The 89,840-nt window shown below is 39.6% G+C and carries 78 protein-coding genes, 6 tRNA genes and 1 other RNA gene; 50 read left to right on the forward strand and 35 right to left on the reverse strand.

Annotated elements, in window-relative coordinates; genetic code table 11:
* The first annotated feature begins 219 nt into the window (after window positions 1-219).
* From FTU62_RS13645 to FTU62_RS13655, 3 genes are all read left to right on the forward strand, one after another.
* Window positions 220-609 (forward strand): type I secretion C-terminal target domain-containing protein, encoded by a 390-nt coding sequence (locus FTU62_RS13645; RefSeq protein WP_180102951.1) that lies wholly within the window; start codon window positions 220-222, stop codon window positions 607-609.
* A gap of 262 nt (window positions 610-871) precedes the next feature.
* Window positions 872-2,068 carry a YncE family protein gene (locus tag FTU62_RS13650; protein WP_257223230.1) on the forward strand — a complete coding sequence of 399 codons (1,197 nt, stop codon included), beginning with the start codon at window positions 872-874 and terminating at the stop codon, window positions 2,066-2,068.
* A gap of 86 nt (window positions 2,069-2,154) precedes the next feature.
* Window positions 2,155-2,619: a hypothetical protein gene (locus FTU62_RS13655; RefSeq protein WP_180079042.1), complete on the forward strand. Its 465-nt coding sequence runs from the start codon at window positions 2,155-2,157 to the stop codon at window positions 2,617-2,619.
* Between the two features lie 154 nt (window positions 2,620-2,773).
* Here the strand turns inward: FTU62_RS13655 and ssrS are convergent.
* The 3 genes from ssrS to FTU62_RS13670 all read right to left on the reverse strand — a co-directional run bounded on the left by ssrS (window position 2,774) and on the right by FTU62_RS13670 (window position 3,897).
* A non-coding RNA gene (gene ssrS, locus FTU62_RS13660) (6S RNA) lies at window positions 2,774-2,956 on the reverse strand.
* 99 nt (window positions 2,957-3,055) lie between these two features.
* Entirely contained in the window at window positions 3,056-3,343 is a 288-nt protein-coding gene (locus tag FTU62_RS13665) for a cell division protein ZapA (protein WP_168378082.1), read from the reverse strand.
* Window positions 3,344-3,345: 2 nt separating this feature from the next.
* On the reverse strand, window positions 3,346-3,897 hold the full coding sequence (locus FTU62_RS13670) for a hypothetical protein (RefSeq protein ID WP_078192940.1): 552 nt from the start codon (window positions 3,895-3,897) through the stop codon (window positions 3,346-3,348).
* 64 nt (window positions 3,898-3,961) lie between these two features.
* Here FTU62_RS13670 and FTU62_RS13675 point away from each other — a divergent pair, with 64 nt between their 5' ends.
* From FTU62_RS13675 to FTU62_RS13700, 6 genes are all read left to right on the forward strand, one after another.
* A complete protein-coding gene (locus tag FTU62_RS13675; RefSeq protein ID WP_111885849.1) occupies window positions 3,962-4,579 on the forward strand; it encodes a UPF0149 family protein in 618 nt (205 codons plus the stop codon).
* Window positions 4,580-4,710: 131 nt separating this feature from the next.
* Window positions 4,711-6,033, forward strand: coding sequence for a Xaa-Pro aminopeptidase (gene pepP, locus FTU62_RS13680; protein WP_180102953.1), 1,323 nt, complete (start codon window positions 4,711-4,713; stop codon window positions 6,031-6,033).
* Window positions 6,034-6,219: 186 nt separating this feature from the next.
* A complete protein-coding gene (locus tag FTU62_RS13685; protein WP_180102954.1) occupies window positions 6,220-7,407 on the forward strand; it encodes a tetratricopeptide repeat protein in 1,188 nt (395 codons plus the stop codon).
* A 1,071-nt stretch (window positions 7,408-8,478) separates the two neighbouring features.
* Window positions 8,479-9,687, forward strand: a complete 1,209-nt coding sequence (locus FTU62_RS13690; protein WP_180102955.1) for an FAD-dependent monooxygenase — start codon at window positions 8,479-8,481, stop codon at window positions 9,685-9,687.
* Window positions 9,684-10,928, forward strand: coding sequence for an FAD-dependent monooxygenase (locus tag FTU62_RS13695; protein WP_180102956.1), 1,245 nt, complete (start codon window positions 9,684-9,686; stop codon window positions 10,926-10,928). The genes FTU62_RS13690 and FTU62_RS13695 overlap by 4 nt, the downstream gene beginning before the upstream one ends.
* Window positions 10,929-11,102: 174 nt before the next feature.
* The gene (locus FTU62_RS13700; RefSeq protein WP_078189169.1) at window positions 11,103-11,351 is read left to right on the forward strand and encodes a hypothetical protein; all 249 of its coding nucleotides are present in this window, start codon (window positions 11,103-11,105) and stop codon (window positions 11,349-11,351) included.
* A 133-nt stretch (window positions 11,352-11,484) separates the two neighbouring features.
* Here the strand turns inward: FTU62_RS13700 and FTU62_RS13705 are convergent, their stop codons facing one another.
* Both FTU62_RS13705 and rsmI read right to left on the reverse strand, forming a co-directional pair.
* Window positions 11,485-11,907, reverse strand: coding sequence for a hypothetical protein (locus tag FTU62_RS13705; RefSeq protein WP_180102957.1), 423 nt, complete (start codon window positions 11,905-11,907; stop codon window positions 11,485-11,487).
* A 104-nt stretch (window positions 11,908-12,011) separates the two neighbouring features.
* Window positions 12,012-12,854: a 16S rRNA (cytidine(1402)-2'-O)-methyltransferase gene (gene rsmI, locus FTU62_RS13710; protein ID WP_180102958.1), complete on the reverse strand. Its 843-nt coding sequence runs from the start codon at window positions 12,852-12,854 to the stop codon at window positions 12,012-12,014.
* Window positions 12,855-12,864: 10 nt separating this feature from the next.
* Between rsmI and FTU62_RS13715 the strand changes: the two genes are divergently transcribed.
* The 4 genes from FTU62_RS13715 to FTU62_RS13730 are packed head-to-tail and all read left to right on the forward strand — an operon-like array spanning window position 12,865 to window position 15,920.
* A complete protein-coding gene (locus tag FTU62_RS13715) occupies window positions 12,865-13,809 on the forward strand; it encodes a penicillin-binding protein activator (protein WP_180102959.1) in 945 nt (314 codons plus the stop codon).
* Between the two features lie 46 nt (window positions 13,810-13,855).
* The gene (locus FTU62_RS13720; RefSeq protein WP_180024208.1) at window positions 13,856-14,263 is read left to right on the forward strand and encodes a YraN family protein; all 408 of its coding nucleotides are present in this window, start codon (window positions 13,856-13,858) and stop codon (window positions 14,261-14,263) included.
* Between the two features lie 60 nt (window positions 14,264-14,323).
* Window positions 14,324-15,022 carry a BON domain-containing protein gene (locus FTU62_RS13725; RefSeq protein ID WP_180102960.1) on the forward strand — a complete coding sequence of 233 codons (699 nt, stop codon included), beginning with the start codon at window positions 14,324-14,326 and terminating at the stop codon, window positions 15,020-15,022.
* A gap of 25 nt (window positions 15,023-15,047) precedes the next feature.
* Window positions 15,048-15,920, forward strand: a complete 873-nt coding sequence (locus FTU62_RS13730) for an alpha/beta hydrolase (protein ID WP_180024161.1) — start codon at window positions 15,048-15,050, stop codon at window positions 15,918-15,920.
* 85 nt (window positions 15,921-16,005) lie between these two features.
* Here the strand turns inward: FTU62_RS13730 and nudC are convergent, their stop codons facing one another.
* The 3 genes from nudC to dnaQ form a co-directional block, all read right to left on the reverse strand.
* Window positions 16,006-16,779, reverse strand: coding sequence for an NAD(+) diphosphatase (gene nudC, locus FTU62_RS13735; protein ID WP_180102961.1), 774 nt, complete (start codon window positions 16,777-16,779; stop codon window positions 16,006-16,008).
* Window positions 16,779-18,425 (reverse strand): chemotaxis protein, encoded by a 1,647-nt coding sequence (locus FTU62_RS13740; protein ID WP_180102962.1) that lies wholly within the window; start codon window positions 18,423-18,425, stop codon window positions 16,779-16,781. Before FTU62_RS13740 ends, nudC begins: the two co-directional genes overlap by 1 nt.
* 128 nt (window positions 18,426-18,553) lie before the next feature.
* Window positions 18,554-19,957, reverse strand: a complete 1,404-nt coding sequence (gene dnaQ, locus FTU62_RS13745; protein ID WP_180102963.1) for a DNA polymerase III subunit epsilon — start codon at window positions 19,955-19,957, stop codon at window positions 18,554-18,556.
* Between the two features lie 206 nt (window positions 19,958-20,163).
* On the opposite strand from dnaQ, the gene FTU62_RS13750 reads away from it, so the two are divergent.
* The 7 genes from FTU62_RS13750 (at window position 20,164) to FTU62_RS13780 (ending at window position 31,090) form a co-directional block, all read left to right on the forward strand.
* Window positions 20,164-23,490 carry a LysM peptidoglycan-binding domain-containing protein gene (locus FTU62_RS13750; RefSeq protein ID WP_180102964.1) on the forward strand — a complete coding sequence of 1,109 codons (3,327 nt, stop codon included), beginning with the start codon at window positions 20,164-20,166 and terminating at the stop codon, window positions 23,488-23,490.
* 26 nt (window positions 23,491-23,516) lie between these two features.
* A complete protein-coding gene (locus tag FTU62_RS13755; protein WP_180102965.1) occupies window positions 23,517-25,355 on the forward strand; it encodes an extracellular solute-binding protein in 1,839 nt (612 codons plus the stop codon).
* Window positions 25,356-25,388: 33 nt separating this feature from the next.
* Window positions 25,389-26,456 carry a microcin C ABC transporter permease YejB gene (locus tag FTU62_RS13760; protein WP_078192926.1) on the forward strand — a complete coding sequence of 356 codons (1,068 nt, stop codon included), beginning with the start codon at window positions 25,389-25,391 and terminating at the stop codon, window positions 26,454-26,456.
* Window positions 26,456-27,469: an ABC transporter permease gene (locus FTU62_RS13765; protein WP_180102966.1), complete on the forward strand. Its 1,014-nt coding sequence runs from the start codon at window positions 26,456-26,458 to the stop codon at window positions 27,467-27,469. Before FTU62_RS13760 ends, FTU62_RS13765 begins: the two co-directional genes overlap by 1 nt.
* Window positions 27,444-29,045 (forward strand): ABC transporter ATP-binding protein, encoded by a 1,602-nt coding sequence (locus tag FTU62_RS13770; protein ID WP_180102997.1) that lies wholly within the window; start codon window positions 27,444-27,446, stop codon window positions 29,043-29,045. The genes FTU62_RS13765 and FTU62_RS13770 overlap by 26 nt, the downstream gene beginning before the upstream one ends.
* A 112-nt stretch (window positions 29,046-29,157) precedes the next feature.
* Window positions 29,158-30,402, forward strand: coding sequence for an NADH:flavin oxidoreductase/NADH oxidase family protein (locus FTU62_RS13775; RefSeq protein ID WP_180102967.1), 1,245 nt, complete (start codon window positions 29,158-29,160; stop codon window positions 30,400-30,402).
* An 88-nt stretch (window positions 30,403-30,490) separates the two neighbouring features.
* On the forward strand, window positions 30,491-31,090 hold the full coding sequence (locus FTU62_RS13780; RefSeq protein ID WP_180102968.1) for a YiiX family permuted papain-like enzyme: 600 nt from the start codon (window positions 30,491-30,493) through the stop codon (window positions 31,088-31,090).
* 66 nt (window positions 31,091-31,156) lie between these two features.
* On the opposite strand, the gene FTU62_RS13785 is transcribed toward FTU62_RS13780, so the two are convergent.
* The 6 genes from FTU62_RS13785 to FTU62_RS13810 all read right to left on the reverse strand — a co-directional run bounded on the left by FTU62_RS13785 (window position 31,157) and on the right by FTU62_RS13810 (window position 34,232).
* Window positions 31,157-31,232 (reverse strand) — tRNA-Glu (locus FTU62_RS13785).
* 58 nt (window positions 31,233-31,290) lie between these two features.
* Window positions 31,291-31,366 (reverse strand) — tRNA-Glu (locus FTU62_RS13790).
* A 24-nt stretch (window positions 31,367-31,390) separates the two neighbouring features.
* Window positions 31,391-31,466, reverse strand: a tRNA-Glu gene (locus FTU62_RS13795).
* 132 nt (window positions 31,467-31,598) lie between these two features.
* Window positions 31,599-32,504, reverse strand: coding sequence for an alpha/beta fold hydrolase (locus FTU62_RS13800; RefSeq protein ID WP_180102969.1), 906 nt, complete (start codon window positions 32,502-32,504; stop codon window positions 31,599-31,601).
* Between the two features lie 110 nt (window positions 32,505-32,614).
* Complete coding sequence (locus FTU62_RS13805; protein ID WP_180102970.1) at window positions 32,615-34,033, reverse strand: amino acid permease; 1,419 nt, start codon at window positions 34,031-34,033, stop codon at window positions 32,615-32,617.
* Between the two features lie 123 nt (window positions 34,034-34,156).
* Window positions 34,157-34,232: transfer RNA gene (locus FTU62_RS13810), tRNA-Glu, on the reverse strand.
* Between the two features lie 106 nt (window positions 34,233-34,338).
* On the opposite strand from FTU62_RS13810, the gene FTU62_RS13815 reads away from it, so the two are divergent.
* On the forward strand, window positions 34,339-35,007 hold the full coding sequence (locus FTU62_RS13815; RefSeq protein ID WP_180102971.1) for a hypothetical protein: 669 nt from the start codon (window positions 34,339-34,341) through the stop codon (window positions 35,005-35,007).
* Between the two features lie 181 nt (window positions 35,008-35,188).
* Here FTU62_RS13815 and FTU62_RS13820 read toward each other — a convergent pair whose 3' ends face one another.
* The 8 genes from FTU62_RS13820 to pyrC all read right to left on the reverse strand — a co-directional run bounded on the left by FTU62_RS13820 (window position 35,189) and on the right by pyrC (window position 43,145).
* The gene (locus tag FTU62_RS13820; protein WP_078192919.1) at window positions 35,189-36,616 is read right to left on the reverse strand and encodes an amino acid permease; all 1,428 of its coding nucleotides are present in this window, start codon (window positions 36,614-36,616) and stop codon (window positions 35,189-35,191) included.
* 128 nt (window positions 36,617-36,744) lie between these two features.
* Entirely contained in the window at window positions 36,745-36,897 is a 153-nt protein-coding gene (locus FTU62_RS13825; protein WP_168379378.1) for a hypothetical protein, read from the reverse strand.
* Between the two features lie 65 nt (window positions 36,898-36,962).
* Window positions 36,963-37,730 (reverse strand): hypothetical protein, encoded by a 768-nt coding sequence (locus FTU62_RS13830; protein ID WP_180102972.1) that lies wholly within the window; start codon window positions 37,728-37,730, stop codon window positions 36,963-36,965.
* The gene (locus FTU62_RS13835) at window positions 37,727-38,563 is read right to left on the reverse strand and encodes a hypothetical protein (protein ID WP_180102973.1); all 837 of its coding nucleotides are present in this window, start codon (window positions 38,561-38,563) and stop codon (window positions 37,727-37,729) included. The genes FTU62_RS13830 and FTU62_RS13835 overlap by 4 nt, the downstream gene beginning before the upstream one ends.
* 60 nt (window positions 38,564-38,623) lie before the next feature.
* The gene (locus FTU62_RS13840) at window positions 38,624-41,164 is read right to left on the reverse strand and encodes a TonB-dependent siderophore receptor (protein WP_180102974.1); all 2,541 of its coding nucleotides are present in this window, start codon (window positions 41,162-41,164) and stop codon (window positions 38,624-38,626) included.
* Between the two features lie 206 nt (window positions 41,165-41,370).
* Window positions 41,371-41,446, reverse strand: a tRNA-Glu gene (locus FTU62_RS13845).
* A gap of 20 nt (window positions 41,447-41,466) precedes the next feature.
* Window positions 41,467-42,126: a ribonuclease T gene (rnt, locus tag FTU62_RS13850; protein WP_078192915.1), complete on the reverse strand. Its 660-nt coding sequence runs from the start codon at window positions 42,124-42,126 to the stop codon at window positions 41,467-41,469.
* Window positions 42,111-43,145 (reverse strand): dihydroorotase, encoded by a 1,035-nt coding sequence (gene pyrC, locus FTU62_RS13855; protein ID WP_180102975.1) that lies wholly within the window; start codon window positions 43,143-43,145, stop codon window positions 42,111-42,113. Before pyrC ends, rnt begins: the two co-directional genes overlap by 16 nt.
* A gap of 151 nt (window positions 43,146-43,296) precedes the next feature.
* On the opposite strand from pyrC, the gene FTU62_RS13860 reads away from it, so the two are divergent.
* Window positions 43,297-44,553 (forward strand): diguanylate cyclase, encoded by a 1,257-nt coding sequence (locus FTU62_RS13860; protein ID WP_180102976.1) that lies wholly within the window; start codon window positions 43,297-43,299, stop codon window positions 44,551-44,553.
* A gap of 81 nt (window positions 44,554-44,634) precedes the next feature.
* Here the strand turns inward: FTU62_RS13860 and argG are convergent, their stop codons facing one another.
* Window positions 44,635-45,978: an argininosuccinate synthase gene (gene argG, locus FTU62_RS13865; RefSeq protein WP_078192912.1), complete on the reverse strand. Its 1,344-nt coding sequence runs from the start codon at window positions 45,976-45,978 to the stop codon at window positions 44,635-44,637.
* A gap of 618 nt (window positions 45,979-46,596) precedes the next feature.
* On the opposite strand from argG, the gene lldP reads away from it, so the two are divergent.
* The 7 genes from lldP (at window position 46,597) to FTU62_RS13900 (ending at window position 55,525) form a co-directional block, all read left to right on the forward strand.
* Entirely contained in the window at window positions 46,597-48,264 is a 1,668-nt protein-coding gene (gene lldP / locus FTU62_RS13870) for an L-lactate permease (protein ID WP_180085832.1), read from the forward strand.
* A 32-nt stretch (window positions 48,265-48,296) separates the two neighbouring features.
* Complete coding sequence (gene lldR / locus FTU62_RS13875; protein ID WP_078189144.1) at window positions 48,297-49,040, forward strand: transcriptional regulator LldR; 744 nt, start codon at window positions 48,297-48,299, stop codon at window positions 49,038-49,040.
* 2 nt (window positions 49,041-49,042) lie between these two features.
* Window positions 49,043-50,197: an FMN-dependent L-lactate dehydrogenase LldD gene (gene lldD, locus FTU62_RS13880; RefSeq protein WP_078192909.1), complete on the forward strand. Its 1,155-nt coding sequence runs from the start codon at window positions 49,043-49,045 to the stop codon at window positions 50,195-50,197.
* Between the two features lie 325 nt (window positions 50,198-50,522).
* On the forward strand, window positions 50,523-52,214 hold the full coding sequence (gene dld, locus FTU62_RS13885; RefSeq protein WP_180102998.1) for a D-lactate dehydrogenase: 1,692 nt from the start codon (window positions 50,523-50,525) through the stop codon (window positions 52,212-52,214).
* Between the two features lie 183 nt (window positions 52,215-52,397).
* Window positions 52,398-54,434 carry an NADPH-dependent 2,4-dienoyl-CoA reductase gene (locus FTU62_RS13890; RefSeq protein WP_180102977.1) on the forward strand — a complete coding sequence of 679 codons (2,037 nt, stop codon included), beginning with the start codon at window positions 52,398-52,400 and terminating at the stop codon, window positions 54,432-54,434.
* 87 nt (window positions 54,435-54,521) lie between these two features.
* A tRNA-Ser gene (locus tag FTU62_RS13895) sits at window positions 54,522-54,611 on the forward strand.
* A 701-nt stretch (window positions 54,612-55,312) separates the two neighbouring features.
* On the forward strand, window positions 55,313-55,525 hold the full coding sequence (locus FTU62_RS13900) for a hypothetical protein (protein ID WP_180102978.1): 213 nt from the start codon (window positions 55,313-55,315) through the stop codon (window positions 55,523-55,525).
* Window positions 55,526-55,584: 59 nt separating this feature from the next.
* Here FTU62_RS13900 and FTU62_RS13905 read toward each other — a convergent pair whose 3' ends face one another.
* The 4 genes from FTU62_RS13905 to FTU62_RS13920 all read right to left on the reverse strand — a co-directional run bounded on the left by FTU62_RS13905 (window position 55,585) and on the right by FTU62_RS13920 (window position 58,126).
* Window positions 55,585-55,878 (reverse strand): hypothetical protein, encoded by a 294-nt coding sequence (locus FTU62_RS13905; RefSeq protein ID WP_078192906.1) that lies wholly within the window; start codon window positions 55,876-55,878, stop codon window positions 55,585-55,587.
* A 167-nt stretch (window positions 55,879-56,045) separates the two neighbouring features.
* The gene (locus tag FTU62_RS13910; protein ID WP_180102979.1) at window positions 56,046-56,402 is read right to left on the reverse strand and encodes a hypothetical protein; all 357 of its coding nucleotides are present in this window, start codon (window positions 56,400-56,402) and stop codon (window positions 56,046-56,048) included.
* 217 nt (window positions 56,403-56,619) lie between these two features.
* On the reverse strand, window positions 56,620-57,339 hold the full coding sequence (locus FTU62_RS13915) for a hypothetical protein (protein ID WP_180102980.1): 720 nt from the start codon (window positions 57,337-57,339) through the stop codon (window positions 56,620-56,622).
* An 88-nt stretch (window positions 57,340-57,427) separates the two neighbouring features.
* Window positions 57,428-58,126 (reverse strand): 3'-5' exonuclease, encoded by a 699-nt coding sequence (locus FTU62_RS13920; RefSeq protein ID WP_168379387.1) that lies wholly within the window; start codon window positions 58,124-58,126, stop codon window positions 57,428-57,430.
* Window positions 58,127-58,751: 625 nt separating this feature from the next.
* On the opposite strand from FTU62_RS13920, the gene FTU62_RS13925 reads away from it, so the two are divergent.
* The 5 genes from FTU62_RS13925 (at window position 58,752) to FTU62_RS13945 (ending at window position 63,984) form a co-directional block, all read left to right on the forward strand.
* Entirely contained in the window at window positions 58,752-59,975 is a 1,224-nt protein-coding gene (locus FTU62_RS13925) for an alpha/beta fold hydrolase (protein WP_180102981.1), read from the forward strand.
* A gap of 156 nt (window positions 59,976-60,131) precedes the next feature.
* Window positions 60,132-61,385: a serine hydroxymethyltransferase gene (gene glyA, locus FTU62_RS13930; protein WP_180035998.1), complete on the forward strand. Its 1,254-nt coding sequence runs from the start codon at window positions 60,132-60,134 to the stop codon at window positions 61,383-61,385.
* Window positions 61,386-61,547: 162 nt separating this feature from the next.
* Window positions 61,548-61,952, forward strand: coding sequence for a nucleoside diphosphate kinase regulator (gene rnk, locus FTU62_RS13935; RefSeq protein ID WP_078192900.1), 405 nt, complete (start codon window positions 61,548-61,550; stop codon window positions 61,950-61,952).
* Window positions 61,953-62,199: 247 nt separating this feature from the next.
* The gene (locus FTU62_RS13940; RefSeq protein WP_180102982.1) at window positions 62,200-63,162 is read left to right on the forward strand and encodes a TauD/TfdA family dioxygenase; all 963 of its coding nucleotides are present in this window, start codon (window positions 62,200-62,202) and stop codon (window positions 63,160-63,162) included.
* 117 nt (window positions 63,163-63,279) lie between these two features.
* Window positions 63,280-63,984 (forward strand): Crp/Fnr family transcriptional regulator, encoded by a 705-nt coding sequence (locus FTU62_RS13945; RefSeq protein ID WP_180102983.1) that lies wholly within the window; start codon window positions 63,280-63,282, stop codon window positions 63,982-63,984.
* A 60-nt stretch (window positions 63,985-64,044) separates the two neighbouring features.
* Here the strand turns inward: FTU62_RS13945 and FTU62_RS13950 are convergent, their stop codons facing one another.
* Window positions 64,045-64,533 (reverse strand): TIGR00645 family protein, encoded by a 489-nt coding sequence (locus tag FTU62_RS13950; RefSeq protein WP_078189122.1) that lies wholly within the window; start codon window positions 64,531-64,533, stop codon window positions 64,045-64,047.
* 326 nt (window positions 64,534-64,859) lie between these two features.
* Here FTU62_RS13950 and FTU62_RS13955 point away from each other — a divergent pair, with 326 nt between their 5' ends.
* From FTU62_RS13955 to FTU62_RS13965, 3 genes are read left to right on the forward strand one after another with little or no spacing between them, the layout of a single operon-like run.
* Entirely contained in the window at window positions 64,860-65,651 is a 792-nt protein-coding gene (locus tag FTU62_RS13955; protein ID WP_180051210.1) for a tellurium resistance protein, read from the forward strand.
* A 16-nt stretch (window positions 65,652-65,667) separates the two neighbouring features.
* Complete coding sequence (locus FTU62_RS13960) at window positions 65,668-66,798, forward strand: toxic anion resistance protein (RefSeq protein ID WP_180024193.1); 1,131 nt, start codon at window positions 65,668-65,670, stop codon at window positions 66,796-66,798.
* 41 nt (window positions 66,799-66,839) lie between these two features.
* A complete protein-coding gene (locus FTU62_RS13965; RefSeq protein ID WP_180102999.1) occupies window positions 66,840-67,760 on the forward strand; it encodes a hypothetical protein in 921 nt (306 codons plus the stop codon).
* Between the two features lie 87 nt (window positions 67,761-67,847).
* Here FTU62_RS13965 and FTU62_RS13970 read toward each other — a convergent pair whose 3' ends face one another.
* Window positions 67,848-68,456 (reverse strand): DsbA family protein, encoded by a 609-nt coding sequence (locus FTU62_RS13970; RefSeq protein WP_180102984.1) that lies wholly within the window; start codon window positions 68,454-68,456, stop codon window positions 67,848-67,850.
* A gap of 432 nt (window positions 68,457-68,888) precedes the next feature.
* On the opposite strand from FTU62_RS13970, the gene ahpF reads away from it, so the two are divergent.
* Window positions 68,889-70,454 (forward strand): alkyl hydroperoxide reductase subunit F, encoded by a 1,566-nt coding sequence (gene ahpF / locus FTU62_RS13975; RefSeq protein ID WP_180102985.1) that lies wholly within the window; start codon window positions 68,889-68,891, stop codon window positions 70,452-70,454.
* Window positions 70,455-70,736: 282 nt separating this feature from the next.
* On the opposite strand, the gene FTU62_RS13980 is transcribed toward ahpF, so the two are convergent.
* The 3 genes from FTU62_RS13980 to FTU62_RS13990 form a co-directional block, all read right to left on the reverse strand.
* A complete protein-coding gene (locus FTU62_RS13980; RefSeq protein WP_078194533.1) occupies window positions 70,737-70,991 on the reverse strand; it encodes a YfhL family 4Fe-4S dicluster ferredoxin in 255 nt (84 codons plus the stop codon).
* Window positions 70,992-71,000: 9 nt separating this feature from the next.
* Window positions 71,001-72,395 carry a tRNA 5-hydroxyuridine modification protein YegQ gene (gene yegQ, locus FTU62_RS13985; protein ID WP_180102986.1) on the reverse strand — a complete coding sequence of 465 codons (1,395 nt, stop codon included), beginning with the start codon at window positions 72,393-72,395 and terminating at the stop codon, window positions 71,001-71,003.
* 80 nt (window positions 72,396-72,475) lie between these two features.
* The gene (locus FTU62_RS13990) at window positions 72,476-72,892 is read right to left on the reverse strand and encodes a Cd(II)/Pb(II)-responsive transcriptional regulator (protein ID WP_180102987.1); all 417 of its coding nucleotides are present in this window, start codon (window positions 72,890-72,892) and stop codon (window positions 72,476-72,478) included.
* 76 nt (window positions 72,893-72,968) lie between these two features.
* Here FTU62_RS13990 and FTU62_RS13995 point away from each other — a divergent pair, with 76 nt between their 5' ends.
* From FTU62_RS13995 to FTU62_RS14020, 6 genes are all read left to right on the forward strand, one after another.
* On the forward strand, window positions 72,969-73,604 hold the full coding sequence (locus FTU62_RS13995; RefSeq protein WP_180102988.1) for a cation transporter: 636 nt from the start codon (window positions 72,969-72,971) through the stop codon (window positions 73,602-73,604).
* 301 nt (window positions 73,605-73,905) lie between these two features.
* Window positions 73,906-74,469, forward strand: coding sequence for a TetR/AcrR family transcriptional regulator (locus tag FTU62_RS14000; RefSeq protein ID WP_180102989.1), 564 nt, complete (start codon window positions 73,906-73,908; stop codon window positions 74,467-74,469).
* Window positions 74,470-75,158: 689 nt separating this feature from the next.
* Window positions 75,159-77,795: a type VI secretion system Vgr family protein gene (locus FTU62_RS14005; RefSeq protein WP_180102990.1), complete on the forward strand. Its 2,637-nt coding sequence runs from the start codon at window positions 75,159-75,161 to the stop codon at window positions 77,793-77,795.
* Window positions 77,796-78,701: a DUF4123 domain-containing protein gene (locus FTU62_RS14010; RefSeq protein WP_180085771.1), complete on the forward strand. Its 906-nt coding sequence runs from the start codon at window positions 77,796-77,798 to the stop codon at window positions 78,699-78,701. It abuts the gene before it with no gap.
* A gap of 82 nt (window positions 78,702-78,783) precedes the next feature.
* Window positions 78,784-79,224 (forward strand): hypothetical protein, encoded by a 441-nt coding sequence (locus tag FTU62_RS14015; RefSeq protein WP_180077524.1) that lies wholly within the window; start codon window positions 78,784-78,786, stop codon window positions 79,222-79,224.
* Window positions 79,225-79,233: 9 nt separating this feature from the next.
* Window positions 79,234-80,952 carry a DUF2235 domain-containing protein gene (locus tag FTU62_RS14020; protein WP_180077526.1) on the forward strand — a complete coding sequence of 573 codons (1,719 nt, stop codon included), beginning with the start codon at window positions 79,234-79,236 and terminating at the stop codon, window positions 80,950-80,952.
* A 71-nt stretch (window positions 80,953-81,023) separates the two neighbouring features.
* On the opposite strand, the gene FTU62_RS14025 is transcribed toward FTU62_RS14020, so the two are convergent.
* Window positions 81,024-81,803 (reverse strand): ferredoxin--NADP reductase, encoded by a 780-nt coding sequence (locus FTU62_RS14025; RefSeq protein ID WP_078189109.1) that lies wholly within the window; start codon window positions 81,801-81,803, stop codon window positions 81,024-81,026.
* A gap of 106 nt (window positions 81,804-81,909) precedes the next feature.
* Here FTU62_RS14025 and tsaA point away from each other — a divergent pair, with 106 nt between their 5' ends.
* Window positions 81,910-82,620, forward strand: a complete 711-nt coding sequence (gene tsaA / locus FTU62_RS14030) for a tRNA (N6-threonylcarbamoyladenosine(37)-N6)-methyltransferase TrmO (RefSeq protein WP_180102991.1) — start codon at window positions 81,910-81,912, stop codon at window positions 82,618-82,620.
* A gap of 41 nt (window positions 82,621-82,661) precedes the next feature.
* On the opposite strand, the gene FTU62_RS14035 is transcribed toward tsaA, so the two are convergent.
* A complete protein-coding gene (locus FTU62_RS14035; protein ID WP_180102992.1) occupies window positions 82,662-83,633 on the reverse strand; it encodes a hypothetical protein in 972 nt (323 codons plus the stop codon).
* A gap of 186 nt (window positions 83,634-83,819) precedes the next feature.
* Here FTU62_RS14035 and FTU62_RS14040 point away from each other — a divergent pair, with 186 nt between their 5' ends.
* From FTU62_RS14040 to FTU62_RS14055, 4 genes are all read left to right on the forward strand, one after another.
* On the forward strand, window positions 83,820-85,577 hold the full coding sequence (locus tag FTU62_RS14040; RefSeq protein ID WP_078194425.1) for a GspE/PulE family protein: 1,758 nt from the start codon (window positions 83,820-83,822) through the stop codon (window positions 85,575-85,577).
* A 104-nt stretch (window positions 85,578-85,681) separates the two neighbouring features.
* The gene (locus FTU62_RS14045) at window positions 85,682-86,044 is read left to right on the forward strand and encodes a NirD/YgiW/YdeI family stress tolerance protein (RefSeq protein WP_180077530.1); all 363 of its coding nucleotides are present in this window, start codon (window positions 85,682-85,684) and stop codon (window positions 86,042-86,044) included.
* Window positions 86,045-86,175: 131 nt separating this feature from the next.
* Window positions 86,176-86,844 carry a response regulator transcription factor gene (locus FTU62_RS14050; RefSeq protein WP_180102993.1) on the forward strand — a complete coding sequence of 223 codons (669 nt, stop codon included), beginning with the start codon at window positions 86,176-86,178 and terminating at the stop codon, window positions 86,842-86,844.
* A 4-nt stretch (window positions 86,845-86,848) separates the two neighbouring features.
* Window positions 86,849-88,168, forward strand: a complete 1,320-nt coding sequence (locus FTU62_RS14055) for a HAMP domain-containing sensor histidine kinase (RefSeq protein ID WP_180102994.1) — start codon at window positions 86,849-86,851, stop codon at window positions 88,166-88,168.
* A 196-nt stretch (window positions 88,169-88,364) separates the two neighbouring features.
* Here the strand turns inward: FTU62_RS14055 and hemP are convergent, their stop codons facing one another.
* Window positions 88,365-88,535: a hemin uptake protein HemP gene (gene hemP, locus FTU62_RS14060; RefSeq protein ID WP_180102995.1), complete on the reverse strand. Its 171-nt coding sequence runs from the start codon at window positions 88,533-88,535 to the stop codon at window positions 88,365-88,367.
* A gap of 147 nt (window positions 88,536-88,682) precedes the next feature.
* On the opposite strand from hemP, the gene FTU62_RS14065 reads away from it, so the two are divergent.
* Window positions 88,683-89,582 carry an NUDIX domain-containing protein gene (locus tag FTU62_RS14065; RefSeq protein ID WP_180102996.1) on the forward strand — a complete coding sequence of 300 codons (900 nt, stop codon included), beginning with the start codon at window positions 88,683-88,685 and terminating at the stop codon, window positions 89,580-89,582.
* The last annotated feature ends 258 nt before the right edge of the window (window positions 89,583-89,840 follow it).

Here is an 89,840-nt window from a genome sequence, read left to right on the forward strand (position 1 = left end):
TTCAGCAAGTGTTTTTTCTGCTTTGATCGCAGCAAGTGCTACCTTAGCCTTAAAGTCGTTTGAATGATTTCTTCTTGGTCTACGTGCCATAAAATACTCCATATATTGATGTTTATAACATCATTTGGGGAGCAAAATATCACTTATAAGTGTTGTTCAAATTTCCTGATCCACCTCTTTACAACCCAGCTCGAAACAGAGTTAGGAAACAGTAACAATGTGCTTCCTATTCAGGATACAGTGACTGCGACAGCATCGTTTGCGATGTTCTCATTAGAAAGTGAAAGTTTACTTATTGGTGATGATATTGTTTTTGACCTTCTTGCAGACGATAATTTGGGTGGAAATGCATTAACAACCGTAAATGATTTTTCTACAACTGACCAAATCGATATATCTTCATTACTTTCTGACGATGCAACTGAAGCGAATCTCGCAGAGTTTGTAACAGTAGCATATGACGAAGAAACTGATTCAGCTGTGATTTCAATTGACCGTGATGGCACATCAGGTACGGAATATGAATCACAAGATCTTGTAGTCTTGCTCAATCAAACGAGCAAAGTCGAACTAGATGACCTAATCAACAATAATCAAATTATTTACTAATAATTTGATGAACTAAAAAAGCACCTTCGGGTGCTTTTTTTTTGCTTCCCAAAAAGTGAATGCAGATTGAAGACTTGGTTTTAATCAACAACTCATCGGAATTAAAACAAATACGCTATATCTACACTTGTATATTGAATAAGCTTTCTTTGCGCTTAAAAAGCGACACTTATCTGATGACGTAGCTCAAAAGGTATGCATAAAAACAAATTAATGGACAATAAAAATGAAAAAGAATCTCTGGATCAGGACACTTCTTTGTATGACGGTTGCGGTGTCGCCACTTACTTTCGCAGCGACAACCACTGCACCCGTTCCACCCAATAGCCAGCAAGTCTTTTTTGTCGGCAATAACTGGGATGGTACGGTTACAGTCATCAATCCTGCAAAAAACTATCAGAAAGTTGGTGTCATCAATATGGTGCCCGACAAAAAAGAACGGCTCACTGAAATTTACCTTAACCCAGTAAAATTGATCGCCTATAGCTATATTCGTAATACAGCAGGAGAGGGAAATGATCAATTGGTCGATGACATGTATTCCACACCAGATGGCAAATCGGTAGTTGCATCACGACCAAGTTATGCAGATGTAGTCTCGATTAACATAGCAACAGGGAAAATTAATTGGCGCACACCAGTTGAAGGATTTCGCACAGACCATATGGCGGTTTCACCCGATGGGCAACAAGTTGCTGTTTCAGCATCTTCAGGGAATGTTGTACATATAATTGATATCAACACGGGCAAAGAACTAGGACGTTTTGCGACGGGCGATAAACCACATGAAAATATCTATTTTGCCAACGGTACTAAAATCTTAAATTCAGCCATTGGTAATGTCGAAACAGCCATGGATGCATCTTGGCAAGACTTTACCAAAGGCAAACGCTACATCACGATCGCAGATGCTCAAAGCTATAAAGTCCTCAAAAAAATCGATTTTAGACCTGCTTTAGATGCCGTAGGACGTAAAGACCTGTCTAACTCAGTTCGACCGATTGTATTTAGTAAAGACGAATCCAAAATCTATGCACAAGTCTCATTTTTTAATGGCTTGGTCGAATATGATCTCAATCAAGGCAAAGTCACACGCATTGCACAGCTTCCGGGAAGTACAACTATTCCCTCTGATCGCACGAAATGGGTAAATGACTCACGTCATCATGGGCTTTCGATCAGTGGAGATGGTGAAAAACTATGTGTTGCAGGAACGATGGATGATTATGCCACCATCGTCGATCGTAAAACTTTGATCGCAGCAAAATTGATTGCTGCAGGTAAACCGTATTGGGCAACGCAAAGCCCAGATGGAAAACGATGTGTGATTTCTGAAAGTGCGACAGATGCAGTAACCGTGATTGATTTCGCGACAGGTGAAAAAGTCATCACAGTTCCAGTTGGCAATCACCCACAGCGTGTTCGTTTAGGTTATGCGCCAGCAGGATGGGGCAACTAATAATTTAGATAAGATTAAATAAAAAGGTAAATTCAGAGCCAAATCGGCTCTGAATTTTTAATTGAAGAACATTTAGAGATTGAATCATGTATAAGAAATGGATTGTTATCGGGTTAGTGGTTGGCTTGATTTTATTGTTGATGATTCAGTTATTAAAACCAAAGCAGCAGGAGGTTCATGAACAGCTACCGTTAGATCAACAAAAAGTGTCTGAAACACGTTCAGAGCGAACTATAGAAAATGTATTGCAGCATTCAAGTTCTAATTCCAAACAATTAATACTCGACAGTGAAACGCACTCTGAGCTATTACAGCAACGTGAACAGGTATATCAACAATTTCAGCAAATAAACACGCTGATGAGTCAGGGACAGCAGCCGAATCAAAATCAAGTACTCGCTCTACTCGAGCAACAATATAACTTGGTTAAAAAAGGCGTCGTGAAATTGGATGAAGCCATTTCATCAATTCAATATTTACGACAAATACTTCCTGAAATGGACAGAGCTTTGGATAGACAGTTAGCTAAACTGGAACAACTCAAAAAATGAATTAACTTGAATAAATAAACTTTTAAACTAACCAAACTTAAATGAAATAATTATGGTGAAGAACAAAAGTAGAGGGGCACGGAAATAGAATAGTAAATTAAAAAATGTTTTTTTAAATCAAATTCTTGTAATTTAAATAAGGATTTAGAAAATAAACACTCCGAAGATGCCGCTGCAAATGTCGTGACCCTGAACCCGATGAGTTCAAGGTGGACGCGACGTACACTCGCTGGGTTTCCCACTCGAGGAGGGCATACGCTCAGAATATACAGAACACATCCATAAGTTTAAGTATCGGCAGGGGATTAGACCTAGCTGGCGAACACCTCAGAGATGTGCTCAGTATAACGAATTCAGCGTTATTGGCAAATCACCAAACACTGACAAAGTGTTTAAAATGAAGCAATCGGGCAAAGTATAATCACTAAACCACCGATTAATCAGTCAATTCTTCAACTTGTTCCAAAATATTTTGCAACAAAAGTTCGCAGTTTGCATATTCTTGCAAACTCTTATTCATTGACAGGACTTCTTGCATTAATTCAAGTGCGACCATAATGATCAGCTTACTCGGTTCCATACGTGGTGCTTTACGACGAAATTCATCGTATTTGTCATTCAGTAATTGTGCTGCGCGTTCTAAATCGGCTTGTTGGTCAGAAGTAGTTGCTAAACGGAAACTATGACCTAGAACTTTTAAATCAACTGCAATTTGTTCACTCATGATCAAACTTCCTCATTACTTTCAGTCGGATGTGCCAATTGTTGAATTTCTTGCGCATGTTGATCTTGAGCTGTACCTAAAATAGCTAAACGTTGAATAATCGCTTCAACTTTTGCTTTGGCATGTTCATTTTTTTGCAATAAACGTTCACGTTCTTGCTGCAAACCTTGAATTTCTTGTTGAGCATGACGCTGTTCATTTTGCATCTTTTCTTTAACGATACGTAGCTCATTACGTTCTGCCAAAATTTCTTGAAAACGATTTTTTAGATCAGTACAGCTTTTTTCAAGACGGCTATATCGGTCAGCCAAAGCAGTTGCATCAGTATTCAGCTGTTGAAGTTGAGCACGTGAATCAGTTAATTGCTCATTCAGCGTATCAATTTCTTCTTGTTTGGAGGTGATAATACCGTTCTTATGTACAATTTGAGCATGATGGTGCTCATCAGACGAGTTTTTCTCATCTTGTAGGGCATTATTTTCGCTTTCAAATTGCGCCAGTCGCTTTTTTAAAACGCTAATATGCGCTTGGAGACGCTGTAATTCTTCTAACATAACGTAGTCGCACAGTCTTGCAAACAAAGGTAATATATACGAAGTATAGAGATTGGATAAGCGAATGCAAGACGATATTTCAGGTTGGTCAGATTGGTCCCAGAATTTTTCTAAAATTGAAGAAATTTCAAGCCCAAGTGAGTTACACGGTCTACTCACTGGTATAGTTTGTGTGTCACAACCCCCGAGTCGTGAAGAGTGGCAACAAATTTTAGCAACGCTTGATGTAGCTGAATTAGACGAAGATGCGGTGGCATTGTTGACTGAAGAAGCAGAAGATGTAGCTCATTCACTTTCAGATGATGAACTCGACTATCTTCCTTTATTACCAGATGATGATCACTTGCTAGGTGAGCGTGTGCAAGCCTTGGCAGATTGGTGTGCAGGTGTTGTTCTTGGTTTTGGTTTGGCGGCAGGTCATCTGCGCACCAATGAACAAGAATTGATTGAGCATTTACAGGATGTCGCTTCAGTAGAATTTGAAGATTCAGATGATGATGAAGAAGGTGAAGAAAGCTATCAGGAATTATACGAATTTGTTCGTTTAATCCCAGTGAGCCTGTCTATGGGACGTACCAAAGTTGATGTTTCAGAAACACCGTTGCTACAACTGAGCGCTAAAAATTCATCGGCTCAAGTGGGTAATGTGGTTGAAATGTTCACCCCACATCGTCCAAGCTAAGGCATTAATTTTGCTTATATCTATGTGAGGTATTACGTGTTTTTATACATGCCTCACATAGATTGAGAGATTCATATTCAATTGAATCAAAATTTAAACAATATCAGCCAGCAGGTATAAGAAGTATTTAAATGAAGAAATTAACTCAAGCGGATTTTCAAGAACGTCGAGATATCCTTGCGGGTGAAATGGGACTACGTAGTATTGCAATTATTGCCACGAGCAAAGAAGCCATGCGTAATCGCGACGCAGATTATAAATTTCGAGCTGATAGTAGTTTCTTTTATTTAACAGGTTTTGCTGAACCTCAAGCGGTTGCAGTGATTGAAACCTTTGATAGCGAAGAAGAAGGTTATAGCTATAGTTTGTTCTGCCGTGAACGTGACCGTGAAATGGAAATTTGGAACGGTTACCGTGCGGGTGTAGATGGGGCTGTAGAAGATTATGAAGCTGATGAGGCTTATGCCATTGATTTGCTTGATGAAGAAATTTTAGAAAAATTACAAAATAAAGATAAATTATTCTACCGTATTGGGCAGCAACCAGATTTTGATGCTCGTGTGGCGCAGTGGATTTCGGCAGCAAGTGGTGAATCACGTAAGGGTGCAAGTGCGCCTGCTCAAGTCATTCAACTAGATCGCATCATTGATGAAATGCGTCTGCACAAATCTGATGATGAACTTGAATTGATGCAAATTGCTTCGGATATTTCAGCAGAAGCGCATACTCGTGCCATGCAAACCGTTAAACCGGGCATGATGGAGTACGCTTTAGAGGCTGAACTGAATTATGTCTTTGGTAAAAATGGCTGTGTGCCTTCCTATAACAGCATTGTCGGCGGCGGTGAAAATGGCTGTATTTTGCACTATGTGGAAAATGACAAAGAACTCAAAGATGGTGATTTGGTACTGATTGATGCAGCATGTGAATATCAGCTGTATGCCTCAGACATTACCCGTACTTTCCCAGTCAACGGTAAATTCAGCCCTGAACAAAAAGCACTTTATAATGTTGTACTTGATGCACAAATTGCGGCGATTGATGCTGTGCGTATCGGCAACTCTTATAAAGAACCACATAATGTTGCTGTACGTATTTTAGTTCAAGGTTTATTGGATCTTGGCATTATGCAAGGAGATATTGACGAAATCATCGCAAAAGAAAGTTACCGCCAATTCTATATGCATGGTACGGGTCATTGGCTTGGTATGGATGTGCATGACGTCGGTTCATACAAGCAAGACGGTGAATGGCGTGCCTATGAAGAAGGTATGGTTGTGACTGTTGAGCCTGGTCTTTATATTGCGCCAGATGATGAAACAGTGGATGTAAAATGGCGTGGTATCGGTATTCGTATTGAAGATGATGTGGCTGTAACTAAAGCAGGTCCACGTGTTTTAACAGCTGCAGTGGTGAAATCTGTAGAAGACATTGAAGCCTTGATGGCGAAGTAATTTACTGTAAGAGAATAAGCCGGTCAAATGATCGGCTTTTTTTATCTACAAGCAGTCTTATAAATACTAGTCATATAGACAAGGGTAATTAACAATGGAGTTGATTTTATGATGTTAAGTTTTTACAAAAATTAGATATAAGTCTTTTTAAATTAATCGTATAAATTTTTTATTTTAATCATAATTATGGGTGTTAGAAAAGCTGGGGTGGTTATTCCCTTTAATGGCAATCAACAGGATATTGAAAGACTGATAAATGATTGGCTAGTTTATTTTGAAGAAAACTCAAAATCTGCATTAGATATAGAGTGGCTGACGGATCATATTGTTTGTATCAATAGTGCCGGATTAGCACATTTTGCTTTTACTGAACCTGAAAAATGGAGCAGTTTGCTAAGCAGTCAGTTGCCGATGAAATGGATGATCTTCTTTGATTTTGCAGACACAAATTCAAGCTATAGCTATGCGCTTTATAAAGAGGGTGCAGAAATCAGATGTGTCATTCAAGCGGAAGAAGATGAACTTTACATGGATGGAGAAAGACAAGATTTTGAAAAGGAATGGTTAAACTTTTCAACAAGATATTTATATGAATATGTTGAAAATGGCAAAGTTCAAAAAAAATGGACGACTGATTTAAACAGTTTAAAAGAAGAAATCAATGAAGATTTGGAAAGCTATTATCAGTATTATTATTTTAGCGAAAAGGATCATTTAATTTATCATACTCAATTGGTTCGGCAGTTATTGATTGAACTCTTTAAAAACTATGTCGGTTTTGAAATCTTTGATAGTGATTATAATCCAGTAAAGAAAATAAAGTTTAAGTATAACAATCAGCGTACTTATGATGATTATTTGAGTTTAGCCTCAAGAGGGGATATTGCAGCCCAAATTAAATTGGGTGAAATGTATGAAACGGGATGCGGCGTCAAAAAAAATGATGTTACAGCACAAGGATGGTATCAAAAAGCGGCTGATCAGGGTGATGATGCGGCGATGCTGAAGTTAGCGGTGCTGTTGTTCAGAAAACCATGTAAAAAAGAGGTTCATATTGCTTTAGCTCTACTGAATCAGTCAGTGGAAAAGGGAAATATAAACGCAAGAACGGCCCTTGCTGAAATATATGAAAAGGGCGAAATTCTTGATCAAGATTATAATCTAGCTATGAACTTGTACAAGCAATCGGCAAAACAAGGCTGTGCAATTGCTCCCTATAAAATTGGCTTAATGTATGAGCTAGGCAATGGCGCAGCTCAAGATTTAAAGATGGCAAAACGCTGGTATCACCAAGCGGCGAATGCTTTTAATCAAGATGCAGAAATTCGATTGCAGAAATTATCCAGCATTTTAATGCTTAAGCCATTCATTTAAATTATTCCGTATTAAGGAGATCGTTTCTGTCTTTTATGTTCTATATCTTTATCTATTGCTATGAAAATAAATTGAATGCATGAGCGCAATATTTTGACCAAATCATGGAAAATATTAAATAAATATAAAAAACCGATCATTAGATCGGCTTTTTAACTTCATTCAAACATTAAGATTTTTGTAAAAAATCAGTCGCTAATTTTAAAAACTCTTCCGGTTTTTCATATACGGCCAAATGTCCGGTTGCCAGTTCAGCATATTCAGCATGTGAAATCAGATCTATAGCATATTTGACCAATACACTCGGGGGCATATAATCATAATTACAGCCATTCACTAATGTTTGTTTGTTGATTTTTTTTCGCTGGCTCAGTCATATCGGTATGAATCTACAACTCAGCTTGGTGGGTAAATCTTTCTCAATTATTGGTTTGCAGCGTATTTTCTAAGGTTTGCGCCATAGTATTTTCACACCATGCCAAGGTAAAGTTGGCGCTAAAACCTGTTTGAATAATAGTGCTCGACATCGCTTTAGAGTTGCTCTGTACCTAACTCAAATTAAAGCTTGGTACGTGCATCAACTTTAGGATAAGGCGCCAATAACACAACAAAAATTACATATTCTGGATATTCTGCTGCGGAATATATCCAGAAAATGTTGTGTAATGAAAAGCTCATTAAACCGAATGGTGTAACATAATTGGGTTTTGCAGCTGTAATCACTTATTCAACTAATTGAGCAATGGCTAAAGGCTGATCATCAGGTAGTTAGCTTGATATCGTCCTTTTGAATGCATCAAAACATGACATGTTCAAATGACGCTGATTTACGCAAATGATGGCTCATACTGATGGACTCAGCCATTTTTATTGTGATTTTCTCTTTTTTAAAGATCAATATTTACGGCAAGAGATGATTAATTTTGTATTTAATCAGTGCAAATACCTGCAACTAATTTGTATTTCATTATAAAAAATCATGCCCTTGATGTAAGATAAAATTCATTACAGATTATATGTATTTCGAGTGAATGTCCTAAATTCGAATACTTGATAAAAAAGGAAACAAGCATGCAGCAAGAAGTCATCATAGTTGGTGGTGGTATGGTCGGTTTAAGTCTGGCACTCATGTTGGCCAAAGACAAAATTGGCGTAAAACTTTTAGAAGCCATTAAATACCCCAATTATGATGATGCAAACCTTGAGCCTTATCACTCGAGTTTTGATGCACGAAACAGCGCCTTGTCACGCCGTACGGTGCAAATTTATCAAGAACTAGGCCTCTGGGATGCTTTGCAGGAACACGCCACACCTATTTTAGAAGTGAATATTACAGAGCAAGGCAGTTTTGGTAAGGCAAGACTCAAAGCAGAACAAGAAAAAGTCGAAAGCTTTGGACAAGTTATTGAAAATGCATGGTTAGGCCGTGTGCTGCTCACAGAAGTCAAAAAACAACAATTCATTGAATTAATTGACGGCGTACAAGTGACTTCGCTGACGCAGGATGCAGACCATGCCTATATTGAAGCAAAGCGTGCTGAAGAACAGCTCAAACTACAATCTAAAATTGTGATTGCCGCCGATGGTCGTGACTCTTTCTGTCGTAAAGCGCTCGGTATTGGCGCATCGGTACATGATTATGACCAAGTAGCAATTGTCACTACAGTACAAACCTCTAAACCGCATGGTCATGTCGGTTTCGAGCGTTTTAGTCCGCTTGGTCCGCTAGCGCTGCTGCCACTTCCAGGTGAATACCGTCGCTCAGTGGTTTGGCCTGTTCCTAAAGGAACTGAAGGCGAGTGGATGGGTGATGAAAATGATCAGCACTTCTTAGATGCTTTACAAGAAACCTATGGCGACCGTGCAGGTAAATTCAAAAAAACTGGTAAACGTTTCAGCTTCCCATTGTCGCAAGTACTTGCAGAGAAACAAGCAGTTGGACGTGTAGTGTTGATGGGTAATGCAGCACATACCATTCATCCAGTGGCAGGTCAGGGCTTCAATCTTTGTATGCGCGATGCCTATGTACTACGCCGTTATTTAAAAGAGCAAGTTGAAAAAAATGCAGATCTGGGTGATGCAGGTATGTTGCTTGATTATGAAAAATCGCGCCTGACCGATCAGCAGCGGGTGATTAAATTCTGTGATTCAGTTGTTCGTGGTTTTAGCAACCAGAACCCATTTTTAAAATTGATTCGCAATACTGGATTAGTTGCCTTTGACACCATTCCGGGGATTAAGCCTTTGGTCGCGAATTATGCAATGGGGCTAAAAGCATGAGTTTAAATCAAACAAATGTACTGGATGCAGTGATTGTAGGCGGTGGCTTGGTCGGTGGCTTAACGGCATTGTTATTGGCGCAAGGCGGTGTGCAGGCTACGGTATTGGATGCGGCACCTATTTTGGATGCAGAAAAAACCAAAAGTGTTGCGAATCCTCGAGTTTTGGCGCTCAGTCAAGCCACTATTCATTTACTCAAGACTGTGGGCGTTTGGGAAAAACTTGCACGTCAGCAGCCGTATACAGGCATGCAGGTATGGAATAAAAATGGCTATGGCGAAATCAATTTTGGACATGTGGCAGAGCAAACACCATCTGTTGAGCAAGCTTTAGGTTCAATGGTTGAACCAAGTGTATTGAATTTAGCCATTCAACAAAAAATGCTAGAACAGCTTGAAGACTACCGAACCCAAGTTAAGGTCAGTCGAGTTGAGCGTGGCGTTGGTGTGTGGATCATTCACCTTGCAGATGGTACCCAGCTCAAAACAAAACTGGTGATTGGTGCAGATGGTGCAAACTCATTTGTCCGTGAGCAAGCTTTCATCGATCTAGATGTGCTGGACTATAAACAAGCCGGTGTAAGCTGTGCAATTAAAACCGCCCAAAGGCATCAGCATGTAGCGCGTCAAATTTTCTTAGAAACAGGACCTTTGGCATTTTTGCCGATGGCGAGTCTGAAAAAAGAAGAAAGCGGTTATTGGCAATCGATTGTGTGGACCTTACCAGATGATTATGCCGATGAATATGTGGCTTTATCCGATGTGGAATTTACTGCGTTGCTCACTCGAGAAAGTCATCACATGCTCGGTGAAGTCTTAGAAGCAACACCACGTGCCAAATTTCCATTGAAGGCACGAGCTGCGCAGCAATACGTTCATGATGGTCTGGCGTTGATTGGTGATGCGGCTCATGTGATTCATCCACTTGCAGGACAAGGCGTGAATATTGGCTGTTTAGACGCAGCAGTACTTTGCGATGTGCTTTTGACCGATAAAAAACGGGGTGTGTGGGCACATGAACAAAGTTTGAAGCGCTATGAGCACCGCCGTAAAGGGCAAAACGATGCCATGATGCATAGTATGTCCGCGATTGGTTGGTTAGAAACCACCACTTTTTCACCTGTAGTGTGGGCGCGAAACTTTGGTTTAAAACAAGTGGAAAATCAGACTGTTCTAAAAGATGCGTTTATGGCTCAAGCCAATGGTCTGAGTATTTTAAAAGATACAATCTACGCAGCTTAGGTCAAAGTCAGATATTTTTTAGACAGTCGTATAAACAAGGTTACGATTTTGATTAAAAAAGATACGATTTTTTGATTATGGGTACTAGTCGAAATGCTCAGAGATTGCTAAATTTCTGTTAATTTAAAACCAGCCATTCGCTGGCAAACAGAAGTCATTCGCGGGGAGAACACAATGACTGATATGAATGATTATGATGATCCAGAAGATTCAGTAGTTGATGAAGATGAAGCACAAGCAGCTGAAAAAGGTGCAGGTGACGCAGCTGATTCTGCCTCTGATGGTGACACCTCTGAAGCTGAAACATTAACAGTGACTGCAAAACTAAAACAACGTCAGGCGCTTGAAGATGAAGTTGCTGCGTTCTTAGCGCGTGGTGGTCGTATTACCGAAGTCCCTCCAGACGAATCGGCAAAAGATTAAAATGAAAAAACACCACGTCATGTGGTGTTTTTTTTTGCTTCATTCGCTTGTGCGATGATGAACGTCATTCATTTTTTAACTCTGTAGCATGTTTGCTCAAGAAGTTAAGTCGTTAATAAGATGTGAAGTCGCTTCAAGCCGTCTTTGGCTTCATATATTTACGACTGATCGCGAAAATAGGATAAAACACAAAATGCAGTAAAAGCAAAAACATACAATTGATAATGAATGCAGCAATATACGGCGGTGCATGCATGGCCGCCACAGCAGCGACAAAAGATTGAAAAAGTAATACCGCACTCAAAATGATATAAGCCCAATAACGATGCCTATCCCAAAATTGGCTCAGTTTCAGTAAATTACCGACTACAAAATAGAGGGAACAATATCCACAGACCATCGCAATCGCGCTATGATCGGCCGTTATTTGCTCGCCACTAATATAGTGCGGATAGGGTTGAATGCCAGTATAAATAATATGTGCAAGGACGGTGAGCCAAACCAGATTAAAGAGAATGAACATCAGCGGTTTTTTGACAGACAGATTTATGGACATGTTATAAGCAACTTTTTTCATTCTATTTAAATTATTGTATGGGATAGCTTATGGAACCCGTAGGTCCCATAAGCGGTTCAAATTAAAAATAAAAAAAATTAAGCTTAATCGTTCGCTTGGGTTAATTCTAAAGCACGTTGATAGGCCACTTTCTTTTTAATCCCAGTTAAATCTGCAGCCAACTGAGAGGCAGCTTTCACGGACAAATCTTGAAGTAAACGCGTCAGCAATTTGTCTAACTTTTCTTGCTCTAGGTCTTTTTCTTCGGTCGCACCACCAATTACCAAAACGATTTCGCCTTTTTGCTGATTGTGATCAGATTCGACAAAATGAACCAATTCACCCAACGACATTTTTTTAATGGTTTCAAATGTTTTGGTAATTTCACGTGCAAAGCCCACAGGACGATCTGCACCAAAGACATTCGACATATCTTTTAGGCAGTCCACAATACGGTGCGGCGCTTCATAAATAATCATGGTTTGAGTCTCGTCTTTCAGTTTTTCCAGTGCTAAAAGACGTTGTGACTGTTTAGAAGGTAAAAAGCCTTCGAAACTAAAACGGTCACTGGGTAGGCCGACAGCACTGAGAGCTGCAATGGCAGCACAGGCACCCGGCACAGGAATAACACGAATATTTTTTTCTTGTGCAGCACGAACCAGTTTAAAGCCGGGGTCACTGATCAATGGTGTGCCTGCATCACTGATCAGCGCCATATTTTCACCCTTTTCTAGGCGTTCAATCAGCTGGTCAATTTTGTTGCTTTCGTTATGGTCGTGGCATGCAGTTAAAGGCGTATTGATACTAAAATGTTTAAGTAATTGTGTGGAAGTTCGTGTATCCTCGGCGGCAATAATTTTAACCGACTTCAATACCTCAATTGCACGATAACTAATATCATCTAAGTGCCCGATTGGAGTTGCAACAACAAATAACTGAGCACTCATAGGTTTCTCCATGTTGGATAATAAGAACAAAATTTTGGGTCTTTGCCTTTTAAGCAGTCTGTTTACTGCTGCACAGGCAGACGTCTTGGTCATTCTACCTGAATCTGGCCCTATGGCGCGAGCCGCATCCAGTATTAAGCAAGGTTTCAATAGCGCATATCAATCGTCAGACTACAAAGTACCCATTAAGTTTGTGGATTCAAATCAAAAGCAAATTGCGGCGATATTGAAGCAACAGGTAAATAAAAAAACTCAATTGGTGATTGGCCCTTTAGCACGTCAAGATGTTGAAGCACTTGTAAAAGCAAAGCCTAAAGTCCGCGTGTTGGCTTTAAATGAAACTACCAGCCAAATTCCAAATGTCTGGCAGTACAGTTTATCGAAACGTGATGATGCCTTAGCACTCCAAAAAGTCTTCGAAAAAGACAAATTAGCGCAAGTGCTTGTTCTACGTCAGCCTGCAACAGAGGCAGAACATGAATTACTACTCATGTCCTTAATTAGTCAAAGTTCAGTGCCGATCCAAGTGGTTGAACAACTCCCAACGAAGCTGGACAAAAATCAAGGGGTGCTGTTGTTAGGCAATAATGAATGGATAAACAGTCAAAAAAAACTACCTAAAGCGAAACTATATAGCGTAGCCAATGCGATTGAGGCTACTAAGCCCATTCCTATAGGACTGAAATTTTGTGATGCACCTGCCTTACATGATGCACGTTGGCCTGACCTGATCCGAGCTTATGAGGAAAATCCAGTAGATATGCCATATCAACGTCTTTTAGCTTTTGGTGGGGACACATGGCATATCGCAAAACAATATTTGCAAGAACCGAAATTAAAAAGCATTGAGTTTCAGGGGCGAACAGGGCTAATCAAAATTAGTCAAAATAATATTCAGCGTGTTCCCCACTGCTATGAGCGAAGTAAAAAAGGCATCGTGGTAATCTCACTTTAGGGATGAAACGATGCAGCTAAACTTAGAGCAGATGAATTTGGGACAGATGAATCTGGGGCAGTGGGCAGAACGGCAAGCGCTGCGTTTGGTTGAGCAGCAAGGCTATGTACAGGTGCAACAGAATTATCATAGTCGTTATGGTGAAATTGATTTGATCGTTGCACGTGGTCAAGAATTGGTGTTTATTGAAGTTAAAGCCCGTTCGAATACCCGTTATGCTCAAGCCGTTGAAAGTATTTCTATTCACAAACAACGTAAGATGATGAAGACTGCGTTGCATTTTTTAAATGAACAGTCACATTTTCAAAATTATTATTGTCGCTTTGATGCAATTTGTTTTGATTTTTATCAGCACTTTGCAAAAACACTACAGCAAGACTTTTCTAAATACCCGTATCATCAGCAATGGATTGAAAATGCTTTTACTTTTGATCAAGAGTTGATTAATCTTTGATAAAACAAACTGTGTAAACGCATAGAAAAATACGTGTGGAAATTTGAGGAGTCGTGCTGAGTGGTTAAGCGTATTGCAATAACGATGCTTTGTGTCGCAAGTTTATCTGGCTGTGCGAGTTTTATTTCGAATGGAACAGGATCAGCACCTGTAGGAACTGAAAGCGGCGCACGCTCATTGGGACAAGTTTTTATTGACTCTTCCATTGTTCGAACAGCAAAAATTAATTTATATAAATTAGATACTCGTTTTAAACAGTCACGTGTCAATATTGAAAGTTTTCATGGCAATGTCTTATTGACTGGGCAAGTGCCGGATAATCATTTAAAAGAATTGGCAGAAGAAAATGTCCGTTCAATGAGTGATGTCAAAACTGTACATAACTATATTACAGTGGGTAATCAGATCAGCTATAGCACCATCATGCAAGATACTGCGGTTACTGCGAATACCCGTGGTTTGATTATGAAAGCGCCTGTGGTATCTGACAGCAAAGTACACATTCATACTGAAGATGCTGTTCTTTATGTGATGGGCCGTTTAAACAATGCGGAAATCACAGACTTAAATCAAATCTTGCAACAAGTGGGTAATGTAACGCGAATTGTCACTTTAATCGATAATATTGATCAGAACCCAAATCCACAGGCACGTTCAATTAACTCAAGTTACACCACACCTGCTGTAGGCAATGTGCAACCTGAAGTACAAACGCCTGTAGCGATAGATCCGGATGCTGTCGATCCAAATGCTCAATAAAATGTCGGAAATGATGCTGTAAAATATGAATCAATGGTCTCTGCGGCTTCAGCAAAAAATGGATTTGGCTAAATCTTTATACCGAAATTTTCGGTTATATGATTTTGGCAGTTATGCATTAAATCGACTGACACCCAAACAAGGATATCATGTTCAAAACAATATCCCTTATGGTCTAAAAGCGCGCCATCGCCTAGATTTGTATCGCACGTCAGCACCTCGTCAGCAACGTCCACTCATCGTGTTTGTACATGGTGGAGCGTGGATGCATGGTGACAAAAAGGACTATGGATTTATTGGTGAAGCTTTTGCCAAAGAAGGCTTCGATGTTGCTGTCATCAATTACCATCTCGCACCTGAATATATTTTTCCGGCTTCAATTGATGATCTTAGCCTTGCATTAAACTATTTGACGCAGTCTCAGCATAAGTTGCAGATTGAAGTGGAAAATGTGGTGTTAATGGGACATTCGGCAGGGGCATTTAATGTCATGTCTGCACTGTATCATCCGACGCCTTATCAGCTACAAGTGAAAGAGAATATTCGTGCAATTGTGGGATTGGCAGGGCCATATCATTTTGATTATAAAGGTGATCCGATTTGTGCAGATGCCTTTGATCAAAATGTACCGTATCAACAAGTGATGCCGTATTATTTTGTTGAGCACAATCAAGTGAAGCATTATCTATTCACTGCGGATAAAGACAATATTGTTGGCCATAGCAATAGTGAAGATTTTGATCGTCGATTAAAAGCCTCAGGCAACCATAGTCAATTGATTCAAATCCCTCGTGTTGGGCACATCACGATGATTGGTTCAGTTTCGAGTCTATTTAGTCGCTTCTTTAAAACCAAAGCTGAAATCATGCGTGTACTCGATGAAATTAGTCCACCTTAATGTCTTTGGTTAAATGATTGAAAATAAAAAACCGCCAAGTATGGCGGTTTTTTTATTGCATGATTTATTTACTAAAAATAGCTACTTATAACCATGCTTCGGTGTCATCTGCAACAGCAGACCCATGGATGACATGCATAATCATTGAATGGGCGATACTTCCTTTGAACGGAATTTCAGGTAATGCATCAAATTTAAAGAAAGCTGCATCACTTATTTCTTCTTCTTGTAATTGAAGTTCACCTGAAGCATATTCTGCTTTAAAGGCGATCATTAAATTACTTGGGAAGGGCCAAGGTTGGCTTGCCAGATATTGAATATTTTTGACCTTCAGCCCAACTTCTTCTTCAGTTTCACGACGAACTGCTTCTTCTAAAGTTTCACCGACTTCAACAAAACCTGCGATCAGTCCATACATAGCACGGACATTTTTTGCATTTTTTGCCAATAAAATTTCATCTTCACCACGGATAATGACGGTAATGACACAAGGATTGACACGAGGGTATTGGTGATAACCGCAAGCAGGGCAAACCATGGCATATTCTGTGGCGTGGACTTGAGTTGCTGTACCACAGTGGCTACAAAATTTATGATTACGGCGCCATTCTAAGAGTTGAATAGCACGGCTGGCTTGTTCAAATTGCTGTACATTCCAAAGTTGTAGAAGCTGGCGAATAGGAATGAGTTGTAAGCCATCAGGAATTGGCTCATTTTCAAGTAGATCACGGGCAATCACTTGATCACCCGTGCCAATATTTAAATCACTTGCGAGTTGCTCAACTTCGGGAAGTTGAAAGTTTTCATCGACCAGCAATTGCTGTTGTTTGAAGATATACGCAAGTGATAATTTAGACATTAGGCTGCTGCTGATTTCAGTTTTTCGCTACTGTCCAATGCTACCTTAAACATGCCCTGTAAAACAGGTTGTTTGTTCTTTAAATTGTCAATCAACATATCTGCGCTTGCCAATGAATCTAATGCTTGATTCACTTCGTTTGCTTCAATCGCTATTGAAGATTCAACTCGTTTCAAAATGAATTGAGCTGTTGAATTCAGCGCATTTTGAGCTGCATCTGCATTGAGGAACAACATTGCACCACCAATTTCACGGAATTGAGTTGCAGTCGCTTCAAGTTGTGTCAAATCTTGGTTTTGTAAATACTGAACCAAAGATTGGCTAGCAGCATCAATTAAAACCTTGGTCTCATTTAACAGAGCAGCGTGTGCTTCATCTAAACGGTCGAGTGAAATATTCATATTATTCACACGAAGTTGTAAGCGGCTAGAAGTGTGATGACGCTCAAGCACACCAATCGAGTTCATGGCAGACAAGATATTGTTCATCAACTGCTGGGCAAAGCTTTCATCTTGTAAAATCTCAGCATTACCTAATGACGCAGCTTGACGCGACAGGTCGTTATACGCTTCATTTAAGTTCAAGACTTTGAAAATATTTGCCAATTCGTTTAATTTCGCTTGAAGTTCTTGGGTTTTTTCAGGCGTCATATTTTGATAGTTAAATTCAATATCATTACGAATTTGCGTCATTTCAGTCGTAACCAATTCACCAATGGTATGCATGGTGTCGAAGTCAGGACCATATAAATGACGACTGAAAACTTGCAATTGGGTGTCGGTAAGAAGGTCTTCACCGATATTTAATTTGCCACGAATATGATGAGAAATGTCATCTTCTTGGCTAATGTTTAGACTTAAGACATTGGCTAAATCAGAAATGGATGCTTTAAAGCGCTCAGTTCCTGCAAAATATTGAGCCATATTGCGCTCAATGCTCACCAAGGTACGTAAGCGAGCATCGGTAATTAAGATTTGATCAATTTGATTAAACGCAACAAAAACCAAGTTCCAATATTGTTTGCTTGGATGTTTGTCTGAAAGACCTGCTAAATACGCACCGACCAATTTAATCGCTTGCAGATCCAGCTCAGTTTCTTCTTGTTTAATCAATTTATTCAACGCCAACTTATACAGACGGTGAACGTATTTTGATTTTTCAAGTGCAGGAGCTTGAGGTAGGTCAAAGTCAGGAGTAATACAATCGAGTAGGGACTCAATGTGTTGGCCTTCCGACGTTAGAGGTTTACCCAAAGACAGTTCTAGACGATTAAGACTGTCCAGCAGGAACTGTGGAATTTTAACTTCACGTAGGCAGATAAATTCAATATAGCGTTTCAGCATGGTCGTGCCTTCGCTCAGTGCGATGACCTCTTGAGTGTTAATTTGCGCAGGATTCCCCATGATCTTGCGCATTAACTCTGCTGAATATTGAGCGATTTTTGCCAAACTTGGCATATCAACTAAAGCTAGTACTTGAGCACATTGTTCAAATTGAATCAGTGCATCATCAATCCCGAAAGGTAAAGTTTGATCTTCAACTAAGGTGCTGACTGCTGATTCGACTAACTTGATTGAGTTATCAACCTCATTTTTTATTATCAGCAAAGCCGTTGGATCAAAATGGATAGAGGTTTGGTAAGACATGTATCTGCACCTTTCCTAGATGTTTTATCTTGTTTATTAACCGCCCCTTAAGGCGGTCCATGTTTATGGTTTTACTATAGCGTATGTAAGAATTGTTTATATACAAAAAGTAACACGAAATTTAGATTTTATTTCGCAAAAAGGCAAGGTGTACCATGTTTTTCTTCAAATTGTTTGACCCATGTCTCATGGGCTTCAAGTTCATCGGCTGAAGGTAAAATCACTGGTAAATCTATTTCAACAGCGGCGCGGGTTTGCGAACCATCTTCATTTTGCGAGTGGGTCAGTGCATCGATATCAAAGGAAACCTGACCGCCCGTCATTGCTAGGTATACGTCAGACAGAATTTCCGCATCGAGTAAGGCACCATGGAAGGTACGGTCACGTTGTGGAATTTCGTAACGACGCACTAATGCATCGAGTGAGTTTTTCTGGCCTGGATGCTTGGCTTTGGCCATAGCCAAGGTATCGGTGACTTCGCAAACTTCAGATAAGGCCACAAAACCGGCACGTTTGAACTCCATATCAAGGAAGTTCATATCGAAGGTTGCGTTATGCGCAATGATTTCTGCGCCTTTTAGATAGTCAAATAAGACATCAGCAATTTCAGCATACAGTGGTTTGTCTTTTAGAAAGTCATCACTGATTCCGTGAATATTTTCAGATTCACCGACAGGTTTTTGCGGGTTGATATAAATATGAATTGAGCTACCGGTCAGTTTGCGGTTAATCATTTCCACTGCACCGACTTCAATAATACGGTCGCCATCTTGGAAATAGAAACCTGTGGTTTCCGTATCCAAAATTAATTGTCGTGGGCCAGATACATCGACGGTTGCTGGTGTAATGACAATCATTGGATGGATTTCAGCAGCTTGCTTAGACTGTATAGGGGCAGCTTCATTCAACGCTGAAGCAGTGTCTGTTGCTTGTTGTTCTATCGCAATGCCATCAATATGCTCTGCGTCAATAGCTGTCTCAGCAGAGATTTCTTCTGCTTCATCCTCGCTATCAGCAAATTCAAGTCCAAACGGATCGTTTAATAGCCAGTCTGGTTCAGCTTTTTTTTTAGGTGCTTCAGCTGTAGTTGATGTCACTTGTTTGATGTGTTCGAGGGTTTTTTCTGCGCCTAGATTGGCCAATTGATCTGCCATTTCATTTCCCGGATGGCCTGCATGCCCTTTAATCCAGTTCCATTCAATTTCCCGACCCTGACAAGTTGCATCCAGTAATTTCCACAGATCAGGATTTTTAACATCTTTCCAGTTTTTCTTTTTCCAACCATGTATCCACTCGGTAATGCCTTGTTTGACATAGTTAGAGTCTGTCCAAATAATCAGTTTTGCATCGGACGGACAGTGTTGAATGCCTTCAATTGCAGCAGTCAATTCCATACGGTTATTGGTGGTTTCAGCTTCGCCGCCGCAGAGTTTTTCTTCTCCAGTTTCACGGATGATATAGGCCCCCCAACCCCCTAAGCCAGGGTTGCCTTTACATGCACCATCAACATAAAGCGTGATTGTTTGAGACATAAATCAAATCCGGAGAAAAACAAGCATTCAGAACCGTATATTGTATAACGCAAATGACAGAGAGAAATCCATTTCTGGCGATTTTTTTAATTTCTTGTAACATTTATACTGAAATAGCGTTAAATTAACGCCTTGTGTCTGTGTTCTGCTTCACTACAATGGCATATCTAAAAAATAAATTTTATATGAGTTGTCTGGATTTTTTTATGTATAAATCAACTGCGACTGTCTGGCAGCCTACGTTACCACAAATTTTTAAATTTACAGTCTTGGGTTCTGCGCTCGCAGCTCTTGGTCTGACGGGCTGTTCTTCATCGCAAACGACTAAGCAGAACTCAGCAAGTAAACAAGTTGGCTCAAACTTTCTCGATGCCAATAGTTTAGATTCACTCGAAGATTTACTTTCTGCAACAGACATGCGTGCCGTAGAAGGCGATCGCCTTTTAGTACTTAAGCATGGTGATGTCTGGAAGCGTATGACCGTGGGTTTCAAAATGGATTTGAACCACTGGGATACGCGAATTGAAGCGCAGCGTGGTTGGTTTATTTCACGTCAACCATATATTGATCGTTTAAGTGCGCGTGCGTCCCGTTATTTATATCACACGGTTAAAGAAGCAGAACGTCGTGGTTTGCCGACTGAGTTGGCGTTATTACCAGTGATTGAAAGTTCTTATGACCCAGCAGCAACCTCAAGTGCAGCCGCAGCAGGCTTATGGCAATTTATTCCAAGTACTGGACGTATTTACGGCTTAAAACAAACCTCAATGTATGATGGTCGTCGTGACGTAGTGGAATCAACGCGTGCAGCTTATGAGTTTTTAGGTGCGCTACATAACCAGTTCGGTTCGTGGGAATTGGCTTTGGCTGCATATAATGCAGGGCCGGGCCGCATTCAACAGGCGATTAACCGTAACCGTGCGGCAGGTTTGCCAACGGATTATTGGTCACTAAAACTGCCCCAAGAAACCATGAACTATGTCCCACGTTTCTTGGCTGTTGCTCAAATTATTAAAAATCCAAGTGCTTATGGCGTAAGTTTACCGCCAATTGCCAACCGTCCACACTTTCGTGAAGTGGCTGTAGGGCCTGCAAATTTAAATGAAATTGCATCTATTACCGGTTTAAGCCGTGCAGAACTCTATGCACTAAACCCTGGTCATCGTGGCGATGTGATTGATAGCAGCAGCCCAATGCGGATTTTAATTCCTGCGGATGTGAGTCCATCAGTCGATGCACGTTTGAAGAAATTACAATCAGGTGGTTCATCAGGTTATTGGGCAAGTAATTCAACTTATAACTTACCAAAAAATAATGTTGAAATAACACCGTCACGTGTTACTCCGCCGGAATTAAATAGTAAAACTATTCAGCCCGCTAAAGTGACGCCACCTACGCTTAAAACACAGCCGACAGTGACAGCTTCTGCCAAACCACCTGTAGTCGCTGCAACGGTAACGCCGAGTGTTCCATCAGGAACGAAAGGCAAAACGCCAATAGGATCATCTGCTTTGGCTGCTTTTGCATCGAATAGTGATATTCCAAGTGCGCCGCGTATACCAGTCGCTGTAACACCTTCGACGCCTGTGAAAGCCGTGTCTGTCGAGCCACCACTCAGCGCAAATGAGCGTGAGCAAATCATGGCGGCTATTAAAGCTGAAGGTGAGACCAAAACAGTCGATGAGGTATTAAAACCAGTAGCGACTAAAGCAGAACAAGAAGAAGTCGTTCAGGAAATTAAAGCTATTGCGCCGAAAGGCACTGAAATTGTCGATCCTTATGATGGCAAGATTAAGTTGACTGCGATTCAGACCAGCCAGTCGATTGCGGATCAACAAGGAAAAGAACTGACCAAAGGTTTCTCTTACCCGAAAAGCGTGGCTGAAAATACAGGTGCAGATTCCGAAGAAGCCAAACGCAACCAAGGTAAAAATGTCATTCGTACAGATTCTGAAATTGTAGTTGTACCACCTAAAGGTAAACGCAGTACTTATACAGTTTTGGCGGGCGACACATTAGCGTTGATCGCGATGAAAAATGGCGTGAATTGGCGTGATATTGCAGCTTGGAACCAAATTTCGCCAGATTCGACCTTGTATGTCGGTACGACCATCTATTTATATGATGCGAAACCGATTGTGCAAAATAATGAAGAATCGAAAGCCAAGCCTATTGCAGATAGCTATGTAGTGAAAGCAAATGACAGTCTTACAGCTGTTGCGAGTCAATTTGGTTTAAGTACGAAGCAACTCGCAGACTACAATGGTTTAACCACCACGAGTGGTTTATATGTTGGGCAGAAATTATCCTTAAAAGAAACGCCTGCATCTAAAGCAAAATTGGAAGCTGACAAGAAAGCAGCTCAAGTTGTCGAAAAACCTGCAAAAGTTCAAACCAAATCCTACACGGTAAAACGTGGTGAATATCTAAAACTCATTGCAGATCGTTATGCGCTGTCAAATCAGGAGTTGGCAGATTTAACAACTGGTTTAACGGCTGGCAGTAGTTTGATGGTTGGGCAAAAAATTAATGTGCCATTACAAGCTGTAGCAGAAGTTGAGAAGCTCGAAAGCAAAGTCGTGAATCGCATTGAAAATGTCAAAGTTGATCCTGCGTATAAAGTTGAAAGCTATAAAGTGCAGCGTGGTGATACCCTTTACAGCATTGCGACGCAGTCAAAGATCAGTTTGTCAGAATTGGCGAGTCTAAATGATATGTCGGTAAATAGTGGGCTGATGGCTGGGCAAAGCATTAAAGTTCCTGCAAGTTCAACTGTTCCGGATACATATGTGGTGCAGTCTGGCGATACACTGACAGGCATTGCTAGTCGCTATGATTTAGGCATGGACTATGTCGCAAATTTAAATGGTATAAAGCGTAGTTCTGGTCTACGCGTTGGGCAGAAATTAAAATTAACAGGTGATGTCGCACCGGTTAAAGTAGAAACCAAAGCTGAGGCGACCAAAATTGAAAGCAAAACCAATACACGAACGAATTCCGTTGATGCGACCGATATTCATGTGGTGAAATCAGGTGAAACATTGGGTGTGATTGCGAAGAAATATCATCTTCAATTACGTTATTTAGCTGAATTAAATGGCCTAAATACCAATAGTGCGATTCGTGTAGGGCAGCGTTTAAAAGTAGATGGTGAACTACCTGCTGATGTAGCTAGTAAAGCAACTGAAACCAAAAAAACGGAAGCTAAATCCTCTACGAGCAATGTGAAACCAACAAATACTGAAAGCTATACTGTGAAATCAGGCGAGTCTTTAAATTCGATTGCTAGTCGGACAGGTTTAACTGTGGCAGCATTGGCTGAATTAAATAACTTAAACCCCCGTGCAGGACTGCGTGTCGGTCAAAATTTACAAGTCCCTAAAACTATCAGTGAATACCGTATTAAACGCGGCGATACATTGATTGGTTTAGCAAGCCGTTATGGACTTGATACATCAAAACTTGCTGAAATGAATGATATACAACCGTCTGCTCAGTTACGTATTGGTGAAGTCATTAAAGTACCAAACTGAGTCCAAACATTAAGGAGTTAAGTTGAATGTATTCTGCTTCAACTTCGCGTTACGTGTTTGGTGTGACTTTGAGCATACTTTCAACAGGGGCGTGGGCTGCGTTGCAGACCACGCCTTTTCTTGCCATACATAGTAGCCCTCAATATCATCAATTACAGGCAATGCCCTATGCCAATCCTCTTGCCAATAAAGGGGGATATATCACGACCTCGAGTATTGGGAGTTTTGATAATTTAAACAGCATGAATGGAAAAGGGCGTTCTGTTGAAGGTATCAATTATCTTTTTGATAGCTTGATGAGTTCATCTTTAGATGAACCGGGTGTGATGTATCCATTGCTTGCCGAAAAGGTGACATTTGACCCGAAAAAAACTAATTTTGTTATTTTTCATTTAAACCCAAAAGCACGGTTTAGTGATGGTTCTGAACTCACTGCTGAAGACGTTAAATTTAGTTTTGATACTTTTCAGACCAAGTCAAATCCTGGTTTGCAAATGTATTTAGCGGATTTAGACAAAACAGATGTTTTATCTAAATATCAGGTAAGAATGAATTTTAAATCTGGACACAACACTGATATGCCCATGATTTTGGCGCAAATGCCGATTTACTCCAAAAAAGATTGGGCAAAAAAAGATTTTACTCAAATTACATTGCAGCCCATATTAGGCTCAGGCCCTTACACGATTGAGACGATCGATGCAGGTAGGAGTATTCGCTACAAGCGCAATCCTGAGTATTGGGGGCAGAACTTAGCCGTCAATCGTGGTCGCTATAATTTTAACCATCTGAAATATGTATATTATCGCAGCCCAGACATAGCCTTTGAAGGCTTTAAAGCAGGTCAATTTACGTTATATGAGGAAAAGACCGCACGTAATTGGGTGGGAGCGTACAATTTTCCTGCTTTTAAAGACGGTAAAATTGTCAAATATCGCTTTAAACATGAACGACCGATTCCGACAAAAAGTCTCGTATTTAATACCCGTCGTGCGCCATTTAGTGATATTCGTTTTCGACAAGCGTTAACCTATGCTTATGATTTTGAATGGCAAAATAAAGCATTATTTTATGGGCAGTATCAGCGTTTGCAGAGTTATTTTAGTAATAGTGTGCTAGAAGCGAAGGGGAAACCCTCTATCCAAGAGTTGGATATTTTAAAACCGATGTTATCGCAACTTGATCCTATTCAAAGACAGGGGGTCTTATCCAATTGGCAATATCCCGTTTCTGATGGCAGTGGATTTAATCGAAAAAATCTGCTGCATGCACGCCAACTGTTATTGAATGCGGGTTATCTTTATCAAGACGGCCGATTGGTGGATGCAAAATCTCGGCCTGTGAAATTCGAAATCTTGATTCAGCAACAAGATTTGCAGCGAACCTTAATGCCATTTATACGAAATTTGAAACGTTTAGGTATTCAGGTGCTATTGCGACAAGTAGATGGACCGCAATACACCGAGCGGATGCGAAATATTGACTTTGATATGATCGTGGATGAAATGCCTCAATCGCTCACTCCAGCGGGTGAGCAAGCTCAACTTTGGGGCAGTCAAGCAGCTGACCAAGTGGGTAATTATAATTACGCAGGGATTAAAAATCCTGTAATAGATCAGCTCATTCAACAGGTGATCAATGCTCCAAATCGGGAAGAATTGATTATTCGTACGCGTGTTTTAGACCGCCTGCTCAGAGCGGGTTATTATCAAATTCCAATGTTTGGGCAAAGTGAAAATTGGTTTGCCTATTGGCATATGTATAAGCAACCTTATGTCAAACCTAAACTTTCTGTAGGGATTGACTATTGGTGGAGTGATGCAGCTAAAGCCAAGCAAATAACACAATATCTACGGCAGCAATAAATACACCTGAATGACTAGGAATGTGAAAGCAACATGGGCACATATATTTTAAAAAGATTGCTCCTGATTATTCCAACATTGTTTTTCATTTTACTGATTAACTTTGTCGTGATTCAGATTGCACCGGGAGGACCTGTTGAACAAGCCATACAGCAAGCTGAGTCCTTTCAAGGTATGGGAAACACAGGTGGTGGTGAAACTGCGACGACAGGCAGTAAATACCAAGGTGCTAAAGGCCTCAGTGAAGAAATGGTGGCAAAAATCGAAGCGCAATATGGTTTCGATAAACCATTATTCGAACGTTTTTGGCTCATGTTAAAGGGCTATGTAACGCTAGATTTTGGTACAAGTTTCTTTAAAGATAAGCCTGTGACTCAGCTGCTTTGGGAAAAGCTGCCTGTATCCTTATCCCTTGGCTTGTGGAGTACCTTGCTGATCTATATGGTGTCTATTCCTTTAGGCATTAAAAAAGCCCGTCAACATGGTCTGCTATTTGATAAAAGCACGTCTATTTTATTGGCTATCGGCTATGCCATTCCTGCTTTCGCCTTTGCCATTTTACTCATTGTCTTTTTTGCAGGTGGTTCATATTTTCAGTGGTTTCCTCTACAAGGTTTAGTTTCAGAGAATTTTGCTGAGTTAAGTGTGTTTGGCAAAATTGCAGATTATTTTTGGCATATGGCGTTGCCTTTGTTTGCTATGGTAATTGGTGGTTTTGCAGGCTTAACTTATCTGACCAAATACTCTTTTATGGAAGAACTGAATAAGCAATATGTTCTTGCTGCTCGTTCTAAAGGTTTGACTGAATCACGTGTGCTGTATGGGCATGTATTTCGTAATGCAATGCTCATAGTCATTGCGGGTCTACCAGAAGCATTGATTGGGATCTTCTTTGTGGGAAATCTATTTATTGAAATTATTTTCAATCTAGATGGTCTGGGATTGTTGGGATTTGAAGCCATCGTACAGCGTGATTATCCAGTCATTTTTGGCACCTTGTTTATTTTTACCTTGATGGGGCTGATATTAAGATTAATCAGTGATGTCATGTATCAAATGATTGATCCGCGAATTAATTTTGATTCGCAGGGGGCAAAATAATGTCTCCGATCATGCAAGCACGTTTTCAACGTTTTAAAGAAAATAAATTAGGCTTTACATGCTTTATCAGTTTTGCCTTGATTTTTATGTTGTCCCTAGCTGTCGAGTTTATTGCCAATGATAAACCGCTCTTGGTTAAATACGATGATTCTTTATATGTGCCCGTATTGAAAAGTTATCCAGAAACCGCTTTCGGTGGGGTATTTGAAACTGAGGCAGATTATAAAGATCCTGTTGTTCAGCAACTGATTGAAGATAAAGGTTGGGCTGTATGGCCACTGATTCAATTTTCCTATCAAACACCAAATTTAGAACTGGCTGTGCCCGTACCATCTGCACCAACTGCACAAAATTGGCTTGGTACAGATGACCAAGGTCGTGATGTGCTGGCGCGTATTTTATATGGATTACGTGTGTCGCTCCTGTTTGGTTTTGCATTAACTTTTGCTTCAGCAGTATTGGGCATCATCGTTGGGGCGATACAGGGCTATTATGGTGGATGGATAGACCTCATTGGTCAACGAATTTTAGAAGTTTGGGGTGGGCTCCCGATGCTATTCATGGTGATGATTTTAGTCAGTATGTTTACACCGAGTGTGTATTGGCTCTTTGTCATTATGTTGTTGTTTGGCTGGCCCACCTTAGTCGGCTTGGTTCGTGCAGAGTTTTTGCGGGCGCGTAATTTTGATTATGTCCGTGCAGCACGAAGCCTTGGCGTTACAGATGGCACCATTATGTTTCGGCATATTTTACCAAATGCGATGAGTTCCAGTCTTTCACAGCTACCTTTCATGCTTACGGCAAATATTACTGCACTGACAGCCTTAGATTTCCTAGGTTATGGCTTACCGCCTGATGCCGCGTCCTTAGGTGAGTTATTGCTTCAAGGGAAAAACAATCTGAATGCACCATGGCTTGCCTTATCGGGGTTTTTTACCTTAGCGATCGTGCTGTCTTTATTGATTTACATTGGGGAGGCGACACGTGATGCATTCGATCCTAGACGTCAATAATCATCAAGTTAATGTACCTCCCATCGTATTAGCGGTTGAACATTTACATATTTCATATACAGCACAGGTCTTGGTTGAAGACCTGAATTTTAAATTGCATGCAGGTGAAACGATAGCCATTGTTGGTGAAAGCGGTTCTGGTAAATCGATTAGCAGCCTAGCTATACTCGGTTTGTTGCCAAGTGATCTGCAGGTCACAGGGAGCGTCAGCCTTAACGGACAAGCAATACTTGGACTGAGTCCTGAGCAGCATCGAAACATTCGTGGGCAGAAAATTGCCATGATTTTTCAAGAGCCGATGACGGCCTTAAATCCCTTACATCGGGTGGAAAAGATTGTTGGTGAGTCACTGTTGTTACAGGGATGGTCGAAGGCAAAAACACGGCAGCGCGTTATAGAATTATTAAATGATGTGGGTATTCCTGATGCTGAAGATAAATTAAGACGCTATCCACATGAGTTATCAGGCGGGCAGCGTCAACGTGTCATGATTGCCATGGCATTGGCCTTAGATCCTGATATTTTAATCGCTGATGAGCCAACCACGGCTTTAGATGTTACTTTGCAAGCGCAAATCTTAAATTTATTAAAGTCGCTACAACAGCAGCGTAATATGGCGATGATATTAATTAGCCATGACCTGAATTTGGTCAAGCGCTATGCAGAACATGTGATTGTGATGAGTCGTGGGCAAGTGGTGGAGCAAGGTGGTGTTCAGGAAATTTTTGAGCAACCGAAGCAGGCGTATACCCAAAATTTATTAGACCATGATTTTGGTAAAGCAATACAGGTTTCGCAAACTCAAACACTTTTAGAATTACGCCAGTTAGGAGTGAAGTTCCCAGTCAAACAAGGCTTATTGAATCGCATTAAAAATTATGTCGTTGCGGTAGAAGCTTTGGATTTAACAATGGCTGAAGGTGAGTCGATCGGTATTGTTGGAGAGAGTGGTTCAGGGAAAAGCTCCCTAGCACTGGCTATTGCTCGGCTCATAGAAAGTGATGGCGAAATTATTTTAAATCAACACGCCATCAATCAACTTTCAGAAAAACAGCTCAGACCTCTACGTCGTGAATTTCAAATCGTCTTTCAAGATCCATTCAGTAGTTTAAATCCACGGCTAAATGTAGAGCAAACCATTGGCGAAGGTCTGGCCTTACAGCATTTATCTGCAAATGAAATTGCACAGCGTATAGATGAAGCTTTGCAGAAAGTCGAATTAGCCAGCTCATTTAAGCAGCGTTATCCACATGAATTATCGGGTGGGCAACGGCAGAGAGTCGCCTTAGCGCGTGCGTTGGTATTACGTCCTAAATTATTGATACTCGATGAACCCACATCGGCACTAGATCGGACGACACAAAAAGCCATTGTGAAGCTACTACGGCGTTTGCAGCAAGAATTTAATATGAGTTATTTATTTATTAGTCACGATTTACACGTGGTCAAAGCCTTGTGTCAAAAAGTGTTGGTACTGCGTCATGCCAAAGTCATGGAATTTCAAGACACCGCAGATCTATTTGCGCGACCACAAACAGACTATACCCGTAAATTAATTGAAGCCAGCCAATACTAAAATCAAACTTATGGATATTTTGACAAGTGTCATTGTCAAAATATCCTTGACCTTTAGAAAATAATAATTAGAGTAAATACTCAGGACTTATTATTTCATTTTGGACATTGTCATGAGCCATTTAGCTGAAAGCTTTAAAATTCGTAATACCACATTTAAAAATCGCATCATTAAAGGTGCAATGAGTGAAGCATTGGCCAATACCGCAGGCCAACCCAATCACTTACATTTTGGATTATATGAAGCTTGGGCGAAGGGTGGTTTAGGCTGTGCCATTACGGGTAATGTCATGGTGGATTTTCGTGCTAAAAATGAGCCTGGGGTTGTTGTCGCTGAAACTGAGCGAGATTTAGCACAATTAACACAGTGGGCTGAGCTAGGCAAGAAGCACGGCATGGTGCAATTGGTTCAACTTTCACATCCGGGCCGTCAATGTCCTAAAGGTTTAAATAAGGAAACGGTTGCGCCGTCCGCTGTACCATTTAGTCCGATGCTAGCCACAACGTTTGGAACACCACGCGAACTTCGTGAAGATGAAATTTTAGATATCATTCAGCGTTTTGCACGTGCCGCACACATTTGTGAAAAGGCAGGCTTCGAAGGCGTGCAATTGCATGGTGCGCATGGTTATTTAATTAGTCAGTTCTTGTCGCCACTGACCAATAAACGTCAAGATCAGTGGGGCGGTTCAAATGAAAATCGCATGCGCTTTTTGCTTGAAATCTATAAGGCAGTTCGTGCAGCGACGACCGATGATTTTATCATTTCGGTCAAACTGAATTCTGCTGATTTCCAACGCGGCGGGATTAGCGAAACGGATGTGATTGAGGTCTTTAAGGCAATCGATTCCGCAGGGATTGATATGATTGAAATCTCGGGCGGTTCCTATGAAGCGCCAGCGATGGCGGGTGCTAAAGAAGAAAAACGTAAAGCCAGTACCATTGCTCGTGAAGCGTATTTCCTCGATTTTGCGGACAATATCCGTAAAGAAGTAAAGTGTGCATTGATGGTTACAGGTGGGTTTAGAACCGTCCAAGGTATGAATGCTGCACTCGACAGTGGAGCTTGTGATTTTATTGGTATTGCACGTCCATTCGCTGTTGAAGTCGATTTGGCTGATCGTTTATTGGCGGGGCAGGATGTTCGTTACGGCGTAGACAAAATTAAAACTGGCATACCGATGATTGATAAAATGGCGATTATGGAAATTATTTGGTATGCCGCTCAGTTTAAATCGATTGGTGAAGGAAAACAGCCAAATCCTAAACTTTCACCCTTAAAAGTGTTTTTTAAATATCTTAAAGGAAATTTAACAGCGGTCATTAAAGGGCAAGTCAATTCACGTAAGTCGGCTTAATCAATCATTGAATTTTTAGAATCAGGGCAACCGACATATATTCATGTTATGGTTGCCTTCATTCATATCAATATTGCTTACAATAAAAATGTCTAAAATTTTAATATTAATAGTTATTCTTTGTGGGCTCAGTTCAGCCCTCTATGCCCAATCTGTATTTCAGACGGGGGATATCATTTTTCATATCTCAAAGTCACAACAAAGTTTAAGCATTCAAAAGGCCACACATTCGCCCTATAGTCACATGGGCATGATCGTAAATAAAAATAACCAAACTTGGGTGCTTGAAGCTATTCAGCCTGTGCAATATACCGCTTTAAATCAATGGATCGCGCGTGGGGAGAATGCTCACTATGTGGTGAAAAGGCTCAAACAACCCTTAAATGTGCCGCAGAAAACGAAACTGGTACAAAATGCAGAAAAGTACTTGGGCAAACCCTATGATATTTATTTTGAATGGGATGACCGTGCAATTTACTGTTCTGAAATTGTTTGGAAAGCTTATCAGCATGCTTTAGGAATCGAACTTTCTCCATTACAACAACTTAAACAATTTGATTTAAAACAATATGAAGTGCAGCGCCTAATGCGGCAGCGCTATGGTCAAAATATTCCGCTAAATGAGCAGGTGATTGCCCCTAAGGCCATTTATGATTCAAAACTTTTAAAAGAAATATTTAGAAATTAAGGCAATAAAAAAGCCCAAGTCGCAATGCTTGAGCTTTTTAATGAGTGATTAAAACCAACTCGAATATGGCGTCCCTACGGGGATTCGAACCCCGGTTACCGCCGTGAAAGGGCGATGTCCTAGGCCTCTAGACGATAGGGACATTACAGAAAGCAAATTTTAAAACCGTTTATTTAAGTCTAAGTTTTTAGACTAAATAATGGCGTCCCTACGGGGATTCGAACCCCGGTTACCGCCGTGAAAGGGCGATGTCCTAGGCCTCTAGACGATAGGGACTTAATAAAATGTACTTCTGAAAATTGGCGTCCCTACGGGGATTCGAACCCCGGTTACCGCCGTGAAAGGGCGATGTCCTAGGCCTCTAGACGATAGGGACGTTTCAGAGGTGGGCGTATATTAGGGTGAAAATCGGGGGGTGTCAAACGCTTTTCTATAAATAAATTCAGTTTTTGTTGTTGAGTGCATAAAATTAAAACAATTTGCTAAAAATGTTTGAAAAATACATTATTTATGTCGGTTTTTTCAACACTTGTAAGATTGTAGCAATAACTTCTGGATGCGTTAAATATCCAGCAATATCGTGTGGGTGTTCAATCGATGTCTGAATTTGCTGATTGAAAATGGCGGGTTGAAAATCAAAAGGTGCCTGACTCAGCGGAAAAGCGCTGAGAAAATCATCATGTGAATAAAAGTTTAACCAATCACCTGAAATTGCATCAGGTCGCTGTAAAGGCTGAGGTAAGTGGGCTTGGAGGACACGAAAAGCCAAAGGTGAGCCCAAGGTAATAAAGCGCTGTATGTTGAGTTCAGGATGTAACAGTAAAAAATGATACGCAATCACGCTACCTAGCGAATGTGCAATCAACAGGGTGGGTTTCGTTTGATGTAATTGCTCATGCAGACGAGTATGAACTGCCTGAATAAAGTGTGGATTGGATAAATAGAGATAAGTTTCGACCAAAAATTTATGCAAAAGTGTGGCATGTAATTTTGGGAAATAATTCATTAAAACTGCAAAATCGCGTAGGGCAAGATCTTTGCCAAGTGCAGTGATCGATTTGAATGATTGGCTTAATCCAATAGCATCATTGAGGGTGATGTCAGGTAGATTATTTTGTACAGCGTGATGCTCAAGTACTTTTGGTGATTTTTCTGGGAGTTCAGTGCGATGGATAAACGGAAAATGTGGCCACGTTTGAGGTGTCAAGGTGCTGTCCTGAAGCATATTCTGCAAGTGATAACGCGTGAGTAAGTCCCCATAAAAAGGCATGCGCATATGGTGCTGTATATACGATAAAAAAGTCTCTTGATGGCTTTGCTTTAAGCCTTGAGACAACAGTGCAAGCCAATGTTGTTCGAGTGAACGTGCAGTTTGTTGCTGTTGATTCATGCCATGGATAAAGATGATCTGCATATTGCACCTCATCGACGGACCAGTTTTTATTCTACTTTTATTAAAATATAGCCATAAATAAAGAGCAACCGAAGTTACTCTTTTATCGTGTTTGGTATTACCAACGCAGATCAATCTTTGTTGTGATACAAGGTGTAGTAGCTGATATAACACGCCACAATGAAGATCATACAGCAGATAAAGCCAGTCAACATTTCTGGGTCAAATACCATACTAATACAGGTAATCAGACAGAATACAAAACCGAGTATCGGCACGATTGGGAAGAGTGGTGCAGCAAAAGCTAAATCTTTTGCAGTTTTGCCTTCTTTATACCACTGACGACGGAAGTTGAATTGGCTTAAACAAATACTCATCCATACCACCACCATGGTAAATGCCGCGACACCTAACAAGTTTTTGAAGATGGTTTCTGGTGCAAATTGCTCAGAAAGTAAGCCCGGCATACCACCGATCATGGTCACAATTACTGCAACATAAGGAATACCACGCGAGTTCACTTTAGAGAACACTGCAGGTAATTGCTTACTATAGGACAATGACCACATCATTCGAGATGCAGCAAATAAACCTGAGTTTGCAGCAGAAAGTAGGGCTGTGATAATCACAAAGCGGATGATGTCTTCTGCATAAGGAATACCAATGTGCTGGAATACTGTTACGAAAGGTGAACTACTTACACCTTCGGCAGATAAGCCGGCTTCTTGGTGTGGTAATAATGCAGTAATAACAACAATGGTACCTACAAAGAAAATCAATAAGCGGAAAATCGCCGTGTTAATGGCTTTAGGTACATTTTTCGCTGGATCTTTGGTTTCACCCGCAGCAACACCAATCAGCTCAGTACCAGAGAATGCAAAGTTAACAATCAACATTGTAGCGAAGATTGGGAACAAGCCTTCAGGGAACCATCCTTGTGCAGTGAGGTTGCTAAACAGCGGTGCAGCTTCATAGCCTCGATAGCCTAAAACACCAAAAATGGCCAATAGACCTAAAATAATAAAGGCAACAACGGTAATCACTTTGACTAAGGCTAGCCAAAATTCAGATTCAGCAAACCATTTGGTTGAAATCATATTCAAGCAGAATACAAAAGCACCAAAGATTAAAGTCCACATCCACATAGAGCTGTCTGGGAACCATTCCTGCATTAAAAGTGCAGCAGCGGTAAATTCAGTTCCTAGCGTTACTGACCATGTCAGCCAATACAGCCAAGTGATGGTATAACCCGTACCCGGTCCGATATAGCGTTTAGCATAAGCGCCAAATGAACCAGATTCTGGCATATGTACAGCGAGCTCGCCTAAGCAAAGCATCACCATATAGGCGATAATACCGCCTAAAAAATACGAAATAATGGCACCTACAGGCCCCGTTTGTGCAATGACTTCACCCGAACCAAGAAATAAACCAGTACCGATTGCGCCGCCAAGCGAAATCATCACCAGATGTCGAGTACTCATAGCGCGTTTTAACGGCGAAGAATTGCCCTGATGCGAAGCATCATTCGGAGAATGTGATGACTGCATAGAGAAAAAGGAGAATCAAATAATGAAGCGAGTAATTGTAGAGAAGAATGCAATGATGATGCAATCAATTAATATAAATTATAGATAAATAAACTTTAAGTTTGTCAGAGCTGACAGAAGAATTGGCGTCCCTACGGGGATTCGAACCCCGGTTACCGCCGTGAAAGGGCGATGTCCTAGGCCTCTAGACGATAGGGACGTTTTGAGGTGGGTGTATAGTACATAGCCCATCTATATTTGTCAAAATAGAGTTTCATTGTTATATTCTAAATGTATATAAATGAAACAAAAACAGAATTTTTTTAATGAAAAATAATTTTAATGAGTTTATTTCTGGAATTTTATTTGAAATCAATCAATTTAATGTGGGCAAAGTCCATGAAAGATTCTATATAGTTTTATTGAATTATTTGCATTGGTTTGAAATTTATACAAATAATTTTTCTTCGTATATTAGTAAATCAGAGTTTGAAAGAATTATTGATGAACTTTTATTTAGGGATTTAGATGGGGAAAGTAGAATTACGTATAATCACCTCAAATCTTTAGATGATTCTCATTATTTTTTAGATATCCAGAGCTTTTTTAAATTATATTTAATCTTAAAGGTTCGAAGATATCAGTTGTCTAGTGATGATGTAGAACTTGAAAAATTAGAAAAAAAATTGGATGTATGTTTTGAGCCAATGTTGTGGAGTAAAGACAAACAAAATTTATTGGTTATTAATCGTGATTTTCCTGAATTTAAAAAACAGATGAATTCAAGTCGGGTGCTTTTGCCACTTTCATTAATAGTTTTTAACTTTACTTTTGTTGAATTAATATCTAATACAAGTTTGAGAGTATCTATCCAAATATTTCTAGCAATAGTAGCTGCGTGTCTTTTAGCTAATGTTTCTAAGGGGGGCAAAATCCGAAAAGGACTCATTAGAGTTGAAAGTATGGGATTATATCTTGGTGTTGAGCGAGGATAAAAACTCATTGACGAAAAGCAGTTGAACTATTTCCTTAAATTATAATTTGTACAGTGGTTTTTGTGGATTAAACTGCTCCCACAAATCATTTTTGAATTTATATGGAAACCCTAATTTTTCTCTCATAGAGAAGAGAAATAGTTTCATAAAAAAAGGTGGCTAATGAGCCACCTTAACTATTTTATTTATCGTGATATAACCAATAATAACCTGCATAACACGCTGCCATAAAGATCAGACAGCCAATAAAGCCTGAAAGCATTTCAGGATCTGCAGCCATACTTAAACCTGTTGCGGTACAGCAGACAAAGCCAAGAATTGGAACCAGCGGGAACCATGGTGTACGGAATTTAAGCTCTGAAACGCTATGACCTTGTTTCAGCCATTGGCGACGGAAGTTAAATTGACTCCAGCAAATACTCATCCAGACGATCACCATGGTGAAGGCAGCAACCCCCATCAAGTTCTTGAAGATGACATCTGCGCCAAATTGTTCTGACAATAGGCCTGGTAAACCACCGATCATAGTGACCAATACAGCAATATAAGGCACACCAGTTTTGCTTAATTTGCCGAAAGCACGTGGTAATTGTTTTTGTGCGGACAGCGCCCACATCATACGTGATGCAGCATATAAACCAGAGTTAGCTGTAGACAGTAAAGCCGTAATAATGACGAAACGAATTAAGTCTTCTGCATAGGGAATGCCCATCAGGTTAAATACGGAAACGAAAGGGCTACTGCTTAAGCCGCCATGTCCGCCGACATTTAAACCTGCATCGGTATAGGTCAACAGTGAACTGATGACGATAATAGTGCCGACAAAGAAAATGATTAAGCGCCATACCGCAGCATGAATGGCTTTAGGCACATTCTTTTCAGGGTTTTCAGTTTCACCTGCAGCGATACCAATCATCTCCGTACCATTAAAGGCAAAGTTGACGATCAATAGCGTGGCAAACAGAGGGAACAAACCATTTGGCAGCCAACCATGTTCTGTCAAATTGTGGAACATTGGAGCTGATTCATAGCCTTGGAAAGGCACGAAACCAAAGATGCAGGCAAAACCAAGGATGATGAAAATCAACACTGTTGCAACTTTCACCATTGATAACCAAAATTCTGACTCTGCGAATGCGCGTGTAGAACTTAGATTAGAAATCAGTACACCAGCAGCAAAGATCAGTGTCCATAACCAAATAGAGGTTTGTGGAAACCATTCCTGCATCAAAATAGCCGCCGCAGTAAATTCTGTACCTAAGGTGGCAGACCAGCCCAACCAGTACATCCAAGACACCATATAACCGGTACCCGGGCCAATATAATTTGTCGCAAAAGCACCAAAAGAGCCAGAAACAGGTAAATGTACGGCAAGCTCACCCAAACAGAGCATAACCATGTAGGCGATTAGTCCGCCAATAATGTAGGCAAGTACAGCGCCCAAAGGCCCAGCTTGTGAAATAACTTCACCTGAACCCATAAACAAACCAGTACCAATTGCACCACCAAGTGAGAGCATCACAAGGTGTCGAGTCGTCATCGCACGTTTAAGCGATGGACTTTTACCTTCAGCAGACGAGTGTTGCGAAGGTTCAGAGGGAGATTGCATAGTGAAAAGAAAATTGAATGAAAGGTATATTTTATGATTGAATGCAGTGAAATGATTGATAAATCGAATTTTTCTTATAATGTAATAATACTGATCTAAAATTTAAATCTTTAGCACTGACCATTGGATTAATGGTCAGGAGTTTGATACTCAGCTTCAGAAGTTGCAGGTACTTGAGTTTGTTCAGCTACAGGGGCTTTGTTGTCATCGCGGCTCACAATATACAGATAGAGTGCAGATGGAAATAAGATGGCTAAAACCAAGAGCAACTTTTTAAACATAGGGTGTTCTTACATCAAAATAGATCAAGCTGAAGTATAAACAAAACCAGTCAGGCTGTAATTAATTAAAGTTTACGGTTTTTCTGTTCTAGATTGGATAGGATGACTTGGTAAATGTCAGGGTAGTGTTGTTTAAAGTTCCGTTGTTGCATGATCGTAATGGTTGAGGCATTTGGCTCTACACCCAGTTTTAAAATTTTTTGGGTTAAAGCGAGCTGTGGGGAGCGACCATCAAAATGTGTATTCAGTAAGTTACTATCGGTATATTTTACTGTGAGTCCGATATTCAGGAGATAATCGAAAACATCAGGCAAACCAAAACCGGCAGCTTTGTAGAGTAAATTATATGTTTCTGCACGATAGCCACGGCCGTATGTTTGATGTGTTTTTAATAATCCTAATGCATTATAAAATTCTAATTTAGCAATAATTTCTTGTTCATTAATAGAACCATCGCCATTTTTTAAAATCCTATTGATGGTGTTAAAAGTCACATCGTTTGAGCTGGGTTTGCAATCAGCAGCAATCAGTCGCTTGATATCTTGAAGTGGAAGTATAAGATGTGCTGTGTCACACATTTTTTTAATTTCTTTATTTTTCATTTTACTGCTTTGAATATTTTTATTTTCAAATTCCTGCACTATGGCTGACCAACCATATATGTTTATAAATTTATAATAACGAGATGCATCATTTGTCATCCCTTTGATCTTTTTAAAGTCGTGAATGTTTTTCACTGATGGTGCATTGGTAGCGTGATTTTGTGGCACTGGAGCATTTGCAAAGCAATGCATACTCATTAGCAGGAAGCTGGTAATAACGATGTTTTTCATGGTTTGTGTGCTTTTAATAAATTGTAAATGTTAGGATATTTGGTTGAAAAGTCATTCTGTTCTATTTGTTTATAAACGTTACTATTGGGCTCGATTCCTGCATTCAGTAGTTTTTGAACCAAACTCACAGAAGGGTTACGGCCTTTGATATTGTCTAAAATTAAATTACCATCCACGCCCGTGTAATCGACACCAATACTCAGCAAATAATCAGAAATGACTTCAAGTCCCCATCCAATTGCTTGGGCTTGCAAAGAGCTTTTTTCTTCATACGGGCCTAATTTATACGTAACGTGAGTTTGTAAAACATTTTCAGACTTGTAGAGTTTTAATTTTTCAATGATTTCATTTTGATCTATTTTTCCTTCTGCATTGGTTAATGCGCCATTAATAATCATAGAGGATGAACGTCCATTGAGTGGTTTGCAATTTGCTTTAAATAAGCGTTTGGTTTGATCGGCAGTGCTTTGACTCAATGCAATTTCGCAAAGTTTTTCTTTTTCCCCTTTAGGCATTTTGCTTTTTAGGATGGTTCCATTTTCAAAATCACGAACGATTGACTCCCAACCGTATTTGCTTGCTGTTCGGTAATACTGTATTGCTTCTTCGCTCAATTTTTTGGTTTTTTTAGCTTGTATTTGAGTGTCACGATCGTTGGTTTTGGGAGTAGAGGATTCTTGGTCATCATTCAATGCTGTTTGATTTGTATGATTGGCATCGTGCTCAACAGTATTTGAATGATTTATCGGTAGGCTGGCTTCTGGTCTAAAAATGTAGATGAAGATACCGAGAGATACAAGGCACAGGCCAAAGAGTAAGATTATTTTTTTCATGTTTTAGTCTATTTAAAAATGAATCAAGCGCGTTTTGAGGCGCGCTTGATAGGGGAAAGTTTAAAATTTAAATGTGACATCAGCAATGAACTGTCGTCCTATTTCGGAATATAGTTTGCTACCACTTACATAAAGATTATTACGGTTAGTAATATTATTTATTGTTAGTCCTAATATAGCTGAATAATCTTTTGAAATATTCCAGTCATATGTTGTACGCATATCCCATGTAAAACGAGGTTTTACATCTTCTAGTGTGTACGTATCAAGTTTTACACCATTATGAACAACTTTATCCGCAGAACTTGCAGTGAGCATTTGTTCATATGTTCCTTTATAGCTAAAGAAATTAGAAATTTTTACAGGAACACGATCAAAGCCAATATCCCAAGAGACACGTACCGTAAGTGGTTGATTATAATTTGAAGCTGGTCGGTCGCCAAATTCCATGATTTTTCCATCATACGAAATTAGTTTACGAATTTCTTCCTCTTTATAATCACTGGTATAGTCTGGAGTACTACGATAAGAGTCAGTGTAGTTAACTGCTAAAGCCAACTGATGCTCTGTGTTGTAAAGTTTTAATGGGTTTAGGGTATTTATTTCAAAAGTTATCGTGTCATTTTCACCATAACCATTGTTGCCATATTGAAAGTAACGATTAACACCAGTACCAATTTGATCACGTGAAATTTCGTCTTTATATTGGCGATTTACCCATTTTAGACTTAGATTTGTATTTTTAAATTGACTATTGAGTCCAACGACTATTTCATCCGCATAAGGTGTTTTTAAATCTTTTCGCTTTGTATCTACATATGAAGTTTTTTCTTCTTCCTCCCATGCTGAATTTTGATCATTACGCATTAGATAGGCATCTAAAGAAGTTAAATGCTGACGTAAATCAGTCATATAAGTTGGAGCACTGTAGTAACGGTTCCAGCCCGATGTTAGTGTTAATAAATTGTTGCTAAAAGGTTGATAGTTGATACTGCTGCGTGGGGCAAAGTTGAAATTATTATTTGCTTCGTCGTAATCAGCACGGAGACCTAAGCGAGCATTAAAGTTTTTCCAGTGAATATCATCTTGTATATAAAGCGAGGCTTGTTGGTACTGCCCATCAAATGTACCTGCTTTAAATAAGTTACCTCGCTTAAAATACTGACCGTTATATACAGTATTGACTTTATTGTTGATGAATTCGGTGGTTGTATTTTCATCACAAAGCGGATCATTGATTTGGCACTTACCACCTTCTAGGTCATATAAGTTTTGAGAGTTGCCTGAGGTAACACCATAGAAAGTTAAGAAATCTTTCGTTCGTTCCCATTGAACATCGTCATAATGATAGGCAAATCCTGCACTGATCTGATGTTGCGTGTCTGCAAGTTTAAATTGATTAAAAATACCATCAAGTTCGTAGTTGATTGTTGATTGTTTTAAATCAATATTTGCAGCGGATGAGCCTTCCCATACTTTTTCGGTGTTGTTCCAGTCTTTACTTCCTTCAGCATATAGCCAGTTAATTCCTGTATCAGAATCCGTTTCACGTTGGTTGTCGATACTTTGATAATTTAATTTTTGTTTGAGCTTGCCCCAAGCATTTTTATGCTCTATTTCTGCAAAAATTAAAGCAGACTTATTATTGCTAGTAGCGTGTGAATTTCGACGCTTATTCAGATAGGTATTATCTTCTAAGTCACCTAAAGAGAAACCAAATTTCATCTTAGCTTCTTCATTCGGATTTGCGAATAAGGTTGCACCAATATTGGTATTTAATTTCTTTTGGTCGATCTGTTTTGGTGAAGGTAAACCACTTTCTACAGGAATTTTAGAGCCTCGTTGAGAGGCATAAAAATCAATACCATAGACTTCGGAAAGTTTGCTATAGACATTGGCACTAATACCTTGACGGACATATTCTTTTTGGTTTTCTTGTGTTGACTCGCCATCGAATAAGCCTTTATCAGCATCAGTTTTCAAGTGATAACGATTCCAATCACTCTCAGTATAATCATAACTGATACTACCGTGGATTTTACCAATTTCGGTATTAGGAGCGCATGTTTCAGCACTAATTACACCGCCTGCAAAACTACCATATTTTGCACTAACATTACTGTCTAAAACTTCTAGGCTACAAAGTAGGTCGGTATTAATAGCAATACCTTGGGAACCCACATCAGTAATACCGTATTCACCAGCATTTGACCCTGAACCAAGCGGATCAAGAATGTTTGTATTACTTACGCCATTAATAATAAATTTATTTTGGAATGATTGTGCGCCATGAATAGATATTTCATTGGGTTTTAAATTCGCTTGCGTACCTGCAGCCATTTGATCATTTGAAAACTGTACATCCGGATTAACTTTTAAAAAGTCAGTGATGTTTTTAGAGCTATTCGGCGTTTTTTCTAAATCTTCTTTGGTGTAGACGGTTTTACCTACTTCTTGCTTGGCTTTGACTTCAACCTCAATAGGTGTCATCGACACCGTATTGGTTTTGATTTCTTCGGAGATCTGGCTTTCATTTGCATACGTTTGAGATGCTAAAGCAGTCAAAATTGCGATATTAAGGGGAGAATAGGCAAAGCGCATGGCTGTCAACAATTATGCAGATAAAAACGATAGCGATTATCATTAACTTTACAAGAATAATCAATAGAAATGAGAATTATTTGCAATAAGTGTTTTTTTAATACACAGAAATCCAGTCAATGAGAATTAAGATAGAAATAGTGATGATTTAAGAGTATTCATTCGTTATGAATATTAGAAAAAAGAAAAAGCTTGATAAGAAGTATTGGCGTCCCTACGGGGATTCGAACCCCGGTTACCGCCGTGAAAGGGCGATGTCCTAGGCCTCTAGACGATAGGGACGTTTAGAAGATGGCGGTATCTTATTGATCCGCCATCATAGTGTCAAGTAGGTGAGGGCCGAGTTTGTTCAAAATATAACAGAACAGTTCAGCGGTCTTCTGAGTATCGTAAAGTGCAGAGTGTGCTTCTTTACCATCAAACTCAATACCAGCTTGAATACATGATTTTGCCAGCACAGTTTGTCCAAACATTACAGCGCTCAATGTCACTGTATCGAATACGGAAAAACTATGGAAAGGATTTTGATTTTTTGTTCCTGTACGTGCAATAGCTGCCTGTACAAACCCTAAATCAAAATGTGCATTGTGACCAACTAAAACAGCATGAGTGCAGTTTTGTTGACGACGTACTTCATTCACTGACTTAAAAATACGTTTTAATGCTGATTTCTCATCTTCAGCCATGGCCATACGCATCGGATTAAATGGATCTACACCAATAAAATCCAGTGAACGACGGTCAAGGTTGGCACCTTCAAATGGATTGATATGTGCATGGTGGGCTTCACCCGGTACAAAATTACCTTCTGCATCATACACAATAGGAATCGCTGCAATTTCCAGTAAGGCATCGGTCTGTGAATTAAAACCTGCTGTTTCGACATCGACAACAACAGGTAGGAATCCACGGAAACGTTGACCAATGACTGGTCGAGTTTCATCTGTCACACTTTTCTCCATTGGATGGTCTTACCCGCATACAACGGAATAATTTTTTCGCCATCCAAATAGTCTAAACTTTCAGGGATCACTTGATCTTCTTTTACCAAAGTAATGGTATTGGTATTTCGAGGGAGTCCGTAGAAGTCTGCACCAAAATGGCTTGCAAAACCTTCTAAACGGTCGATTTTACCGACTTGATCAAATGCTTGAGCGTATAACTCAATTGCTGTTGGTGCACTATAACATCCTGCACAGCCACATGCATTTTCTTTAGCATTTTTTGAGTGCGGCGCACTGTCTGTACCTAAGAAAAATTTAGGGTTCGCACTGGTCGCGACTTCGAGCAAAGTTTGCTGATGGGTTTGACGTTTTAAAATCGGTAAGCAATAGAAATGCGGTTTAATACCACCCACCAACATATCATTACGGTTAAACAATAAATGTTGCGGTGTGATTGACGCAGCGACATTACGGTCTTGTTCTAATACAAAATGCGCAGCTTCACTTGTGGTGATGTGTTCTAGAACCAATTTTAATTTAGGGAACTGTTTTAACAGTGGAGATAGCACTTCATCAAGGAAACGTTTTTCACGGTCAAAAATATCGACATGGTTATGCGTCACTTCACCATGTAAGAGTAATGGCACTTGGTGTTCTTCGAGTTGCTCAATCACACCATATACTTTACTAATGTCACTGACACCACTGTCCGAGTTCGTGGTTGCACCTGCTGGATAGAGCTTAATGGCATTAACATGCTCAGATTCTTTAATTTTTTTAACTTCACTTGCAGGTGTGTTGTCTGTGAAATAGAGCACCATGCGCGGGTCAAAGTGAACGCCTTCAGGAACATGTGCCATAATACGTTCACGGTATGCATTTGCTTCTTCAACGGTTTTTACCGGTGGTACGGTGTTTGGCATACAAATCGCGCGAGAGAATTGTTGTGCTAAATCAGGAACTGTACGCTTTAGGGCTAGACCGTCACGTAAATGTGCATGCCAATCATCTGGCTGAAGAAGAGTAATCGTATTCACAGCGATTCCAAGCTTGGAAATAAAACAAATGATAATGCAAATAATGTGAAAATGGTAACGAGATTTATGTACAAATGACTGAACAGATATAAATAAAGAATAAAACTGTGGTATTTTTAAATGACTAAAAGAATTAGATAAATGCTTGGAAATGGAATACAAGTATAACCTTGCAAAGTTGCAATACGATAAAGAAAAAATAGAGGAACTGATTACACGGCAAACCCGTCGTGTAGGGGAAATGTTTCCTAAAAAACTGGAAACTCAATTTTGGACTTTAAGCCTCGATCGTGCGCAAACCAACATACGTCATTTTTTTTGGATGGGAGTGTTGATCTACTTTGTGCTCACGATGCTGATCATTCCCGGAGATTACTGGATAATTAATCAACAGCATTTTGTGCATGATTTTATTCGTTGTTTGGTTGGTCAGCTCAATGGTGCGCTGTGTCTTTTGGCTTTATATACCTTTGCCCGTTATGACCGTCTGAAGCCTTATTTTTCACATGCCAGTATGTTTGTAGTGTTTTGGGCTGTTATTTCAATGTCTTGGCTCACCATGACCGTGTATACCGAAGCACTTAAACATCAGGCCATGATGATCCTTTGTATGATTTACATCTTGAGCTATATTTTGACGGGGGTTAAACCAGTCCAAATGTTGATGTCTGGATTGTTGGCTGCTGTGGTCACCATGTTGATGCTTTTTTCATTAGAAGTGAAATTTGATGTGATGGTGTTGGGGCGTGTACTGATTGGAAGCTGTGTATTGGGTTTTGCAATCAGTAAGATGCTCTGTGCGCGTGAACGGATGATATTTTTGAATATGCTGCGCGCGGATATTAGTGAAAAAATCCATCGTATTCATACCACAGAGCTTTTACATTTAAGTCAGCATGATGAATTAACCAAGATTTCAAACCGACGTACTTTTGATGAAATGCTTGATACCTTTTATGAGCAATCTCGACGTAATAACACCTCGCTTGCTATGCTATTTATCGATGTTGATCATTTTAAAAACTATAACGATTTTTACGGTCATCAAAAAGGCGATGATGTAATTTCAACCATTGCCAAAACCATTAAAAATGCCATTCGACATATGGATTTTGTAGCGCGATATGGTGGTGAAGAATTTGTGGTTTTATTGCCTGAAACCGATGCGCATGGTGCTTATGCGGTAGCGTCAAATATTTATAAAGCAATCGATCGTTTAGAAATTCCACATGCCAAATCACAGGTTTCAAATCACGTCACTATTAGTTTGGGTATTACGGTATATCGTGCTGAAAATATGACGAAGGATGAACTGTTAAATATTGCCGATCAGGCGTTGTATCGTGCGAAACAACTCGGACGCAATCAAATTTACTATCAATCGATTCGTTCAGCACATGTGGCTTAATGTTTAATAAAATTGAGAACTTCTCTGAAATCGGCAATAAAAAACCGCGCAAAATGCGCGGTTTTTTTGACTCAACAAATCTTATTTGTTTTTGTCTTTTAATTGAGGCACTGCAGAACCTGTACCTACTGCAAGTAAGCCAGAGTTTGTGTAGATGCCTAATTTAGCGCGAGTATCTGTGATATCGAGGTTACGCATAGTCAATTGACCGATACGGTCAGCAGGACTAAACATAGAGTCACCTTTCTCCATAGTTAAACGCTCAGCTTCATAAGTGAGGTTAGGAGATTCAGTGTTTAGAATAGTGTAGTCATTACCACGACGAAGTTCTAAAGTCACAGTACCAGTGATTGCTTTAGCAACCCAACGCTGCGCAGTTTCACGAAGCATTAATGATTGAGAATCGAACCAACGACCTTGGTAAAGAAGACGACCTAAACGCAGACCGTTAATACGGTATTGTTCGATGGTGTCTTCGTTGTGGATACCAGTCACTAAACGTTCATAAGCAATATGAAGAAGTGCCATACCCGGAGCTTCGTAGATACCACGAGATTTTGCTTCGATGATACGGTTTTCGATTTGGTCAGACATACCTAGACCATGACGACCACCGATACGGTTAGCTTCAAGAATGAACTCAACTGGGTTTTCGATGCGTTTGCCGTTTAATGCAACAGGGAAGCCTTCTTCGAAAGTTACAGAAACTTCTTCAGCTTTAACTTCTACGTCATCTTTCCAGAACGCAACGCCCATGATTGGGTCTACGATTTTGATACCCGCATTAAGGTATTCAAGATCTTTTGCTTCGTGAGTCGCACCTAACATGTTTGAGTCAGTTGAGTACGCTTTCTCTTTTGACATTTTGTAGTCAAAACCATTGTCGATCAGGAACTGTGACATTTCTGCACGGCCGCCTAGCTCGTCAATGAAAGTTTGGTCTAACCAAGGTTTGTAAATTTTAAGTGCTGGGTTAGTCAACAGACCATAACGATAGAAACGTTCAATGTCGTTACCTTTATAAGTCGAACCGTCACCCCAGATGTTTACGTCATCTTCTTTCATTGCGGTTACAAGCATCGTACCTGTAACTGCACGACCAAGAGGAGTCGTGTTGAAATAAGGCATACCACCAGTTGAAATGTGGAAAGCGCCACATTGAATAGCCGCAATACCTTCTAAAGCAAGTTGTAAACGACAATCAACTAAGCGAGCTTTAACTGCGCCATACGCTTCCGCTTTTTTTGGAATCGCATCGTAGTCGTCTTCATCAGGTTGACCTAAGTTTGCTGTGTAAGCATAAGGTTCCGCACCTTTTTGTTTCATCCACAAAAGCGCAGCTGAAGTATCTAGACCACCAGAGAAGGCAATACCAACTTTTTTGCCAACTGGGACATTCTGCAAGATAGTTGCATTATCAGTCATTGTTAATCCTAACGATATAAATATAGGCACCGAGAATGGGTGGCCTGAAAGAATACATATATGTGCGCGATTGTAGCACTTTTCTGCACGGTTTTTCTAAAAAATCATGAGATACAAGCGATGAGGTAGAAAAAAATGATCGTTGAAATCTATTGATGAATACTTCATCCAGTTTTTGCGGGCGGAAAAGGCATTTTCTGAATGGAATAGGATGCAAATATAAATAAATCTATTTGATTTAAATAAATGGTAATACCAATATTGAGTTTATTTGGTTTTTATCCTTTTCGTTGAAATGAGACTGAAGTCAAACAAAGCTTGGTTATTAGACTAAAGTATATTTTATAAAGTTTATTCATAAATAATAAATATAAAACATATATTTAAAAAAGGATTGTTAAAAATTTAAACTGGAAAATAATGTTTTCGCATTGAATATTGGTCATACCAAAAATAAGAAAAGCTTGAATGGTTGAGTAGAAATAATTAAAAATTGCGGAGTATTTCAGCAATAGTATGAGTTTTTATGTCTTTAATATTTATATTGGTAATACCAATATGAAAAGACCACATGCTGATATTGCTCAATAATTAAATCTTAGTAAGCATTTCAAGGAGATGACAATGCTTCAATGGCAGCAAATATATGACCCAATGGGGAATATATGGATATCAAGTTTAATTGCGCTCATTCCGATTATCTTTTTTTTCTTGGCGCTTGCTGTATTTCGTTTAAAAGGCAGTGTGGCAGGTACGATCACCGTTGTACTGGCACTTTTGGTGTCTTTATTTGCCTATGACATGCCTGCGCTTATGGCATTGGCTTCGATGGTCTACGGTTTCTTCTATGGTTTATGGCCGATTGCATGGATCATTATTGGTGCGGTGTTCCTGTATAAAATTTCAGTCAAAACAGGGCAGTTTGACATCATCCGTTCTTCGATTCTTTCCATTACTGAAGATCAACGATTACAGATGCTGTTAGTTGGCTTTGCTTTCGGTACTTTCCTCGAAGGTGCGGCGGGCTTTGGTGCCCCTGTGGCGATTACTGCAGCACTATTGGTAGGTTTAGGCTTTAAGCCTTTATATGCGGCAGGTCTTTGTCTGATCGTCAATACTGCGCCAGTGGCTTTTGGTGCGATGGGTATTCCAATTATCGTTGCTGGGCAAGTGTCTGGTGTTGATACGATGGAAATCAGTCAGATGGTTGGTCGACAGCTGCCATTTATGGTGCCGATTGTACTGTTTTGGATTATGGCGATTATGGATGGCTGGCGCGGTGTGAAGGAAACTTGGCCTGCAGTTGTGGTTGGCGCGAGTAGCTTTGCGATTGCACAGTACCTAACCTCGAACTTTGTCGGTCCTGAATTACCCGATATTACCGCGGCGATTGCCTCTTTAGTGTCATTAACGATTTTATTTAAATATTGGCAGCCTAAACATATTTTCCGCTTTGCAGATCAAGATGCGACGATGAGTGAAGATGTTGCTGCACAAAAACAGCAAAAATATAGCTTAGGTCAAATTGCAAAAGCGTGGTCGCCATTTGCGATCTTAACGGTGATGGTTACGATCTGGAGTATTAAACCGTTTAAGGATTTATTTACCAAAGATGGCGCGCTGCATGACATGGTTATTTCGATCAAAGTGCCATTTTTACATCAATTGGTTCAAAAGATGCCACCTGTCGTACCTGAAATGAAGGACTACGATGCCATCTATAAATTTGATTGGTTTTCGGCAACAGGTACGGCAATTGTCATTGCTGCGATCATTACCATTATTTTCTTAAAAATGAAGCCGAAAGACGCGATAGTGACCTTTGGTGAAACCATTAATGAATTAAAAATTCCAATTTATTCGATTGGGATGGTCTTGGCTTTTGCATTTATAGCCAACTATTCAGGGATGTCGGCAACATTGGCATTGGCACTTGCGCATACAGGTCAAGCCTTTACCTTCTTCTCACCATTTTTAGGATGGCTTGGTGTCTTCCTTACGGGTTCAGATACGTCAGCCAATGCGCTATTTGCTGCATTACAGGCAACTACTGCACAGCAAATTGGTGTGCCAGAAGTATTACTCGTTGCTGCCAATACCAGTGGTGGTGTGACTGGAAAAATGATTTCACCCCAATCCATTGCAATTGCATGTGCGGCAGTTGGCTTAGTAGGTAAAGAGTCTGATTTATTCCGTTTTACCGTAAAACACAGTATAACGTTCACAATCATGATGGGGATTTTAATCACCCTACAAGCTTATGTGTTCCCTTGGATGATTCCATAACACGCATTGTGTAACAACGTTAAGGAAAGCAGATGAAAGTCTCTGATAAAACTGTTCAAAGTCTTCGTGTATTGATTGAAGAAAGCAATATGCAAGTTGGAGATCGTCTGCCTGCTGAACGGAAACTGTGTGAACAACTTGGCGTCTCACGCACTTCTTTACGCGAAGCGATTTCTCAATTGACCAGCATGGGCGTGTTGGTCAGTAAAGTCGGTGCGGGGACTTTTTTAAAGCAATTACCAGCGACATGGTCGAGTTATCAAATTGTGCAGCCCATTAGCAGTTTGATTAGTGAAGACCCTGCCTACCGTTTTGATGTGCAAGAGGCGCGCATTATTTTGGAAGGTGGTACTGCTTGGTATGCGGCACAACGTGCTACAGCAGAGGACTTGGCACATATCCGACATTATTATGATCAGATCAATCATTTTCAGGCCTTAGGCAATGACGATGAAGCAGCGCGTGCAGATGCCAAATTTCATTTAGCAATTGCTGAAGCTTCACACAATTTAGTGTTGATTCAGATGATGCGTGGTCTATTTGATCTGTTGCAATTTAATGTCGTTTTAGGTCGTCGAAAAGTTTATAGCGAAGCACACCGATTTGATCAATTGCATGATCAGCATTTTCAAGTCATGAATGCAATTGAACGTCGTGATCCTGAAGCTGCACGTAAAGCAGTCTGTGGACACATTGAGTTTGTAGTACAACAGGTGCGTATGATTGATGAAGAAGAAGCTCGACGTCAGCGTGCCAGTCGATTAAACAGGATATAAGCATGATTATTTCTTCTGCCAATGACTACCGTGAAGCGGCACGTCGTCGTTTACCGCCATTTTTATTTCATTACATCGATGGCGGGGCGTATGCCGAATATACCTTAAAGCGTAATGTAGAAGATTTATCAAAAATAGCGTTGCGTCAACGTGTGCTGAATGACATGTCACAGCTGAGTCTAGAAACCCAACTGTTTAATGAAACCTTATCGATGCCTGTGGCTCTATCACCTGTGGGTTTAACAGGGATGTATGCACGTCGTGGTGAAGTTCAAGCAGCCGTTGCCGCAGATAAAAAGGGCATTCCATTTACGCTGTCTACCGTTTCAGTTTGTCCAATTGAAGAAGTGGCGCCAGCGATTCAGCGTCCCATGTGGTTTCAGTTATATGTGCTACGTGACCGTGGCTTTATGAAAAATGCCTTAGAACGTGCCAAAGCAGCAGGCTGTTCAACTCTGGTGTTTACCGTGGATATGCCTGTTCCGGGCGCACGTTACCGTGATGCACACTCGGGGATGAGCGGCCCAAATGCTGCCATGCGCCGTTATATGCAGTCGTGTTTCCACCCACACTGGGCGTGGAATGTGGGTTTATTAGGTCGTCCGCATGACTTAGGGAATATTTCTAAATACTTGGGCAAACCAACAGGTTTGGAAGATTATATCGGCTGGTTGGGCAATAACTTTGACCCATCAATTTCATGGAAAGACCTTGAGTGGATTCGTGAATTTTGGGATGGCCCGATGGTCATTAAAGGCATACTTGACCCTGAAGATGCCAAAGATGCAGTGCGTTTTGGTGCAGATGGCATTGTGGTGTCAAACCATGGTGGCCGTCAGCTCGATGGGGTTTTATCATCAGCGCGTGCATTACCGCCAATTGCAGATGCAGTAAAAGGCGATATTAAAATTCTTGCTGACTCAGGTATTCGAAATGGTTTAGATGTGGTGCGTATGCTGGCTTTGGGTGCAGATACCTGTATGCTCGGTCGCGCATTTGTTTATGCACTCGGTGCAGCAGGTGGTGAGGGTGTTTCCAATCTTCTAGAACTGATTGATAAAGAAATGCGTGTTGCGATGACCTTAACTGGTGCAAAAACCATTGCGGATATTACATCTGATTGTTTGGTGAAGTTAGAGAAAGAGTTGGCTGGGTGATTTTTTGAATAGATCTCTTGGGAAAGTTATTCGTCATCAAAAAAATTAACAATGAAAGTTCCCTCTCCTTGAAGGAGAGGGTTAGGGAGAGTTATTTATTGAATAATTCTCCTAACCCTCTTGCGTAGCATTGCTACTCATCCCAAAGGGAGAAGGGATATTCATTATAGATTTTAATAACAATGACTAAAAACTTTTGATATGTGCAAATAAACCTACGTTGTTTAAATTATTTAAATCAATATTTTTTCATTGCACAACAATGCAATTCCTCTTTAGCGAGGAGAGAAAAAATTGAAAATTGAAAATGGAAAATTCTACGAGCATGCAAACTCAATCATCACAAACCATTCAAAACTTTATCAACATCGTAGGTAAGCAACACGTTTTAACTGAAGATAAAGACACACGTTTATACCGCCAAGGTCGCCGTTACGGTGCAGGAAAAGTATTGGCTGTGGTTACACCGGGCTCTTTGCTTGAGCAATGGCAAGTGCTGCAAGCGGCTGTGGATGCAAATTGTATTGTGATTATGCAAGCCGCTAATACAGGTCTGACAGGTGGTTCAACGCCTTTTGGTGATGACTATGACCGTCCTGTGGTGCTGATAAGTACACGTCGTTTGGTTGGCATCCAAGTGATTAATGAAGGTAAGCAAGTGATTTGTCTACCGGGTGCGACATTAGACAAACTTGAAAAAGATTTGGTGCCATTTAATCGTGAACCACATTCGGTGATTGGTTCTTCATGTATTGGGGCATCGGTTTTGGGCGGCGTGTGCAATAACTCAGGGGGTGCTTTGGTACGCCGCGGTCCTGCCTATACAGAGCTTGCACTGTATGCACAAGTGAATGAGTCAGGTGAGTTAGAGTTGGTCAATCATCTAGGTGTACATCTTGGCAATACGCCTGAAGAAATCCTCACAGCGCTAGAAAATAAAAACTATCAAATCAATGATATTGTGAATAATTCAAGCTGCTGTGCGTCAGATCAACGCTATTCACATGACGTAAAGCAGGTTGATGAAAATACGCCTGCACGTTTTAATGCCGATCCAAGCCGTTTATTTGAAGCATCGGGTTCAGCAGGTAAGGTCTGCGTCTTTGCAGTACGTTTAGATACCTTTGAAAAAATCCCTAGTCAGGTGTTTTATGTAGGGACCAATTCACAAGATGATTTAACCGAAATTCGTCGTTTTCTATTAAAAGATCTTGCACGCCTCCCGATTGCAGGTGAGTACATTCATCGTGTGGCATACGATATTGGGGCTGAATACGGTAAAGATTCTTTTGTATTTATTGAAAAATTCGGCACCGCAAAAGTTCCTGCTGCTTTTTCCATGAAAGATAAAGTCGATGGCTATTTAGAAAAACTGGGTTTGCAAGGTTTATCGGATAAAGTTTTACAACTCGTCACTAAATTTATGCCGAATCATCTGCCAAAACGTATGAATGAATTTCGTGATTTATATGAACATCATTTGATGATTCGTATTGAAAATCAGGATGTTGATCAAGTTAATGCGTATTTGAAAACGTATTTTTTAGATAAAACCTCAGGCAATTATTTTAAATGTACGGATGAAGAAGGTCGTAAGGCATTTTTACATCGCTTTGCGGTGGCGGGTGCTGCCATTCGATATCGTGATACGCATCGTTCTGAAGTGGAAGACATTGTTGCATTGGATATTGCATTACGTCGCAATGATCGTGAATGGGTGGAAACTTTGCCGAAAGCCATGGATGAGCAAATTATCCATAAACTCTATTATGGACATTTTCTTTGTCATGTTTTTCATCAAGATTATATTGTGAAAAAAGGTGTAGACCCTTTGGCAATGGAACATGCAATGTGGCATTTACTCGATGATCGTGGCGCTGAATATCCTGCGGAACACAATGTTGGGCATTTGTATGTGGCCAAGCCTGCATTAAAAAATCATTATCAAAAACTGGATCCAACCAATAGCTTTAATGTCGGGATTGGACAAACCAGTAAGCTGAAACATTGGAAATAATGCTTTATAAAACAACACGCCGTGATGTGATATATCACGGCTTTTTTTTATGGTTCGAGGATTTATATATTAGGAGGTATTGACTATAAATACGAAGAATATTTTCTAAATTGTCATCCCAAAATATAAAAAAACCGCTAAAGTGTTATGCAACAAGTTGCAAAGCCAAAATAAGGATTCAGCATGACAACGACTAGCTATGCAAATATTTTAAAGCCTTTACATTTGGGTTTTACCACGATTAAAAACCGTGTCGTGATGGGGTCCATGCATAGTGGGCTGGAAGATCGTTTTTATAATTATCCTAAGCTTGCGGCTTATTTTGGTGAGCGTGCGAAAGGTGGTGTCGGCCTGATTATTACAGGCGGTATTTCGCCAAACCGTCAAGGTTGGCTGTTACCTGCTGGCGGTACCATGAATACTTTAGGTGATATTGCTCCACATCGCTTGGTGACCCATGCAGTACATAAACATGGTGCCAAAATTTTAATGCAAATCTTGCATGCTGGGCGTTATGGCTATCAGCCTTTTGCAGTGTCAGCAAGTCCGATTAAATCTCCGATTTCACCTTTTAAACCACGTCAATTAACGGACAAACAAATTCTTTCAACCATTGATGATTATGTCAAAACGGCAAGCCTTGCACATAAGGCCGGCTATGATGGTGTTGAAATCATGGGTTCAGAAGGCTACTTGCTGAATCAGTTTTTAAGCCGTCATGTCAACCAACGGACAGACCGTTGGGGCGGTGAAATTGAAAATCGTATGCGCCTTGCGGTTGATATTGTGAAATCGATACGTGCTGAAGTGGGTGAGAAATTTATTATTTGCTTCCGTTTGTCATTGCTCGATTTGGTTCATGATGGGAACACCATGGCAGAAGTCATTACTGTTGCTAAAGCATTGGAAGCAGCAGGTGTGACGTTGCTGAACACGGGGATTGGCTGGCATGAAGCACGTATTCCGACAATTGTGACCTCAGTGCCTCGCGCAGCGTTTGTGGACTATACCGCTGAAGTCAAAAAACATGTTGCGATCCCTGTCATTGCGTCCAACCGTATCAATATGCCAGATACAGCTGAAGAAATTTTAGCTTCAGGCAAGGCAGATATGGTGCAAATGGCGCGTCCATTCTTGGCAGATCCATTTTGGGTAAATAAAACGGCGACCAATCGTGTCGATGAAATCAATACCTGTATTGCCTGTAACCAAGCCTGTTTAGATCATACTTTTAAAAATCAGCGTGCGACGTGTTTGGTCAACCCACGAGCGGCATATGAAACTGAATTGGTTTATTTAAAGACCAAAAAACCGAAGCGCATTGCAGTCGTCGGTGGTGGCGTGGCAGGGATGTCTGCTGCAACGGTTGCAGCAAACCGAGGCCATGAGGTAACTTTATTTGAAGCTGGTGCAGAGGTAGGTGGTCAATTTAATTTGGCAAAAGTCATTCCCGGCAAAGAAGAATTTCATGAAACGATTCGCTACTTTAAAGTTCAAATCGAAAAAACGGGTGTGGATTTGCGTTTAAATACGCGTGTAAACCGTGAACAGCTTGAACGTGAAGGATTTGAGGAAGTTGTTATTGCAACAGGTGTGGTTCCTCGTAGCTTAAAAATTGAAGGTAGTGATGCACCGAATGTCTTGTCTTATGCAGAAGTGCTGAAAGGCGCAGCTGTGGGCAATAAAGTTGCTGTGATTGGTGCAGGCGGCATTGGTTTTGATGTATCTGAATTTTTACTCAAACCACCACATCAGCCACAACCAATGCCTTTAGCGGATTGGCAGCGGGAGTGGGGTGTTGATCCAAATCCAAACTACATAACAGAAGGTGGTATGCAGGCTGCTGAGCTCGAACCTCCTGTTCGTGAAATCTACTTATTACAACGTAAAACAACTGCAATTGGTGCTGGGTTAGGCAAAACATCAGGCTGGGTACATCGTGCACAATTAAAGAAAAATGCGGTTCGTATGCTGCGTGGTGTTCAATACAAAGCCATTACTGATGAAGGTCTTTGGGTTGAATATGAAGGGCATGATCAATTATTACGTGTAGATACGATTGTCGTTTGTGCAGGTCAGGAATCGGTAAAGCATTTGATGCCAGAACAGGGTGAGAAAACCCTTGCCAATTACCATATTATTGGTGGTGCAAAACTAGCAGCAGAGTTAGATGCAAAACGCGCAATACGTGAAGGTGCGGAGCTTGCAGCTAAACTTTAAGGATTTGGCGAAACAATATTCATTTGAAAGGTTTAGTTGTAATTTTTACTTGTCAGATGAGTAAAACCTCCGTATTATGGCGCACATGGAAGCGTGGCAGAGCGGTTTAATGCACCGGTCTTGAAAACCGACGAGGGCGCGAGTCCTCCGTGAGTTCGAATCTCACCGCTTCCGCCAAATTCAAAAAAGCCCCTGTAGTGATACAGGGGCTTTTTTTTGTTTTAGATTTTAATTTGAGACGGCAACCTTACTTAATAGTATTTTTAAGGACTGTTAAAAATGAATATAAGACTTAAAATTCAGGTCAGATATTAATGCAACGGTTGTCAAAGGTAGAATTAAAAGTAAGAGAAAAGAATGTTTATAGATTGATAGTGTAGAATTTATTTTTAATGGCCTATTTATTTAAATCTTTCACAAGCATTGGGCAGAGCTATGATCGCTTATTTTGAAAAAATATCAATTGTATTTTATTTGATCAATTGTTTTGAAGTGTTAGCAAGGCTTGGCAAGAGAATTGAAAGTGCTATATTTAAATCACGGTAGGTCATAAAACGACGCTACCAATAAGTTGGACGGATCAATGACAGCTCGTTGAGTTTCGTAATATTTTAGTCTTAAGATATTGCAGACAATAAATCAGCACTAGCCTTCCAACATAGAGCCCGCAGCAATGCGGGCTTTTTAATGTCTTTCAAAATGTGAAAATATAGTGTTTTTGTCAAACAATAATTAAATAGTCAACCTATGTTATTGATATATAGTTACTAAAGTAAAATAAGTTTACATTGCCATGAAATCTAACATTTACAAAGCAAGTTGTTGTGTAAAGATGTGATATAAAAAATGCAATTATTAAAACAAGTAGAGACATTACCATGACACAGATAATTGACATAAAGGTAAAGGACCAATTTAGTCAGGTTTATGAAGCACAAGCTTTGGTGCGTAATCCTTCAGAAGAAGATTCAAGAGGGCTGTTTCATCGCATTGAACATATCATTATTGCTGGTGAAATCATCCTACCCAGTATCGAACTACTTTTTGAAAGTCAAAAATCTGACAGTATTTACAAGCTTTTAGAAGCTTAAATTGAATGAATGAAAAACTCACCTTATGGTGAGTTTTTTTTTATTTTAGAGTTAAAAATTTAAGTTGTTTGATCTACTTTAAATTGATTCAAAATATAAGAGAGTAACTGATATCGCGTCATCGGATTGCTTGAAGACAATTCAACGTCTTGTTTACGCACTTGAATTTCTTGAGTTAAAACACCAGCTTGAAAGCGTTGCACGATCATATGATCTTTTGATACATCATGGTCGGTCAGCACCAGTTTTGGTCCAAGGTGCAAATGTCCAATAGCATCTAGACATTGTTCAAGGCTGCTATATAGGTTGAAAAGGATGAGTGCCTGATCATTAGAATAATTGGCTAAGTTCATTTTTATTATCCATGGTCAAAAAATTATTGAGCAGGAATATTGTATACTAATTAAGCAATATTAATCTGTATGGATTATTTTTCATTTAATGTCTATCTAGCTAACTTTGGTTAAATCATTGAGACAGCTTAAATCTTTATGAAAAATAAGTTGGAATTCGCTTTAAATTAAAGAGGCTTGAATACAAGCGGGACATCATAACGGGCAAATTCTTCAATGATACTGCTTAAAACCAATTGAGCTTGTGGCTCAGCTGCTGTAAAGGTGAGTTCTTGGTTCGTTTGGCTGTTGAAGCACTCGACTTGTTCTATACGCCAAATCGTTTCAATGGCTGTATTTTGAATGACCACACGTCGAGGCTGTAATTCATCACTAATTTTTCGTGGCAAGACATAGGTAATGGCCAATTGAACATTAGGCAATTCGTCTTGTGAGGTTAAGAAGGTAAATACCCAATTGCCAATTTTGCTGAGTTGCATAGGATTATCGAAAGAATCAAATTCTAAACAAAACTGTTGTGACATTGACATGCTCAAACGCTAGGAGGTCGGTTTTATTCTTGCGATTTTTTACTGTTGATTGACATTAGGGGAAGGTCGTATAAAACAGTAGTTAAAACCATAAAAGAAATAAGTGAATCAATAAAGTTAATAAAATTCAATTTCTTATATTGATATGTGTGAAAAATAACTCACCTCATTAAGTTGTTTTTTGAATGAGAAGTGAGGAAAAGTCTCTAAGTCAAACCAGTTGTTGCAGATTTTTTATACTGTAATTAATTTGCTGTAATGCATGTTGTAAGAGTTTAGGTTGAATATTGGATTCATTTAGACAGGTTATCCATTGCATCTGACAGGCTTTTAATTCTGCAATGTCCGTGGCCTGTTGAATATTAAGCATTAATTTTTTTGCCATCAGCCCACAATAACGCTGTAAGTAACTGCACATAAAATTCTGTAACTCATCAAAATCATGTTCGATGAAATCAATGATTTGTTCTGCTAATACAGGGTTGTTTGATGTTATGTTTTCAGGTATGGCTTGATTAAATTGATGGGGTATAAAGCCAATTGCATCCATTGGCAGGGAGTCAGTTATTTCGTGCTGTGAATGAGTATGAGGAACTTCCATCGTTGGCATTGAAATTTTATCAAGTGTGACATTTTCTTGCGCTATGCGATCGGATGTCTTTGTTGACGCTATTTTAGGTGTATTAAAAGCAGAAAAATCGGAGTTTTGAAGGCGTTGATGATCATGTGCTGTAATTGGCTGAATCAGCCCAAGATCCATCAGTTGCTCGAGCAATGTCGCTTCAGCAATCCGCTGCTGATAATGCACTGGCATTTGGTTAAAGTCATCACTACCAATTAAGAGTAGCAGACGACGTTGTCTTGCATTTAATGCGAGCTGTCGGTCTTTTAAAGTTTGAAAACCCAGCTCAGTTTTTTGATAGTTGAACATGCCTTAATTCCATAGCTCAAAAGAATTAAGGCAATCCTATGCAGTGATAATGACAGTAATATTAAGAAAATATTAAATAATCAATGATTTATAGAGTGATGACAGCAGAGTTTTCTAAAGCTTTACGCAAATAAGGGTCTAAGTCATCTTGACGTAATAGCCATTGCACATAGTCCGCAGGTAATTCTGCAATTGCGGTACCACGGTGTTTACCAAAATTAATACTGCGTGGAATGCGAGCATCTTCCGAAGCTTCGTATAATTCTTCGATGCTATTGATTTTTAAGTGATGGACGATATGCATCAAAATATTGGCAGTTAAAATGATATCCATATCTGCGCGGTGAGCTTTACGGATCATTTCACGTGCTTTTTCACTGCCTTTGGTGATCATATATATCAAGGCAGAAATATTATGCGCTTCTGCATCAGGCCAAACTCGACGAGCAAGGGCAAGGGTACAAATGGCTTTAATTTTTGAACCATCTACACCGCATTTTTCGAGCGCTCGAATATCGTAGTCGATATTATGCCCAATGATATATGTCGTCTCTGATGGGAGTTCAAAACTGCTGTAGTGGGGCTGACCTTCAAGATCTGATTCTAAAATATGATGTACAGCCATTGCTGCAAAAGAAATTGCTTCATCACAACGATAAAGTTGATCAAAAATTTTAGATTTATCTAGGGTAATTTTGGCATCTGCCACCTGAATTGGAGCATAGGCAATCTCGATGGGTTGTCCATTTAGTGTATGGGTTTCTGTGTCGAGAATGATGGCTTGCATGTCCAGTTCCAGCATGTTGAATAATGTTTATGAATGTACATGATCACATCCACACTGACAAACCCATGCTGTGATTATTTGTAGGAATATTATGAAGATGGCTGCGCAGTGTTTAAATAATCTGCTTTTATCGCATCTGCCGAAATAAAACCTTTACAGCGGGATAAAGCTAAACCATCTTCTAAATCGACTTATTTTAAAGGCTTTTGTCCATCGTGATATCCAAAAATGTCGCTAAGTGGATTAAGCACTAGAATATGTTTACGATCAATGGCATGGTGGTTTTTCGGCTTTACTTTTGTGCATATGTTTGTGTAGTTGGCAGGGGGTGCAGCATTTTTGTTGATTTTACATTTTGCTTTAACCTCCGAAAAATAGCCCAATCTGTATCCAATGATCAGAAATATAAGTTCAGCCATTTTTCTGAGATCGGGGTGGCTGATTTATTTGAATGCTGTTAATCCATATCGAGCTAAAACAAAGTTTTAGTTCTATATTAATTTGATAAATTAAAATAAGAGTAGTTGCTTAAAAATTAGGCTTGAACAAAAGTTTGTTCCATGTATTTAATGATTCATATTCAATGAAAAATTGACTTTAAAACAACAAACAAAAGGATCATGGAATGAAAATGCTGCGTTTAACGGTTTTAGTCAGCAGTATGCTATTTTTAGCAGCCTGCGGTAATGATAGTAATGACCAACAATTTAGTAATCCTGAAACAAATGCTGATCTCAATCAGATCAAAAATCCGGTGGTAACTACAACAGCCTATAGTCAAGACAATATGCCTGCTGTGAGTGCAGACAGCCGATTGATGACCTATAAAATGCTAGGAGTAGATGGCAAAGTTGTTCAAACCACAGCCTTAGTCTTTACCCCAAAAACAGTTGCTCCGGCAGGTGGTTGGAAAATTGTGGCTTGGGCACATGGAACGACCGGTGTGGCTGATAAATGCGCTCCGAGCCGACAAGGTTTGCAAGGCACTGAATATTTATTGCAAATGTTATTGGCAAAGGGTTATGTAGTTGTGGCACCCGATTATGAAGGATTAGGGGAACCTAGTGGACGTGAAAACCATCCTTATCTGAATCTAAAAAGTGAAGCCTTTTCGATTACCGATGCCGTTGTCGCTGCTCGAAGTTACTTAACCAGTCAAGGTAAAACGGTGTCGAAGGATTGGCTTTCGATCGGACATTCTCAAGGTGGTCAAGCCGTATTAGGTGCAGCTGAATTCGCATCGCGTGCTGACTTAAATTATAAGGGAACGATTGCCATAGCACCTGCAAATAATCTTGCGCTCATTCTTGACGCAGGCGAGAAGTTAGCTGTAGGTAAACCTGCAACCGTGCAAAGTATGATTTATGCACCTTTAGACAGTTTTACTGCGCAGATCATTGCGGGTATGCAAGGGCATAAAAACAGTGTGGATTATTCAAAAGTATTTAGTGGACATCTGGCTGCGATTGCACCTCAGGCTGAAACAGTGTGTTCAGGCGAGTTAACCAAGTTAATTCAAGATGACATGCTCAGTTATGCGAGTCAGAACACGACTTTGGATAACTATGGCCGCACGCAGTCTGATTTCTTAACTTTAAAGCCAATCCAAAACTTTATGAGTGAAGGTTCACAGCCTTTAACGACAGCGGTGAAAACGCCGATCATCATTTATCAAGGTAAAGCCGATCAGACTATTCCAGCAGATGCAACTAAATTTATGATTAGCCTTGCTAAGCCGGGAACATCAATTGACTATCGTGAGCAAGCGACAGCAGATCATATTAGTATTTATACCGATAATCTGGCAAATTTTGTGCAAGATGTAGAGACTCTCATGCCAAATCAATAAGTTGATTTGACTTAAATAATGCTCGTGCAGATTCAACACGGGCATTATTTATTTAAAAACAGCACAAACTTCCCTCTCTCATTTCTAAAACTTCATGCTACAATACGCGCCAATCTTAGCACGGCTTAAAAGCCCTAATTTAATAGGACCTCGCTAATGTTTGCCAACACCTCTATTGCTCAATTTGACCCTGAATTAGCTCAAGCGATCTCGAATGAAGATGCTCGCCAAGAAGCGCACATTGAGTTAATCGCTTCAGAAAACTACTGTTCACCTGCAGTAATGGAAGCTCAAGGTTCAAAACTTACTAACAAATATGCAGAAGGCTACCCTGGTAAACGCTACTACGGCGGTTGCGAGTATGTAGACGTGATCGAACAATTGGCCATTGACCGTGCTAAAGAATTGTTTGGTGCTGATTATGCAAACGTTCAACCACACGCTGGCTCACAAGCAAACTCTGCAGTTTACCTTGCGCTACTTAACCCAGGCGATACAGTTTTAGGTATGAGCTTGGCTCACGGTGGTCACTTGACTCACGGTGCTAAAGTTAGTTTCTCTGGTAAAACTTACAACGCAATTCAATACGGTTTGAACCCAGAAACTGGCGAAATCGACTATGAAGAAGTTGAACGTTTAGCTGAAGAACACAAGCCAAAAATGATCGTGGCTGGTTTCTCTGCGTATAGCCAAGTTGTTGATTGGCAACGTTTCCGAGATATCGCGGACAAAGTTGGTGCTTACTTATTCGTAGATATGGCTCACGTAGCTGGTCTAGTTGCTGCTGGTGTTTACCCAAGCCCAGTACAAATTGCTGACGTAACTACAACGACTACACATAAAACACTTCGTGGTCCACGTTCTGGTTTAATTCTTGCGAAAGCAAATGAAGAAATCGAGAAAAAATTACAATCAGCTGTATTCCCTGGTAATCAAGGTGGTCCTTTAGTTCACGCTGTAGCGGCTAAAGCGATCTGCTTCAAAGAAGCAATGGCGCCTGAATATAAAGCTTACCAACAACAAGTTGTTAAGAATGCGCAAGCAATGGCTGAAGTTCTAATCGAACGTGGTTATGATGTTGTTTCTGGCGGTACTAAGAACCATTTGTTCTTATTATCTTTAATTAAACAAGACATTACTGGTAAAGATGCCGATGCTTGGTTAGGTGCTGCTCACATTACTGTGAACAAAAACTCAGTACCAAACGATCCACGTTCTCCATTCGTGACTTCTGGTATCCGTATCGGTACTCCTGCTGTAACAACACGTGGTTTTGGTGAAGCTGAAGTACGTGACCTTGCAGGCTGGATCGCTGACGTTCTAGACAGCAAAGGTGACGAAGCTGTGATTGCTACAGTGAAAGAAAAAGTTGCTGCTGTTTGCGCTAAATTCCCAGTTTACGCAAAATAAGTCTGACTTGAGAAAGCCCCCTCAAGGGGGCTTTTTTTTTATGTCATCAGAAAAATTCAAAAGTTATCTAAACATTTATATTTCTGAGATAACGGAATAAGAGATAACAAAAAATTTGCCCATCGCTATAGATCTGTTGGCAAGGTCGCAAAGGAACTTTATATGAAAAAACCCAATATTATTCTTTCAGAACAAGATTTACATCGCTTAGAAACCATGTTGGAGCATCAGTCTAAGTTGACGCCGACGATGGAGCATTTGGAAGATGAGATGGCGCGCGCTGAAGTGGTTGCTCCACAAGATGTCCCTGCCAATGTGGTGAGTATGAATGCCAAAGTTCTCATTAACATTGCACCTGCGACAGAAGCAACCGAAATTACACTGGTCTATCCACATGATTTTCGTGGCGATAAAGGTCAAGTCAATGTTTTGGCTCCAGTGGGCGCTGCCATTTTAGGTTTGGCTGAAGGGCAGGAAATAGAATGGCCGCAGCCTGATGGTCATACCATGAAAGTCAAAATCATTAAAGTGCTCTATCAACCTGAGCGTGAAGGGAATTATCTATAATTCCGCTGTGATATACAGATAAAATCCGCACACAGAGCCATCGATACCGATGGCTTTTTTATTTTTTCTTTATTGCATTTTTAGATATGAAATGTGCAAATGTTGTTAAGCAGATTTCATTACAACCATAGCAGTTTAACTTGGGAAAACTGTCAAATAATTGACAGAGTCATGGGCACGAAGTCGGCACACTTTATTTCAACAACACCATCGTTGCTTAATAATTTGAAGAATAAGGTAGAGCCCTATGTCACAATTAGAATCGAATCATTACAATCCAGACTATCAATATCAGCATATTGAAGTAAAACCTGTAACCGGTCGTATTGGTGCCGAAATTTCTGGCATTCAATTGTCTGGAAATTTAGACAAAAGCGTGGTCGATGAATTTAATCATGCACTATTAAAATATAAAGTTGTATTTGTGCGTGGACAGCAAGATCTCACAGATTTAGAACAAGAAGCCTTTGCACGACTTTTAGGAAATCCGTTGAATCACCCAAGTGTGCCACTCAAAGATGGTACAGCACATACGTTGTCAATTGACTCACGTGGTGGGCGCGCAGATTCGTGGCATACCGATATTACGTTTTTGCCCAATTATCCTAAAGCCACAATTTTAAGAAATGTAGTTGCACCTGAACATGGTGGCGATACGGTTTGGGCCAATACCGTGACAGCTTATGAAGATTTAAGTCCTGAGCTGCAAAAGTTGGCGGAACAATTACGCGCGGTGCATAGCAACAGTTATGACTATGCGGCGCCGAAAGGTCAGTACAATGAAGAAGGTCGCCATTTATTCCGTACTGCAGTAGAAGTGGAAACTGAGCATCCTTTGGTGCGTGTACATCCTGAAACAGGTGAAAAAAGTTTGGTGTTGGGTCACTTCTTTAAACGCTTCAGTGGATATAGTCCGGCACAGTCACGACGCTTATTTGAACTGTTTCAAGAGCAAATCGTGCAATGGGAAAATATTGTGCGTTGGCGCTGGGCGGTTGGTGATGTTGCGATTTGGGATAATCGTGCAACGCAGCACCGTGCCATCAATGACTATGGTGACGCGCTTCGTATCGCCTCACGTGTCACTATCGAGGGCGATGTGCCTGTCGATGTAAATGGTCAGCCGAGTACTGTGCTGAAAAATATTCAACACACGGACATTTCAAACTTGCGTTCTGAAGCAGGTCGTATTTATGAGAAAGCATCCTAAGTTGCAAGGCTTCAATTAAAACAGCATAAAAATAGATAAATAATGCGAAAAACAATGGTTTTACATTTTTCAGCACTTGCCTAAGATCAATGAGATCTTAGGCATTTTTTTATAGACGTGAGCGATCAAAAGAACACCACCCAACAGCATTTGTTGCAAATTTTGCGTAATGAAGACACCTTTCAGGGCTTTAGCGATGAGACTTTAGAACAGCTTGTGCAACAGGTGAAATATTCACGGTTTCATGCACAGCAACACATCTTAAAACAACAACAAATCGTGCAAGATATTTATATTTTACTTTCAGGTACGCTACAAATTGGTTGGTTGCAAAATAATGGTGAATTGATTGTAAATGACTATATCCGTCGCCAGTCGGTATTTAATTTTGTCGCAGTCTTACAACAAAAGCCGTTGAATTATGATTATTTTGCTGCGACACATGTCGAGGTGGCGTTCATTTCTGGAACAACGTTTTTAGCGGTTTTACAGCGTGATCCGCAGGCGCTTTGGAATGTCGTGCAATCTCTCAGTCGACGCATGTATTTGATGTTTGAGCATAATCGTTATTTGAGAACAGCAACGCTAGAGCAGCGTATCGCAAGACATTTGATTCGACTCTATGAACAATATGGATATCTGCAGGAAATTCCCCTGAAACTCAGTCAGCAGGAATTTGCAGAGTCATTTAATATTTCACGGCAAACGTTGAATAAACATTTACAGCAATTTGTTCAAACACAGGTGATCGCGTGGAATTATGGACAAATCGTGATCTTGGATCTTGATCGTTTAAGGCGAATGAGTGAACTTGATGAATAACTAGATTTTAAATTTGACGAGAAGCCATTATCGCAAATGGCTTCATTAACCTTACCTAGATTAGTGCTTACTGATTTTATCCAAATATCCCATCATAAAAGCAGAAAAAACAAAGGTTAAATGCATGATGATGTACCACATGATTTTGTCATTGGGGATGTTTTTCGCATCCATAAAAATACGCAATAAATGAATCGAAGAAATTGCCACGATTGATGCTGCAACTTTGAGTTTTAATGAATTGGCATCCATGGTGCCGAGCCAGTTCAAGCGATTGGTCGATTCATTTATTTTCAGTTGGGAAACAAAGTTTTCATAGCCTGAAAACATCACCATTACAATCAGTCCGCCGACCATAGTCATATCGACCAAAGAGAGAATGACTAAAATCAGGTCAGCTTCTGAATATTCTAAAATATGCGGAAGGACATGAATGACTTCTTGGAAAAATTTAATCGCGAGCAGTAGCAGTGCAAAGGATAAACCAAAGTACACGGGAGCCAGAATCCAACGTGCTGCATACATTGTGTTATGGAAAAAACGTTCCATTTAAGCCTCTAAAATTATTGATCTAATATTTGGTTCTAAAGTATATGGATTAAATTTTACGATAATTTTGATAATAATTCATGTAGAGTCAGTTGTTTAATTTAAATCTAGATTGAATCTTTGGGTATCTTAAGCTTGAATTCATCTGTGTAGGTCATCATATCCATTCAAATGATGCTGTATGGCTGCTTAGGCGGATCTATAGGCAACGGTTGAATTTAATGACAAATTTGACTGATGAAATAGATGTATTTTTTGCAAAATACTACAAGACTTTTATGGCAAAACTTGTAGTATAAAAATGATTTTATTGAGTTTAATTGGCTATGTCACAAATTGATGTATTGGTGCCGTTAAAGGATATTACGGTAGATCGGGCGGAAGTGCTTTCGATTAAGCGGAATGACCTTGTGCCATTACTGACCGATCAATATCGTCTAAATCATTATGCAGATCAATTAATTCAAGCACAGTCGGTGCTGCTAGACGGTGTTGACCCTCAATTGACGAAACAACTTAGTCAAACCATTGAGCAGTTGATTCAAGCCTTAGCCAATTCAAAAAAATATTTAAAAACACGCAAATTTAATGCCTTGCAAAAATGGTTAGGCATTGATTTAGAGTACGGTTCAGGACAAGTTGAATATTATAAAAATCTAGATCAATTGCTTGATCGGGCAAATCATCTGAGCCAAAAACTACAGTTAGAAATTCAAAAGTCCCAAGCACGTTTTAATCAACTACAAGGCTTACGTGAGCAAATGGCGCGCTATATCGTCGCGGCTGAAGAGTTTTTGGTGGAATACCCACAGTTTGTGAAAAATCAGCATCCGCTTGACAACTTTGCAGAACGTTTATCGAAAAAGGTGAATACGTTGCAAACCTTACAAGCCAGTAATGATATTGCCATTACGCAAATGCAGCTTTCTCAGCAGCTTTCTTTTGGATTATTAGATCGATATAAGGAAGCTCAGCAGGTGTTGATTCCAGCATGGCAATATCATGTGAAACAAAGTCGTCAAAGTAACTCGACAAGTTCATTGGAAAAGCTTGATAATAGCCGTGAAAATTTGATTAAAACTTTAAAAAAATCATTAGAGAATTCCTCTAAGTCTTAGAAATATAAGGTGAGTTATGACCGATTTAGATGCCAAAAATTTACCCGTTGAAGTAAGCAAAGAGTTGACTGAAGAAAAGTTTCAGCAACTCAATTTGCAGGAAATTGGCTTACAAACTTCCGATTTTCACGAAGTCGAAGCTGCACGTAAGGAATTGGCAGATTTAAGTCATAATAGTGTTGCCGAATACGGTAAAAACATTGCCACCAAGACGTCGACCTATACCGATGAATTATTAAATTTGGTGCAAAATAAAGATCTAGATGCGACAGGTCAAAAGCTCAATCAGGTGGTACAAGTCGCACAGCAATTGAATACCACGAGCATTTTAAATAAATCTAAAAGCTCAGGATTTTTTGGTGGTTTACTGAGTAAATTTAAAGGTGCCAAGCAAAGTTTTGATCAGCACTTTAATACCACCAAAGAGCAAATTGATGCGTTGGTTAAAGAAATTGAAACTTCGCAAAATGGCTTAAAAACGCGTGTAAATACCTTAGATAAAATGTTTGAAGGCGTGCAAGACGAATATAAACAATTAGGGGTGTATATCGCCGCAGGTAAGTTGAAAGAGCAAGAAATTCAACAGGAAATTGCAAGCTTAACCACTCAAGTTCAAGATCAAACCACTACGCAAAAAATCTATGACCTCAATCATTTGGCAAATAATCTTGAAAAACGTGTGAGTGATTTACAGATCTTGCAACAGTCTGCGATGCAGACCTTGCCGATGATTCGCATTATTCAATCCAACAATTTGATGTTGGTTGATAAATTTTATGCTATTAAAAATATCACCTTACCGGCTTGGAAAAACCAAATTAGCTTGGCGATTTCATTGCAAGAACAAAAGAACAGCGTGCAATTGGCAAATAGCATTGATGATGCGACCAATGACCTATTAAAACGCAATGCAGATTTGTTGCATCAAAACTCTGTCGATACTGCGAAAGCCAATCAGCGTTCAGTGATTGATATCGAAACACTTGAACATGTGCAAAATACCCTCATTAAAACCGTTAATGATGTGATTCAAATTCAGAAAGAAGGTGTACAAAAGCGTGAAGAAGCGACGACACGTATTCGTGCCTTACAAAACAATTTGAATCATTTAGTGATTGAATCGAGTGGTTCAAACCCTTCTTCATAAGCTGTGAGGGAGGTGAAAATATAATCTGAAGGAGTATGTCTTTGCCTCCCATTGATGAATATGCGCTAAATCCGCAGCAACTGGAAACAGGGCTTCAAACCATTAAGAAGCGTCAACGCAATTTGACGTTATTGACCTTAACCAGTGTTTCTGTACTGATCGTTTCGGCTGTGATGTTGTTTATTCAGCATGATATGGTTTATAGCTTTTTTGGCCTAAGCTCTAGCGTACAGCAATTGCATATACCCATTAGTGCAGGTGATTTGACATATCAACTCGGTGAGTCTTCCGACTATTTTTTAAACTTTTTATCCTTTATTGGTTGGTTATTTCTAAAACTCATCGTTTCATTTATTGGCGCATTTTTCTTGGTTGGTTTTCTAAAAAAAATTCAATTTTTTAGAATTCGATTCCAATCTTTTGTATTGAAATTTGTTGGCTGGATTTTATCGTTTATTGTGCTTTGGTCAGGCTTAACCTATGTGCAATATGACCTTAATCATGATGACCGTGCAGCAGATCAAAAATTGGTACATTATGAAAAAAATATTCAGGAAAGCCAGCTGGCTTTCGAAATGGAAGATGCACAATTGGCAAAACCCGTGCAAGCCTATTTACTTGCACAAGCTGCTTTGATGCATAAGCCTGTAGATCGTGCGACAGCAATTCCTTTGGTGCAATCCTTAATCAATACCGAGCAACAAAATCCAACAAAATTCCGTGAATACGGTTTTCAGCCTGAACAGCTCTGGGCGATGCAAAATCAGCTATTTGATAAAACCATGACACCGATGGCGCAAAGCGTGGAAAAACAAGTTCAGCAAGCCAATGTAGTAGAAGTTGTTGTACGTTGGGTGTTGATCACCGTGATAGTACTCACGCTGGTTTTGAGCTTAATTTTATATCTGCTTTCTCAGCAGTTCAAATCACGGATTATTCGAATTGAGCAGGGACTTCATTAACAAATAGTGGCGTTCTTTTCAGATAAGTAATTTGTCTTCGAATAAAATCCCCATCACATAGTATGGGGATTTTTGATCTTTGGTAGATTAACTTGCGCGATGAAACAGTTGTCGAAGTTCCTGTGTAGAAAAAGTCTGATCATTCACTTCGCCATCCACAAGGTAAAAAGGAATCGGGTGCTGTCCCTTTGATTTTACATACTGTGTAATTTCATGCTGGCGGTCTGCAATATCTTTATGTTGAATTGAGCGCAGTACTTTCGAGCCATCTAAACCAATGCCTTCAATAATGCTTTTTAAAACGTGAATTTCAGCAATATTTTGACCGTGTGCAAATAATGCATGGAATAGGGCTTGAGTCAGGGCATATTGATCCAGAATATTGTCCAAGGCCAATATAGCTTGATGAGCCAGTTGACTGTTTGGCATACGTTTCATGTACTCAATATTGACAATCACATCTTCGCTATAAGCGGCGAACTTCGTCATTTCGAGTTTTCGCTTTGCTGCACTCGCACCATACTTATCGGTTAAATACTGCAGCACATCTAAGCCTTGTTCAGGAATTTCTGGAACGCGTTGAATCGGTAATAGCTCTACACGGGTTGCTGTATGTTCATTCCAGTTTTGTTTTAACTTTTGAAATGCGACATAACTCATGGGATAAACAATATCAAAGACAAATTCAATTTTCATTATTCTGCTCACTATTGATTTTATACATGTAGATCGATGGCTGATTAATGCAAGGGATAGATTGCTGCTGTATCGATGGCTCTTTAAAGCAGTCAAATCATCTGATATTTCATTTGATTTAAAGCCGACTTGCTGAAATGAAACTTAAAGCTTTATAAAGGTTTTGTAATTGATCAGGTCGTGCGTATGTCTTGCATAGGCTTGGTGTAATTTTAATAAAAAAGAAAAAAATGAGGAATTTGTCACTATATATGTGTACGAATAAATCATTTTAATGTTAATATGCGAACATATATTCATGATTTAGAAAGAAATTTAATCATTTAATTTGAAAAACCGATTAATTTTATAAAAACAAACCGTTTCACCTATTTAATGGTTTGTTCTATCATTCTCTCATCAAATAAATTTACTCCTCTGGAGACGTTAGCAATGTTAGATCAAAATACTTCTGCTCAATTAAAAACCTTACTTGAACGCCTTGAAGGCCCGATTGAAATCGTCGCGACTTTAAACGGCACTGACAAATCAGACAAAATTAAAGAATTGGTAACTGAAGTTGCTGCCTTATCTGATTTAGTGACTGCACGTTTTGACGGTAACAACAGCCGTGCGCCAAGCTTTGGTATTGCAAAAGCAGGTGAAACACCACGTGTATTCTTCGCAGGTCTACCGATGGGCCACGAATTCACGTCTTTGATTTTGGCATTGTTACAAACCTCTGGTTATGCACCGAAAGTTTCTGACGAAGTACTGAATACCATTAAAGGTTTAGGTCTTAAAACTGACTTTGATGTGTTTGTATCACTCAGCTGCCATAACTGTCCTGACGTGGTTCAAGCACTTAACTTGATCGCAATTTACAACCCGGGTACAACTGCAACCATGATTGATGGTGCATTCTTCCAAGACGAAGTGGAAGAACGCAAAATCATGGCTGTACCAATGGTATTCCAAGACGGCAACCACATCGGTCAAGGTCGTATGACTTTGGAAGAAATCATTGCTAAATTAGACACCAACTCTGCTGCAAAAGATGCTGAAAAGCTAAATGCCAAAGAAGCATTTGATGTCCTTGTGATTGGTGCTGGCCCTGCAGGTAATACTTCTGCAATCTATGCTGCACGTAAAGGTATCAAAACCGGTATCGTAGCTGAACGCATGGGCGGTCAGGTCATGGATACCATGGACATTGAAAACTTCACGTCGATTCAAAAGACTCAAGGTCCTAAGTTTGCTGCTGAAATGGAAGCACATGTACGTGAGTACGGTGTGGACATCATAAACTTGCAACGTGTATCTGACATCAAAGGTGCAGATGAAACAGCCAATGGCTTGGTTGAAGTGACTTTAGAGAATGGTGCAAAACTTGAATCTAAAACAGTGATTCTTTCAACAGGTGCACGCTGGAGAGAAATGAACGTTCCGGGTGAACAAGAATACCGTACTCGTGGTGTTGCATACTGTCCACACTGTGACGGTCCATTGTTTAAAGGTAAACGTGTTGCAGTGATCGGTGGTGGTAACTCAGGTGTCGAAGCGGCGATTGACCTTGCAGGTATTGTGGAACATGTAACGCTAGTTGAGTTTGATACTAAGCTTCGTGCTGACCAAGTCCTTCAAAACAAGTTAAACAGCTTACCGAATACGACTGTGATCATGAATGCATTGTCTACAGAAGTGGTCGGTGATGGTTCACAAGTGACTGCACTAAACTACAAAGATCGTGCAACAGATGAAATCAAAAGGATAGAATTGGCTGGTATCTTCGTACAAATCGGCTTGTTACCAAACACTGATTTCTTAAAAGAAACAGCAGTAGAACTTTCAAACCGTGGTGAGATCGTAATTAACGAGCGCAACGAAACCAATGTGAAAGGTGTATTTGCTGCCGGTGACTGTACAACAGTACCTTACAAACAAATCATCATTGCAACAGGTGAAGGCGCGAAAGCATCATTATCTGCTTTTGATTACATCATCCGTTCGGGTCAATAAAAGAAAGGCCAGTGTGTTTCGAGAAACACGCTGGCCGCGCTGAATGTTGTCATTAGAATATTATTTTTCTTAATATTCTCGTTTTACAGGAACTTTGGATGCTAACACCGGAGTTCCTTTTTTTTGTCTGCAAAATTAGGATTCAAAAATGTCCCCACACATTTTGAACCCTATTCGTTGCCCAGCTATTTTTGTTTTACAACCTTATTTTTATACTTTCCCCAAGGTTGTTTCTCTATATAAAGTGGATTAAGCAAGTCTTACGCCAATCACACCATGCATTTAAGATTTAAATAAATTCAAACCCTTAAATTTCTCTAATAAATCAGTTTGGCTTTCGATATGCTCCGGATGCGGAATAATGCACTCAATCGGACAAACTGAAACGCAAGTTTGGTGCTCATAGAAACCGACACATTCAGTACAACGTGCGACATCAATTTCATAAATCTTTGAGCCTTCATAAATGGCATCATTGGGACATTCAGGTAGACACATGTCACAATTGATGCATTTATCTGTAATCAACAAAGCCATAAAGCGAACTCAAGCCTGATACGCTAAAGACGAAGCCGAAATATCCACTGTCGAATTGGGTAAGTTACGAATCAGTAAGGCATAGCGCATATCGACATCGGCAGGCGCAGGAATATCCACGATATGACCTGAACCTTTGGCATCCTCAATTAGATTACCTTTTTTATCTTTCATTTCAGTTAAAACGAAGGTGATGTTGCCTGAAGTGGTCATCAGTTCTAAAGAATCACCTACAACAAAACGGTTTTTCACTTCGATTTTAAGAGAATCACCATCGCGTTCTAAAACTTCACCTACAAACTGTTGATGATCGAAACGTGATGAGCCGGTTTCATAGTTTTGATATTCACTATGAACATGGCGGCGTAGAAAACCTTCGGTATAACCACGGTTAGCAAGACCTTCAAGCTGAGACATGAGAGCAGGGTCAAACGGTTTACCAGAAAGGGCATCATCGATGGCTTTACGATAAATTTGAGCGGTACGCGCACAGTAAAAGTAAGACTTGGTACGGCCTTCAATTTTTAAAGAATGAATGCCCATTTTGGTTAAACGGTCTACATGCTGTACAGCACGCAAGTCTTTCGAGTTCATGAAATAAGTGCCATGTTCATCTTCTTCAGCAGCAAACATGTCTTCTTCATTGCGTTGTAATAAAACCGGCTCGCCGAATTGGTGTTGTTCTAGGGCGTGTTGCTCATCGGCATTTTTATTATTGCAGCATGATGATTCTTCAATTTGTGTGACTGGAATAACATCACCAGTTTCATCTTCAACTGCATCGTGAATTTTATAATCCCAACGGCATGCATTGGTACATGCACCTTGGTTTGCATCACGTTTATTCATATAGCCAGAAAGTAAGCAACGACCGGAGTAAGCCATACATAATGCACCATGTACGAAAACTTCAATTTCCATATCAGGTACATTGTGTTTAATTTCTTCAATTTCTTCGATTGATAATTCACGTGACAAAATGACACGTGTCAGTCCCATATTTTTCCAAAATTTAACCGTTGCCCAGTTCACCGCATTGGCTTGTACAGACAAATGAATGGACACTTCTGGAAAATGTTCACGCACCATCATGATTAGACCAGGGTCAGACATGATCAGTGCATCAGGATTCATAGCAACCACAGGTTCAAGGTCACGGATGAAATTTTTCAGTTTTGAGTTATGAGGTTGGATGTTTACCACCACATAAAACTTTTTACCTAAGGCATGAGCTTCTTCAATGCCAATTTTTAAATTGTCATGGTCGAAAGCATTATTGCGCACACGTAAGCTATATCGCGGCTGACCTGCATACACGGCATCTGCGCCATAAGCAAAAGCGTAGCGCATGTTTTTCAATGAGCCAGCAGGTGAGAGGAGTTCGGTTACGTGTTGAATCGTCATGTCAATAAAGGCATAAAAAATTTATGGCTTTATTGTAGTGATCTAAAAAAAGGATTCAACCAAGTATTTTAGTTGGGTTTTCAAGATATTCCGTTTTCCAAATGTTTTAAAATTTGGCAATCATTGATTTGGCTGGTTTCATTACAACTGGCACGGAGCGTACTTAACTGTATTTTAAAATTTTCTAATTCTTTAATTTTTTCAGAAACTTGACGAATGTGATTATCAATTAATTCATTCACGGCATGACAGCTTTGTGTAGGTGATTGCTCAAGTTCAAGCAGGGTTTGAATCTCGGTGAGAGAAATATCGAGGTTTCGACAGCGCTTAATAAAAACCAAACGTTTGTACATTTCTTCATCATAATAGCGATAATTGTTGTCTGCGCGGAAGCTAGGTTTCAGCAGTTTTTTCTTTTCATAAAAGCGAATACTGTCAACGCTTACCCCAGATTTGGTGGACAATTCTTTAATCAAATAATGTTTTTGTACGCTCATGCTTGACCTTGGAGTGAGTCCATAGTTTTGAATAAGAATAATACAAATCCATTGATTTTTAAATTGGAGCACATTTATGGCATGTACATGTAGTCATGAGCCAGCACCAAGCAAACCCAACAGTAAATTTCGTATCGCGCTTTGGATCGCCTTAATCATTAACGCCATGATGTTTTTGGTGGAACTGATTGGCGGGGCTTATGCACATTCTTCTGCGCTTTGGGCGGACTCGCTAGATTTCTTTGGTGATGCCGTAAATTATGGAGTTTCATTAGCCGTGCTTGGCGCCAGTTTATATTGGCGTGCAACAGTTGCCTTGGTTAAAGGTTTTGTTATGGCAGCATTTGGGATCGTGGTGATTGCCAAAGTGCTCTATGCTTATGCCAATGGGATCGCACCTGAACCGATCACTATGGGGTTGATTGGTATCTTGGCTTTAGTCGCTAATGTCATCTGTGCATACGTCTTATATGCCTTCCGTGAAGGTGACTCCAATATGCAATCCGTTTGGCTATGTAGCCGTAATGATGCGATTGGTAATGTCGCAGTGATCTTGGCGGCTGTTGGAGTATTTGGTACAGGCAGTCTATGGCCAGATTTGATCGTGGCCGCAATCATGGCGATTTTAGGTTTAACGGGCGGTTATCAGGTGATTCGAAAAGCACTGCAAGAGCGTAAGCAAAAAGATATTCTGAGTACCCCTTGCTCTTAAATGCTTACTCTTAAATCCACCGTTAATGGCATTCATTTTATCCATGTTTTTAACGCAGATGAATAGACGTTAAATCGCTAGTTGAAATTAAAATAGCAGTCAGTTTTATACGAAATTTTCCTGACTGCTATATCGATAAATCATCTGAAATCAGACTGTATTTAATGGGGTGCTGAGGTTTTATCTACAGACTCCAATTAAGTTATGCTTTACAATAGCGCGCGAAAATCATGTTTAAAAATTAGGTTTTCTACCTTAAAAGCTTTATGTTTAGGCCCCATTGGTGCATCAGGTAAATTAAATGTCGAAAAAGCAAGACATCATTAACGTTGCGCTCCAACTCTTCAATTCTTATAGCTATAACTCGATTGGTATAGATCGAATTATTGGGGAATCGGGCGTTGCTAAAATGACGTTTTATAAATATTTCCCCTCTAAAGCCAAATTAATTGAAGAATGTCTCGTGATTCGAAATCTTAATTTACAGGAATCACTTGAAGCTGCTATTGCAGAATGTGATCCAGAAGACCATCTTTCGCATATTAAAACCATTTTTGCTTGGTACGATGCTTGGTTTCATACCGCCGATTTCAATGGTTGTATGTTTCAAAAAGCAGTAGAAGAAATATCTAAAGTTTATCCGTCTTCATTGCAACCTGCGATCGACTATAAAGAGTGGCTTAAATCAAAACTAAGTACTGCCTTACAAAATCTGGGCATTCAGCAAACTGAACAACTTGCTGCATTTCTGAGTAGTATTTTGGATGGCATGACCATTCAAGCCCAAATTGACCCCAACCAAGTGCATTTAGCAGATTATTGGAAGCGAGTTGAAACCTTAATTCGTTTGGAATTGGCCGCTTAAAATTTGCTTGTAGGCATCTGGGTTTTAAATCTAGAGACGACATATTTGTATTGATTAACAATCAATTTTTTTCACATAACTTAAGATTCTAAGAAAATAAAAAGCGCGATTATTTGGGGTAATCGCGCTTTGCTGACAATTGTGCGTTCAAATCATTCACTTTGTTAGCTTAAGTCAATGATTTGATTTTCGAACGTTTTATACGTTTTCTCTCATTTATATTTTTACCCTCTGAATGCTAAATTCATTCGGTTTTTGCAGCAAAATAGACAGACTTGTCTGTTTTTTTGAATTATAGGGGATCTTAGGTGAATTACAAGACAGGAAAGAAAGGTTTGTGTGTTTTTTAATCTAGCTTAAGTTTAAATTAATCCACTATTTTTAAAGATAATATTAAAAAATTGATCATTAAGCTCGATGTAAATTAGATGATAAAACTATTTTTACATTTATGTGAGTGACGCTACGTGTTGGATGCAAGTGCATGGTCTAAGACCATTTTTTGAATATTTTATATGCAATAAGTATTTAGTGCGTGGGTTCTCAGCTTTTTATTTTTAAGTGAATTTTTTAATCGTGGATTTTACATAACGAAACATCTTCTATGGTTTTAAGCATTAAGTTTATTGATGAATTTGACTAAACTAGCAGCAAAATTATTTCCATGATTACAATTTAGAATTTTTATTATGTTAGGCAAAATATTTGCTGTATTAGAACAATTGGGTCTATCCGCCCAAAAACGTGCCATTCATGTGCAATTTTCCAACCCTGCGTTGAATGACGAGCTTTTTATTCAACGTATTGATGGAGAGCATGTCTTAAACCAAGGCGTGCAAGCGACTTTGATTTGCCTATCTACCAATGCCCTTATTCCACTAAAACAATTTATTGGCGCACAGGTCGCGGTTGATCAAGTGACCGATCAGGGCGAACTCTTCCGTACCACGGGTATTATTACCGAAGCCACCCAAGGGCAGAGTGACGGTTCACTCACGCTGTATAAACTCACTTTAGAAGATGCAACATCGCTGTGGCATAAACGCAGGAACAGCCGTGTGTTTATGAACAAATCGGTGCGTGATGTCAGTGAAACTCTTTTTAAAGAATGGCAAAGCAAAAGTCCGCTTTTTGCTGCCAGTCTAACGCTAGATCTAAGCGGTTTAAGCCAAAACTATGATGTACGACCTTTCATCATGCAGTCGAATGAAAGCGATTATGACTTTTTAACGCGACTTTGGCGCAGTGAAGGCATTAATTGGCTCATCGATGAAGCACAGTTGAAAGTGCCGCATTCCTCAGCGCCAATTGAAAAACAAAAACTCCGCCTGATTGATGACAATAGCCAATATCAAGCGCTCAGCCGTCGTAGTATCCGCTTTCATCGTTCTAGCGCCACTGAAAAACAAGACAGCATCACCAGCTTGATCGGTGAGCGTAGCATTCAACCGACTGCGGTCCATGTGCAGCGCTGGCAAGCCGATGGACTAAACCAAGAAGAAGGCGCAGGCTCAGTTCAAAGTAAACATCAGCATAGCCAAAGCCAAGACAATGCCAGCTTAAGTTTGGAACAAGCATGGCATATCAGCCCTGCATGGATGCAAGACTTAAAAGGTGAAGACCAAGCTACGGCTTCATCCAATAGCCAAATTGAAAAACTGAATCAAAACCTAACGCGCTATCACGAGCTACAATCTAAAAAATTCAGTGCACAATCGACTGTGCGTGATACACAAGTCGGTTATTGGTTTGAACTGAATGAACACCCTGAAATTGATCAACACAGTGGTGCAGACAAACAATTTTTAATCACAGAAAAGAAATTCTATAACCAAAATAACTTACCCAAAGATCTCACTGAACAGGTCAATCAACTGATTGAACAAAGTCAGTGGAACATTAAACCCATCCATGAACAGGCCGAGCGTCAGGCCAATCAGCTCACATTACAACGCCGCAATATTGCGACGGTTCCTGAATATAACCCACTCGAACACCGTCCAAGTACCCATCCGCAACGTGCTAAAGTCGTTGGACCAAGCGGTGAAGAAATACATGTCGATGAATGGGGACGAATCAAAGTCCGCTTCTTATTTACCCGTGGTGATGACCACAGCCATGATGGCGGTGCAGGCAGTAATGACAATGACACAGATTCTGCATGGGTAGATGTGCTTACACCATGGGCAGGTGAAGGTTATGGCGCACGCTTCTTGCCACGCATTAATGAAATCGTGGTCATCGATTTCTTTGACGGCAATATCGACCGACCATTTGTGGTGGGGCGCATACATGAAGCACAGCGCAGTCCGACCCAATTTGATAGTAAAGGTAAACTGCCAGACACCAAAAAACTGGCTGGAATAAAAAGTAAGGAAGTCCAAGGTGAAGGCTTTGGACAACTACGCTTTGATGACACGACTGGACAAATATCGACACAATTACAAAGTACTCATGGTGCCACTCAGCTCAACCTAGGGAACCTCAGTCATCCCAAAGAAACCGCAGAAAGTGAGGGAAGAGGCGAAGGCTTTGAACTGAGAACCGACCAATGGGGTGCAGTGCGTGCAGGACAGGGGCTACTTGTTAGTACACACCCACAACAACAAGCAGCAGCAATGCACCTCGACGCACAAGCGGCGAAAGAACAAATCGAAGCCAACTTAAACAGCAGTAAAGCCTTAAGTGAAGTGGCGAAAAACCAGCAAACTGACCCACTTGAAGTCTTAGATAATTTAAAAAACTTCCTTGGACAAATCGAAAAAGGCAGTAAAGAAAAAGCTGATGCCTTTAAACAAGCCTTGATGATTTTATCTGCACCAAACTCAATTGCTGTGAGTAGTCAGGAAGATATTCATCTTTCAGCAGATGGACAGATCAGCCAAAGTGCAGGCGATAGCATCAACCTCAGTAGCCAAAAATCCTTGATTGCCCATGCACAAAGCAAGATCAGTCTATTTGCAGCACAAGAAGGCTTAAGAGCTTATGCTGGTAAAGGCAAAGTTGAAATCCAAGCGCAAGGAGATGGGGCAGATCTGATTGCCCGAAAAGGTATTCAAATTATTTCCACGGAAGATACAGTCGAAATTAAAGCCAGTAAGAAAATAGTACTGACAGCTGGTGGTAGTCAAATTGAGATTAGCAGTGCAGGGGTATTGCCAACTACTGCTGGAAAATTTGAGGTGAAGGCCGGGCAACATTTATTTTTAAATGGCTCGAAAGTCAATATAAGTCTTCCTTTTTTTCCTCAAAGTGTATGTTGGGAATGCTTGGCAAGAAGAGCGAGTCAACGAGGTGCATTTGTGAATAAAGGGGATGGTCAATAGATGTCGAAAATAATAAAAAATGATTTAAGTCGTTTCTTTGAGCAATTCCCTAGAGAAAACTATTTTATATATGGGGTGATTGATGCTGCACAAGATAGTAGCTTTTTAAAACGTAAGGACATTTTGCAATCACGTAATATATTGGTTGAGGCAGCCGGTGATAAAGCATCGGAGTTATCACCACATTTAATTCAATTGAGTCATAATATAAATAGTTCTGAGTGGGAATATATTAATCATCGGATTGTTGGTACATCACGAATGACTTTAATTGTCACAAGGCTAACTTTCGATGACTTATATGCGCACTTAAGACAATTTATAGATGTTAAGTTTGAGGGGGGACTTGAAATGTATTTGGCATTTTGGGATCCTGCGATACTTGGTACATTAGTAGGGCAAAAAACTGATAAAACTTTATATGTACAACAACAAGTATTATTGGAAGAACAAAAGAAGATTCTTTTAAAGCCAATTTATAGTTGGTGGTATTGGGATCGTATAGGTCAACTACATACAATTATTGGTGATAATAATTGTGAATTACAAATATTTTATGACTGGCGCCAGCCCTTTGAATTTACAATTGAACAAGAAGAACTAATGGTCGAAGCTACTTTTCCTGATCATCTAATTTATTATTTAAAATTAAATAATCCTTTTTTGATAAAGTCATTCAATAATTGGGACTTGTATTTATATGTTATTGAAATGCTTAAAAAGGCTAGAGAATATTCGCTAAATGGCACTAGAGATATTTTAAATTTTATATGTTTGACATTGATTTATAAAGATAAGTTTGAAAGTGATATGTCTTTGCAAAGTGTTCTTTTAAAAGTAAAAAATAAAATCATCAATATGGATCAGGCAATGGAAGAAGCTGAAGATTTGATGCAACTGAGCTAGTGCATTTATAGTGATTTAAATACTATGAATAGTAATAAATTACTAATTTAAAAATTGTATATTTAAAATTAAGGGTAAGTTAATGAATGTTTTTAAAAAAATTGTAATGCTGCCGATTACTATAATGATGGGTCTAGTTGGGTGTAGTACAGGATCCACAAAAACATATGTTTTGACTACAACATCTTATGGTTATGATGCTAATTATATCCCTTATATCGTTGAATTAAATGGAGAGGAGTTAGGTGGAGGTTTAGGTACTGGAACAAAAAGGTCTGCAATAATAACAGGACCACAATACGTAAAATGGGGCGAAGGTAATAGTTCTAAAAAGCATATAGCAATTAATGTCCCAACATTAACTCATGAAAATTTAAAAGGTAAAAAATACTTAGCAGTACATTTATATCCAGATGATAGTGTGGAAATTACAGTTTCAAATGACTTACCTGATGCAACTAAAAAAGGGTTAGTGTGGAGAGCCAAAATAATTGATGAATTGAATGCAAAAGAAAAAAAATAAGGTATGCCCATGTTTAATGAATTACAGAAAATAAAGAATAGTAATCAAGATGTTTCTAATCAGGGTCCTAATGCTAAACAGGATTGTTCTGATGTAGTTAATATTTCGATTTTTTTTGATGGAACTGGAAATAATTTAGAGAATGATGAAAAAATCGCTAAGCTAGCTAATCCTGCCAAATTATGGCGTAGCGCACTATTCTATAGCACTTTTGAAATGCAAAGTATGAAAGCACTTTCAAAACTGAGTCATCCAATTTATATATCGGGTGTAGGTACACCATTTAATGGTGATACTAATAATTGGGTTGATAAGCAAATAGCAAATTCACAAGACACATTTCCTACAGGTGGCGCTACAGGTGTTGGTGGATCAAGGCGCTTAGATTATGGTAAAGACCAGATTAGTGAAACATTAACTAGGGTATTGAAGCAGAAAATTGAACAAGCAGAAGCAAGCCTTAAATCTCAACTTGAGGAACGTAAAAGTGAAGCAGAAGCAAAAATCGAAGCTAATTTACACCAACATCGATTAATTAAAAAAATCAATCTATCAATATTTGGTTTCTCACGCGGAGCTGCATTAGCACGTGTTTTCTCTAATGAAATGATTTGGAATAATGAAAGTAAAGATTTAAGTTTAAATTATAGTCTGGCAGGACAAGCTGAAAAAATCCCTATGGCGATCCAATTTCTTGGATTGTTTGATACTGTAGCTTCATTTGGTTTACCAGCTACGAATATGCCGAATAAGTTGAGCTTTAGAGGGCGGGATATGGTAGTTGATCCTAGGGTTAAAAATTGCTTGCATTTGGTTGCTGGTAATGAATTAAGATTTTCTTTTCCTGTTGATTTAATACGTAAAGATGGCAAATTAGCCAATCCAAAAACGTGGAAAGAAATAGTTTATCCTGGTATGCACTCAGATGTTGGAGGAGGTTATCAGCCAAATTCACAAAATGTAGATAATAATTTCGCAAGAATACCTTTAAAACATATGATGGATGCTGCGGTAGCTGCTAATGTAAAACTTTTTGATTATATAAATTTAGAAAAAGAACAAAATAATATTTTTCGAGAAGACTTTAAAATAGAAGAAAAAACACAACAATTATTTAATTCAGTTAAAAAAGAAGTAGGAGCTTCTACTGGTGTTACAGAACATGATATTCAAAATTATATGAAGTTATATTATGGTTCTTATGGAACGTTACACCGAAGAAGACAAAAACATTTAATTAATGGTGATATTGAGCAAGCAAATGCTTCGCGTTCAGTTAGCCAAATTTCTAGGGAGGAGGATGGTTTTGAGTTTCCAACCGGACCTGCTGATATGGCAACTGAAGTTGAACGTATTAAGTGGACAAAGAACTATACTACATTTAATCAGTCAAATATTACGGGTGTAAAACACCTTTTTAGAATTTTTTATCCTGCATTTAAACTGTATGAAATGCTTGTGCATATTGATGAGTGGGAGTTGGAAAGTTGGGAAAAAGACGTCTCTCAAGAAGCTGTAGATTTTTATTCAAATTATATACATGACTCTAAATATGGGTTTGTGGCAAATGTAGAGCCGTTTAGTTATTTTAGACAGAGAACTGTATATGAGTCTAATCGTAGTTGGAAAGGACGTAGAACTGATAAAAAACTTGGACCTATATATGAACAGATACAAAATGAACCTGAAGAGAAACCCTTAGAAAGCGATTCTATATGCCAAATTTAAAATACCAAGTGGGATGAATTAGCAGTAATAAAAAACGAGGCAAAAGCCTCGTTTTATCTGATTCAAACTAATTATTTTTCAACGAATGCACGCTCGATCACGTAGTCGCCTAGAACTCCCATCTTAGGAGATTCTTTCAGGCCGTGCTGGTCAAGTAGTGCAGCAACGTCGTCTAGGAATGCAGGTGAACCGCAAAGCATTGCGCGGTCAGTTTCAGGGTTGAAACGAGGAAGACCAATTTTTTCGAAAAGTTGACCAGATTCAATGGCAGTAGTTACACGGCCTTGAGTATGGAATTCTTCACGGGTTACTGTAGGGTAATAAACCAATTTTTCTTTCGCGCCTAATTCACCAAAGAATTCGTGGTTAGGAATTTCATCTAAGATTAAATCTTGATAAGCCAATTCCGAAATGAAACGAGTACCATGTACAACGATGATTTTTTCAAAACGTTCGTAAGTTTCAGGGTCACGAATTACAGAAAGGAACGGTGCAAGACCTGTACCTGAAGAAAGTAGGTATAAGTTTTTACCAGGGTTTAAGTCATCTAGAACTAAAGTACCTGTAGGTTTTTTAGACACTAAAATTTCATCGCCAACTTTTACTTTTTGTAAAATAGACGTTAAAGGACCATCTGGAACTTTAATAGAGAAAAACTCTAATTCTTCTTCATAGTTTGCGCTTGCAATAGAATAAGCGCGCATTAAAGGCTTACCATTTACTTCAAGGCCGATCATCACAAATTGACCGTTTTTAAAACGTAACGCAGTATCGCGAGTGGTTTTAAAAGAGAATAAAGTGTCATTCCAATGGTGGACGTGAGTAATCTTTTCGACGTTAAAAGCAGCCATTAAAGGTCTCAATAAAATTATCAAATTAGAACAGCTTACTATTCTAATCTAAAATCATTCTCGATAAACTGAATATATTTAATTGAACTTATCAGAAAAAGTGATTATGTCTGAGCTTAAAATGCCAATTATCGGGTATATGAAATCTCCCTACCGAGAAAAATTTGGTATTCCACGTCAGCCGAATTTGGTGCAAGTCGAATCTTATATTGAAATGGTAGAACCTTATAACGATTTATTGGCTTTCGAAGGGATTGATGATTTTAGTCATCTTTGGCTGATTTGGCAGTTTCATGAAAATAAAAATGCAGATTCGACAAAATTTCGTCCGCAAGTTCGTCCTCCGCGTTTAGGTGGTAATCAAAAAATCGGGGTATTTGCGACACGAAGTATGTATCGACCGTCACCTATGGGCTTGTCGGTTGTGCAGCTCAAAGCTGTAAAAAAAGTCGGTAAATCGGTACGAGTCTATGTGGTCGGTAGTGATTTGTTGGATGTAACACCAATTTTAGATATCAAACCCTATATTCAATATTCAGATGCAGTTATGGATGCGCACAGCGGTTATGCGCAGGATGAGCCAGAAAGAAAATCTGTGATTTGGTCAGAGCACGCTGAGCAACAAAAACAGGTATTTTTGAATAATGGCAATTTAACCGAACAATTAACAGCAGAACTGGAACAAGTATTGAGCTTAGATCCACGTCCTGCTTATCAGCATGATGATGAACGTGTGTATGGCATGTTATTTGGTGGATTGAATGTAAAATTTCAGGTCTGTGATCTACAAATTCTGATTATTGATATATCTCAATAAAAAAAAGGAGCTTTTAGCTCCTTTTTTATTAAATGTGTAAATTATTTATTTGCCGCAAAACTTTGTTTGATCGCGTTTAGAGCAACATCGTTATACATGCTGCAAGAGTTCTCAGCTAATTGTTTAAACTCTAAAAATTGAGTTTTTTGAGTAGGATTAGTTGAAGTATTTATCCAATTATCAATAACCTTAATTAAATCCTGCATATTGTATTCCACTCCTTTAGGAGATAGGTAAGCGTCATAAAAACGATTTTTATATTGAGCTACGCCATATTCACTCTCATCATCAGCTACGGTATAGGCTACAGTATCTTTCATGATGTATTTTTTCGCAGTAATATCTGTACTAAGATCAGCCCACCAGTCAGCTAAAAAACTTTGACTATCACTATCTGAGGAATCTGTTAAATCTAAATACTGTTCACTATTTGATACTTTATTTAATTGTAAACAGCGAGAACCAGCGGGAAACTTAATATTTGAAATAGCTGTTAAGTATTTGAGAGCATCGTTAGAAATATAGTTGCTTGAATCAGTAATATTATTTTTTATGATCCAATAATTATAGGCATCAACTTGAGATGCTAGGATTTCACCTTCAAGATTGAAGGACTTCATTGTTGTCGTAATTTTTAGACCTGATGAATTAATAGAGGAATGAGGACTTAGCGTCCACACATTATTTGCAATGGATATATTGCCATTCAGATAGCCATACAAACTGTGTAGAGATCCTTCATCATACAAGCCATTCGCTGTGACCATAAATGAATCGCTACTTTCTGAAGTATATAGTTTACCATTATCGATAGTTGCAGTATCACTTTCGTATGACAGCACATCACTTTCACTGTCGAGTTCAAAAGTTGACCACTGTTGGAAAGCAGCATTTGGTATCGTTGGATTTTCGCTGGAGTCATTATTAGAGGTTGAGTTTCCACCGCCACCGCCGCAGGCAGTTAAGCTAAGAATAGTCATCGTATAAATTGCTAATATTTTTATTTTCATCATAAATCTTCTTATATCGTAATTATAAAGCCCTGATAGGCAACTTTATTATAGCTTAAATTTATGAATGTTTTCATTAATAACAAAAATAGTATGCTTTCAGAAAACCTATGTGCAAAACACAAATGACACAAGCGTGCCTTTAGAATTTTTTGCTATAGTAGTTTTATGTTTGGGGAACATAGAACAATGACTTTTAATTTTGAAATTGACACTTCTTGGTGTTTAGACCAATTACAAAAAGATGGACGTATTACTGAACGGGACAAAATGCTGATTCAAACCACGCACCGTCAGCGTGAGCAGTTGAAATGGCATCCTTTACAATGGATTGCCAATTTTAATTTAGTCGATCAGAGTCATCCGCAGTCTACCTTAACACTTAATAGACTCTGTCAATGGTTGGCAGAAAAGTCAGGTGTACCGTTTTATATTATCGATCCTTTAAAAGCTGATGTGCCTGCACTGACAGCCATTATGTCGCAGGAATTTGCAGTACGAAATCGCATTTTAGCGGTGGAATTACAAAATGAGCATGTGTTGATTGCAACGGATCAACCTTATAAAAATGAATGGATTGCTAATTTAGAAAGAACGGTATTACCACGCAAGATTCAGCGTGTATTACTCAGTCCAGATCAACTACAGCGATATTTGGTTGAATATTACCAAGTGAGTCGTGCGGTCAGTAATTCGCAAAAATCATCGAGTTATGACCGTGAAAATAAAGGCGTTGAAGCGCTATTACAATTAGGTGATACACAAAATCCAGATGCCAATGATCAGCATATTGTGAAGCTTGTGGATTGGGTCTTACAGTTTGCCTTCGAACAAGGTGCAAGTGATATACACCTCGAGCCGCGTAAAGATACAGGAAAGGTGCGTTTTCGTATCGATGGCGTATTGCATACCATCTACAACATGCCCGCAAATACCCTGACAGCCGTGGTCTCGCGAATTAAGATCTTAGGTCGGATGAATGTGGCTGAAAAACGTAAACCGCAAGATGGACGTTTAAAAACCCGTACACCCAAAGGCCAAGAAACAGAGCTGCGTTTATCGACGTTGCCAACGGCCTTTGGTGAAAAGTTAGTCATGCGTATTTTTGACCCTGAAGTCTTGGTACGTAGTTTCCAACAGCTCGGTTTTGAAGGGCGTCTGTTAGATGATTGGAAGGCCTTAACCAGTCATAGTCACGGTATTATTTTAGTGACTGGTCCGACGGGTTCGGGTAAAACCACCACGTTATATTCATCGCTCAAACAATTGGCAACCGAAGAAGTGAATGTCTGTACCATTGAAGACCCGATTGAGATGTTAGAGCCAAGCTTTAACCAAATGCAGGTGAATACAGGGATTGATCTAGGCTTTGCCGATGGTGTACGGGCGTTAATGCGTCAAGACCCTGACATTATCATGGTCGGGGAGATCCGAGATCATGATACGGCAAATATGGCGATCCAAGCTGCATTAACAGGTCATTTGGTGCTTTCAACTTTACATACCAATGATGCACCATCGAGTTTGACGCGATTACATGATCTGGGGATTCAGCCTTTTTTAACGGCAGCGACCATTTTAGGGGTTTTGGCACAACGTTTGGTTCGTCAACTCTGTCCACATTGTAAGCGTGAGACTTTTATCAATGAACAAGAGTGGAAACATTTGACCTTTGAATATGCGATACAAATGCCTGATTTTGTCTACGAGGCGGTGGGCTGTGATGAATGCCGTCAAACGGGTTATAAAGGCCGTGTGGGAATTTATGAATTTATGCCACTCAGTATTGAAACCAAGCAATTGATTGGTGCCAATGCAGATCTAACCCAACTACGTACACAGGCACGTAAAGAGCATGTCGAGCCATTACGAATTGCAGGTGCGCGTAAAGTACTTGCAGGTGTGACGACTTTAGAAGAAGTTCTGCGTGTCGTACCGCTCAACTAATGGTTCGATCAAATAAATAAAAACGTCTTTGCAGCTTAAGATTCGACTCATCTTGCTTTGTTTAAATAGCGCTATCGAAATAGACAAAGTAAGAGAGATCGAAGATGAAAACATTCACTCAATTGGTATGTGGTTTAGCATTTGCAGGTGTGGCATCGGTTGCAGTCGCGAATACAGCAGTTAATCAAACAGCTGTTGCACCGATGAAAACCACATCAGTGAAACATGCCTTAGGCTTAAAAGATGATAGTAAAGTTCAATTGAAAGGTTATGTTGTGAAATCGATGGGCGATGAAAAATATCAGTTCCGCGATAGCACAGGCAGCATTACAGTGGATATTGATGATCAACTTTGGCAAGGCAAAGCGATTTCAGCTAAAACACCAGTAACGCTCATTGGTGAAATCGACATTGATTACAAACCGACGAAACGCGTTGAAGTTGATGTCGATCAAGTAAGATTTTAATTTAGCCTGTTATTCATTTCAGTGCTGCTCCATAAAAAACCACGGCTTGCTGTGGTTTTTTTATGATTTGAGTAGATATGAGCAAAAGTTCGATACACTGAAGTCGTAACCATAGAAATAGGGTAGGTAAGATGCGAATTTTATTGGCAGAAGATGATGCATCCCAAGCCGACAGTATAAAAACATGGCTTGAAATGGATGGCTACAGTGTCGATTGGGTTGATCGCGGCGATCACGCTATTTTGGCTTTAGAACAACATCAATATGACTGCATACTTTTAGATCGTGGCTTACCAAAAGTAACTGGTGATGAAATTTTAAAACGTATCGTACAGTTGCATCCGCTTACACCAGTTTTATTTATTACTGCTCGGGACAGTATTGCAGATCGTGTTGAAGGTTTAGATCTGGGAGCCCATGATTATTTGGTGAAACCTTTTAGCTTGGAAGAGTTGTCAGCAAGGGTACGTGCCCAATTACGCTTGCATCATCAACAGCGTGATAATTCTCTGACTTTCGGGGATTTAAGTTTAGATGTACAAGCTAAAACGCTGCGTAAAAATGCGGAATTGATTACGCTGACATCGCGTGAATATCAAGTCTTGCATAAGATGTTGTTAAATCCTGAGCATATTATGACGCGTAGCCAACTCGAAGAATCACTCTATGCTTGGGGCGATGAAGTTGAAAGTAATGCGATCGAAGTTTTTATTTACCAATTGCGTAAGAAGATTGGCAGTGATTACATTAAAACCTTAAGGGGCTTGGGTTATCGCATGAATCTTCCTCAACAAAGTTAAGTTTATGAGTGATAAAAAAAGTATTTCCTTACAGTCGCAACTGATTAAAACCTCACTGCTCAGTGCAATTTGGGCGGGAGCAATCTCTCTGTGTCTGATGTTGGGATTTGGTTTGTATCACATCATGAATGTACACGATGCCCTGATGGACGAAGTGGCAGATATGCTTACTGCTACTGATCTAACGCTGAAGCAAGACGAACAAATAGATGAACTAAGTGAAGAGTTTGATATGCAATATCAACTCATGCAAGGGTCGCAAGTCTTAACCACATCGGAACAACACACAGCATTTGAACATCAGCCCAATTTAAAACAAGGGTTGCATTATCAATGGAGAGAAGGCGCGCTTTGGCGTAGCTATGCACTTCAGGACGATGGATTAAGCGTACAAATCATTCAACCGATGAAAACACGGCTGAGGGAAACGCTGCAAAGCGTACTAGGCTATGCAGGGATTCTATTGATTGTCTGGTTGATCCAATGGCTATTACTGCATATTTTGATTAAACGTCAATTGAAAGTTTTACAGCTTTTTTCAAAACAAATCGCTGAAAAAAATGTAGATGACTTACAAGCCATTGTTTTACCTGAACCTGTATTACAGGAACTAGAACCGATCCAAACACAGCTGAATTTTTTATTAAACCGATTAGATCAAGCCTTAGAGGCGGAACAACGCTTTACCTCCGATGCCTCACATGAATTACGCTCACCGCTGTCTGCGATTCAAATGCGACTTCAGGTATTAAAACGAAAATATCCCGACATTCAGCAGGATTTATTGAGCATACAGCACGATGTTAATCGAGGAACACGCGTGTTGGAAAATCTACTAATTTTGGCACGGCTCGACCCGACGCAATCGGAGCAATTAGATAAAAAACAAGACGACTTAGAACAGCTGAGTTTACAAGTCCTTAATGCTTTACAGCCTTTCATTGAAGAAAAGCAGATCGAATTGAAGCTACAGACCCAGTCTGTACAGTTTGCGATGAACGCAGAGTTGATGTTTAGCTGTCTACGCAATTTAGTCGATAACGCTATTCGCTATAGTCCTGAGCAAGGACAGGTAAAGATTGATTTAACGGTAACAGCACAGCAGGCGGTTTGGACGATTGAAAATCAAGGTGCGGGACTGACAGTCGCAGAATTGCAACGCATTGGCGAGCGATTTTACCGTGTATTGGGAACGAAGACGCAAGGTTCAGGTTTAGGTATTTCAATTGCCCAAAAAATTGTACAGTTACATCAAGGCCATTTAAATGTGGATGCATCTGAACTGGGTGGCTTAAAGGTACAACTCACTTTTCCAATCCGTTAAAAACACGATTTGCTCTAAGGAATTTAGCGAAAGAGTGTTGTGAGAGGAAGATAAGTGTTGCGATTTAAATTAAGTTTGAGTAGCTATAAATCTTAATTTAACTAAGTACAAAACTTAAAAAGCAGTAAGCGAATGACTTACTGCTTGTGTCCACGATTATTTTTATTGCGCTGATAATTATTATTTTTATCAGAAATTATTTGGTCAAAATAAGGCGATTATTTCGTGTTAAACGTAGTCGATATTCTTCACCTGCATGCATAATGCGAATTTCACGTCCTAAAGCAAAAAGGTTGTTTGAATGTAGCATTGGCAGTGAGTGGTGTGCTTCATTGCTACGAGTAAAAAGGTTAAATGGTGCGTTCATTCCGTCGACTCCGTGGTGTATTTCTGAATGGTTTAAATGATAATCATTATCGAATAGGCCTGTCAACGGTAATTTTAGGATTTTATAAAAAAGATAAATTTGCTTACACTTAGATATCAATTGGAACAGAGTAGAGAGCAGGGAACTATGTCGAAACCGCAAATCGATGTCGCCATTGCGATTTTATTGCATCAAGACAAAGTACTGGTGGGTTGGCGTGAAGCAAAACAACATCAGGGCAATAAACATGAGTTTCCGGGTGGTAAAGTTGAGCAGGGTGAAAGTCCTGAACAAGCGTGTCGTCGTGAAATTTTTGAAGAAGTTGGAATTGGTTTACATGACTGGCATGCTTTTAATTTTATTCAACATGAATACGATGATGTCATTGTGAAATTACATTTATTTCATGCCATCGTCCCGCATGCGTTGCTGAATGAAATTCAAAAGCCATGGGCCTGGTATTCGCGTCAACAACTCATGAGTTTGAATTTTCCAAAGGCCAATCAAGCTATTTTGCAACGTTTATATTGGCAGCAACAGATCAAAATCACCGCCGATCTACCAACACTTGAAACGCTTCAAGAGACGCTGTTGTATTATTGGCGAGTCGATGCCAGCATAGAAAATGCAGAGGCATTAAATCAATTACCTACCGTGATTTTAAAGCAATTGATAATTAATGAAGATCTATGGTCATTGCTCTCTACAGAGGTGCAAGCACATATTTCGTCATTACATCTTAAACAGCACCAATTGCTGCAAAAAAATAAAGGTGATTTACAGCTTGGGAAGCGCTATATCGCAGCTTGTCATGATCAAGTTTCTGCACTGCATGCGCAAAAAATTGGCTGTGATGCTATTCTTATGAGCCCAGTTCTGGCGACACAAAGTCATCCAGAGGCGCAAGGTATGGGATGGGCGCATTTTTCTGAGATTGCACGAGGCATAGAAATACCTGTTTTTGCTTTAGGTGGCATGCGTCCTGAATTATTGCCTATTTCACAGCAACATCATGCTTATGGGGTGGCAGGTATTCGCTGTTTTTAGAAACTAGAATGTGTATATTGAATTAAAGTCGTATTTGAAAGTCGTTATGTAAAATTCAGTGAAGGTTGGTTAGAAATAGACTTACTATTTGTAAGCTATTTAATGATGTTACGCCCGTAAAAATAATTACGCATTTTTCTCTGTACACGACAAATTTCACAGAACCCTTATCCTATCAGGATTCTGCTTTCTTAAAATTGCCAAAATTTCCTTAAACTCTTCTTTTTTCCCAAAACCAATTAAACGCTGAATCGCCAT

This window comes from Acinetobacter sp. YH12126 (assembly GCF_013418745.1).
Taxonomy (GTDB): Bacteria; Pseudomonadota; Gammaproteobacteria; order Pseudomonadales; family Moraxellaceae; genus Acinetobacter; species Acinetobacter amyesii.

Coding starts and splice junctions, on each gene's coding strand:
- FTU62_RS13955 (WP_180051210.1), top strand. CDS start 64,860: ATGTCACAAATTGATGTATTGGTGCCGTTAAAGGATATTACGGTAGAT.
- FTU62_RS13995 (WP_180102988.1), top strand. CDS start 72,969: ATGGCATGTACATGTAGTCATGAGCCAGCACCAAGCAAACCCAACAGT.
- FTU62_RS14020 (WP_180077526.1), top strand. CDS start 79,234: ATGTTTAATGAATTACAGAAAATAAAGAATAGTAATCAAGATGTTTCT.
- FTU62_RS13765 (WP_180102966.1), top strand. CDS start 26,456: ATGTCTCCGATCATGCAAGCACGTTTTCAACGTTTTAAAGAAAATAAA.
- FTU62_RS13940 (WP_180102982.1), top strand. CDS start 62,200: ATGTCACAATTAGAATCGAATCATTACAATCCAGACTATCAATATCAG.
- ahpF (WP_180102985.1), top strand. CDS start 68,889: ATGTTAGATCAAAATACTTCTGCTCAATTAAAAACCTTACTTGAACGC.
- FTU62_RS14065 (WP_180102996.1), top strand. CDS start 88,683: ATGTCGAAACCGCAAATCGATGTCGCCATTGCGATTTTATTGCATCAA.
- FTU62_RS13970 (WP_180102984.1), bottom strand. CDS start 68,456: ATGAAAATTGAATTTGTCTTTGATATTGTTTATCCCATGAGTTATGTC.
- FTU62_RS13705 (WP_180102957.1), bottom strand. CDS start 11,907: ATGTCCATAAATCTGTCTGTCAAAAAACCGCTGATGTTCATTCTCTTT.
- FTU62_RS13750 (WP_180102964.1), top strand. CDS start 20,164: ATGTATAAATCAACTGCGACTGTCTGGCAGCCTACGTTACCACAAATT.
- lldP (WP_180085832.1), top strand. CDS start 46,597: ATGACAATGCTTCAATGGCAGCAAATATATGACCCAATGGGGAATATA.
- rnt (WP_078192915.1), bottom strand. CDS start 42,126: ATGGAGAAAAGTGTGACAGATGAAACTCGACCAGTCATTGGTCAACGT.
- FTU62_RS13805 (WP_180102970.1), bottom strand. CDS start 34,033: ATGCAGTCATCACATTCTCCGAATGATGCTTCGCATCAGGGCAATTCT.
- lldD (WP_078192909.1), top strand. CDS start 49,043: ATGATTATTTCTTCTGCCAATGACTACCGTGAAGCGGCACGTCGTCGT.
- FTU62_RS13815 (WP_180102971.1), top strand. CDS start 34,339: ATGAAAAATAATTTTAATGAGTTTATTTCTGGAATTTTATTTGAAATC.
- FTU62_RS13890 (WP_180102977.1), top strand. CDS start 52,398: ATGACAACGACTAGCTATGCAAATATTTTAAAGCCTTTACATTTGGGT.
- FTU62_RS13830 (WP_180102972.1), bottom strand. CDS start 37,730: ATGAAAAACATCGTTATTACCAGCTTCCTGCTAATGAGTATGCATTGC.
- FTU62_RS14035 (WP_180102992.1), bottom strand. CDS start 83,633: ATGATGAAAATAAAAATATTAGCAATTTATACGATGACTATTCTTAGC.
- FTU62_RS13775 (WP_180102967.1), top strand. CDS start 29,158: ATGAGCCATTTAGCTGAAAGCTTTAAAATTCGTAATACCACATTTAAA.
- FTU62_RS13835 (WP_180102973.1), bottom strand. CDS start 38,563: ATGAAAAAAATAATCTTACTCTTTGGCCTGTGCCTTGTATCTCTCGGT.
- FTU62_RS13670 (WP_078192940.1), bottom strand. CDS start 3,897: ATGTTAGAAGAATTACAGCGTCTCCAAGCGCATATTAGCGTTTTAAAA.
- FTU62_RS13925 (WP_180102981.1), top strand. CDS start 58,752: ATGAAAATGCTGCGTTTAACGGTTTTAGTCAGCAGTATGCTATTTTTA.
- yegQ (WP_180102986.1), bottom strand. CDS start 72,395: ATGACGATTCAACACGTAACCGAACTCCTCTCACCTGCTGGCTCATTG.
- FTU62_RS13960 (WP_180024193.1), top strand. CDS start 65,668: ATGACCGATTTAGATGCCAAAAATTTACCCGTTGAAGTAAGCAAAGAG.
- FTU62_RS13910 (WP_180102979.1), bottom strand. CDS start 56,402: ATGTCACAACAGTTTTGTTTAGAATTTGATTCTTTCGATAATCCTATG.
- FTU62_RS13655 (WP_180079042.1), top strand. CDS start 2,155: ATGTATAAGAAATGGATTGTTATCGGGTTAGTGGTTGGCTTGATTTTA.
- FTU62_RS14050 (WP_180102993.1), top strand. CDS start 86,176: ATGCGAATTTTATTGGCAGAAGATGATGCATCCCAAGCCGACAGTATA.
- rsmI (WP_180102958.1), bottom strand. CDS start 12,854: ATGAGTGCTCAGTTATTTGTTGTTGCAACTCCAATCGGGCACTTAGAT.
- FTU62_RS13800 (WP_180102969.1), bottom strand. CDS start 32,504: ATGCAGATCATCTTTATCCATGGCATGAATCAACAGCAACAAACTGCA.
- FTU62_RS13900 (WP_180102978.1), top strand. CDS start 55,313: ATGACACAGATAATTGACATAAAGGTAAAGGACCAATTTAGTCAGGTT.
- FTU62_RS13665 (WP_168378082.1), bottom strand. CDS start 3,343: ATGAGTGAACAAATTGCAGTTGATTTAAAAGTTCTAGGTCATAGTTTC.
- FTU62_RS13980 (WP_078194533.1), bottom strand. CDS start 70,991: ATGGCTTTGTTGATTACAGATAAATGCATCAATTGTGACATGTGTCTA.
- FTU62_RS13820 (WP_078192919.1), bottom strand. CDS start 36,616: ATGCAATCTCCCTCTGAACCTTCGCAACACTCGTCTGCTGAAGGTAAA.
- FTU62_RS13950 (WP_078189122.1), bottom strand. CDS start 64,533: ATGGAACGTTTTTTCCATAACACAATGTATGCAGCACGTTGGATTCTG.
- FTU62_RS14010 (WP_180085771.1), top strand. CDS start 77,796: ATGTCGAAAATAATAAAAAATGATTTAAGTCGTTTCTTTGAGCAATTC.
- FTU62_RS13990 (WP_180102987.1), bottom strand. CDS start 72,892: ATGAGCGTACAAAAACATTATTTGATTAAAGAATTGTCCACCAAATCT.
- FTU62_RS13740 (WP_180102962.1), bottom strand. CDS start 18,425: ATGTCTTACCAAACCTCTATCCATTTTGATCCAACGGCTTTGCTGATA.
- rnk (WP_078192900.1), top strand. CDS start 61,548: ATGAAAAAACCCAATATTATTCTTTCAGAACAAGATTTACATCGCTTA.
- FTU62_RS14015 (WP_180077524.1), top strand. CDS start 78,784: ATGAATGTTTTTAAAAAAATTGTAATGCTGCCGATTACTATAATGATG.
- FTU62_RS13905 (WP_078192906.1), bottom strand. CDS start 55,878: ATGAACTTAGCCAATTATTCTAATGATCAGGCACTCATCCTTTTCAAC.
- dld (WP_180102998.1), top strand. CDS start 50,523: ATGCAAACTCAATCATCACAAACCATTCAAAACTTTATCAACATCGTA.
- FTU62_RS13730 (WP_180024161.1), top strand. CDS start 15,048: ATGAATCAATGGTCTCTGCGGCTTCAGCAAAAAATGGATTTGGCTAAA.
- FTU62_RS13780 (WP_180102968.1), top strand. CDS start 30,491: ATGTCTAAAATTTTAATATTAATAGTTATTCTTTGTGGGCTCAGTTCA.
- FTU62_RS13650 (WP_257223230.1), top strand. CDS start 872: ATGACGGTTGCGGTGTCGCCACTTACTTTCGCAGCGACAACCACTGCA.
- FTU62_RS14040 (WP_078194425.1), top strand. CDS start 83,820: ATGACTTTTAATTTTGAAATTGACACTTCTTGGTGTTTAGACCAATTA.
- FTU62_RS13760 (WP_078192926.1), top strand. CDS start 25,389: ATGGGCACATATATTTTAAAAAGATTGCTCCTGATTATTCCAACATTG.
- nudC (WP_180102961.1), bottom strand. CDS start 16,779: ATGTCTAAATTATCACTTGCGTATATCTTCAAACAACAGCAATTGCTG.
- FTU62_RS13695 (WP_180102956.1), top strand. CDS start 9,684: ATGAGTTTAAATCAAACAAATGTACTGGATGCAGTGATTGTAGGCGGT.
- lldR (WP_078189144.1), top strand. CDS start 48,297: ATGAAAGTCTCTGATAAAACTGTTCAAAGTCTTCGTGTATTGATTGAA.
- FTU62_RS14000 (WP_180102989.1), top strand. CDS start 73,906: ATGTCGAAAAAGCAAGACATCATTAACGTTGCGCTCCAACTCTTCAAT.
- dnaQ (WP_180102963.1), bottom strand. CDS start 19,957: ATGTCTCAAACAATCACGCTTTATGTTGATGGTGCATGTAAAGGCAAC.
- FTU62_RS14045 (WP_180077530.1), top strand. CDS start 85,682: ATGAAAACATTCACTCAATTGGTATGTGGTTTAGCATTTGCAGGTGTG.
- FTU62_RS13685 (WP_180102954.1), top strand. CDS start 6,220: ATGGGTGTTAGAAAAGCTGGGGTGGTTATTCCCTTTAATGGCAATCAA.
- FTU62_RS14005 (WP_180102990.1), top strand. CDS start 75,159: ATGTTAGGCAAAATATTTGCTGTATTAGAACAATTGGGTCTATCCGCC.
- FTU62_RS14055 (WP_180102994.1), top strand. CDS start 86,849: ATGAGTGATAAAAAAAGTATTTCCTTACAGTCGCAACTGATTAAAACC.
- FTU62_RS13690 (WP_180102955.1), top strand. CDS start 8,479: ATGCAGCAAGAAGTCATCATAGTTGGTGGTGGTATGGTCGGTTTAAGT.
- FTU62_RS13825 (WP_168379378.1), bottom strand. CDS start 36,897: ATGTTTAAAAAGTTGCTCTTGGTTTTAGCCATCTTATTTCCATCTGCA.
- FTU62_RS13860 (WP_180102976.1), top strand. CDS start 43,297: ATGGAATACAAGTATAACCTTGCAAAGTTGCAATACGATAAAGAAAAA.
- FTU62_RS13755 (WP_180102965.1), top strand. CDS start 23,517: ATGTATTCTGCTTCAACTTCGCGTTACGTGTTTGGTGTGACTTTGAGC.
- FTU62_RS13675 (WP_111885849.1), top strand. CDS start 3,962: ATGCAAGACGATATTTCAGGTTGGTCAGATTGGTCCCAGAATTTTTCT.
- FTU62_RS13700 (WP_078189169.1), top strand. CDS start 11,103: ATGACTGATATGAATGATTATGATGATCCAGAAGATTCAGTAGTTGAT.
- FTU62_RS13720 (WP_180024208.1), top strand. CDS start 13,856: ATGAATCTGGGGCAGTGGGCAGAACGGCAAGCGCTGCGTTTGGTTGAG.
- FTU62_RS13840 (WP_180102974.1), bottom strand. CDS start 41,164: ATGCGCTTTGCCTATTCTCCCCTTAATATCGCAATTTTGACTGCTTTA.
- FTU62_RS13715 (WP_180102959.1), top strand. CDS start 12,865: ATGTTGGATAATAAGAACAAAATTTTGGGTCTTTGCCTTTTAAGCAGT.
- FTU62_RS14025 (WP_078189109.1), bottom strand. CDS start 81,803: ATGGCTGCTTTTAACGTCGAAAAGATTACTCACGTCCACCATTGGAAT.
- FTU62_RS13920 (WP_168379387.1), bottom strand. CDS start 58,126: ATGCAAGCCATCATTCTCGACACAGAAACCCATACACTAAATGGACAA.
- tsaA (WP_180102991.1), top strand. CDS start 81,910: ATGTCTGAGCTTAAAATGCCAATTATCGGGTATATGAAATCTCCCTAC.
- glyA (WP_180035998.1), top strand. CDS start 60,132: ATGTTTGCCAACACCTCTATTGCTCAATTTGACCCTGAATTAGCTCAA.
- argG (WP_078192912.1), bottom strand. CDS start 45,978: ATGACTGATAATGCAACTATCTTGCAGAATGTCCCAGTTGGCAAAAAA.
- FTU62_RS13915 (WP_180102980.1), bottom strand. CDS start 57,339: ATGTTCAACTATCAAAAAACTGAGCTGGGTTTTCAAACTTTAAAAGAC.
- hemP (WP_180102995.1), bottom strand. CDS start 88,535: ATGAACGCACCATTTAACCTTTTTACTCGTAGCAATGAAGCACACCAC.
- FTU62_RS13770 (WP_180102997.1), top strand. CDS start 27,444: ATGCATTCGATCCTAGACGTCAATAATCATCAAGTTAATGTACCTCCC.
- pepP (WP_180102953.1), top strand. CDS start 4,711: ATGAAGAAATTAACTCAAGCGGATTTTCAAGAACGTCGAGATATCCTT.